We start from the raw sequence: 114,569 nt of genomic DNA on the forward strand, positions 1-114,569 counted from the left end.
GCGGGGAAGGCGGCCTCGGCGGCCTGCACGGCGGCATCGACCTGGGCCGGGCTGGCCTCGGCGATTTCTACCAGGGCAGTGCCCAGGGACGGGTTGAGCACGGCGAGGCCGGGGCCTTCGCCAGCGATGAGTTGGCCGTTGATCAGCAGTTTGGTTTGCATGGGGTAAGTCCTCGTTCGGTTCTAGCCCCTCGCCCCTTGGGAGAGGGGTTGGGGTGAGGGAAATTCGGTGTGGCCCGGACTGCCCTCTCCCCCGGCCCCTCCCCCTGAAGAGGAGAGGGGAGCAGGCCGAGAGAGAGGGGCACCGGTGTCTTTACTTCCCGCTTCCCGCCACGCCTTCGCCACCCTTGGTCAGGTAGTAGGCGCCGAGGATCGGCAGCATGGTCACCAGCATCACCAGCATGGCGACGACGTTGGTCACCGGCACATCGCGCGGGCGGCTGAGCTGGTTGAGCAGCCAGATCGGCAGCGTGCGCTCGTGGCCGGCGGTGAAGGTGGTGACGATGATCTCGTCGAAGGACAGCGCGAAGGCCAGCATGCCGCCCGCCAGCAGGGCCGAACCGAGGTTCGGCAGGATGATGTGACGGAAGGTCTGCCAGCCGTCGGCGCCCAGGTCCATCGAGGCTTCGATAAGGCTGTGGGAGGTGCGACGGAAGCGCGCGATCACGTTGTTGTGGACGATCACCACGCAAAAGGTGGCGTGACCGATGACGATGGTCAGCAGCCCCGGCTCGATGCCCAGGGTCTTGAACGCCGAGAGCAGGGCGATGCCGGTGATGATGCCGGGCAGGGCGATGGGCAGGATCAGCATCAGCGAGATGCCTTCCTTGCCGAAGAAGTCGCGGCGATACAGCGCGGCGGCGGCCAGTGTGCCGAGCACCAGGGCGATCAGGGTGGCAATTGTGGCCACCTGTGCCGACAGCTTGATCGCTTCCATCACATCGGCACGGCCGAAGGCGACGCTGAACCAGTGTAGGGTGAAGCCCTGCGGCGGGAAGCTGAAGGCGGCGTCTTCGGTGTTGAAGGCGTACAGGAAGATGACCAGGATCGGGACGTGCAGGAACGCCAGCCCGCCCCAGGCGGCGGCCTTGAGACCCCATGAAGCTTGTTCAGAGTGCATCGAAGGCCCCCAGACGTTTGACGATGGACAGGTAGACGGCGATCAGCACGATGGGCACCAGGGTGAAGGCGGCGGCCATGGGCATGTTGCCGATGGCCCCCTGTTGCGCGTAGACCATGCTGCCAACGAAGTAGCCGGGCGGGCCCACCAGCTGCGGGACGATGAAGTCGCCCAGGGTCAGGCTGAAGGTGAAGATCGAACCAGCGGCGATGCCCGGCACCGACAGCGGCAGGATCACCTGCATGAAGGTCTGTCGCGGGTGCGCGCCGAGGTCGGACGAGGCTTGCAACAGTGACGGCGGCAGGCGCTCCAGCGAGGCCTGGATCGGCAGGATCATGAACGGCAGCCAGATGTAGACAAACACCATGAAGCGCCCCAGGTGCGAGGTGGACAGCGTGCTGCCGCCCACGCCCGGCACGCCGAGGACGAACTCCAGCACCGGTTGCAGGTGCAAGGCCTGGACGAACCACATCACCACGCCGCCCTTGGCCAGCAGCAGGGTCCAGGCGTAGGCCTTGACGATATAGCTGGCCCACATGGGCATCATCACCGCGATGTAGAAGAACGCCTTGGTCTTGCCCGTGGTGTAGCGCGCCATGTAGTAGGCGATGGGGAAGGCCATGGCGGCGCTGGCGATGGATACCGCCACTGCCATGCCCAGCGTACGCAGGATGATGTCGAAGTTGGCGGCCTGGAACAGCGCGGCGAAGTTGGCCAGCGTCAGGTCCGGCGTCACCATCATGGTGAAGTCGTCGAAGGTGTAGAAGCCTTGCCACAGCAGCGTCAGCAGCGACCCCAGGTAGATGGCGCCGAACCACAGCAGCGGCGGCACCAGCAGCAGCGAGAGGTACAGCGTCGGCTTGCGGTAGAGCAGGTTGGACAGCCGCCGCCGCAGGCCGTTGGCGGCTTGCGGCCGCTCGGCGTTGAGGGTCAGTTCCATGTCACAGGCCCTCGGTGAGCTGGACCATGGCGTCGCGGGCCCAGCGGGCGGTGACGCGCTGGCCGGGCTGGTGCGGCGAAACCGTGTCCTGCCATTGGCTATTGGCGTGGCTGACGCAGAGGTTCTGGCCGTTGTCGAGACGGATCTCGTAGCGGGTGGCAGCACCCTGGTACTGGATATCGTGGAGCAGCCCGCTGATTTCCACTTCGCTGCTGGCTGCCTCGCCCATCGCGAAGCGAATGTGCTCGGGGCGGATGGAGAAGGGCTGCGCCAAGCCGGTGAGCTGGCGGGCGAGGTCGCCGCGCAGCACGTTGGAGGTGCCGACGAACTCGGCAACGAAGGGCGTGGCCGGCTTCATGTAGAGATTGCGCGGGGTGTCCACCTGCTCGATGCGGCCCTTGTTGAACACCGCCACGCGGTCGGACATCGACAGCGCCTCGCCCTGGTCGTGGGTGACGAAGATGAAGGTGATGCCCAGCTGGCGTTGCAGCTTCTTCAGCTCGCTCTGCATCTGCTCGCGCAGCTTGAGGTCCAGCGCGCCGAGTGGTTCGTCCAGCAGCAGGACGCGGGGGCGGTTGACCAGCGCACGGGCCAGGGCCACACGCTGGCGCTGGCCGCCAGACAGCTGTGCGGGCTTGCGCTCGCCGTAGCCGGCCAGGGCGACCATGCCCAGCGCTTCTTCGGCGCGGGCCAGGCGCTCGGCGCGGGCGACACCCTTCACCTTGAGGCCGTAGGCGACGTTGTCACGCACGTTCATATGCGGGAACAACGCGTAGTCCTGGAACACGGTATTGACGTCGCGTTGGTAGGGCGGCAGACCCGCGGCTTCCTCGCCGTGGATGCGGATGGAACCCGAGGAGGGCTGCTCAAAGCCGGCGATCAGCCGCAGGCAGGTGGTCTTGCCGGAGCCCGATGGGCCGAGCATGGAGAAAAACTCGCCGTCCTTGATATCGATGGATACCCGGTCGACGGCCTTGACCTCGCCGAACTGGCGGGAAACCTGGGTGAACTGGACAGCAAGTGTCATGGTGCGGTGCTCCGGTGAAGCAAGAAAACGGGGTGTGGCAGGGAGTAGCTCCCTCTCCCTCTGGGAGAGGGGTGACTTCTGGGGATAGATCAGCGCGGATTACCTGCCACCCATGATCGCGATGTAGTCCTGGGTCCAGCGGCTATAAGGCACGAACTTGCCGCCCTCGGCCTGCGGAGTCTTCCAGAAAGCGATCTTCTCGAACTGCTCATAGCCGTTGGTGGTGCAGCCCTCGGCGCCGAGCAGGGCGCTGGCCTTGCAGCCGGCCGGCACGGCAGGCAGGGCGCCGAACCAGGCGGAGACGTCGCCCTGGACCTTGGGCTCCAGCGACCAGTTCATCCACTTGTAGGCGCAGCTCGGGTGCTTGGCTTCCGCATGCAGCATGGTGGTGTCGGCCCAGCCGGTAACGCCTTCCTTCGGAATTACGGTGTCCACCGGCTGGCCTTCGGCCTTCAGGGTATTGGCCATGTAGCCCCAGGTGCTGGAGGCCGCTACGCCTTCGTTCTTGAAGTCGCTCATCTGCACAGTCGCATCGTGCCAGTAGCGGTGCACCAGGCTGTGTTGCTTGCGCAACAGGTCGAGGACGGCGGTGTATTGCTCTTCGGTCAGCTGGTACGGGTCCTGGATACCCAGTTCCGGCTTGGCGGACTTCAGGTAGAGGGCGGCGTCGGCGATGTAGATCGGGCCGTCGTAGGCCTGCACGCGGCCTTTGTTGGCTTTGCCATCGGCCAGTTGCTGAGCTTCGAACACAGCGCTCCAGCTATCCGGCGCCTGCTTGAACAGCTTGGTGTTGTACATCAGCAGGTTCGGGCCCCACTGATACGGTGTGCCGTATTGCTTGCCCTGGACGTTGAACCAGGGCGCGTCTTTCAAGCGCGGGTCGAGGTTCTTCAGGTTGGGGATCAGGTCCGGGTTGATCGGCTGTACACGCTTGCCATAGATCAGGCGCAGAGAGGCGTCGCCCGAGGCGGTGACCAGGTCGTAACCGCCCTTGGCCATCAGGCTGACCATTTCATCGGAGGTGGCGGCGGTCTTCACGTTGACCTTGCAGCCGGTGTCTTTCTCGAATTGGGTCACCCAGTCGTAGTTCTTGTCCGACTCGCCACGCTCGATGTAGCCGGGCCAGGCAATGATGTCGAGCTGGCCTTCACCTTTGCCGACTTCCTTCAGGGCCTCGGCGGCCTGCAGGCTGGTGCTGGCCAGGATGGCGGTGGCGATTGCGCTGAACAGTGCGGTTTTGCGCGCGGACATGGTGTTCCCTCTTGATTAGTTATTGGTCGGGGCAGTTGAAGCGGGTCGATCCGTTTTTCTTGTACTAAAGCGTCTCTCCGTGGCGCGCCATGATGTGGCGGACCACGCTGTAGTCCTGCAGCGAATCGCTGGACAAGTCCTTGCCGTAGCCGGAGCGTTTGAGCCCGCCGTGGGGCATCTCGCTGGCCAGCATGAAATGGGTGTTGATCCAGGTGCAGCCGTACTGGAGGCGCGCGGCTACCTGCATGGCCTTGTCCAGGTTCTGCGTCCAGACGGAAGAGGCCAGGCCGTATTCCGAGTCGTTGGCCCAATCCACGGCTTGGGTCAACTCGTCGAAGCGGGTGACGGTGACCACTGGGCCGAATACCTCGCGCTGGACGATTTCATCCTGCTGTTTGCAGCCGGCCAGCAGGGTTGGCTGGTAGTAGTAGCCGGCACCGGAATGCACGGCAGCACCGGTCACGCGCTCGATGTGCGGCTGGCCGAGGGCGCGTTCGACGAAGCTGGCCACGCGGTCGCGCTGGCGCGCGCTGATCAGTGGCGGGATCTCGTTGTCCTGGTCGCGCTTGCGGGCGAAGCGTAGGCTGGCCACGGCGTCGCCCAGCTCAGCCACCAGGCGGTCATGGATGCCAGCCTGGGCGTAGATGCGGCAGGCGGCGGTGCAGTCCTGGCCGGCGTTGTAGTAGCCATGGGTGCGAATGCCCTGGACCACGGCGCCGAGGTCGGCGTCGTTGCAGACGATCACCGGTGCCTTGCCGCCCAGTTCGAGGTGGGTACGCTTCAAGGTGCGAGCGGCGCTTTGGAGAATTTTCTGACCGGTGACGATATCGCCGGTCAGCGAAACCATGCGCACCTTCGGGTGACCCACCAGATGGCTGCCGACACTGTCACCGCCGCCGCAGAGGATGTTGATCACCCCGGGCGGGAGGATCTCCGCCAGGGCCGGCGCCAGCGCCAGGATCGACAGCGGGGTGTGTTCGGAGGGTTTGAAGATCAGCGTGTTACCAGCCGCCAGGGCCGGCGCAATCTTCCAGGCCGCCATCATCAGCGGGTAGTTCCAGGGCGCAATGGAGGCCACCACGCCAACTGGGTCGCGGCGTACCAGGCTGGTGTGGCCGGGGATGTACTCGCCGGCGAGTTGGCCCTGTTGGCAGCGCACGGCGCCGGCGAAGAAGCGGAACACGTCAGCAGTGGCGGGGACATCGTCCTGGCGTGCCAGATGCAGCGGCTTGCCGCAGTTCAGGGCTTCGAGGCGGGCCAGCGAGTCGGCGCGCTTCTCGATGGCATCGGCAATGGCGAGCAGTGCGGTGGATCGTTGCGCGGGCGTGGTCCTCGACCAGCTGGTGAAGGCCCGGTTGGCTGCACGAATGGCCGTCTCGACCTGGTCGATAGACGCTTCGGCGATGCTGGCCAGGGTTTCCCCGCTGGCAGGGTTGATGATCGGCTCGGCCGGGCCCTCGCCGATGACGAGTTGGCCGTCGATCAGCAGTTCAGCATGCAGGGTCGGTGTGCTCGAGGCGCTGCTCATCTTGCTGGCTCGTTTCTTCTCGGTTTTTTGTTCTTCAGTCATCCCGGTGCTCCTTGTGGGAGCCCGGCATGGCTCTTTGACTGCATCGAGAGACTAGAGGCCGGGCTGGAGGTCGACAAATTCTAAATACTGAAAGTAGCGTTCGATTAAATCGAAAGCTTGCGATTGTTCGGTTGCTCGCGGGCTACGGTCAGAAACGGGTCCACCAGGGCCGGACGTGCCGTGCCCCGGCGCCAGGCCAGGCCCACGTCCAGCGGCTCGCCCAGGTCCGCCAGGGGACGCGCCTCGATGATGTCGCCCTCCAGGGACCAGGGGCGGTAGGTCATGTCCGGCTGGATGGACAGGCCGAGGCCGGCGGCCACCAGACTTCGCACGGCTTCCACCGACGCGGTGCGCAGCGTCACTTGCGGCGTGAGGCCGGCGCGGGACCAGATGCGCTGGGTGTGTAGGCCCATTTCGTCAGCGTTGAGCTGGATCAGCGGCTCGCCGGCGACGTCGGCCAGGCCGATGCTGTCGCGCTCGAGCAGCGGGTGTTGGGCAGGGAGCCAGAGTCGGTGTGGCGAGTGGGTGAGCACTTCGGTCTGCAGGGCAAGGCGATCTTCGAGGTTGGAGAGAATCAGCACGCCCACGTCGATCTCGCCGCTCACCAGCAGGTGCTCGATGTACGGGCGCTCGTCCTCCACCACGCGGGTCCTCACGTTGGGGTAGGCGCGCTGGAAGCGGGTGATCAGGTCGGCCAGGTAATAGCCGGCCACCAGGCTGGTTACGCCGATGGTCAGGCTGCCGGCGACCTGGTCGGTGCTCTGCTGCAGGCTACGCTTGGCGTTTTCCACGGTGGCCAGGATCAGATGCGCCTGACGCAGGAACTGGTGGCCCTGATGGGTCAGCGACATACCCTTGGCATGGCGATTGAAAAGGCTGACGCCGATTTCCTCCTCTAGTTGCTGGATGGCCAGGGTCAGGGTCGACTGGGAAATGAACACCGCCTGGGCGGCGGCGGAGATAGAACCGGTTTCGGCGACGGCGATGAAATGGCGGATCTGGCGGAGGGTCATCATGGGCGGCGCTTCGCGTCTGATTGGCTGCCCTTCATTATGGTTTATCGAAAATTGAATGCCTTTTTCTTTTTTATCGATATGCCGGGCTCGCCCAAGGTTCTCGGCAATATCTCGAAGCACTATGCCTGCCATCGCGGGGAATCCATCCGGTTAGAGTCGGTCGATTATCAGGTTCCGATTCCTGCCCAGGAGGCTTCCATGAACACCCGCGGATTGCTCGACCAACTACTCAAGTCCGGACAGGACTTGCTCCAGCAGAAGACTTCCAGCAAGCAGGCTGGTGCAACGGGCGGCAGCAGTAACCTCGGCAGCCTGCTCGGTGGTGCCGGGGGCGGTGCCCTGGCAGCAGGTGCATTGGCCCTGCTGATGGGCAACAAGAGCGCGCGCAAAATGGGCGGGAAAGTCGTGACCTACGGTGGTCTCGCCGCCCTGGGTGTGCTGGCTTACAAGGCTTATGGCAACTGGCAGGCACAGCAGGCGTCGGTGCCACAGGCCGAGCCGCAGACCCTTGACCGTGTGCCGTCTGCTCAGGTTGAGCAGCACAGCCAGGCGATTCTTCGCGCCATCGTCGCCGCAGCCAAGGCCGATGGCCACATCGATGCCCGCGAACGACAGTTGATCGATGGAGAGATTGCCAAACTCACGAGTGACGTCGAGTTGCAGGGTTGGCTGGATCGCGAACTGGCCAAGCCGCTGGACCCGGCGGAAGTGGCGCGTGCTGCGCTAAGCGGCGAAATAGCGGCGGAAATGTATCTGGCCAGCCTCTTGATGGTCGACGAAGAGAGCTACATGGAACGCGCCTATCTCGATGAACTGGCGCGCCAGATGAAGCTTGACGCCGGCCTCAAGTCGGAACTGGAAAGCCAGGCCCGTAAAGCCCTGCAGCAGATTCCTGGTTGAAACAAGATCCGCAGCCCAGTGCGGACTGCTAGCAACAGTCCGCACAGACAACGCCTTTCGAAGCGTTCGTTCATTCCCGCCGAGCTTGCGGAGCTGTCCGTTTTTACCTCCATTTCGGTGACTTTCTGCCAAACTTGCCAGGCATCGGCTTTCGCCGGCTTTCTGGCGGCAAAAAAGTGCCGATCATGTCCCTTGCAGGCGTTAGGGCTAGTCTCTAGAGTCGCCGCCCATGCAGGAGGCCGCCCGGACGGCCGATCCGTATCTGAGTTCTGGCAACTGGGGAAGAATGTGAAGAACTGGACTGTTCGCTTGCGTATCCAGGCAAGTTTCGCGGTGATCATCGTCATCATGTCGTTGATGGCCACGATGTCCTACATCCAGCTCATGAATATCGAGCACGAGGGTGACCGGGTACTCGAGGACGCAGTGCCGGGCATGCACCTGATCAGCAAGATTCGCAGCAGCTGGACCGATAACCTGCTGCGCACCCAGGCCCAGTTGAACGAGGTGTCGGCAACTGGCGCAGTGACGATCTACAAGGCCGATCTGAAGGCGCTCGAGCAGAGCAATGCGCAACTCGACGGCCTGCTCAAGGACTACGAGGCCACTATCAACTTGTCCGTGGATCGTGCCGAGTACGCGCAGTTCCTGGCGATCCGCAAGAATTACCTCGACCAGCAGGCCCAGGTGCTGGCGTTGATCAAGGAGCAGAAGCACAGTGCTGCGGGGCAGGCCTTCAAGGAAGGGGTGGTCGCGCACTGGTCCCAGGGCCGGCAAGTGTTGAACGACATGATCGAACTGAACAAGGACACGGCCGAGCAATCGATTGCCGAGATCGTGTCGTCGGTTCGCACTGCCGAGCGGAGCATGTTGCTGGCGCTGCTCTTGGCCGTGGCCGCCGCGGCGATCTGCGGCCTGCTGCTGTTGCGCGCAATCACCCGTCCGGTGGGCGGTATCGTGAATACCTTGAGGTCCATGGCCGGGGGGGATCTGTCGGCCCGCTTGGCCTTGGGACGCCAAGATGAATTCCTCGCCATCGAAACCGGTTTCAACACCATGGCGGATGAGCTGAAGGGCTTGGTCTCGCAGGCGCAGCGCTCCTCCGTCCAGGTGACCACCTCGGTCACCGAGATCGCCGCAACTTCCAGGCAGCAGCAGGCGACCGCCACCGAAACGGCGGCCACCACCACTGAAATTGGTGCTACTTCGCGGGAAATCGCCGCCACTTCGCGGGATCTGGTACGCACCATGACCGAGGTGTCCGGCACCGCCGAACAGACTTCCGTGCTGGCCGGCTCCGGCCAGCTTGGTTTGGCACGGATGGAAGAGACCATGCATCAGGTGATGGGCGCAGCCGATCTGGTCAATGCCAAGCTGGCGATCCTCAACGAGAAGGCCGGCAACATCAATCAGGTGGTGACCACCATCGTCAAGGTGGCCGATCAGACCAACCTGCTATCGCTCAACGCTGCCATCGAGGCGGAGAAGGCTGGCGAATACGGCCGTGGCTTCGCTGTGGTGGCGACCGAGGTGCGCCGACTGGCCGACCAGACTGCCGTGGCGACCTACGACATCGAGCAGATGGTGCGCGAGATCCAGTCGGCCGTGTTGGCGGGGGTCATGGGGATGGACAAGTTCTCGGAAGAGGTGCGCCGCGGCATCGCCGAGGTAGGCCAGGTGGGCGAGCAGCTGTCGCAGATCATCCAGCAGGTCCAGGCGCTGGCGCCTCGCGTGCAGATGGTCAATGAGGGCATGCAGGCCCAGGCTACCGGCGCCGAGCAGATCAACCAGGCACTGGTGCAACTGGGCGAGGCCACCGGGCAGACGGTGGAGTCGCTGCGCCAGGCCAGCTCCGCCATCGATGAGCTGAACCTGGTGGCCAACGGCCTGCGGACCGGCGTCAGCCGCTTCAAAGTCTGAGCCGGCACCATGTGCCCAAGCCGTCTCCACACCCCGGCCCGCAATGTCCGTGGCCAGCTCTATCTGTTGTTTCGCCTGGGCGAGGACCGTTACGCGCTGGACGTACGTGATGTGGTCGAAGTCCTGCCGCTGCTCCAACTCAAGCAGGTGCCCGAGGCTCCGGCCTGGGTCGCCGGGGTATTTTCCCATCGTGGTGTGCTGGTGCCGGTGCTCGACCTCGGAGCCCTGGCGTTCGGAAAGCCCGCGAAGGTGCGCACCAGTACGCGGCTGGTGGTCGTGCATTACTCGACCGAGCCGTTGGACCCTGCGCGCTGGCTGGGGCTGATCCTGGAGCAGGCGACCGACACATTGCGTTGCCGCCCCGAGGACTTCCAGGAATATGGCCTGAATCAGGGCGAAGCCCGTTACCTGGGTCCGGTCTACCCGTCGTCGAATGGACTGGTACAGCGCATCCGGGTCGGTGACCTGCTGTCCGATGCGGTCCGCGAGCTGCTGTTCCCGGCGGCCGAGGAGGCGCTATGACAGAACGCTTCGAGGCCTTCTTGAAGGGCCGCATAGGCCTGGATGCCGAGTCTGTTGGCCGGGTGGTGATCGAGCGGGCCGTGCGTCAGCGCATGGCCGCGAGCGGTTACGTCGATATCGATCGCTACTGGCTGTCTCTGAATGCATCGGCCGGCGAGCAGCAGGCGCTGGTCGAGGCCGTGGTGGTGCCGGAAACCTGGTTCTTTCGCTATCCGGAGTCGTTCGCTGCCTTGGCCACGCTCGCCGTCGAGCGCTTGCCGACACTTTCACCGGGGCGTCCGCTGCGCATCCTCAGCCTGCCGTGTTCCACAGGGGAGGAGCCATACTCCATTGTCATGGCGTTGCTGGACGCTGGTCTTGCGCCTGGTTTGTTCCAGGTCGATGCGGTGGATGTCAGCGAGCGCGTGCTGGCAAGTGCGCGTGCAGCGCTCTATGGGCGCAATTCTTTCCGGGGCGAGGAACTGGGCTTTCGCGAGCGTCATTTCATTCCCTTCGGCGACGGTTTCAGCCTGGCCCAGGAGGTCATCGGCAAGGTGCGCTTCATGCGCGGCAACCTGCTGGAGCCCGGTCTGCTGGCCGGCGAAGCGCCTTATGACTTCGTCTTCTGTCGCAATCTGCTGATCTACTTCGACCGCCCCACGCAGGCGAGTGTGCTGGAGGTGCTCAAGCGCCTGATGCGGCCTGATGGCGCCATGTTCATCGGCCCGGCTGAGGCCGGCCTGCTCAGCCAGAGTGATATGGAGGCCCTGGGTATCGCCCATGCCTTCGTGTTCCAGCGCGCCAAGGCGCGGCCTGCCAGCAAGTCTGCCCGGCCAGGACCAGCCGTCGCTCGGCTCGAACCTCCAACGCCCCGTGTGGTGCCGATGGCTACGCCACGGCCGCGTGCCACGCTTCCGGCATCGGTGCCCAAGCCTGTGGTGATCGAGAACAGCAGCCTGGAGACTATTGCTGCACTGGCCAACGCGGGGCACAGCGAGGAGGCACGCGCAGCCTGTGAACGCCATCTGGCCGCCCATGGCCCCTCGGCCGAGGTGTTCTACTGGTTTGGCTTGCTCAGCGATGTGGCGGGCCGGGGCGACGAGGCGCTGGATTACTACCGCAAGACCCTTTACCTGCAACCGCAGCACGCCGAGGCTCTGGCACATCTGTCCACCTTGCTGGCGGCACGCGGGGATTTGGCCGGGGCGCGGCGACTGCAGGAGCGAGCGAGTCGTGGAGTGAACAACAATGGTCGATAGCCACCTGCCGCTGAGCGATGCCGAGGCACTGCCGCCGGTGGATGATTGCTGGAATCGTATCGGCGTCCATGGCGACAAGTCCTGTGAACGCCTGGCGAACCATGTGCATTGCCGAAATTGCGAAGTGCATGCCGCTGCGGCCACCATGCTGCTGGATCGCTATGCACTGCAACGGGAGCGGAAATCCGACGAGGTGGTGGAGGAGGGCGAGGTGCTCGGCGATTGCACCTCGACGCTGGTGTTCCGGCTGGGCGAGGCCTGGCTGGGGTTGGCCACCCGCAGCTTGACGGAAGTGGCAGCGATGAATCCGATCCATTCGCTGCCCCATCAGCGTTCCCGCTCATTGATTGGGGTTACCAACGTTCGCGGTGCACTGGCTGCCTGCATCTCCCTGGTCGAACTGCTGGCGTTGGAGCCGGGCGCTGCTGTTCAGGGGGATCGCCGTGTAGTACCCCGCATGCTGATTCTCGCCAGCCCGGGAGGCCCACTGGTGGCCCCCGTGGATGAAGTCGACGGCATCCACGGAATTCCTGTTGAGGCAGTGGTCGAGCCGGGGCGGGGCACGTCCCAGGCTGCGCGCCAGTTCGCGTCCGGGGTGGTGCAGTGGCGAGGTCGCAGCATCACGCTATTGGACGAAAACCTGTTGCTACAGGCCATGGCAAGGAGCCTGGCATGACTCCGGACCAGATGCGCGACGCCTCCCTGTTGGAGCTGTTCCGCCTGGAGGCCGAGGCCCAGGCCCAGGTGCTCAACGCCGGGTTGCTGGTGCTGGAACGTCACCCTGGCCAAGCCGACCAGCTGGAGGCCTGCATGCGTGCGGCCCATTCGCTGAAGGGCGCCGCGCGGATCGTTGGGTTGGATGCTGGGGTGAGGGTCGCCCACGTCATGGAGGATCTGCTCGAGGCCGCTCGCCATGGGCATCTGATCCTCCAGCCGGATCATATCGATGCCCTGCTGCAGGGCTCTGACCTGCTGTTGCGTATTGGCGCGGACGCGGACTGGGCGGACAGCTCCGGTCGCGAGGCGGTCGACACCTTGCTGCTGCGTTTGCAGGGGCAGGCAGTGGTTGCCGAGCCTGGCCCGGTCACACCTGCGGCCCCGGTATCGGCCACGGTTGCCATGGAACAAGAGACGGTGGCGCACGACGAAGAGCCGGTAGCGGTCGCCGCGGAAACGGCAGCGGATGCGCGCGCCCGGGTGCTGCGGGTCAGTGCCGAGCGCCTCGATCACCTGCTGGATATCTCCAGCAAGTCGCTGGTGGAGTTCCAGCGGATCAAACCCCTGACCGACTCCCTGCAACGCCTGCGGCGCTTGCAAGTGAGCGCCAGCCGAGCCCTGGATGTGGTGCGCGAGTCCGTGCTGGACACAGCGCTCGATCCCCAGGCCCACGCCATGCTCGGTGAGGCCCGGCAACTGCTTGGCGAATGCCAGCAGATGCTTGCCCGCCATATGACCGAGTTCGATGAGTTCGGCTGGCAAGGCGGCCAGCGCGCCCAGGTCATGTATGACGCGGCCTTGGCTTCACGTATGCGTCCATTCGGCGATGTGCTGGCTGGCCAGGCACGGATGATCCGCGACCTCGGCCGCTCCCTGGGTAAGCAGGTGCGCCTCGAGGTCGAAGGCGAGAACACTCAGGTCGATCGTGATGTGCTGGAACGTCTGGAAGCGCCGCTCACTCACTTGTTGCGCAATGCCGTGGACCACGGCATCGAGCTCGCCGAGCTGCGTGCCCGGCTAGGCAAGCCCGAAGAAGGCTGCATCCGCCTGCAAGCCCGCCATCACGCCGGCATGCTGTTGCTGGAACTCTCCGATGACGGCATGGGCGTGGACCTGGAGCGTCTGCGCGATGCTTTGGTCGCACGCCAGTTCGCCAGCGCCGAAACCGCTGCGCGCCTGACCGAAGAGGAGCTGCTCGCATTCCTCTTCCTGCCTGGCTTCAGCATGCGCGAGCAGGTCACCGAGGTCTCGGGACGCGGAGTCGGGCTGGACGCTGTGCAGCACATGGTCCGCCAGCTTCGTGGCGGGGTGCACATGGAGCAGCGCCAGGGACAGGGCGCCACCTTCCATCTCGAAGTGCCATTGACCCTTTCGGTGGTGCGCAGCCTGGTGGTGGAGGTCGGTGGTGAGGCCTATGCCTTCCCGCTTGCGCATATCGATCGCATGACCCGTTTGCAACCCGAGGACATTGTCCAGCTCGAAGGGCGGCAGCATTTCTGGCACGAGGGCCGCCACGTGGGGCTGGTTTCCGGCAGCCAGATTCTCCAGTGCGCCGAGGGCCAGCATGAGGACGAAGGCATCCCGGTGGTGCTGATCAGCGAACGTGACAGCTGCTACGGCATTGCGGTGGAGCGTTTCATCGGCGAGCGCACGCTGGTGGTGATGCCGCTCGATCCGCGCCTGGGCAAGGTCCAGGACCTCGCGGCGGGTGCCTTGCTGGATGACGGCACGCCGGTGCTGATCCTTGATGTGGAGGACCTGTTCCAGTCGATCGGCAAGCTGCTCGGCAGCGGTCGTCTGGAGCGGGTCGACCGCGCCAGCCGCCAGGGCGCCGGAGCCCGACGCAAGCGAGTGCTGGTGGTCGACGATTCGCTCACCGTCCGCGAGCTGGAGCGCAAGCTGTTGCAGGGTAACGGCTACGATGTGGCCGTGGCGGTGGATGGCATGGATGGCTGGAACGCGCTGCGCTCCGAGCATTTCGATCTGCTGATCACCGACATCGACATGCCGCGCATGGATGGCATCGAATTGGTGACGCTGGTGCGTCGCGACAATCGCCTGCAGTCCCTGCCGGCGATGGTGGTGTCCTACAAGGATCGTGAGGAAGACCGTCGGCGTGGCCTCGATGCCGGCGCCGACTATTATCTCGCCAAGGCCAGCTTCCATGATGAGGCGCTGCTGGACGCCGTGGTCATGCTGATCGGAGATGCGCAGGGATGAGGGTAGGGATAGTCAACGACATGCCGCTGGCGATAGAGGCCCTGCGCCGGGCGCTGGCACTGGAGCCTGCGCATCAGATCGCCTGGATCGCCGGCAACGGCATCGAAGGCGTTGCACGGTGCCGCCAGGACACCCCGGACGTGGTGCTGATGGACCTGCTGATGCCGGAGATGGATGGCGTCGAAGCGACGAGACGGATCATGGCCGAATGCCCTTGCGCCATCCTGATCGTCACTGTCGACGTCGAACAGAACGTGAATCGGGTATTTGAAGCCATGGGCCATGGTGCCTTGGACGCGGTGAATACCCCGGCGCTCGGCAGCGGTCAGGCCAAGGAGGCCGCCGTCCTGTTGCGCAAGATTCAGAACATCAGTTGGCTGGTGGGGCCGCGCGACAGTCGTGAGCCGGGGGCTGCGCAACCGCGCGAGCGCGGGCACAGCGCCCAGCGTCTGGTAGCAATTGGCGCATCTGCCGGTGGGCCGGCCTCCTTGGCGCAGCTGCTCAAGCAGCTACCGGCGGATTTCCAGGCTTCGATCGTGCTGGTTCAGCACGTAGACGAGGTTTTTGCCGCCGGCATGGCCGAGTGGCTCGCCAGCGAATCCCGTCTGCCGGTGCGCCTGGCCCGCGAGGGTGAGCCGCCCCAGCCGGGGACCATCCTCCTGGCGGGTACCAACAACCACCTTAGGCTACTGCGCAATGGCGTGCTGGCGTATACCGCCGAGCCTGCCAGCCATGTCTACCGGCCATCGATCGACGTGTTTTTCGATAGCCTGGTGGAACATTGGAAGGGCGAGGCCGTGGGCGTGTTGCTGACCGGAATGGGGCGCGACGGTGCCGAGGGCCTGAAACGCATGCGTGGGCGTGGCTTCCTGACCATTGCCCAGGACCAGGCGAGCAGTGCGGTTTACGGTATGCCCAAGGCAGCGGCAGCGATCGGCGCGGCGGTCGAAGTATTGCCGCTGGATCGCATCGCGCCGAGGCTTGTCCAAGTGTTTTCATGAAGAATCAGCCTCAGGCCCTTGGGCTGGAGAGGCTTTGAGTCGTTACCTGAGGCCCGCGGGCCCGGAGAGTTCTATGCATTATCCCCATCGCAGCCACGCGGATATGGCCGGCTCGACGGAAAGCGCCGTGATGGTGCTGCTGGTCGATGACCAGGCAATGATTGGCGAGGCGGTTCGTCGGGCGCTGGGCAGTGAGGAAGGTATCGATTTCCACTTCTGCTCCGACCCGAACCAGGCCGTGGCCGTGGCCCGGCAGATCAGGCCGACGGTTATCCTCCAGGACCTGGTGATGCCTGGAGTGGACGGGCTGAGCCTGCTGTCTGAGTATCGCCAGGTGCCGGCCCTGCGGGATGTGCCGATCATCGTGCTGTCCACCAAGGAAGAGCCCTCGGTGAAGAGCGCCGCGTTCGCTGCGGGAGCCAACGATTACCTGGTCAAACTGCCGGATGCCATCGAACTCGTGGCGCGCGTCCGCTATCACTCGCGCTCCTATGTGGCCCTGCAGCAGCGCGATGAAGCCTACCGTGCCCTGCGTGAAAGCCAGCAGCAGCTGCTGGAGACCAACCTGGTGCTGCAGCGCCTGATGAACTCCGATGGCCTCACAGGGCTGTCCAACCGCCGTCATTTCGACGAATACCTGGAAATGGAGTGGCGTCGGGCCCTGCGCGAGCAGAGCCAGGTATCGCTGCTGATGATCGATGTCGATCACTTCAAGGGCTTCAACGACAGCTTCGGTCATGTTGCCGGAGACGAGGCGCTGCGCCGGGTGGCTGACACCATCCGCGATTCCTGCAGTCGCTCTACCGATCTGCCGGCGCGTTACGGCGGTGAAGAATTCGCCATGGTCCTGCCCGGCACTGCCGCTGGAGGCGCACGCCTGCTGGCCGAAAAGGTGCGTCGCGCCATCGAGGCCCTGCATATTCCTCATGACCGACCGGAGCCGGGCTCGGTGTTGACGGTCAGTATCGGCCTGGCAACCCTGACCCCCAAGGCGGGCCAGGCTTCGCTGGTGCTAGTGGACATGGCCGACCAGGGGCTTTACCAGGCCAAGAAGGGTGGGCGGAACCAGGTCGCCGTGGTTGCGGCGACCGGCAGCGCCAGGTAATCCACGCGTGGTGTGATAACCCGGCGCCCGCGCGTCGCCGTATCGGCGTAAATCGCGGCGGGCATGCTGTCGGTATCGGGCGACTCGGGTATACTCGCCGGCTTTTCCGAAAGTTTTGCCAGCGAGAGCTTCCAGCCATGGAAATCAACCCGATCCTGAACAGCATCAAGGACCTCTCCGACCGTACCCAGACCATTCGGGGGTATCTTTGACTACGATCACAAGCATGATCGTCTCGTCGAAGTAAACCGCGAACTCGAAGACCCCAACGTCTGGAACAATCCGGAATACGCTCAGAACCTCGGCCGCGAACGTGCCCAGCTGGCGCAGATCGTCGAAACCCTGGACGACCTGGCCGGTGGCCTGACCGACTCCCGCGACCTGCTCGACATGGCGGTCGAGGAGAATGACGAAGGCGCCGTGAACGACGTCGCTTCCGAAGTCGAGCGTCTGCGCGAGATCCTCGAGAAGCTGGAGTTCCGCCGCATGTTCAGCGGCGAGATGGACCCGAACAACGCCTACCTGGACATCCAGGCTGGCTCTGGCGGCACCGAGGCCCAGGACTGGGCCAACATGCTCTTGCGCATGTACCTGCGCTGGGCTGACAAACACGGCTTCGATGCCACCATCATGGAACTGTCCGAAGGCGAAGTAGCCGGCATCAAGGGCTGCACCGTGCATATCAAGGGCGAGTACGCCTTTGGCTGGCTGCGCACGGAGATCGGTGTGCACCGCCTGGTTCGCAAGAGTCCGTTCGACTCCGGCAACCGCCGCCATACCTCGTTCACCGCGGTGTTCGTGTCGCCGGAAATCGACGACAACATCGAGATCGAGATCAACCCGGCGGACCTGCGTATCGACACCTACCGCTCCTCGGGCGCCGGTGGCCAGCACGTGAACACTACCGACTCGGCGGTGCGTATCACCCACGTGCCGACCAACACCGTGGTCAGTTGCCAGAACGAACGCTCCCAGCATGCCAACAAGGACACCGCCATGAAGATGCTGCGGGCCAAGTTGTACGAGCAGGAGATGCAGAAGCGCAACGCCGCGTCCCAGGCCCTGGAAGACTCCAAGTCCGATATCGGCTGGGGCCACCAGATCCGCTCCTATGTGCTCGATCAGTCGCGCATCAAGGATTTGCGTACCAGCGTCGAGCGCAGCGACTGCGACAAGGTGCTGGACGGCGATATCGACGAGTACCTCGAAGCGAGCCTCAAACAAGGGCTGTGACGCGCCGCACTCTTGTAGGAGCGAGCTTGCTCGCGAACAGCTTCGAGAGCTTCGCGCGCAAGCTCGCTCCTACGGTTACCCAAATTGAAATAGACGCCAGGCAGATAGAAAGACCATGAGCGACCAACAACTCGACCAGCACGAACTGCAACAGGAAGAAAACAAGCTGATTGCCTTGCGCAAAGAAAAGCTTGCAGCCGTCCGTGAGCAGGGCAATGCCTTCCCCAACGACTTCCGACGCGACAATTACTGCGCTGACCTGCAGAAACAGTACGTCGACAAGACCAAGGAAGAGCTGGAAGCTGCCGCCATTCCGGTCAAGGTTGCCGGTCGCATCATGCTCAACCGTGGCGCCTTCATGGTTATCCAGGACATGACCGGCCGCATCCAGGTCTACGTCAACCGCAAGACCTTGCCGGCTGAGACACTGGAAGCGGTCAAGCACTGGGACATGGGCGACATCATCGCCGCCGAGGGCACGCTGGCCCGTTCGGGCAAGGGTGACCTGTACGTCGAAATGACCAACGTGCGCCTGCTGACCAAGTCGCTGCGCCCGCTGCCGGACAAGCACCACGGTCTGACTGATACCGAGCAGCGCTATCGCCAGCGTTACGTCGACCTGATCGTCAACGAGGACGTGCGCGAGACGTTTCGCGTGCGCTCGCAGATCATCGCCCACATCCGCAGTTTCCTGATGAAGCGTGACTTCCTTGAAGTGGAAACGCCTATGCTGCAATCCATTCCTGGTGGCGCAGCGGCCAAGCCGTTCGAGACTCACCACAACGCACTGGACATGCAGATGTTCCTGCGTATCGCTCCGGAGCTGTACCTCAAGCGTCTGGTGGTCGGCGGCTTCGAGAAGGTTTTCGAGATCAACCGCAACTTCCGTAACGAAGGTGTTTCGACCCGGCACAACCCCGAGTTCACCATGCTCGAGTTCTACCAGGCCTACGCCGACTACGAAGACAACATGGATCTGACCGAAGAGCTGTTCCGCGAACTGGCTCAGCTGGTTCTGGGTAGCACCGACGTGCCATACGGCGACAAGGTGTTCCACTTCGGTGAGCCGTTCGCACGCCTGTCGGTGTTCGACTCGATCCTCAAGTACAACCCGGAGATCAGCGCGGCCGACCTGCAGGACATCGACAAGGCCCGCGAAATCGCCAAGAAGGCCGGTGCCAAGGTGCTCGGCTTCGAAGGTCTGGGCAAGCTGCAGGTGATGATTTTCGAAGAGTTGGTCGAGCACAAGCTGGAGCAGCCGCACTTCATCACTCAGTATCCGTTCGAGGTTTCGCCGCTGGCCCGTCGGAACGACCAGAACCCGAGCGTCACCGACCGTTTCGAGCTGTTCATCGGTGGCCGCGAGATCGCCAATGCCTACTCCGAGCTCAATGACGCCGAAGACCAGGCCGAGCGTTTCATGGCTCAGGTGGCCGACAAGGATGCCGGTGACGACGAGGCGATGCACTACGACGCCGACTTCGTCCGTGCCCTGGAATACGGCATGCCTCCGACGGCTGGCGAGGGTATTGGCATCGACCGTCTGGTGATGCTGCTGACCAACTCGCCGTCCATTCGGGACGTCATCCTGTTCCCGCACATGCGGCCGCAGGCCTGATGCAGAAAAAACCGCCTTCGGGCGGTTTTTTCTTACCTGTCGACAGATTGATTCGGCAAATAAATGGTCAACACTTTTAGCGAGTGACCGTAGAGGGTTATGTGTCTTGAACCAGTCGTCCCGTAGCGGCAGTGCAGCCAACGTGGCCAGCGCCGTAGCTGAGAGCGTCAAGTACCAGGGCCGCAAGGCGAGCCGCCAAGGTAGTGAGCAGCGGCGCCAGGCGATCCTCGATGCCGCCATGCGCATCATCGTCCGCGAGGGCGTGCGTGCTGTACGTCACCGTGCGGTCGCCGCCGAGGCGCAGGTGCCGCTTTCGGCTACCACCTATTACTTCAAAGACATCAATGATTTGATCACCGACACCTTCGCTCAGTTCGTCGAGCGAAGTTCGGCCGCCATGGCGGCGTTCTGGGCCAGTATCGAGGATGACCTGCAGCACATGGCAGTCGTCCTGAGCCGTGACGGCGATTCGCGCAGGCAGATGACCGACCAGATCGTCGAGCTGGCAATCGAATATGTTCGCAACCAGCTGATCGAGAACCACGATCAGCTGCTGGCTGAGCAGGCATTTCGCCAGGAGGCACTGATCAATTCCGGGCTGCGTCATCTTGCTGACGCACACCGCAAGATACTTTTGCAGGGCGCCGAGCATTTCTTTCAGATTCTGGGGTCGGCGGAGCCGGGTGAAGACGCCAAGGTGTTGACGGCTATCATTCTGCAGATGGAATATCAGGGCCTGCTCGATGGCGTCGAGAATCTCGACATCGGGGAGATGCGAGCTGTCCTCAAGCGACACCTGTATCTGGTGATGGGACTCTGAGCGCGAACACCCGACCCCGCTGTGGCGGGGTTTTTCGTTATCACAAGGAGAGCGAAATGAAAGCCTGGCGTGCCGTGGTCGCCCTGTCTTTCCTGCTGTTGGGCGGATGCCTGGTCACCTTCAAGGACCCGATTCCTGCCAATGAGCCGGCACCGATGCCTCTGTTGGGGGATTGGACCCGCAGGGACGAGTGGGGAGAGCTCCATTTTCTGGAGATCAGCCGTTCCGGCTCCAATCTCTACAAGGCGCGGACCTTCGAAGGTAGCAAGGACAATCTGGATGACATGGATGAGTTCGGCTTCACCGTCGCTCACCACGGTCGCCGCTGGTACTTGTCCGCCGGTCTGCCGAAGAACCTCGGCGCCAATTTCGCCATTGCCGGTTTCGAGCTGACTACCGACAACGAACTGGTGGTCTACAACCTGGACGTGGAGCGTATCCAGCAGGAGTTGTCGCAAGGCAGCCTGCAAGGCCAGGTGGTGGAGATGCCGGAAGGCGATGGTGTGCTGGTCACCAGCCCGCTGGACTCGGTCTTTGCCTGGCTGGATGACCCGGCCAACTCCGACGTGTTCGTCGAAGTGGCGCGCTACCAGCGAGCCAGCGAGGAGTAGTCCGCCGATGACCCGACGCAAGGTTCCCGGCGACTACCAGCAAACCATTCGCGCGCTGTCCGATCGGATCGTCCTGGCGCAGACGCCGATTCGCGTGCTGGATGCGGTTAAGTGGGACGACAGCGTCCGCCAGGGATTCCTCAAGCACAAGGGCAAGTCGATGCCCGAGGTGAACCGGGCTTATTACGACAGCCGCCCGCTTGCCTTCGATTCGGCGGAGAAGAAGCTCGAGTTCCAGAACATCGAGCGTGACATCACCCGGCAGCTTGGGCAGTTCAACCCCGTGGGACAGATCATGCGGCGCATGTGCAAGGAATACCGCATGGTCATCCGCATGCTCGAGGCGCGGGGCACGTCGGACTTCGGTCTGATTTCCCAGGAGCTCTACGGCGCTGCCTCCGATGCTTTCCATGCCGGCGATCCGACCTTGGCCGACCTGGGGCTGATGCTCTCCGACTACCTGAACAACATCGCCGATCGGGGCGACCTCAAGGATGAACCCAAGACCCTCACCGCCAAGGAAGCCGTGGCGCTGCTGCAGAGCCGGCTCAGTGCAGTGTTCGGTGAGGGTGACGATACCATTCGCGTGTTCGAGTCCGACGGCATCGTGGCTGACGCTGCCGCGGGCGCCGACTACATCAAGATCCGCGCCGATGCGATGTTCAACGAGCGCGACGTGCGCGCCCTGGAGGTCCATGAGGGGCTGGTGCATGTCGGCACGACGCTCAATGGACTCAACCAGCCGATCTGCACCTTCCTGGCCAAGGGGCCGCCCTCTTCTACCGTGACCCAGGAAGGCTTGGCGATCCTGATGGAGGTGATCGCCTTCGCCTCCTATCCGACGCGCCTGCGCAAGCTGACCAACCGTACCCGGGCCATCCACATGGCCGAGGAGGGGGCTGACTTCCTCGAGGTCTACCACTTCTACCGTGAGCAGGGGTACGGCATGGAAGAGAGTTACGGCAGTGCCAGTCGGGTCTTTCGGGGCTCGGTGCCTGATGGCCTGCCGTTCACCAAGGACCTGTCGTACCTCAAGGGCTTCATCCTCATCTACAACTACATCCAGCTGGCGGTGCGCAAAGGCAAGCTGGAGCAGATCCCGCTGCTGTTCTGCGGCAAGACGACGCTGGAAGATACCCGCACCCTCCGCCAGTTGGTGGACGAGGGGCTGGTGGTGCCGCCCAAATACCTGCCGGCGCAATTCCGTGATCTGAATGCCTTATCGGCGTGGATGTGCTTCTCCAACTTCCTCAACCACCTCAGCCTGGACCGAATCGAGGCGGATTACGCCAATATTCTCTGAAGCTGGAAGGGGGCCGTCAGTGCGTAGGATGGAGTCGCTGCTCTGGAATCCGTAACGGCGAATTTATTCGCCAACCGGGCCGAAGGGCCGGTCAACGAGTCTTCGAGAAGGAATCCTCGATGCGCCACTGCCTGCTGATCGTCTTTGCGCTCCTGGTGCAGGGTTGTAGCTCGCTGCTGTTCTATCCCGACCGCTACCTGCCCTTCACCCCGGAGCGGGCCAAGCTCGAATACCGCGACATCAGCCTGGTGGCTGCCGACGGCACGCGCTTGCACGCCTGGTGGTTACCAGCGAAGGCGGGTGTGCCGGTCAAGGGGACGGTCCTGCACCTGCATGGCAATGGCGGCAATGTCGCCAGCCACCTGGGCGGCAGCTGGTGGTTGCCGGCGGAGGGCTACCAGGTGCTGCTGCTGGATTATCGCGGCTACGGCCGTTCCGAAGGTTCGCCGAGCCTGCCGGCGGTTTATCAGGACGTCGATGCGGCATTCGCCTGGCTGGAGCAATCGCCGGATGTACAGGGCAAACCCATGGTCCTGCTCGGGCAGAGCCTCGGCGGGGCACTGGCGGTGCATTACCTGGCGGAGCATCCGACGCAGCGTGGAAACCTCAAGGCGCTGGTGCTCGATGGCGTACCGGCCAGCTATCGCGAGGTGGCCCGCTACACCCTGGACAACGCCTGGCTGACCTGGCCCCTGCAGGTGCCGCTGTCCTGGCTGGTGCCCGATGGGGATAGTGCAATCCGGGCCATCGGCAAGCTGCAAGGGTTGCCGATGCTGATCTACCACAGCCTCGATGATCCCGTAGTGCCCCTTTCCAATGGCGTGCGCTTGTATCAAGCTGCGCCCCCGCCGCGGGCGTTCCAGCCGGTCCGCGGTGGCCATGTGCAGACCTTCGCCGACCCGGTATGGCGCGAAGTGATGCTGCGTTACCTCGACGACCCGCGAGGTTTCGTTGGGTTGCGCCGGCTGGTCGAAGTCCCGAATACAGAGAGTCCCCAATGAGTGAACGCAATCCCATCCCGCTGATCCTTACCGGCATTGGTAGCATCGTCGGCACCGTCATGGTGCTCTGGTACTACGGCTACCTGCATTTCGCCAAGCCGGAAGACGCCCTGCTGCTGGCCGACTTCACCATGCTCAAGACCGTCCCAGGCGAGGACTACAAGGTGTCGCTGCAGCCGGCGAGCCAGGTGGCGCAGTGCATTGACGGCGTGCTGGTGCTGTTCGATACCGAGCAGAAGGGCCTGGCCGGTGTGCTGGTCAACAACAAGAAGCAGGCCGTGCGTTGCATCGGTCAGGAGACGCCGCAAGAGGTCAAGTAAGCGTCTAGCTTCCAGGGGTGGAGGTACCTGACATGGACATTCAGATCTGGCAGGGCGACATCACCACCCTTGAGGTTGATGCCATCGTCAACGCCGCCAACTCCTCATTGCTTGGTGGCGGTGGTGTTGACGGCGCTATTCACCGGGCCGCCGGTCCCGAACTGCTGGCCCATTGTCGTGGCCTGGGCGGTTGTCCGACGGGCGAGGCTCGCATCACCCCCGGCTTTCGCCTGCCGGCGCGCTTCGTGATCCACACGGTGGGGCCGGTTTGGCATGGCGGTGACCGTCGTGAACCCGAACTACTTGCCGGTTGCTACCGCAGCAGCCTGGCCCTGGCCGAGGCTGAAGGGCTGGCCAGCATCGCCTTTCCTGCCATCAGTTGTGGTGTATACGGTTATCCACTGGAAGCCGCGGCACGCATTGCCGCGGCCGAGCTGAGCCGATCACGACCGCCTGGGAGTTCGTTGCGTGAGGCTATCCTGGTGGCGTTCGGGGTGGATATGGTGCGGATTTATCGTGAGGTGCTTGGGGCGGCCTGACGCCCCTTCGCACGGACAGCCCCCCTCTCGCTGTCGGAGACGGTCGGGGTGAGGGAAGCATCCCGCCACTCCGAGTATCCCTCACCGCCACGCCGGGTGAATCTGGCCTTCTCTCAACGTAGCGAATGGGGAGAAAGCAACCGCAACCCGTTGAACACCACCAAAAGGCTCGCACCCATGTCGGCGAACACGGCCATCCACAGCGTGCCTTGCCCCATCAGTGTCAGCCCCAGAAACACCGCCTTGATGCCCAAGGCCAGAGTGATGTTCTGCATCAGCACCACGTGGGTCCGGCGGGACAGGCGGATAAACTGCGGCAGTTTGCGCAGGTCATCATCCATTAGAGCCACGCCGGCAGTCTCGATGGCGGCATCCGTGCCCGCCGCGCCCATGGCGAAGCCGATGTCTGCCTGAGCCAGTGCCGGCGCGTCGTTGATGCCGTCGCCAACCATACCGACCCGCAGCCCGCCTGCCTGGTGCTCGCCGATCACGGTCAGTTTGTCTTCCGGCAGCAGGTTGCCGCGCGCTTCGTCGATCCCCACCTGTGCAGCGATGGCGGCAACCGTGTGGGGGTTGTCTCCGCTCAGCATCAGTGTCTTGACACCCAGGCCATGCAATTGATCGATGGCGTCCCGGCTACTGGCCCGTACCGTGTCGGCAACGGCAAAGAGCGCCAGCACGCTTTTTTCGTTGCTGAGTGCTACGACTGTCTTGCCTTGGGTTTCCAGCGAATCGAGGCAGGCCTCCAGTTCGGACGAGCAGAGGCCAAGTGCTTCGACCAGACGATGGTTGCCCAGATGGTATGTGTGCCCTTCGATCATCCCCCTGACGCCCTGGCCGGGGAGGGCGGCCAGTTGGTCCACCGCGTAGAGTGCAATGCCCTTCGCTTCTGCCGCCCTGGCCACGGCCTGGGACACCGGGTGATCGGAACGGGCAGCCAGGCTGGCGGCCAGGGCGTGCGGATCGGCCGGGCCATTCTCGCTCAGCCGCACGTAATCAGTCTGCTGGGGCCGACCCTCCGTCAGAGTCCCGGTCTTGTCGAGCGCGACCCAATCCAGGGCTCGTCCGAGTTCGAGAAATACCCCGCCCTTGATCAGGATGCCGCTATGTGCGGCGGCGGCCAGACCGCTGACGATGGTCACCGGCGTGGAGATCACCAGGGCACAGGGGCAGGCGATAACCAGCATCACCAGCGCGCGGTACAGCCACTCCAGCCAGGCACCGCCGCCCAGCAAGGGCGGGAGCAGGGCGGTGAGCACGGCAATAAGGATCACCGCGGGGGTGTAGACACGGGAAAAGCGATCAACGAATCGCTGCGTTGGCGCCCGCGCGCCTTGCGCCGCCTCCACGGCATGGATGATGCGCGCCAGAGTGCTGTCGTCGGCCTTGCGGGTAGTGCGGTATTCCAGCGCCCCCTCGCCATTGATGCTGCCGGCGAACAGGGGATCGCCAAGGTCTTTCTCGACCGGGAGGCTCTCGCCGGTGATGGGCGCCTGGTTCACGCTGGAGCGTCCGGTCAGCACCTCACCATCCAGCGCGATGCGCTCACCGGGGCGGACACGAACTCGGGTGCCAGGCTCCACGTCGCCCGCAGCAACCTCTTGCCAGTCGCTGTCCTGCCATACCGTGGCCCGCTCCGGCGCCAATTGCAGCAGGCCGCGGATAGCATTGCGGGCACGCTCCAGGGAACGTGCCTCGATCAGTTCGGCTAGAGCGAACAGCACACTGACCATCGCCGCTTCCGGCCACTGTCCGATCAGCAGCGCGCCGGTCACGGCGATGCTCATCAGGGCGTTGATGTTGAGATTGCGGTTCTTCAAGGCAATCCAACCCTTGCGGTAGGTGGGCAGGCCCGCGCCTAAAATGGCCAGCAGCGCCAGGCCCGCAATCAGCCAGTCAGGCGCCAGGCCAAACCATTCGCAGGCTTCTGCCGCCAGCGCGGCGATACTGCCGAGGGCCAGCGGCCACCAGTGCTTCTTCGTCTCGGAGGCAGGCGTGGCTGGTGTGCCTTCGGCCAACGGCACAGCCTGCATGCCGAGGCTGGCGATCAGCCGTTGCAGCGGGACGGTATCCTCGAAGCGGTGCCGTACGCGCAGCAGGCGCTGCATCAGGTTGAACTCCAGGGCTTCGATGGCGGGGACTTTGCCCAGCGCGTCGCGGATCAAGCGCTCTTCCGTGGGGCAGTCCATGGCTTCGATGCGCAGGTTGCTCCAGCGGGGCTCAGCATTGCCGGAGAGGCCCTCCAAGCTGGCTGGGCCGGCCTGAGGGGCGTGATTGTGGTCGTGGCAGCAGTGGTGTGGTTGTGTCATGAGTCCGTTCCCGTTTGACGCTTCGGGATTCATTGCACACTCTGTAGCAACTACAGAGTCAAGCGGAGGCGCAGATGAAGATCGGTGAATTGGCAAATCGTACCGGCTGTCCGGTGGAGACCATTCGCTATTACGAGCGCGAAGGATTGTTGCCAGCCCCAAAGCGCAGCGCGGGTAATTATCGGCAGTACGATGCCAGTCACGAAGAACGCCTGTTGTTCATTCGCCACTGCCGGTCACTGGACATGACCCAGGATGAGATCCGCACGCTGCTGGCCCTGCGCGACAGGCCAGACGCTGACTGCGGGGCGGCGAACCAGTTGATCGAAGAGCATCTGCACCACGTTGAGGTGCGGATTGCCGAGTTGCATTCACTGCGCAGCCAGCTCAAGGACCTGCGCAACCAATGCAGCGGCGCGGGTGCAAGTGAAGCATGCGGCATCCTTCGAGAGCTGCAGCAGCCCGGAGTGCCGCAGGTGGCCAGCGAGGACTGCGCGCACGCGGGCCACCTTCACGTACCGGGCGTTCACCGACGCGGTTGAGGGGCCTGCTGCGACTTCAGTGGTTGGTGTTTTCGCGTTGGTCACTCAGTTGCTGGAGGTAGCGGCGGGAGAGCGCGAGGAAGCGTGGCGTCGGCCCGATGTCTTCATAAAGCGGGTCGCCCTGTTCGTCCGTGGCGACCACCTGGCTGCCTTTGACGTAGGGGAAGCTGGCTTCCAACTCCTCCAGGGCTGCGCCGAGCAATTCCCCGATCAGTTCCTCGACGCTGCGCTTGGGGTACATCTCGGCAATGGCGGCCAGCCGGGCCGCGGATTCCAGGTCCAGATGAATGTTGTACTGACTTCGGGTCAGACGACCCTTGGCGTTCTGCTCCCAATGGCGTACCAGTTCTCGAATTTTCATAAACACCTCATCCTCATCCCACGTGTGGTGGGCGGCTGCAAAGCGTCGGACAGTCTCTGCCGCCCGGGCGCGGACACTTGTGGAGCCCGCAATGTTCAGCCTAGCTCGCCAGCATCAACCGGGTTGCCGTTCGTCGCGCTCTTGTAAGCGCATGCCGCTCTCGGCAAGCTGGAGGCACACCCGGTTAAGGAGCGACGGTCATGGCGGAAATCGATGCGCGCTTACGCGAAGACGTTCATCTGCTGGGCGAACTGCTTGGCGACACGATCAGAGCCCAGTTGGGCGATGCCTTCTTCGACAAGATAGAACGCATCCGCAAGGGCGCGAAGGCGGCGCGCCAGGGCTCCGAGGATGGCCAGCGCCAACTCAACGACACCCTCGATGGGCTGACCGAGGCCGAGCTGCTGCCGGTAGCCCGCGCCTTCAACCAGTTCCTCAACCTTGCCAATATCGCCGAGCAATACCACCGCATCCGCCGCCGCGATCCGGAGGAGGCCTCCCCCTTCGAGGATCGCGTGCTCGGCGAGCTGCTGCAGCGGCTCCTTGCCAATGGTCATGGCCCTGAGCAACTGGCCCGGCAGCTGGGGCGGCTGGATATCGAGCTCGTGCTGACCGCGCACCCCACCGAAGTGGCGCGGCGTACCTTGATCCAGAAGTACGACGCCATGGCTGCCCAACTTGCCGCGCAGGACCACGACGACCTCAGCACCAGCGAGCGCGGGCGGGTTCGTCAGCGCCTTCTGCGGCTGATTGCCGGGGCTTGGCACACCGAGGAGATCCGCCGTAGCCGCCCCAGCCCGGTGGATGAGGCGAAGTGGGGCTTCGCGGTGATCGAGCATTCGCTGTGGGAGGCGCTGCCGAATGTCCTGCGCCACGTGGACGAAACCCTTTATGCGGCAACCGGTCTGCACTTGCCGTTGAGCGCCGCGCCGCTGCGCTTCGCCTCCTGGATGGGCGGCGATCGCGATGGCAACCCGAATGTCACGGCGGCTGTCAGTCGTCAGGTGCTGCTGCTGGCCCGCTGGATGGCTGCAGACCTTTATCTGCGCGATGTCGACTACCTCGCTGCAGAGCTCTCCATGCAGCAGGCCAGCGACGAGATGCGCGTGCGCGTGGGCGTCCATCCGGAGCCCTACCGGGCGCTGCTCAAGCATCTCCGCGAGCGCCTGCGTGCCACCCGCGCCTGGGCCGAGGCAGCGCTGGAGTGCGAGATTGCACCCGGCCCCGAGGTGCTGCAGGACAACCAGCAACTGCTGGAGCCGCTGGAGCTCTGCTATCACTCGCTGCATAGCTGTGGCATGGGCGTGATTGCCGATGGTGCGCTGCTGGACTGCATCCGGCGTGCATCGGCCTTTGGCCTGTTCCTGGTGCGCCTGGATATCCGCCAGGACGCGGGTCGGCATGCCGCTGCAATGAGCGAGATCACCGATTACCTGGGCCTGGGTGCCTATGCGGACTGGGATGAAGACACCCGGTTGGCCTTCCTGCAGCGTGAACTGGACTGCCGCCGACCGCTCCTCCCTGCGCACTACCGGCCCTCGGCGGACACCGCTGAAGTACTGGCGACCTGTCGCGTTGTGGCGGGTGCGCCGGCGGCCTCGCTCGGCTCCTACGTGATTTCCATGGCTGGCCAACCCTCGGACGTGCTGGCGGTACAACTGCTGCTCAAGGAAGCCGGGTTGCAACGGGCTATTCATGTGGTGCCACTCTTTGAAACCCTGGCTGACCTGGACAACGCCGGTCCTGCCATCGACCGGTTGCTCGGCCTGCCCGGTTACCGCGCCCGGCTGCACGGCCCGCAGGAAGTGATGGTCGGCTATTCCGATTCGGCCAAGGACGCAGGTACTACGGCTGCGGCCTGGGCGCAGTACCGGGCCCAGGAAGCGCTGGTGGACGTGTGCCGACGGCACCAGGTCGAACTCCTGCTGTTCCACGGCCGCGGTGGCACCGTGGGGCGCGGCGGCGGCCCTGCCCATGCGGCAATCCTGTCGCAACCGCCGGGGTCGGTAGCAGGGCGTTTCCGCACCACCGAGCAGGGCGAGATGATCCGCTTCAAGTTCGGCCTGCCCGGCATTGCCGAACAAAATCTGAACCTCTACCTGGCTGCAGTGCTGGAAGCCACCTTGCAGCCCCCGCCTGAACCCGAGCCCGCCTGGCGCGCGGCCATGGACCGCCTGGCCAATGACGGTTTGGCGGGGTACCGCGCGATAGTCCGAGAGCACCCTCAGTTCGTCGAGTACTTCCGCCAAGCCACGCCGGAACAGGAGCTGGGGCGGCTGCCGCTGGGCAGCCGCCCGGCCAAGCGCCGCGCAGGTGGCGTGGAGAGCCTGCGGGCGATCCCCTGGATATTTGCCTGGACCCAGATGCGCCTGATGTTGCCAGCCTGGCTCGGCTGGGAAGCTGCGCTCGCCAACGCACAGCAGCGTGGCGAGGGCGAGCTGCTGGCGCGCATGCGCGAGCGCTGGCCGTTCTTCGCTACCCGCATCGACATGCTGGAGATGGTCCTGGCCAAGGCAGATTTGGCAATTGCCGAGCTTTACGACGAAAGACTGGTCGAAACGGGGTTGCGTCCGCTGGGTGCGCATTTGCGCGACCTATTGTCGCAGGCTTGTGCATCGGTACTGGCTCTGACCGGTCAGTCCGAGCTGCTTGCACAGAGCCCCGAGACCCGGGAGGCGATCAGCGTGCGCAACACCTACCTGGACCCCCTGCACCTGCTCCAGGCGGAGCTCCTGGCCCGTTCCAGACGTTGCGAGACCCATGCCGAAGGGCCGCTCGAACAGGCCTTGCTGGTGAGTGTCGCGGGCATTGCAGCAGGGCTCCGAAACACCGGTTGAGGCCCGATTTGCTCCAACTTTCGGCGTCTTGTGCGCTATAGGGGTGCTGTGTATCTTGAACGTCCTTTTGGCCGTTCAGCGACGCCGAAGACCCTATTCTGAGATTGGCCCCATGAGGCGAATCCGACCGATTTGAAAATAAAATCTTGAGGAGCACATCGATGCGCGTGATTCTGCTGGGGGCCCCCGGTGCCGGCAAAGGTACCCAAGCCGGTTTCATCACCAAGAAATTCGGCATTCCACAAATTTCCACTGGCGACATGCTGCGCGCAGCGGTCAAGGCCGGTACCGAGCTGGGCCTGAAGGCCAAGAGCGTGATGGACGCCGGTGGCCTGGTCTCCGACGACCTGATCATCAACCTGGTCAAGGAGCGTATCGCTCAGGCTGATTGCGCCAAAGGTTTCCTGTTCGACGGCTTCCCGCGCACGATTCCGCAGGCTGAAGCCCTGAAGGAAGCGGGTGTTGCCATCGACCACGTGGTGGAAATCGCCGTCGACGATGAAGAAATCGTCAGCCGCATCGCCGGTCGTCGCGTACACCCGGCTTCCGGCCGCGTCTACCACACCGAGCACAACCCGCCGAAGGTTGCCGGCAAGGACGACGTCACTGGCGAAGACCTGATCCAGCGTGATGACGACAAGGAAGAGACTGTGCGTCATCGCCTGTCCGTCTACCACTCGCAGACCAAGCCGCTGGTGGACTTCTACCAGAAACTGGCTGCCGCTGAAGGCACTCCGAAATACAGCGCGATTGCCGGCGTGGGTTCGGTGGACGAGATCACCGGTAAAGTGCTGGCCGCCCTGAGCTGAGTCACTGCCCGGATCTGACCAACGGCCCGCTTGCGGGCCGTTGGCGTTTATAATGCCGGCCTTTTTCCTTGCCCTGGATACCTCGATGACCACATTGCTGGCCCTGGATACTGCCACCGAAGCCTGCTCCGTTGCCCTGCTGCATGACGGCAAGGTGCTCAGCCATTACGAGGTGATCCCGCGCCTGCACGCCCAACGCCTGTTGCCGATGGTCCAGACCCTGCTGGCTGAGGCCGGAGTGCCCTTGTCGTCGCTGGACGCCATCGCGTTTGGTCGCGGGCCGGGCGCCTTCACCGGAGTGCGGATTGCCATCGGCGTCGTCCAGGGCCTGGCGTTTGCGCTGGAGCGGCCAGTGCTGCCAATTTCCGATCTGGCCGTGCTGGCCCAGCGCGCGCATCGCGAGCAGGGCGCAACCCAGGTCGCATCTGCCATCGATGCACGCATGGATGAGGTCTATTGGGGCTGCTATCGGCTCCTGGACGGTGAAATGCGCCTGGCGGGTACAGAAGCGGTACTGCCTCCGGAGCGGGTGACCCTGCCACGCGATGCCAGTGGCGCCTGGTATGGCGCCGGTACCGGCTGGGGGACGCATGGCGCGCGGATTCCCGTGCAGCCTTATGGCCAATCTCCGGATCTTCTGCCCCATGCCGAAGACTTGCTGGCTCTGGCCCGCTTCGCCTGGGCGCGGTGTGAAGCGCTACCTGCCGACCAGGCCCAGCCGGTCTACCTGCGCGACAATGTCGCCACGCCCAAGGCACCGAAGTAGGATCCGTCCATCGGCCGACCGCTTCGATTGCCAAGCCCGGGTCGGGCGACTAGAGTCCACACGCGCCTGTTCGAATTGCTTGTACTGCTGAGCTGCTACTGATGCGTATCGATGGCTTCACCTCTTCCTACCCGCTGGAACGCAGCCCTCGCCAAGGCAGTGCAGTCACGCCTTTTCGCGAGGTCAAGCGTGAACAGGAAGCCCGCCACGAGCAGCCGCCAGCAGCGTCTTCCAGCCAGGTTTACGAACCGGCTGCGCAGTTGCGCCGGGTCCAGGCCGGCAATGCCGCAGGGGAAAGTCTGCCAGTGCGGGCACAAGACCTTGCCCAGCAGCGAGCGGTGAGCAGCCGGGCCGCCCAGGCCATTGCCAGCTATAGCTCCACCGCCCGTTTCTCCTCTGAAGCCGACGCAACCGAAGTCCTCGGACTCGATCTCTACGCCTGATGCTGCCTTATTTCCTCGGCTGCCCGTCCTGGAACGAGCCAGCCTGGCGCGGCACTTTCTATCCTGCTGATCTGCGGCCAGCTGAAACTCTCGGTCATTATTCGCAGGTGTTCAATGCAGTGGAAGGCAACACCACCTTCTATGCGCGGCCTTCCGCCGAGACTCTGCAGCGCTGGGCCCAGACCATGCCGGAGGGATTCCGCTTCTGCGCCAAGCTGCCTCGCGACATCAGCCACGAAGGTGACCTGCGGGAGCAGTTCGTGGCGACTGAAACCTTCCTCAAGTTGCTGGCTCCGCTCGGCAAGCGGGTGGCCCCGCTATGGCTGCAGTTGCCGGCGACCTTTGGCCCCGCAAGGTTGGTCGAATTGGCCGCCTGGCTGGATGAGTTCGGTGACCTGCCGATTGCCGTGGAGGTCAGAAACCAGGCGTTCTTCGACAAAGGTGACGCCGAACGAGCGCTCAACCGCTTGCTGCATGAACGTGCCGTCGAGCGCATTTGTCTGGATTCCCGGGCCTTGTTCAGTTGCCAGTCGCAGCATTCGGCCGTACTTCACGCACAATCGAAGAAACCGCGTATCCCGGTGCGTCCCGCAGCCTTCAGCAGCAGTCCGCAGGTGCGATTCATCGGTGGGCCGGATCTGGACTCCAACCAGCCGTTTCTCGAACCCTGGCTGGACAAGGTGGCAGCCTGGATCGAGCAGGGGCTTACGCCTTGCATGTTCCTGCATACGCCGGACAACCACCTGGCGGCCGCCCAGGCGTTGCGTTTCCATGAAGGGTTGAGCCAGCGCCTGCCCGGATTGCCGGCATTGACCCTGCCGCAACCTCAGGTCGAGCAGTTGGGCCTGCTCTGAACTAGGCTGTCCGGCTCAGCCTCCAGAGGAGTAAGCCCATGACCACCCAGGCGCAACGTGGTGATAGCTTTGCCGCCCTGCACCGCACTCCCGGCCTGTTTGTCCTGCCCAACCCTTGGGACGCGGGTTCGGCGAAGATGCTCGCTCATCTCGGATTCCCAGCACTGGCCACCACCAGCGCGGGCCTTGCCTTCTCCTTGGGACGTCGCGATGCAGAAGGGGCAGTCAGCCGCGAAGAAGCTTTGGAAAACGCACGCGCCATTGTCGACGCCACGCCGCTGCCGGTGGCGGCAGACCTGGAGAACGGCTACGGCGACCGCCCGGAGGATTGCGCCGAAACCATCCGGTTGGCTGCCAAGGCAGGGCTGGTCGGCGGCTCCATCGAAGACGCGACCGGGCGAGCGGCCGATCCCATCTACCCCATGGAGCTGGCGGTAGAACGCATCCGTGCCGCGGTCGAGGCGTCTCGCAGTTTGGGTTTTAGCTTCACCCTAGCGGCGCGGGCAGAGAACTTCCTGCACAGCCGCCGCGACCTGGATGACACCATTCGCCGCCTGGTCGCCTATGCCGAGGCCGGTGCCGATGTGCTGTATGCCCCAGGGCTGACCAGCCGCGAACAGATTGCCGCCGTAGTCCAGGCCGTGGCGCCTCGCCCGGTGAACGTGCTGGTCGGCTCACCAAGCCTGGGGCTGTCGCTGGATGAGTTGGCCGAACTGGGCGTCAAACGTGTCAGCCTGGGCTCCAACTTTGCCCGGGTAGCCTACGGCGCGTTCTATGCGGCAGCACGTTCGTTGGCGGAGGAGGGCAGTCTGGTGCTGACCAAGCAGGCCATGCCCTTCGACCGTATCAACGACTTGTTCAAGCCCTGACGCCATTGCAGGCCCGCAGGATGGGGCGCGCCGTGTAGGTTAAGCAAGGCTATATCCATCGTCCGCAGGTGGATAATTGGCTCGTTGCCTCTCAGGTTCGTCCCGGCTCTGGCAAAATGCCGCGCCTTTCCCCCGTTTTGATGAGCATGTCGTTGCATGAGTGAAGAGCAGGAAACCGCCAGGGTCCGGGCTGAGGCCCTGGAGCCGGATTTTGCCGAGCGTATCGAGTCCCTTGCCGCAAGGCTTGGGCTGAACCTGGAGGGCGAGGCGGACTTTGCCTTGCAACTGGGTGGCGACGGGTTGCAGCTCCTGCAGCTGGGGCCAGACTCCCCGGGCCCAGTACGGGTGGATTTCGTCGAGGGTGCAGCAGCCCATCGCCGCAAGTTCGGCGGTGGAAGCGGGCAGATGATCGCCAAGGCGGTAGGCGTGCAATCCGGCATTCGACCGCGTGTGCTGGACGCGACGGCCGGGCTGGGGCGCGATGCTTTCGTGCTGGCCAGTCTGGGCTGCGAGATGACCTTGATCGAACGCCAGCCGCTGATCGCGGCCTTGCTGGAAGATGGCCTGGCCCGTGCTGCCGGTGATCTGGATGTGGCCGCGATTGCCGCGCGTATGCGCCTGCTTAACGGCAACGCAATCGAATTGATGCGTGGCTGGCAGGGTGAGGCGCCGCAGGTCATCTACCTTGACCCGATGTTCCCGCATCGTGACAAGAGCGCCCTGGTGAAGAAGGAGATGCGCCTGTTTCGCCCGCTGGTGGGTGACGACCAGGACGCACCAGCGCTGCTGGAAGCGGCCCTGGCCCTGGCCAGCCACCGGGTCGTGGTGAAGCGGCCGCGCAAGGCGCCGATTATTGCCGGGACAAAGCCGAGTTATGCGCTGGAAGGCAAGTCCAGTCGCTATGACATCTACCCGAAGAAAAAGCTGGGGGCCTGAACCAATGCCGGCGACCTGCCGTGCCTGGCGACACGGTAGGTCGCAGAACCGCTCTGCTTCCAGCTCTCAGGGCCGATAAGCCCGCATGAACAGCTCCACCACCTCCCGCACGTGCTGTTCAGCTTCCGCTCCCTCCAGGGGAGGGTTGCAGCCGATCAACAGCCGGAAGTTATGCCCGCCCTTGATCAGGGAAAAGAAATGCTCGGCGGCGTGCAGTGGATTTTCGATGGCCAGCTTGCCCGCCTGCTGCGCCTGGCTCAGCAGCCCGGTCATTTCCTGCAGCACCTGCTGTGGTCCGGCTTCATAGAACATCCGCGAGAGTTTCGGGTCCTGTGTCGCCATCGCCACCATCACCCGATGCAGCTCGATTGACTCGCGACTGTTGATCAGCGCATGGAAGCTGCGACCGATGGTCAGCAGGACCTTCTCGATGCTGACGTCCGCTGGTAGCTCGAACAGCAGCTCAGGCAGCTGCTCCTCGCATTTGGCCTTCACCGCCGCGGAAAACAAGGTCTCCTTGTCGGTGAAGTGGCTGTACACCGTCAGCTTGGAAACTCCCGCCTCGGAGGCGATGGCGTCCATGCTGCTGCCGTCGTAGCCCTTGCGCAGAAACAGGTTCTTCGCGGCCTCGAGGATCGCTTTGCGCTTTGCCGGATCTTTGGGGCGGCCGGGGCCGCTGGTCGGAAACGAATTGTCAGACATTTCTTCGTAAATACTGGACTGGTGAGTTTGCTATTTTTACTATACCAAGCAGTATAAATATTCCAGCTGCTCTTCGCGAAAGGTCATTCATCATGTTTCGCCATGCGTTGCCCCTCGCTCTGCCTCTTTCCCTTTCCCTCCTGTTGATGGCTTGCGGCAATGGTGAACCCGTCCAACAGGCAGTACGCCCGGCGATGGTGGTGCAGCCCCTGCCGGCGGCGGATGCGGTCGATACCTTTCCGGGCGAGGTGCGCGCGCGGTATGAGCCGGAGCTGGCGTTCCGCATTGGCGGCAAAGTAGCGAAACGCCTGGTGGAAGTGGGCGAGCGGGTGAAGAAGGACCAGCCTCTGGCCGAGCTTGACCCGCAGGACGTGCGTTTGCAGCTCGAGGCGACTCGCGCCCAGGTGGCAGCTGCACAAGCCAACCTCAAGCTGGTGCGTGCCGAGCGTGATCGCTATCGCACCTTGCTGGACCGCAAGCTGATCAGTGAGTCGCAGTACGACAACGTCGAAAACCAGTACCGTGCCGGCGAGGCGCGGCTGAAGCAGATCAAGGCCGAGTTCAACGTCGCCAGTAATCAGGCGGGCTACACCGTGCTGCGCGCTTCGGAAAATGGGGTGATCGCCAGCCGCCGTGCCGAGGTCGGGCAAGTCGTTGCTGCCGGACAAACGGTCTTTACGCTGGCGGTGGAGGGCGAGCGTGAGGTGGTCATCAGCTTGCCCGAACTGGGTATCGATCGTCTCAAGGTTGGCCAGGACGTGGCCGTCGAACTTTGGTCACTGCCTGGGAAACGCTTCCCGGCCCGAATTCGCGAGCTGTCACCAGCAGCTGACCCGCAGTCGCGCACTTTCGCTGCGCGCGTAGCCTTTGCCCGCGACAAGGTGCCTGCCGAGTTGGGGCAGAGCGCCCGGGTGTTCATTCGCAGCAAGGGCGAGGTGCCGCTTTCCGTACCGCTTTCTGCGCTGACTGCGGAAGCCGGGCAGCCTTATGTCTGGGTCGTCGACCCGACGAACTCCACACTCAAACGCCGTCCTGTGCGAGTTGGTGCCTATGGCGAAGACCGCGTCCCGGTACTGGAAGGGCTGAGCCCTGACGATTGGGTCGTTGCCGCTGGGGTGCAGGTACTGCGTGAGGGCCAGCAGGTCAGGCCGGTGGATCGCGCCAACCGCGCGGTGAAGATGGTGGCGAAGGAGTAAGCCCCCATGAACTTCAACCTTTCCGCCTGGGCGTTGCAGAACCGCCAGATTGTCCTCTACATCATGCTGTTGCTCGGCATTGTCGGGGCCATTTCCTACACCAAGCTGGGGCAGAGTGAAGACCCGCCCTTCACCTTCAAGGCCATGGTGGTGCGTACAAACTGGCCGGGGGCGACTGCCGAGGAGGTGTCGCGCCAGGTCACCGAACGCATCGAGAAAAAACTGATGGAGACCGGCGAGTACGACAGGATCGTTTCCTTCTCTCGTCCGGGCGAGTCGCAGGTGACCTTCATTGCCCGTGACTCCATGCGTTCGTCGGAGATCCCCGAACTCTGGTATCAGGTCCGCAAGAAGGTCAGCGATATTCGCCACACGCTGCCGCAAGGTATCCAGGGGCCTTTCTTCAATGACGAATTCGGCACCACTTTCGGCAACATCTATGCGCTGACCGGCGAAGGCTTCGACTACGCCGTGCTCAAGGACTATGCCGACCGCATCCAGCTGCAACTGCAGCGGGTCAAGGACGTCAGCAAGGTGGATCTGCTTGGTCTGCAGGACGAGAAAATCTGGATCGAGCTGTCCAACGTCAAGCTGGCGACGCTGGGTCTGCCGCTGGCGGCGGTGCAACAGGCGCTGGATGAGCAGAATGCCGTAAGTTCCGCTGGGTTCTTCGAGACCGCAAGTGATCGCGTGCAATTGCGCGTTTCCGGTCGCTTCGAGTCAGTGGCGCAGATTCGTGACTTCCCCATCAGGGTGGGGGACCGGACCTTCCGTATCGGCGACCTGGCTGAGGTTCATCGCGGCTTCAATGATCCGCCTGCACCGCGCATGCGCTTCATGGGGGAGGATGCCATTGGCTTGGCCGTTTCGATGAAGGCAGGGGGCGACATCCTGATGCTTGGCGAGGCGCTGGAAGGGGAGTTTGCCCGCCTGCAGGAGACGCTGCCGGTCGGGATGCAGTTGCGCAAGGTCTCGGATCAGCCTGCAGCGGTGAAGACCGGGGTTGGCGAGTTCGTACGAGTGCTCACTGAGGCTCTGGTCATCGTCCTGCTGGTGAGCTTCTTCTCCCTCGGCCTGCGCACTGGCCTGGTGGTGGCGCTGTCGATTCCGCTGGTGTTGGCCATGACCTTCGCGGTGATGCACCACTTCGGCATCGGCCTGCACAAGATCTCCCTTGGCGCGCTGGTGCTGGCACTGGGTCTGCTGGTGGACGACGCGATCATTGCGGTGGAGATGATGGCGATCAAGATGGAGCAAGGGTATGACCGGCTCAAGGCGGCCAGCTATGCCTGGAGCAGCACGGCGTTCCCGATGCTCACGGGCACCCTGATCACGGCTGCCGGCTTCCTGCCCATCGCTACTGCCCAGTCCGGAACGGGCGAGTACACACGCTCGATCTTCCAGGTGGTGACCATCGCCCTGGTGGTGTCCTGGATCGCCGCCGTGGTGTTCGTGCCGTATCTGGGGGATCGCCTGTTGCCTGACCTGGCCAAGCGCCATGCCGCCAAGCATGGCGGCAGCGACAAGGGCCACGATCCCTATGCGACTCCGTTTTATCAGCGGGTCCGGCGGGTGGTGGAGTGGTGTGTGCGTCGGCGCAAGACGGTGGTCATTCTGACCCTGGCAGCTTTCGTCGCGTCCATCTTCCTCTTCCGCTTCGTGCCTCAGCAGTTCTTCCCGGCTTCCGGGCGCCTGGAACTGATGGTCGACCTAAAGCTCAGCGAGGGCGCCTCCCTCAGCAATACCGAAGCGGAGGTCAAGCGGCTGGAGCAGTTGCTCAACGAGCATCCCGGCATCGACAGCTATGTGGCCTACGTGGGGACCGGCTCGCCGCGCTTCTACCTGCCACTGGACCAGCAGCTTCCCGCTGCCAGCTTTGCCCAGTTCGTGGTGCTGGCAAAAGGCATCGAGGCCCGTGAGGAGGTCCGCAGTTGGCTGATCCAGGTACTCAACGATGAGTTCCCGACTCTGCGCAGTCGTATCTCTCGCCTCGAAAACGGCCCGCCGGTAGGCTATCCCGTGCAGTTCCGGGTTTCGGGCGAGCATATCGATGAAGTCCGCGCATTGGCTCGCAAAGTCGCCGACAAGGTGCGTGAGAACTCCCATGTGGTGAACGTGCACCTGGATTGGGAAGAACCCAGCAAGGTCGTGCGGCTCAACATCGACCAGGACCGTGCCCGCGCCATGGGAATCAGCACCGCCGACCTCTCGCGGTTCCTGCAGAGTTCCCTGACTGGTACGCCGGTGAGCTATTTTCGTGAAGATAACGAGCTGATCGAGATCCTCCTGCGCGGCACCGTCCGCGAGCGCCAGGACTTGGCTCTGCTGCCGAGCCTGGCGGTGCCCACGGACAATGGCCAGAGCGTGCCACTGTCGCAGATTGCGACCCTTGAGTACGGCTTCGAAGAAGGCATCATCTGGCACCGTAACCGCTTACCAACCGTGACTGTGCGTGCGGATATCTACGACAAGTCGCTGCCAGCCAGCCTGGTGAAGCAGATCCTTCCGACACTCGAGCCTATCCGTGCCGAATTGCCGTCTGGCTATCTGCTGGATGTGGGCGGGACCGTCGAAGATTCCAGCCGCGGGCAGAAATCGGTGAACGCCGGGATGCCGCTGTTCGTCGTGGTGGTCCTGACCCTGCTGATGCTGCAGCTGAAGAGCTTCTCGCGCTCGGTCATGGTGTTCCTTACCGCGCCACTGGGGCTGATCGGCGTCACCTTGTTCCTGCTGGTGTTCCGCCAGCCGTTCGGGTTTGTCGCCATGCTCGGCACCATCGCCCTGGCGGGGATGATCATGCGCAACTCGGTGATCCTGGTCGACCAGATCGAGCAGGACATTGCGGCGGGAATGGACCGTTGGAACGCGATCATCGAGGCCACGGTACGGCGCTTCCGCCCCATCGTGCTGACCGCCCTGGCGGCGGTGCTGGCGATGATCCCGCTGTCGCGCAGCGTGTTCTTCGGCCCCATGGCGGTGGCCATCATGGGCGGGTTGATCGTGGCAACCCTGCTGACCCTGTTGTTCCTGCCGGCGCTCTATGCGGCCTGGTTTCGGGTCAAGCCAGCGCCTGTGGCGGACGCCCAGCCGGCGATACTGCCCGAGGTCCAAGCCAGCCACTGAAGGCAAAGGCCCCTTGAAGGGGCCTTATTCATGGCAGCAAAGACCTCTGCGGGAGAGCATTTATTCGGCGTTAAAGGAGGACTTCGCTATGGCCGCGCGGGCCCAGCCCGGTGCTGCAGGGCAGCTGTGGCATGGGCAGTTCGAGCAAGCGTTGCGGTGGTTTCACCAGGGCCTGGATGAGGCGTTGGGGGATGTGCGGGTGGTGAGCTTGTAAGGGAAGAGGGCATGAGCCCATCACGCAATGAGATGGCTCGGCCATGTGTCGTAATGGTGTTCATTCAGACTATGTCGGCATCAGCTGTTGAGGTTTCAGCCATTGTGCTGAAGGCCCAGTAGGAGTGGGGGACGCCGAGTTCTTGCTCGCGAACATAACCTTGCTTTCGCAAGCAAGCTGGCTCCTAAAACGAACTACCGTCCCTCGTTCCTGCTGGGAGACACACTTGGGATAATCAGTTTTTGATGGCGCCAAACCCAAAAACGCCGCTTGTCCGTTGAGGGCCAAGCGGCGTTTTTTCTTAGGTGAACAGCATGACCGTAATGTGCCGGGCTTTCTTACGACAGGGGCTTCCTTACAGCGCCCCGAACACCTTTTTCGCCAGCCCGGTCGCCGCACCAGCCGGATTCTGGCGGATGCCCGCCTCTTGTTCGGCAATTATCTTGAACAGGCCATCCAGCGCTTGTTCCGTCACGTAGCTTTCGATGTTCGCGCTCTTGGCGTCGACCACGCCAAAGCTGGCCGCCTGGCCCGCAAAGCTGTTGTACTGCTGGGCCAGGCCAACCTGATCGGTAGCCTGTTTGACGATCGGCAGGAACTTGGCTCGAAGCTGGTCACGGCTGGTCTTGTTCAGGTACTGGGTCGCTGCGTCATCCGGGCCGCTGAGAATGCCCTTGGCATCCTGCACGGTCATCTTCTTCACCGCATCCACCAGCAACACCTGGGCTTGCGGAACGGCGGCTTCGGCAGCCTTGTTCATGGTGGCTTCGAGCTGTTCGACCTGGGCGCCCATGCCCATCATCTTCATGGTCTTGGCCGCCTTGCCGAGCTTGCCCGGTAGCTCGATGCGGACTTCAGGGTTGTCATTGAAACCGCCGGGTTGGCCAAGCTGCTGCACGGCAACCTTGGCGCCTTGGGTCAGGGCATCCTTGAGCCCTCCGGAGGCGTCCTGCTGGCTGAGGTCGGCAAGCGACAGGGCCAAGGCGCTGACCGAGAAGGCAAGGCCGGCGCAAAGGGCGGTGATTCGAAGCATGGCAGCATCCTTGTGACTGTGGGTTACGACTAGCGGACGGGGTCCAGCTTGATTCGCAGGGGTTGTGGGTCGCTGCCGTCCAGTTTAACGGAGTGGCGCTCCGTGCTGATGAACAACAGCTTGCCCTCAAGTTCGATCAGCGCGCTCACGGCGTAGCTGTGACCCGGTTCGACCAGCGCTGGGTCATAGTCGAGGCGAAAAGATAGCGGTACCTGGCCATTTACTTTCCCCTGTTGGCGAGCCAGATCGAGAGAGGGGGCGTCGGCGAGGGAAACGTCCTGCAGGCTTACGCTGAGAACGGCATCCACTGGCAAGGTCATGCGTTGCAGGTAGAAGACTTCGCCCTGCAGTTGGCGCATGTGCTCGCCGGAGGGACCGGCGCAGGCGGTGAGCAGGCTCGTGGCGAAAACCAGGGCTATCGCTCTCATCGGGTCACTCCATATGTGGGAACCGGAATAGAACTCACTATAGAGGCCGATTGCCCATTTGCGCTGGCCAAAGACAAGCTGCGACGGGATCGGTTGACAGCCGCGCCAGGGGACGACGCGGCCGCCCGCCGGCTTAGAGCGAGGTATCGTCCAGCACGGTGCTGGAGATGGCATTGAGGGTGTTGTTGAACTGAACGGTCTCATTGAACGTCTTGACGATGCTGCGGAAACGGTCCTTGGCGCTGATCAGTTGCTTGAGCTTCTCTGCCAGTTCTTCTTCCTTACGGTTTAGTGACGCCTCGCGATCGTCCAGGGCCTCGGCCTGCTTCCGCAGCTGCTCGGCCTTGGTCTCATAGCGTAGTTTCTCCTGGCGCAGGCTCTCCGCGAACTTGGCGGTACTGCGGTCCCGGGCCTCGACGTTTTCAGCCAGTGCCTTGAGCGCTGCACTTCGCTCGGACAGGGCGCGTGCGTTGTCTTCCGCTGCTCGTTCGATAGCGGACGCCTCGAGGTGCAGGCGAGTTTCCAGGGCGCGCAGTTGCTCGTCCTTTTCAGCGAGTAGGCGCTCCTTCTCACATAGGTGCGATTTCCGCTGGTCCAGGCTTTCCTGTTGCTTCACTGCCTCCAGTTTCTGCTGGGTCAAGCCCTTGGCCATGTCCGCCAGGGAATTCAGGGTGGCTTGCACGTCTCCCAGGACGCTATCTGTGTCGCTGACGGCGGTAGTCTCGAGGTCGGTCTCGGTCATGTGGACCGGCAACGGCTCCGCTGCAACCTTGACCGGAGCAGTGTCGTCGTGATCTGGCTCAGCCGAGGCGTCGGCCGCTGGCGGGCGTAGTTTGAGCAGATCGTGGGTCTCCAGGTCGCTGGCTGCAGGCGCTTCCGCTTCTGCCCCGACGATTGGCGCTTCCGTGGGTGATTCGGGATCTGGCAGGCTGGCCTGGGCTTGGGGCTCGGATGCCGCTGGTTCCTGTTCGGACTCATTGAGGGCGACCTGCTCGGTCAAGTCGGCCTCGAGATCTGTTTCGGGTGTGTTTTCCAATTGCTGTGCTGGCTCCGCGGCCTTGCTTGATTCCGATTCGCCGCTCGCTTGGGCGGAAATGGTGGGCAAACTGTAGGTCGCGTCCAGGGCGGAGCCGGTCAGGAGACCTGATTGGGGCGGGGGGGCCAGCTGTGTGTCGATTGGGGATGGCGTCATCCCAGGCACAGGATCGCCTATGTTGGTGCTTTCGCGGCTGGCAATCAGCTTGAGGATCGATCCTTTGCTGATCGACAGCGTACGGTGCTCGCTGACGTCGGCTGGTTGTTCGTCCGGACCGGCAATCGGGCCCTTCAGGTCTATGAAGTGGAAATTGATGAGTTCCGTTTCGCTCACGATTCGTCCCCCTGGGTGATTTGCTTCAGGACATGCTTGGCGTACTGCCACTCCAACTCGCTTTCCAGAGCGCCCAGCAGATAGCCCTTTTCGCTTGCGGTGGCGCGGGCCACATAGACTTTGGCGGTGCCGTGGCGACCTTCTTCGTTGAGGGAATAGACGAGAATGTTCCGATCGATCTCGGGGATAGCGAAGCTGCACAGGACGGCGGCGTTGACCACTTCCTGGGCATCGTTCTCGACTGTGATGGTTTTAAGCAGCATGGGAGTCTTCCGTACCGTGTGACTGGCCGCATTCATGAGGGGGCGGCGAGGTGCTCAATGGTACTGAGCAGCTTTCGGCTTGGGTTCTTGCTGAGTTGTGGGAAGGTTCCGGGAGGAGCGGCAGCCGAAATGGCTGCCGTAGTCAGATGGTGCTGGCCTGGTTCTCGACCTCAGGTTGACGGTCAAGGGCGACCTGGCGAATCGACAGGCGGATCTCTGCAGGCAGCACCCGTTTCGCCGCACCTTCGGCGAGTTCGCCGAGCAGCTCGTGGTAACCCAGCTTGCCGGCCTCGTCCTGACGCAGGACGCGCTGGTCGAGCATCGTCTGAATGAAGTGGCGGAACAGGCTCTTGTCGAAGAACTCCGGGGCGTTGAGCCCATGCAGGATCGACAGGCGCTGGGCCATCACGGTGCAGAGGTCTTCCAGCTCCTCGGCGCTGAGCTGGTTCTGTCCGGCATTGAGCAGCAGGGCAATAGCCATGTAGAAACGCTGCAGGGTCTGGACGATGGCGCGTGCCAGCAGCGTGAGCAGGACGAACTGCCGCGAGCTGGGGACGGGGCGCACGTAGACGTCGCCTTCGATCTTGAGCAGGCCCTGCTCGACGAAGGCTGTCAGCCACTGGTCAACGACATCATCCAGCTCGCTGGCATCCCAGCGGATGAACAGCTCGGCCTGCAGATAGGGGTAAAGCGCACGGGTGTAGCGCAGGATCTGTTCGCGGCTCATCCGTGCGCTGCTTTGGAAGAAGCTCGCCAGCAAGGCGGGCAGGGCAAAGACGTGCAGCACGTTGTTGCGGTAATAGGTCATGAGGACGGCGTTCTGCTCGTCCAGATAGAGAATCCGTCCAAGTGCGTCCTTCTGCTCGGCCAGCAGGTCCATGCTCCGCACGTATTCGATCAAGGCCTGGCCGTCGCCTTCGGGGAGCGTGGCATGCGGTGAGTAGGGGACCTGCCGCAGCAGAGCGAGATAGAGGTCGAGTACCCGTGCCAAAGCCTTCTCGTCCAACGCCAGTTTGCTGGTGGAGAGCAGGGCCAGGGCCACCAGGTTGACCGGGTTGATTGCCGCCGCATCGTTGAGGTGACGGGCGATGCGCACGGCCAGGCGGCTGGTGGTTTCATTAAGCCACGCAGGGCGGAATTGCGGGCCTAGGTCCTCGGCCCGCCAGTCGGGTTGCTGCTGGTCGAGGAACTCGGCCAGTTTGATCGGCTCGCCGAAGTTGACCGCCACCGAGCCGAAGCGCAACTTCAGAGCGCCGATGACCTTGAACAGGTCGAAGATCGACTCCTTTTTCTTGCTCGCTCCGCGCAACTCGCCCAGATAGGTCCGGCCTTCCAGCACCCGCTCATAGCCGATGTAGACCGGCACGAAAATGATCGGCAGGCGCGAGGAGCGCAGGAAGCTGCGCAGGGTGATGGCCAGCATGCCGGTTTTCGGGTGCAGCATGCGGCCGGTGCGTGAGCGACCGCCTTCGACGAAATACTCCACTGGGAAGCCGCGGTAGAAGAGTGTGTGCAGGTATTCGTTGAACACGGCGGTATAGAGCGGATTGCCCTTGAAGGTACGGCGCATGAAGAAGGCGCCGCCGCGGCGCAGCAGGCCGCCGATCACGGGCATGTTGAGGTTGATCCCGGCGGCTATGTGTGGCGGGGTCAGTCCATTGCGGAACAGCAGGTAGGAAAGGAGCAGGTAGTCGATGTGGCTGCGGTGGCAGGGCACGTAGATGACTTCATGGCCCTGGACGATGTCCTGGACCTGCACGATGTGGTTGACCTTGATGCCCTCGTAGAGCTTGTTCCAGAACCAGGAGAGCACCACTTCGAGGAAGCGGATGACGGTATAGGCGAAGTCCGAAGCGATCTCATTGCCGTACTTCAGCGCCTGCGCTTCGGCTTTGGCCAGGCTGATCCTCTCGCGCTCGGCCTCGTCGGCGATGGCCTGACGTACAAGGGGCGCGTGCACCAGACCTTTGACCAGATTCCGCCGGTGCGAGAGGTCGGGGCCGATCACTGCCGTCTTCTGGTTGCGGAAATGGACGCGCAGGATGCGATGGACCATGCGCAGTGTGCGTTCCGGCCCCTTGCCCTGATCAATCAGCTCGCGCAGGTGGATAGGCGTTGAGAACTGCACGCGTGTCTTGCGTCCGAGAATCAGGATGCTCACCAGCTTGCGCAGGCGGCCGGTGACTGCCCAGCTGTCGGCAAACAGGAGTTTCCATGGGCTGGTTTCACGATCAGGCGACTGTCCCCAGAAAACCGTGACGGGAATGATCTGCGCATCCTCGACTGCGTGGCGCTGGATGGCACCCAGCACTCGCACCAGCGTGGGAGAAGCGCCGCGCTTGTCCCGCCCACCTAGCCAGCCGGGCTCTGGCGACAGATAGAAGAACGCTGCGGGCTCCAGCAGGTCGCCCACTGCGACCGGAAGTACCGGGCGGGGCAGTCCGGCCTTGGTGCATTCCCGGTCCATCACTGCCAAGTCACTGGCGGAGGGCTGCTGCAGGACGTAGAGGACCGGCTTGCTCCGATCGAGTTTCAGGCCGAGGGCCGACTGGTTGATGGTTTCCGAGCGTACCCAGAGATAGAGCAGGCGGCGCAGGGCGCCGAAGGCGAGACGGCGGAAAGGTGAGCGGGTCATGACAGATCGAAGATTGAGTTAAACGAGCGATTGCTCGGGACGGCTAGTGTGCCGGATTCGCCGTCGGGTCGCAAAAAGCGGCAGTCCCTCCAGCAACTGCGGAATATTCCTGCAACTTTCTGACAAGCGACTGTCTTGCATTGCCTCGGCAGGACTCCTTATATTCCGCCAGCGTTTGCAAGGCCCCGGAGGCCAGCATGGCCAAGGGGCTTTTCCCTTCGGGATTAGAGGCCATGATCGAAATAACAAATCTGACCAAGCGCTTTGCGCAGCACACAGCCGTGGACAATTTGTCCTTCCGCGTCGAGCAGGGGGAAGTGCTGGGGTTCCTGGGCCCCAACGGCGCGGGCAAGTCCACCACCATGAAGATGCTGACCGGGTTCCTCGCGCCGACGTCCGGCACGGCGAGCATATTCGGTTTCGATATCCGCACGCAGACCTTGAAGGCCCAGCGTGAGATTGGCTACCTGCCGGAAGGTGCGCCCTGCTATGGCGACATGACCGTGCGCAGCTTCCTTGAGTTCATCGCCGAGGTTCGTGGTTTCCGGCGTGCCGAGAAAAAGGCACGGGTCAAGCGGGCCGTGGAACAGGTCGAGCTGGAAAAGGTTTTGGACCAGTCCATCGAGACGCTCTCCAAAGGCTTCAAGCGGCGTGTTGGCCTGGCTCAGGCGATTCTCCATGATCCGCGAGTGCTGATCCTCGACGAGCCCACCGACGGCCTCGACCCGAATCAGAAACATCAGGTGCGCCAACTGATTCAGAGCCTGGCCCACGACAAGATCGTGATCATTTCCACCCACATCCTCGAGGAGGTCACTGCGGTCTGTTCCCGTGCCCTGGTGATCGCCACCGGCCGGGTGGTGGCCGATGGCACACCGCTCGAACTGGAGAGCCGTTCGCGCTATCACCAGGCGGTGACCCTGGTGGCGGCCGAGCCCCTCGACATGCTCGCGCTGGCGGTGCTGCCAGGTGTTGCCGGGATCGAGGAAAACCGTATCGAGGGTGGCATCACCATCCTGGCCAAGCCGGGCGAAGTGATCTTCCCGCAAGTCAACCGGTTGATCCATGAACGCGGCTGGAAGGTGACCGAGCTGGATGTCGAGCGCGGCCGGCTCGATGAGGTGTTCCGCAGACTGACCCGGGGGGAGGCGGCATGATGCAGTTGCCGGTGATATTCAAACGCGAGTTGGCCAGTTACTTCGCTACCCCGCTGGCCTATGTCTTCATCGTGATCTTCCTGGTGCTGTCCGGGGTGTTCACCTTCTACCTGGGGGGCTTTTATGAAAGCGGCCAGGCGAGCCTGGCACCGTTCTTCAACTTCCATCCCTGGCTTTATCTGTTCCTGGTGCCGGCCATCGCCATGCGCCTGTGGGCCGAGGAGCGCAAATCGGGGGCCATCGAACTGCTGATGACTCTGCCCATCACCCGCTTCGAGGCAGTTACCGGCAAATTCCTCGCCGCTTGGGCCTTTGCGGGTCTGGCGCTGCTGCTGACTTTCCCGATGGTGATCACCGTCAACTATCTTGGCGAGCCGGACAATGGTGCGATCATCACCGGCTACATAGGCAGCTGGCTGCTGGCGGGTGCCTACCTGGCCATCGGCTCCTGCATGTCGGCGCTGGCGAAGAACCAGGTGATCGCGTTCATCCTCGCCGTCAGCATGTGCTTCCTGTTCATCGTCAGCGGTTTCCCGCTGGTACTGGACGCCTTTAGCGCCTGGGCGCCGCAATGGCTACTGGACGCTGTGGCGTCGCTGAGTTTCCTGACCCGCTTCGATGCCATCAGCAAGGGCGTGATCGACCTGCGTGACCTGCTCTATTTCGTCACCCTGATTGCCGCCTGGCTGGCTGCCACCGCTGTGGTGGTCGATCTGAAGAAGGCCGACTGAACATGAAAAGACTGATGTATTCCGGTGCCGGGCTGTTGCTCATCGCTCTGGCTTTCCTGGCGTTCAACATGCTCGCCGGGCTGACCCTGACCAACGCGCGGATCGACCTCACCGAGCAGAAGCTTTACACCATCTCCGATGGCACGAAGCGGATCCTCGGCGAGCTCGACGAGCCGATCAACCTGTACTTCTTCTACTCCGACAAGACCGCCAAGGATCTGGTGGTGCTGCGAAATTACGCCAAGCGTGTCGAGGAGATGCTCAAGGCCTACGAACAGGCGGCCGACGGCAAGATCAAGCTGCACATCGTCGATCCGGAGCCCTTCTCCGAGGAGGAGGACAAGGCGGCCGAGTTCGGCCTGCAGGCCATCCCACTCCAGCAAGGGGGCGACCAGGTCTACTTCGGCCTGGCTGGCACCAATAGCGTGGACGATACCCAGGTCATTCCCTTCTTCCCGCTGGACCAGGAGGAGTTCCTGGAATATGAGGTGAGCCGGCTGGTGCAGAGCCTGGCCAAGCCGGAGCGACCGGTGGTCGGCGTTCTTTCCGGACTGCAGCTTAATGGCGGCTTCGACATGATGAGCCGCCAGCCGACCCCGCCCTGGATGGTGATGGAGGAAATCCGCCAACTGTTCCAGATCGAGAGCCTGAAGGCGGATGTCGACCAGATCCCGGAGAAGGTTTCGGTGCTGCTGTTGGTGCACCCCAAGGGCTTGCCGGAGCAGACGCAGTACGCTATCGACCAGTTCGTGATGCGCGGCGGCAAGCTGATGGTGTTCGTCGATCCCTGGAGCGAAGCCGATCGTGGCATGGACATGTCCGGTGCGATGGCGGGCGACAAGTCGTCTGAGCTCAACAGCCTGTTCAAAGCCTGGGGTTTGCAGATGTTGCCGGGCAAGGTGCTAGGTGACGGCGCCAATGCCATGTCGGTCAGCATGGGGGAGGGCAAGCGACCGGCCCGACATGCTGCCTGGCTGAACCTGCCGCGTACCTCCCTCGACCAGGGCGACGTGAGCACGGCTGGTCTGGAGAACATTACCGTTGCCACCGCCGGCATCCTGCAACCACTGGAGGGGGCAAAGACCCAGTTCGTCCCGCTGATCCAGAGCTCCGAGTACAGCATGCCGCTCGAGGCCCAGCGTTTCGCCATGCTTGAGGATCCCGAGGCGCTGATCCGCGAACTGGAACCTACCGGTGAGCGCTACACCGTTGCCGCACGCATCAGCGGTCCGGCACAGACTGCATTCCCCAACGGGATCGAGGGCCGCAAGGATGGTCTGAAATCGGCGAGTAATATCAACGTGATTGCCGTTGCCGACACCGACTTGCTGAGCGATCGGATGTGGGTTCAGGTGCAGGACTTCTTCGGCCAGCGCGTACCGCAGCCCTGGGCTGACAACGCCGGCTTCACCATCAACTCGCTGGACAACCTGGCGGGTTCCGACGCGTTGATCAGCGTGCGCTCGCGGGGCCGCTTCAGCCGTCCGTTCGAGGTAGTGGAGGCCTTGCAGCGTGACGCCGAGGTGAAGTTCCGCGAACAGGAGCAGGTGCTGCAGCAACGCTTGACCGATACCGAGCAGAAGCTGGCGTCACTGCAGCAAAGCCAGGACCCGGCCAAGGCGCTGGAGCTGACCCCGGAGCAGCAGGCCACCCTGCAGCAGTTCGTTCAGGAGAAGCTGCGTATCCGCAAGGAACTGCGTGAGGTGCGTTTCCAGCTGAACTCCAGCATCGAAGAGTTGGGCCGTACCCTGAAGTTCATCAACATCGCCCTGGTGCCGCTGCTGCTGACCCTGGGCGTGCTGGTGCTATGGTTCTGGCGCCGTCGTCGCAAGGCTTGAGGAGGACGCATGGGACGCAAAGGTTTGATCATCCTGACCCTGTTGGTTCTTGGGCTGGGTGCGGCGTACTACTTTCAGCATGAGGCTACCCGTCCGCAGCCAGCCAGAGTCAGCCGCGAGCTGTTGCTGCCTGCCCTGCAAGGCAAGCTGGCCGATGTGACTGCGGTGGAGGTGGCGATTCCGGAGCTGCCCAGTATCCGTCTGCAGCGTGCGGGCGATGGCTGGGTGGTGCCTGCCAAGGCGGACTATCCGGTAGCCGGCCATTTGCTCAGCACATTGCTGCTTGGGTTATCAGAGGCGAATAAGGTGGAAGCCAAGACCGCCAGCCCGCAACTGCATGGCCGAGTTGGCCTGGCAGACAAGGGTAGTGCTGATGAACGGGGCGCGCGCATCAAACTCGAAAGAGGCACCGAGCCGCCGCTGGAGCTGCTGGTGGGCAACCCCTCTAAGCAGGGGAGTGGTCAACTGGTCCGTCTGTACGGTGATGATCAGGTCTGGCTCATCGATCAGAGCCTGAAACTGCCGACCTCCGAACTGGGCTGGCTGGACCGCCGGGTGACCAATGTTCCCTTTGCCACGATCCAGCAAGTGGATGTGCGTTACCCGAACGGTTCGCGGCTGACGGTTTTCCGTGATGCGGCAGACCAACCCAACCTGAAGCTCAAGCAGCTTCCGAAGGGGCGGAGCCTGGCGTACGAAGCGGCAGCAAACGGCATGGCGACCCTCTTCGCAGACTTGCTGTTTGCCGACACAGCCCCCTTGGCCCAGGTGCAGTTCAAGGGCAAGCCGCTGCTCGAGTTCAGCGTGCAGACTTTCGATGCGGGTGCACTGAGTGGTGTCGTTTACCTGCAGGGTGAGCAGCATTGGTTGGTACTCAAAGACAAGCATAAGTTGAGCGACGAATTGGTACCGGGGAAGACCGACTGGGCCTATCGCATCGAGCCGTTCCAGTATCAGGCACTCGCCAAAAAGCTCGAGGACGTGCTGGCCAAGAAGTAGCTACAAGTACTTGAAGTTGCAAAGGAAGCCGGCCCTGGAGGCCGGCTTTCTGCATTCTGGAACGCCCCGTTCTGAGCCACTGCAGCCCCGGAAAAGGGCGTCCAGCCCGCGTGGGATGGCTATTTCGCGATGTCATAAAAAAGTACTTTTCAGCGCGAACTCTTGTCGTATACTCCGGTCGCGGTCAAAAAAAGAACGCCATTCGGAATACCCGCTCCAAGCTTGCAAACGCCGGGGTTGGATATAACAAGAAGAACGTCTTTACCGCACTGTCGAGACCCCTGGTGAGGGGCTAACAATAAAATTGCGAGTTGGAGAGAGTAGTAATGGCTGATCGTGAGGTAGGAACCGTCAAGTGGTTCAATGACGCCAAGGGCTATGGTTTCATTCAGCGCGAAAGCGGTCCGGATGTGTTCGTTCACTACCGTGCTATCCGTGGCGAGGGTCATCGCTCTCTGCTGGAAGGCCAGAAGGTAGAGTTTTCCGTAATCCAGGGTCAAAAGGGCCTGCAGGCGGAAGACGTCTCCAAGGTCTAAGACTCGAACACAAAAGGCCCGTCACTGACGGGCCTTTTGCTTTCCATGCTAGCGCAGGCGTCAAGGCCGCTCATGTTGGAGCGAGCTTATTCGCGAATGCTTCGCCAGCTCATCTCGTGGCCTACCGCCGTTGTCTTAGTCAGTCCGCCAGAGTATTTCCTGTTCGCCTTCCGCATTCACTTTGATCCAGCGGTCGGCATCTTCCTCGCCTTGCACTTCCTGCCAGCCACCCGGTGCACAGCGAATCTCTACGCCCAATGCGGTGAAAGCGGCGCGCGCGCAGCCTAGGTCATCCTCCCAGGGCGAGGCATCGCTTTCGAAGTAGAGGCTGTGCCATTTACCCACGGCCTTGGGTAACCAGGTGACGGGAATGTCGCCGGCCAGGCATTTGAACGTCTGGCCTTTCTGCTGCCAGGGCGTGCACGCGCCCAAAGCGTCGTTCAGCCAGTTGGTCACGGCTTCCTGATCGGCATCCTTCAGGTAGATCTCGATATCGGGTTGGCGCATGGAGGAGTCCCTATGTTTTCTCGATCCAATCGTAGCGAATGGACACCGTAACCTCGAAGGGGGCGGCAATAACCGCTGCACGTCGCTCGGCGTTGGCGCGCCAGCCGTGCGGGGTCATGGCCAGCAGGTCGGCACGAGCCTCGGCTTCGGTCAGCTCGAGCCGGTATTCGAGGGTTTCGCTATGGGCCAGGCGCATCCCAGCGGGGATCTGCGCCAGGTGTTTCTGGTCATCGTAGTCGCGAACCTGATCGTATAGTTTTTCGCGCAGTTCCAGCAGGTGCGTCCCAGTCGGGCCCATGCGTAGCAGGCCACCGCCGGGTGAGAGCAGGCGCAGGGCTTCCTGCCAGTCCAGCGGACTGAACACGCTGGCCAGCAGTTGGCAGCTGGCGTCCGCCAAGGGGACACGCGCCATGCTCGCCACCAGCCAGTGCAATTGCGGTGCACGGCGGCAGGCGCGCTTCACGGCCTCGCGGGAGATATCCAGGGCGTAGCCATCGGTTGCTGGCAATGCCATGGCCAACCGGCTGGTGTAATAGCCTTCACCACAGCCGATATCCAGCCAGCGTTCGGGGTCACGCTCGGCCGCGAGAGCGGCCAGGCGGCTGGCCAGTGGTGCATAGTGGCCGGCATCGAGGAAGCGGCGGCGGGCCTCGACCATGGCTGCATTGTCACCAGGGTCGCGGCTGTTCTTGTACTGGACCGGCAGCAGGTTGTAGTAGCCCTGGCGAGCCCGGTCGAAGCGGTGGTTCGCTGGGCATGCGACGCCATTGTCGCTGACGCTGAGCGGGCCTTGGCAGAGGGGGCAGATCAGCATGATTGGGCCAGGAGCCGGACCAGCGTCTGCTGGTAGATATCGGTCAACACGTCGAGGTCGCTGGCCAGCACCCGCTCGTTGACCTGGTGGATGGTTGCGTTGACTGGCCCCAGCTCGACCACCTGGGTACCCAGGGTCGCGATAAAGCGGCCATCAGAGGTGCCGCCGGTGGTGGACGGTGTAGTGTCGCGGCCGGTGATGGCCTTGATGCTGGCGGAAACCGCATCCAGCAGTTCGCCCGGTTCGGTCAGGAAGGGCAGGCCGGAGAGCGCCCACTCCAGGTGGTAATCCAGGCCGTGCTTGTCGAGGATCGCCTCGACGCGGCGCTGCAGTCCCTCGACCGTGGATTCTGTGGAAAAGCGGAAGTTGAATACGGCGATCAGATCGCCCGGGATGACGTTAGTGGCGCCGGTGCCCGAGTTGAGGTTGGACACCTGGAAGCTGGTCGGCGGGAAGAAGGCGTTGCCATCGTCCCAGTGCTCAGCCGCCAGTTCCGCCAGCGCAGGGGCGGCGAGGTGGATGGGGTTCCTGGCCAGGTGCGGATAGGCCACGTGGCCCTGCACGCCGCGAACGGTGAGTTTGCAGCCGAGGGAGCCGCGTCGGCCGTTCTTCACCACATCGCCCACCAGCGAAGTGCTGGACGGTTCGCCGACAATGCACCAGTCCAGGCGCTCGCCTCGGGCAGCCAAGCGCTCGACCACGGCCTTGGTGCCGTGGTGGGCCGGGCCCTCTTCGTCGCTGGTGATGAGGAAGGCAATCGCGCCCTTGTGCTGCGGATGCTCGGCCACGAAGCGCTCCACGGCAACGATCATCGCGGCCAGGCTGCCTTTCATATCGGCGGCGCCACGGCCACAGAGCATTCCGTGTTCGTCGATCAGCGCCTCGAATGGCTGGTGCTGCCAAGCCTGGACCGGACCGGTAGGGACCACATCGGTGTGGCCGGCAAAGCACAGCACGGGGCCCTCCTCACCACGGATCGCCCAGAAATTCTCCACGTCCTCGATGCGCATGCGCTCGATTCGGAAGCCGAGGTCGGCCAGCCGGCGCATCATCAATTCCTGACAACCTTCATCGACCGGGGTGACCGATGGGCGGCGGATGAGCTCGCAGGCGAGTTCGAGGGTAGGGGAGAGGGACGACATGGAAGGACTCCGGAAACAACTCAGGGCGCTTGAAAGTGCGACATCTTAAAACATAAACGGCGGCCAAGGGCCGCCGTTTAGAGGTGTCGCTCCGGGTCAGGCCGTCGCCACTTCCTGCGGGGCCTCCTGGGCCTTGGGCAGGGAAGAGAGCAGAGCCATGATCAGGGCTGCCAGGTACGGCAGCGACTGCACCAGCAGCATGGCCACCCAGAACTTCACGTCCGCGCTAGGCAGACCCTGGACGATGGCGATACCGATGGCCGCGCCCCACAGCAGGAGCATGACGAAGACTTCTTCGCGGGCTTCCGCCAGGGCCATCATCAGGCCGTGGTTGCTGCGCATCTTCGGTGTGCGGAAGAACGGAATGCTGGTGGTGAAGAAGCCGTACAGCACCGCCTTGGCGATGGTGTGCGACAACGCCAGGCCTGCCACCGCGGCACAGAAGGCGTCCTTCAGGTTGACCCCCACCGCACGCTGGTAGAGGAAGACAATCTTGCCAACCTTGAAGAAAAACAGCGCCAGCGGTGGGATAGCGAAGATCAGCAGCGGCGGGTCGACCCGCTGCGGCACGATGATCATTGCCGCCGACCAGAGCAGTGCACCGATGGTGAAGAAGATGTTCAGGCCATCGGCGATCCATGGCAGCCAGCCTGCGATGAAGTGATAGCGCTGGCCGCGCTTGAGCTTCGAGTCCTGGCCCAGGAACAGGCTGCGGGCGTGTCCCTTCATGATCTGGATGGCGCCATAGGCCCAACGGAAGCGCTGCTTCTTGTAGTCAATGAAGGTGTCGGGCATCAGGCCGCGGCCGAAGCTCTGGTGAGCGTAGGCGGCGGCATAGCCCTTCTTGAACACGCGCAGACCAAGCTCGGCATCTTCGCAGATGGTCCAGTCGGCCCACTTCAGTTCGTCCATCACAGAGCGGCGGATCATGGTCATGGTGCCGTGCTGGATGATCGCGTTGCGGTCGTTACGAGTCACCATGCCAATGTGGAAGAAGCCCTTGTATTCCGCGTAGCAGAGCCTCTTGAAGGTGTTCTCGTTGCCGTCGCGATAGTCCTGCGGAGACTGCACCACGGCGATCGACGGATCGGCGAAGTGCGGCACCATGTACTTCAGCCAGTTGCGGTCGACGCAGTAATCGGAGTCGATTACGGCAATCACTTCGGCATCCGGCGCGGTATGGGGCAGGATGTAGTTCAGCGCACCACCCTTGAAACCCTCCAGCGGGGCGACGTGGAAGAACTTGAAGCGTGGGCCGAGCTGTTCACAGTAGTCGCGCACCGGCTCCCAGACGGCCGGGTCCTTGGTGTTGTTGTCGATGATCAGGACTTCGAAGTCCGGATAGTCAAGGTTGGCCAGGGCATCAAGGGTCTGTTTGACCATTTCCGGCGGCTCGTTGTAACAGGGCACATGCACCGAGACCTTGGGCCGGTAGGCGGAATCCGCAAGGACCGGCAGGAAGGGACGGCGGCGCTTGCTCACCCAGACAGCCTCTGCCAGTTCGTGGGCCTCGGTAAGGAGCACGATGAATACGCCCAAGGCACCGATGCCGAGGAGCATGCCCACGGTCAAACTGAACCAGGTGCTGTATTGCTGGCTGTAGTCGTAAGCGATCCAGACCAGGACCGAACCGCCGGCGAAGGCGACGAAAGTCAGGAACGTGCGGCCACGCTGACGCAGGGCGCTACCGTCGATCAGCATCAGGGCCAGGGCCAGCAGTGCCATGACCACGGAAGCGACAGCCAGGATGCGCCACTGCGGAATGGCGATTACCGGGCCTTCGAAGGCGAACTTGGGCTGACGATCGAGGTTGTAGACGCCCCAGTAGGCGCCGACCGAACCTTCGTCGCTGGCCTTCCAGGGCTGGTCGAATGCCTCGATCACGAAGTAGTTGTAACCCTTGGCGTTAAGGGTGTTGACCAGGGTACGCAGGTAGATGGCCTGGTCAGCCTGGGAGGCATCGGCGCCGCCGCGCATGCGGCCGTTGCTGGGCCAGCCAACTTCGGACAGCAGCAGGGGCTTCTTCGGAAATGCCTTCTTCAGGTCCTTGGCGCGTTCCAGGACGAACTCGGTCGAGTCCTCCATGGGAATGAATTCCCAGTAAGGCAGCACGTGGGCAGCCACCAGGTCGACGTGCTTGGCCAGTTCCGGGTACTTGAGCCAGATGTGCCACTGCTCGGAGGTGGTTACCGGCACCTTGACGGCGGCACGCACCCGGTCGAGGTAGACCATCAGTTCCTTGCGGCTGATCTCGCGACGGAACAGGGCTTCGTTACCCACCACGACGCGCACGACGCTGCGCGAGGCATTGGCGATTTCGATGGCCTTGGCAATCTCGCGCTCGTTGCGCTCCTCGTCAGGGCTGATCCAGATGCCCAGGGTCACGCGCAGGCCGAATTCTTCCGCCAGGCGCGGGATTTCAGCCAGGGTGCCATCCACCGAGTAGGTCCGGATGTTGTCGGTCTGCTTGCTCAGCAGTTCGAGGTCCTGGCGGATCTGCTCGTCGCTGGGGTAGCGGTTCTGTTGAGGGTTCTGATCCGCGCGGAATGGCGAGAAGGAATAGCCGGAAATCTGTTCCGGCCAGTCCGGCGCGGTGACCGGGCGGTTGTAGAGCGCCCAGATGCCGGTGAACAACGCGGCGACCGCCACGAAGACCACCAGATTGAGTCCAATTTTACGCGATGGCATAGATGTCAAAGGTTCCGAAACGTGGAACGGGGTTGGGCCAGCGGACGCTGGTCGGCGCGCATGCTACTCCGCCACCCCGAAGCTGTATAGATTCCGTCCAGTTGGTGAGGCTGGACGGTGATCCGTATCCAGGGTTTTGGTCCTATGAAGCGCCAGAAGTTCGGTCGATGACGTTACAAAACGGAGTCGGTTGACCTGGGTCAGATGCTAGAGCGCTCTCAGCAGGATGCGCTCGCTGATCGCCAGGTCAAGGTCGCGGTGCTCGCTCATGGCCGTCATGCCATGCCGTTCCAGTTGCGCCAATACCTGAGGAATGACGTCCGCGTCCAGGCCATGTTCCGACAGACGGGTGGCGACGCCCAAGGATTTGAAGAAGTCGCGTGTGGCCTGAATGGCGCCGTCGATGCGCTTGTTCTCGTCGCCTTCCTTGATACCCCACACGCGGGTGGCGTATTGCAGCAGCTTTTCGCGCTTGACCTCACGGCGTTCCGCCAACAGCGCCGGCAGCACCACGGCCAGCGTCTGGGCGTGGTCGATGTGGTAGAGGGCGGTCAGTTCGTGGCCAATCATGTGCGTCGACCAATCCTGTGGGACACCACAGCCGAGCAGTCCGTTCAGCGCCTGGGTCGCGCACCACATGAGATTGGCGCGTACCACGTAGTCTTCCGGGTTGACCAGCGCCTTGGGGCCTTCTTCTATCAAAGTCAGCAATAGGCCTTCGGCATAACGGTCCTGCAACGGAGCGTCGGCTGGATAAGTAAGGTATTGCTCGATGGTGTGGACGAAGGCGTCGACTACCCCGTTAGCGATTTGCCGGGGTGGCAAGCTGAAGGTGGTACGCGGGTCAAGGATGGCAAAGCGTGGGTAGAGCAGAGCGCTGGAAAAGGACAGTTTTTCCTGTCGGGCAACATGGGTGACCACGCCGTGCGGATTGCTCTCGGAGCCCGTGGCAGCCAGGGTCAGCACGCAACCCAGGGGCAGGGCGGCGGCGATGCGTTTGCCGCTTAGCAGGTCGATCGGGTCTCCATCGTAGCAACAGGCGGCGGCGATGAACTTGCTGCCGTCGATCACCGATCCACCGCCCACGGCGATAATGAAATCGCAGCCCTCGGCTTTGGCCAGTTGCGTAGCCTTGACCAGCGTATCGAATTGCGGGTTGGCTTCGATGCCACCAAAGCGTGTCAGGGGATGACCGACAAGGGCTTCTTCCACCTGTTTCCAGACACCGTTCTGAAAGATGCTGCCACCCCCGTGGGTGACCAGAACCCGGCTGCCAGCGGGAACGTCCCGCGCCAGCTTGGCGATCTGCCCCTCGCCGAAGTGGATCCGGGTTGGGTTGTAGAAGCTGAAGTTGCGCATGACCGGCTCCCTTGTTGTCATCGGCAGACTATAGCGCCGGCCGGCCGCGTCTGAACCTATGACGAGCCATTCAGCGGCAATGGGCTTGGGCCTGGGGATGGTGCTTCCTATAATGCGCGCCCGCCCGGGGTTAGGCGATGGGAGAAAGTGGCATGAGTACTGATGAGCGCTTCGGCGGCATAGCCCGGCTTTATGGCCTGGACGGATTGGCGTGCCTGCAGGCTGCCCATGTAGCGGTGGTAGGCATCGGCGGCGTCGGCTCCTGGGCGGCCGAGGCGCTTGCACGCTCAGGGGTAGGCGAAATATCTCTGTTCGACCTGGACGACGTCTGCATCACCAATACCAATCGCCAGGTGCATGCCCTTGAAGGGGCCGTCGGCAAGGCCAAGGTCGAGGTGATGGCGGAGCGTATCCGGGCGATCAATCCGGCTTGCGTTGTTCATGCCGTGGCTGACTTCGTCACCCGCGAAACCATGATCGAATACATCACGCCGGACCTGGATGCGGTGATCGACTGCATCGACAGCGTGGCCGCCAAGGCGGCCCTGATCGCCTGGTGCAAGCGGCGCAAGATCCAGATCGTCACGACCGGAGGTGCGGGTGGCCAGGTGGATCCGACACAGATTAAGGTGGCTGACCTCAACAAGACCTTCAACGATCCCCTGGCGGCCAAGGTGCGCTCCATGCTGCGCCGTGACTACAACTTTTCGCGAACTCCGGGCCGCACTTATAGCGTCCCTTGCGTGTTTTCCACCGAGCAATTGCGTTACCCGAAACCGGATGGTTCGGTCTGCCAGCAGAAGAGCTTTGTTGGCGAAGGCGTGAAGCTTGACTGCGCGGGTGGTTTCGGCGCGGTGATGATGGTTACAGCCACCTTCGGCATGGTTGCCGCTGCACGGACTATCGACAAGCTGGTGGCGGGGGGGCGGCGACCTTCCGAGCGCCAGGCCCAGCAGGATCGCACGGAATAGCTCCCGCTCCCTCGGGGGAGTGGTTTGGAGTGAGGAATGCCATTTTCTTTCACTACCTCAGGGGCAGGCTTGCGGTCAGCTTGGCGAACGAATTGGCTATGCCTGCGTTAGTTGTTACTAGCAATCAATGGCCAGGCTGAGAGCCTTGTAGGAGCGAGCTCGCTCGCGAAAAAGTCCGATTCGCGAGCAAGCTCGCTCCTACAGGAAATGCAGCCAGTTGCAACACTTAGCTGGGACATAGCCAGCGAATTCGCGCCTACAGGGCCAGTTCGCGCATCTTCATCAGGACGGCATTCAGTCCGTTGCTGCGAGAAGGGGAGAGCTGGCGGGCCAGGCCGAGTTGGTTGAACCAGTCCGCCAGGTCCAGCGCGGCCAGTTCTCCGATTGGCAGACCGTTGACGCGAGCCAGCAGAACAGCGAGCAATCCTCGAATCAGCCGGGCATCGCTGGTGGCGCGGAAGTGCCACTGTCCGTTGCTCAATGTACCGACCAGCCAGACCTGGCTTTCGCAGCCATGCACGCGGTTGAGGTCGTTGCGCTCGCATTCGGCCAAGGGCTCCAGCTTCTCGCCCCATAGCATCAGCAGGCGGGCACGCTGTTCCCAGCTGCCTGCGGCCGTGAAGGCTTCGAGCGCCTGCTGTGCCTGATCAGGCAGGTTCATCGCAGCAACTCCAGGGCCTTGTCCAACGCGCTGAAGAAGCGCTCGAGGTCTTCACCGTCGTTGTACAAGCCGAGCGAGACACGAATTGCACCTTGCAAGCCGAGGCTGTGCAGTAAGGGCATCGCGCAATGATGGCCCGCACGCACAGCGACTCCCTGCTCCGTGAGCAGGTGTGCCAAGTCGGCGTTGTGTACGCCATCCACACAGAAGCTGGCCAGCGCCAGTTGCGGCGCGCCGAGCAGGCGGATGCCGTCGCGCGCGGCCAGGCCTGCAAGCAGCTTGGCGTGCAGGGCGGTTTCATGACCGGCAACGGCGGCGTGGTCCAGATTGGACAGGTAGTCCAGTGCAGCACCAAGGCCGATCACCGAAGCAATGGCCGGCGTACCCGCCTCGAAGCCCAGCGGCGCGCCATGGAAGTCGGCGCTCTGGTAGGTGGTGCTGTGCACCATCTCGCCGCCGAATTGCCAGTGTTTGAGCTTGGCGAGGGCATCACTGCGACCGTAGAGCACGCCAACACCGTCGGGTCCGTAGAGCTTGTGGCTTGAGAAAGCATAGAAATCACAGCCCATTGCCTGCACATCATGGCGGCCATGGACCACGCCCTGGGCACCATCCACGACAGTAAACGCGCCCTGGGCCCTGGCCAGCGGCAGCAAGTCCGACAGCGCTTGCCAGCGGCCGAGCACATTCGACAACTGGCTGATTGCGAGCAGGCGAGTCCTGGGGCCGATCAGGTGAGCAGCCTGCTCCGGGTCGATTCCGCCGTCGCTGTCCAGCGGTAATACCACCAGACGAAGTTGCTTGCGCAGGGCCAGCTGTTGCCAGGGCAGCAGGTTGGCGTGGTGCTCCAGGGCGCTGATGACGATCTCGTCGCCAGGACGGAACAGCTCCTCAAGGCCATAGGCCAGCAGGTTGATGGCTTCGGTGGTGCCGCGGGTGAAGAGGATTTCCGCTGGGCTGGCGGCATTCAGCCAATGCGCGGCCTGGGTCCGGGTGCCTTCGAAGGCGCGGGTCGCACGTTCGCCAGGCAGGTGCTGAGCACGGTGCACGTTGGCGGCGCCGCTGGCGTAGTAGCCGAGCAGGGCATCCAGCACAGCCTGGGGCTTTTGTGAGGTGGCGGCGCTGTCGAGGTAGGTCTGTCCCTCGGCCGCGAGGGCCGAGAGGGCAGGGAAGTCAGTGCGCCAAGGAGAAATAAGCATGGTCATAAGCCTCAAGCTGCAAGCGTCAAGCGGTTCTACTTGCAGCTTATGGCTTACAACTTGAGGCTGCTCCTATTAATTGTGGGCGTGCAGGGCTTCGTTCAGCTCAATGGCTGTCTTGTTGGTCTTGCACTCCACGGCGCCATTCTGCGAGTTGCGGCGGAACAGCAGATCCGGTTGACCAGCCAAATCGCGCGCCTTGACCACCTTCACCAGCTGGTTCTGGTCGTCCAGCAGGGCGACCTTCGTACCCGCAGTGATGTAGAGGCCGGCTTCGACGATGTTGCGGTCGCCCAGAGGGATGCCGATGCCGGCATTGGCGCCGATCAGGCAACCTTCGCCCACGGAGATGACGATGTTGCCGCCACCAGACAGGGTGCCCATGGTGGAGCAGCCGCCGCCGAGGTCAGAACCCTTGCCGACGAAGACACCAGCGGACACTCGGCCTTCGATCATGCCGGGGCCTTCGGTGCCGCCGTTGAAGTTGATGAAGCCTTCGTGCATGACGGTGGTGCCTTCACCCACGTAGGCACCCAGGCGCACGCGGGCGGTGTCGGCGATGCGGACGCCGGCCGGCACCACGTAGTCGGTCATTTTCGGGAACTTGTCCACCGAGAAGACTTCCAGCAACTCGCCTTTCAGGCGGGCTTCCAGTTGGCGCTCCGCGAGCTCGGAGAGGTCGATGGCGCCCTGGCTGGTCCAGGCCACGTTCGGCAGCAGCGGGAAGATGCCGGTCAGGTTCAGGCCGTGCGGCTTGGCCAGGCGGTGGGACAGCAGGTGCAGCTTGAGGTAGGCCTCAGGCGTGGACGTCAGGGCTGCGTCTTCGGCCAGCAGGGTGGCGACCAGTGGCTTATGGCTCTCGGCCAGGCGGGTCAGCAGGGCGGCCTGATTAGCGTCGATATCCTTCAGGGCGCCGGCCAGTTCTGCTGCCTGGGCGTTGCTGATCGCGATGGCCTGGTTGCCGGCGCTGTAACCGAGGATTGGGGCAATGGCCGCTACCAGTTGTTCGGACGGCTTGAGCAGGGGCTGGGCGTAGAAGACTTCCAGCCAGTTGCCCTGGCGGTTCTGGGTGCCGACGCCGAAGGCGATGCTGAAGAGTGCGTTGGACATTGGGATTCCTCTTACTGAAGTGGGTTGATCAGGCAGGGCGACGGCTGAGCAGCAGGCCCAGTCCGGCGCTACCCAGCAGGGCAGCGCAGCCACGGTTGAACAGGAGGCGGGCTCGGGGCCCGGCCAGCAGCCGGCCGAGGTGCAGGCCAGCCAGGGCATAAAGCAGGATGGCCACCCACTCCAGGAGCAGGAAGGCCAGGCCAAGGGCCAGGAACTGCGAGGCCACAGGATGTTGTGGATTGACGAATTGGGGCAGGAATGCCGTGAAAATCAGGATCGCCTTGGGATTGCCGGCCGCCACCCAGAACTCCTGGCGTGACTGCTTCCACAGGGAAAGGTGCACGGTGTCGTGCTGCTCCGCGAAGCTGTTGCCTGGAGAACGCCAGAGCTGGAAGGCCAGCCAGAACAGGTAGCCGGCACCAAGCAGCTTGATGGCCAGGAACAGGCTGGCCGAGGCTTGCAGCACGAGGGCGAGGCCCGAAGCCGCGAGGGCGATCATGCTGGCGAAGGCCAGCAGGCGGCCCGCGCCGGCCAGGCAGGCGCTGCGCACACCCTGGCGCGCTGCGTTGTGCAGCGACAGCAGGTTGTTCGGCCCCGGCGCCATGTTCAGCGCAAAGCAGGCCGGGATGAACAGCGCCCAGGCGATATCCATGATTACTTGAAAACCGCGGCGTAGGCGTCGGGCTTGAAACCGACCAGGGTGCGCTTGCCCAGGTCGAGCACCGGACGCTTGATCATCGAGGGTTGGGCCAGCATCAGGGCGATGGCCTTGTCCTGGTCCAGATCGGCTTTCTGTGCGTCGTCCAGCTTGCGGAAGGTGGTGCCGGCACGGTTCAGGACGGTCTCCCAGCCATGCTCGGCGCACCATTTCTCCAGGTTCGCGCGGTCGATGGCGGAGGCCTTGTAGTCATGGAAGCTGTAGCTCACGCCCTGCTCTTCGAGCCAGGTGCGGGCCTTCTTCATGGTGTCACAGGCTTTGATGCCGTAGAGGGTGATGCTCATGTTCGCGGTCCTTTGGAAGATCACAGCCCTTTGGTGAAGGCACGGATGCGTTCGGCAGCCTCGACGCATTCGGCGAGAGGCGCCACCAGGGCCATGCGCACACGGCCGGCACCGGGGTTGAAGCCATCGACCGCGCGGGACAGGTAGGAGCCGGGTACCACGGTGACATGCTCACGGGCGAACAGCTCGCGGGTGAAGGTTTCATCGTCCACCGGCGTTTTTGGCCAGAGGTAGAAGCCACCATCCGGGCGCTGCACGTCCAGTACCGGTCCAAGGATATCCAGCATGGCATCGAATTTCTCGCGGTACAGCGCGCGGTTGGCGCGTACGTGGACTTCGTCGTTCCAGGCCGCGACGCTGGCCAACTGGGTCTGTACCGGCATGGCGCAGCCGTGGTACGTGCGATACAGCAGGAATGACTTGAGGATTGCCGCGTCGCCGGCGACGAAACCTGAGCGCAGGCCCGGTAGGTTGGAGCGCTTGGACAGGCTGTGGAACACGACGCAGCGGGCAAAGTCGGAACGGCCGAGTTCGGCGCAGGCGGTGAGCAGGCCGGCGGGCGGGTTCTGCTCGTCGAAGTAGAGCTCGCTGTAGCACTCGTCGGCGGCGATCACGAAGTCATGCTCGTCGGCCAGGGTGATCAGCTTCTTCAAGGTGTCGAGCGGGATCAGCGCGCCAGTGGGGTTGCCCGGGGAGCAGAGGAAGAGGATCTGGCAACGTTGCCAGACTTCAGCGGGTACTGCGTCGAAATCCGGATTGAAGCCGTTCTCCGCCAGGCACGGCAGGTAGTGCGGCTCGGCGCCGGCGAGCAGGGCTGCGCCTTCATAGATTTGATAGAAGGGGTTGGGACTGACGACCAGGCCCTGGTCGGCACGGTTCACCACCGCCTGGGTAAAGGCGAACAGGGCTTCACGGGTGCCGTTCACCGGCAGTATGTGGCGCGCCGCATCCAACCAGCCGGCCGGTACCTTGAAGCGCTGCTCGCACCACTGGGCGATGGCTTCGCGCAGGGCGGGAATCCCCAGGGTAGTGGGATAGACCGCCAGTTGATCGAGGTTGGCGGTGAGGGCTTCGGCGACGAAGGCCGGCGAGCGGTGCTTGGGCTCGCCGATGGAGAGCGCGATGGCTTTCTTGTCCGCGGACGGTTGCGCGCCGGCGAGCAGGGCGCGGAGCTTCTCGAAGGGGTAGGGCTGCAGCAGGTTCAGGGCTTCGTTCATATCTGTAGGGCGTCAACAGGCGGTCGTGGGTGGAACGGTGCAATGCGGCCAGCGGCCTTATTGCACCCTACGGGTTCAAATGCGTGTGCGGCCAGTCTCCGTGCCCTGGCTGTTGGCCTGGGACAGTTGCGAGACGATGGCCTCCTGCAGGCGCCGGCAGAGTTCTGGGTCCGACAGCGGCTGGTTGTTGGCGTCGGTGACGAAAAACACGTCCTCCACGCGCTCGCCCAGTGTGGCGATCTTTGCGTTCTGCAGCGATAGGTGAAACTCCAGGAAAATCCGTCCGATCCGAGCTAGGAGGCCTGGTCGATCCGGGGCGATCAGTTCGAGCACGGTGACCGGGCGCTGCGCGTCGTTGGAAATGGTGACCTGCGGCGCGAAGGCGAAGTGCTTGAGCTGGCGCGGTACCCGGCGCTGGATGATGGCCGGGTATTCGTCCGGGTTCTTCAAGGCATCGATCAGGCCCTCGCGGATCTCGCGGATACGTGCCGGGTTGTCTCCAATACGTCCGCCGTCGGCATCGAGCACGATGTAAGTGTCGAGGGTGAACTGGCTGGTGGAGGTGATGATCCGGGCATCGTGGATGTTCAGGTTCAGCTGCGACATCGCGGCCACGGTAACTGCGAAGAAATCGTGCTGGTCCGGTGCGTAGATGAAGATCTGGGTGGCACCCTCGAACTCGCGCTGGGCGGTTTCCTTGATCAGCACCAGCGGGTCGTTGCCGGCCGGGTGCTGGAGGATGGCCTCAGTGTGCCAGGCCACATCATTGGCGGTGTGGCGCAGGAAATAGTCGTCGCCCAGTTGTGACCAGAGCTGCTCGGCTTCGTCCTGGTCGGTGCCATTGCGGACCAGGATGTCGATGGCCGAGATCTGGGTCTGGCGAATCTGCTCTTCGCGGTCCAGCGGGTTTTCCAGGCCGCGACGCAGTGCGCGCTTGGTCTCGGTGTATAGCTGGCGCAGCAGGCTGGCCCGCCAGGAGTTCCACAGGCTCGGGTTGGTGGCATTGATATCGGCCACGGTGAGTACGTAGAGGTAATCGAGCCGTGTCTGGTCGCCAACCAGGCGGGCGAAATCGAAGATCACCTGCGGATCGGACAGGTCCTTGCGCTGCGCGGTGGTCGACATCACCAGGTGATGCTGGACCAGCCAAGCCACCAGTCTCGTGTCCCAGGCGGGCAGGTGGTGACGAACGCCGAATGCCTCGGCATCGACTGCGCCAAGTTCGGAGTGGTCTCCGCCCCGGCCTTTGCCGATGTCGTGGTAGAGCCCGGCGATGTAGATCAGCTCTGGCTTGGGCAGCTTGTCAATCAGCTTGCTGGCCAGGGGGAACTTCTCCGCCAGTTCGGGCCATTTGAGCTTGCGCAGGTGCTTGATCAGGTTGAGCGTGTGGGCGTCGACCGTATAGATGTGGAACAGGTCGTGCTGCATCTGCCCGATGATGTGGCCGAATTCGGGCAGGTAGCGACCCAAAATACCGTAGCGGTTCATCCGCCGCAGGTTGCGGTGGATGCCCTGCTCGGACTTGAACAGTTCGATGAACAGGCTGGTGTTGCGGATGTCCTTGCGGAAATCGTCATCGATCAGGTGGCGGCTATCGCGCAGCAGTCGAATGGTGTCGGCCCGCACGCCCTTGATCTCGGGATGCTGAGCCATCAGGACGAAGATTTCCAGCAACGCAAAGGGCGTCCGCTTGAAGACGTTCGGGTGGGTGACCTCGATGTAGCCATCGCGCAACTGGAACCGGCTGTTCAGCGGATGCGCCTGACCGGACTCACCTGCGCGCAGGATCACTTCCTCGAAGTGCTGGTTGATCAGGTCGCTGACCTCGGCGACCCCCATCACCACGCGATAATACTTCTGCATGAATCGTTCGATGCCGAGCTTGCCGTTGCCGTCCTCGAAGCCAAGGAGGCTGGCAATTTTGCGCTGGTGGTCGAACAACAAGCGATCTTCGGCGCGCCCGGCGAGCATGTGCAGCGCATAGCGAACCTTCCAGAGAAACTCCTGGCCGGAGGCGAGCATGCTGCACTCGCTTTCGACGAGGAAACCCTGCAGGACCAGACCATGCAGGTTCAGGCTGCCGAACTGGCGACGAGCCACCCAGAGAATGGTCTGGATATCGCGCAGGCCACCTGGGGAACCCTTCACGTTTGGCTCCAGGTTGTACTCGGTGTCGTTGTACTTGGCGTGGCGCCCGCGCTGTTCCTGGCGTTTGGCGAGGAAGAAATCCTTGCTCGGCCACATCTGCTCGGAGCTGGTGACTGCCAGCATACGCTGGCGCAGGCTTTCCGGACCGGCGATGGTGCGGCTTTCCATCAGGTTGGTGATCACTGTGAGGTCCGCACGGGCCTCTTCAGCACACTCCGCGACCGAGCGGACGCTTTGGCCGACTTCCAGGCCAATGTCCCACAGCAGGGTGAGGAAGCCCTCGATGGGCTCGCGAAAAACTTCGTGATCTGCGCTGTCCAGCAGGATCAGCAGGTCGATATCAGAGAACGGGTGCAGCTCGCCACGGCCATAACCACCTACTGCAAGCAGGGCGATGTCGGCGTCTTCGCTCCAGTGGAAGCGCTCCCAGGCCGCCCGGAGGATCTGGTCGACGAACCAGGCGCGGTCCTCGACCAGCCGGCGGATATCGCGTCCGTTGGCGAAGCGGTTGTCGAGTACTTCGCGGGAACGGCGGATGGCCTTTTTGAAGGCAGCGATAGGGCTGGACTTCAGGGCCAGTTCCGCCTGGAACTGGCCGCGGTCGAACAACTCGGGATCCACCTGCGGCATCGAGCAGCCTTCCTTATATAGGGGCCAGGGTCAGGGCGAGGTGCGCGGCAGGGTATCGTCGCTGCGCAGGGTCAGGATTTCGTAGCCATCGGCAGTCACCAGGACCGTGTGTTCCCACTGCGCGGAGAGCTTGCGGTCCTTGGTGATGGCGGTCCAGCCGTCGCCGAGGAGCCGGGTTTCCGGGCGACCCTGGTTGATCATCGGCTCGATGGTGAAGGTCATGCCTTCCTTCAGTTCCAGGCCGGTACCAGCGCGGCCGTAATGCAATACCTGGGGCTCTTCGTGGAACACTGCGCCGATGCCGTGGCCACAGTACTCGCGAACGACCGAGTAGCCCAGCTTCTCGGCGTGCTTCTGGATCACCTCGCCGATATCGCCGAGGCGGGCGCCCGGGCGGACCAACTGGATGCCCTTGTACATGCATTCCTGGGTCACGCGGCAGAGTTTTTCGGCCCACTCAGGGATCTTGCCGACCAGGAACATCTTGCTGGTGTCGCCATGGTAGCCATCCTTGATCACCGTGATATCGATGTTGAGGATGTCACCTTCCTTGAGCGGCTTGTCGTTAGGAATCCCGTGGCAAACCACATGGTTGATCGAGGTGCAGATCGATTTCGGGAAGCCTTTGTAGTTGAGCGGCGCGGGGATGGCCTGCTGCACGTTGACGATGTAGTCGTGGCAGATACGGTCCAGCTCCTCGGTGGTCACGCCGGGTTTGACATGCTCGCCGATCATCTCAAGCACTTCTGCGGCCAGGCGGCCTGCAACGCGCATCTTCTCGATTTCGGCGGGTGTCTTGATGGTGACGGTCATATAAGCTCTCGGACGCAAGCGGAAAAGGGCTGATATTACCAGCTTCAAGGCCCAAGCCATAAGCCGGCGGCGCAAGGCTCTGTGCTTCTTGTGGCGTGAAGCCTGTAGCTTGGGGCGGCTTTTTATGCTATAAAACGCGCCGCTTTACGGGCAGCTTTGCCCGAAAGCACGAACCCACACACGTATCGACACGATATCCTGGGTGCCTGAAAGGGTTGGATATTGGGATGCGTGGAGGCATAACCCGACTTATCGAGGAATAGAAATGTCCCAAGTCAACATGCGCGATATGCTGAAGGCCGGTGTGCACTTCGGCCACCAGACCCGTTACTGGAACCCGAAAATGGGCAAGTACATTTTCGGCGCGCGCAACAAGATCCATATCATCAACCTTGAAAAAACCTTGCCGATGTTCAACGACGCCCTGAGCTTCGTTGAGAAGCTGGCTGCAGGCAAGAACAAGGTTCTGTTCGTCGGCACCAAGCGTTCCGCTGGCAAGATCGTTCGCGAAGAAGCTGCCCGTTGCGGCTCCCCGTACGTCGATCACCGCTGGCTGGGCGGCATGCTGACCAACTACAAGACCATCCGTCAGTCGATCAAGCGCCTGCGCGAGCTGGAAACCCAGTCCCAGGACGGCACCTTTGCCAAGCTGACCAAGAAAGAAGCCCTGATGCGTACCCGCGACCTCGAGAAGCTCGAGCGCAGCCTGGGTGGTATCAAGGACATGGGTGGTCTGCCGGACGCTCTGTTCGTGATCGACGTTGACCACGAGCGCATCGCCATCAGCGAAGCCAACAAGCTGGGCATCCCGGTAATCGGTGTTGTCGATACCAACAGCAGCCCTGAAGGCGTTGATTACGTGATTCCGGGTAACGACGACGCCATTCGCGCCGTTCAGCTGTACCTGAGCAGCGTTGCTGATGCTGTCATGCGCGGCCGTCAGAATGCCGTTGGTGGCCCTGACGAGTTCGTCGAAGAAGCTGCTTCCGAGGCCGCTGAAGGCTGAGTTAGAGCCATCTAGCGTTACCCGGTGCGCAAGAAGGGGGCTAAGCCCCCTTTTTGCCACCTCCGGATTGTGATTGCCCGGACCTCCGGGCCGAATGGTTGAAAACCGATTCATAGAGGATTGCGAACATGGCAGAGATTACTGCAGCCCTGGTTAAAGAACTGCGCGAGCGTACTGGCCTGGGCATGATGGATTGCAAGAAGGCGCTGACTGCCGCTGATGGCGATATCGAAAAAGCCATCGACGATATGCGCGCCGCTGGCGCCATCAAGGCCGCCAAGAAGGCCGGCAACATCGCCGCCGAAGGTGCCATCGCCGTTAAAGTGGCCGATGACAACAAGGCCGCCGTGATCATCGAAGTCAACTCCCAGACTGACTTCCTGGCCTTGCAGGACGATTTTAAGTCCTTCGTTGCCGCTTCCCTGGAACAGGCTTTCAGCGAGAAGCTGACTGACGCAGCCCCGCTGGTCGAGTCCCGCGAAGAAGCGCGTCTGGCCCTGGTTTCCAAGACTGGCGAAAACGTCAACATCCGTCGCCTGACCCGCGTCGAGGGTGATGTAGTTGGTGCTTACCTGCACGGCCACCGCATCGGTGTCGTGGTGAACCTGAAGGGTGGTACTCCGGAACTGGCCAAGGACATCGCCATGCACGTGGCTGCCAGCAATCCGCAGTTCCTGGATCCGTCCCAGGTTTCTGAAGAAGCCGTTGCCAAGGAAAAGGAAATCTTCCTGGCCCTGAACGCTGACAAGATCGCCGGCAAGCCGGAAAACATCGTCGAGAACATGGTCAAAGGCCGCATTAGCAAGTTCCTCGCCGAGGCCAGCCTGGTCGATCAACCGTTCGTCAAGGATCCGGAAGTCAAGGTCGGTGAACTGGCCAAGAAAGCCGGCGCCGAGATCGTTTCCTTCGTTCGTTACGAAGTAGGCGAAGGCATCGAGAAAGTCGAAGTCGACTTCGCTGCCGAAGTAGCTGCCCAAGTCGCCGCTACCAAGCAATAAGACGGCTTCGGCTGTCGCCCCGCAAGAGGCTGCCCGCTCACGCGCGCGGCCTCTTCGTCAAAGTGGGGAGCCGATTCGGGTGGTTCCCATGGCAGGCCCGAGTGACGGGCACCAACTGCCTTGCGCGTAGTCGAACTACGCGACTTATACAGGGTCGCATGACTCTGGAATTCAAATTGCGCCGCAGGAGAGATACGCAATGGCTCAGCAGGTGAGTGGTCGCCAACCTCGCTACAAACGCATTCTGCTCAAACTCAGCGGCGAAGCGCTGATGGGGTCTGAGGAGTTCGGTATCGATCCGAAGGTCCTTGATCGCATGGCGCTGGAGATCGGCCAGTTGGTCGGCATCGGCGTACAGGTAGGCCTGGTCATCGGCGGTGGCAACCTGTTCCGTGGTGCTGCCCTCAGTGCGGCCGGCATGGATCGAGTGACCGGCGACCACATGGGCATGCTGGCGACCGTGATGAACGCGCTGGCTATGCGCGATGCACTTGAACGGTCGAATATTCCCGCACTGGTGATGTCCGCTATTTCCATGGTCGGCGTGACGGATCATTACGATCGCCGCAAGGCCATGCGCCACCTGAGCTCGGGAGAAGTGGTGATTTTCTCTGCCGGTACTGGCAATCCCTTCTTCACCACTGATTCCGCGGCTTGCCTGCGCGCGATCGAGGTGGATGCTGATGTCGTGCTGAAGGCCACTAAGGTCGATGGCGTGTACACTGCCGACCCGTTCAAGGATCCCAATGCCGAGAAGTTCGAGCGCCTGACCTACGACGAGGTGTTGGATCGCAAGCTGGGTGTCATGGATCTGACGGCCATTTGTCTGTGTCGTGACCAGAAGATGCCGCTGCGGGTCTTCAATATGAATAAACCGGGTGCCCTGCTGAATATCGTGGTGGGCGGCGCCGAAGGAACTCTGATCGAGGAGGGCGAAAAATGATCAATGAGATCAAGCAAGACGCGCAGGAACGCATGAAGAAATCCCTGGAATCGCTGAATCATGCCTTCGCCAAGATCCGCACCGGTCGTGCGCACCCCAGCATCCTGGATAGCGTGATGGTGTCCTACTACGGTGCTGATACGCCGCTGCGTCAGGTCGCCAACGTCATCGCCGAGGACTCCCGTACCCTCGCTCTGACCGTTTTCGACAAGAGCATGATCCAGGCTGTCGAGAAGGCCATCATGACTTCTGACCTGGGTCTGAATCCGGCTACTGCCGGTACCACCATTCGCGTGCCGATGCCGGCTCTGACTGAAGAAACCCGCAAGGGCTACACCAAGCAGGCTCGCGCCGAGGCCGAGAACGCCCGCGTCGCCGTGCGCAACATCCGTCGTGATGCGCTGGCCCAGCTGAAAGATCTGGTGAAGGAAAAGGAAATCAGCGAAGACGAAGAGCGTCGCGCAGCTGAAGATGTCCAAAAGCTGACCGACAAGTTCGTTGCAGAGGTCGACAAGGCTCTGGAAGCCAAAGAAAACGATCTGATGGCGGTTTGACCTTCGGAAACTCCATGGATAAATCCCAGCAAGGCGTCAATCCAGCGGTGCCACGTCATGTGGCTATCATCATGGACGGTAATAACCGTTGGGCGAGGAAGCGCCTGCTGCCAGGCGTTGCCGGCCACAAGGCGGGAGTTGACGCTGTCAGGGCAGTGATCGAGGTGTGTGCCGACGCAGGCGTCGAAGTGCTCACCTTGTTCGCTTTCTCCAGTGAGAACTGGCAGCGTCCCGCGGACGAGGTCAGCGCTCTCATGGAGCTATTCCTGGCAGCGCTGCGTCGTGAGGTTCGTCGCCTCAATGACAACGACATTCGTCTGCGCATAATCGGTGATCGCTCGCGCTTCCATCCGGAGCTGCAGGCGGCCATGCGCGAGGCTGAGCTACTGACGGCTGGCCACCAGCGCTTCATTCTCCAGGTGGCGGCGAACTACGGTGGGCAGTGGGATATCACCCAGGCTGCGCAGCGGCTCGCTCGCGAAGTGCAAGCGGGTCATCTGCAGGTGGAAGACATCACCCCGCAGTTGCTCCAGGGGTGCCTCGCTACGGGGGACCAGCCCCTGCCTGACCTGTGCATTCGTACGGGGGGGGATCACCGTATCAGTAACTTCCTGTTGTGGCAGCTCGCCTATGCCGAGTTGTATTTCTCCGACCTGTTCTGGCCTGACTTCAAGCATGAAGCCATGCGTAAAGCGCTGGCTGATTTCGCCAAGCGTCAGCGCCGCTTCGGCAAGACAAGCGAGCAGCTGGAAGCTGAGGCGCGATCGAAATGCTGAAACAACGCATCATCACCGCACTGGTGCTGCTACCCATCGCCCTGGCGGGCTTCTTCTGGCTGAGCGGTGGCGCGTTTGCGCTGTTCATCGGTGCGGTGGTGACGCTCGGTGGCTGGGAGTGGGCTCGCCTGGCGGGATTGCCTTCCCAGGCTCAGCGCATAGCTTATGCTGCGGTCGTCGCTGTGCTTCTGCTTGGGCTCTACCATCTGCGCGCTTTGGCGGCCTGGGTGTTGCTTGTTGGGGTGGTCTGGTGGTTGCTCGCGACATTGCTGGTGCTGAACTACCCGGCCAGCAGTCGTTACTGGGACGGCCGGTTCGGGAAGCTCCTGATCGGTTTCCTGATTCTGTTGCCGGCCTGGCAAGGCTTGATGCTATTCAAGCAATGGCCGCTCGCGAATTGGCTGATCCTTTCGGTGATGGTGCTGGTTTGGGCAGCGGATATCGGCGCCTATTTCTCCGGCAAGGCATTCGGCAAGCGCAAGTTGGCCCCGCAGGTTAGTCCCGGCAAAAGCTGGGAAGGGCTGGTTGGCGGCTTGCTGGCAAGCCTGCTGATCACCGTTGGCGTGGGTATCTACCGTGGCTGGAGTGCCAGTGAGCTGCTTTGGGCTCTGGGTGGTGCCGCGCTAGTGGTTCTGATATCGGTCGTGGGAGACTTGACTGAAAGCATGTTCAAGCGGCAGTCCGGGATCAAGGACAGTAGCAACCTGCTTCCGGGGCATGGTGGCGTGCTTGATCGCATCGATAGCCTGACTGCGGCTATCCCATTCTTTGCTGCGCTGCTGTGGGCGGCCGGGTGGGGTGCGCTTTGACACAGCCGCAACGTATTACCGTCCTGGGGGCAACCGGCTCGATCGGTCTCAGCACCCTTGATGTGATTGCCCGGCATCCAGAACGTTACCAGGCATTTGCCCTCAGCGGTTTCAGTCGCCTGACCGAACTGGAAGCGCTCTGCTTGCGTCATCGCCCATGTTTCGCTGCAGTGCCGGACGCTGACTCCGCGCGCCATTTGCAGGGAAGTTTGTTGGCTGCGGGGCTCGAAACCCGTGTTCTGGTCGGCGAGCAAGGTCTTTGTGAAATCGCTGCACATCCGGATGTGGATGCCGTGATGGCTGCAATCGTCGGTGCGGCGGGGCTTCAGCCTACCTTGGCCGCGGTTGAAGCGGGTAAGCGCGTGCTGCTGGCCAACAAGGAAGCGTTGGTGATGTCCGGTGCCCTGTTCATGCAGTCTGTTCGCCGCAGCAATGCCGTGCTGCTACCGATCGATAGCGAACATAACGCAATTTTTCAGTGCTTGCCGACCGACTATTCCCGCGGTTTGGCCGATGTTGGCGTGCGTCGCATCCTCCTTACGGCCTCTGGGGGGCCGTTCCGTGAGTTGCCGCTGGAGCGGTTGCCGGATGTGTCCCCCGAGCAGGCTTGTGCGCATCCCAACTGGTCCATGGGGCGGAAGATATCCGTCGATTCGGCGAGCATGATGAACAAGGGGTTGGAGCTGATCGAGGCTTGCTGGCTGTTCGACGCACGGCCGGCACAGATCGAAGTGGTGATCCATCCGCAGAGCGTGATTCATTCACTGGTCGATTATGTCGATGGTTCGGTGTTGGCGCAGCTGGGTAATCCCGACATGCGCACGCCCATCAGTCATGCGTTGGCCTGGCCGGAGCGTATCGATTCCGGCGTTTCTGCGCTGGACCTGTTCAGTGTGGCGCGTCTGGATTTCCAGGCGCCTGACGAGCAGCGCTTTCCTTGTCTGCGACTTGCGCGCCAGGCCGCCGAGGCTGGCGCCAGCGCGCCAGCCATGCTCAATGCGGCCAACGAGGTTGCCGTCGCGGCGTTTCTTGACCGACGCATCCGCTTCACCGAGATCGCGAGTATCATCGATGAAGTGCTGAACCGCGAAGCCGTGATCGCGGTCGAAACGCTGGATGCTGTCTTGCAGGCCGATGTTCGTGCCAGAGCTGTGGCCGGGCAATGGTTAGTCCGTCACGGGCGTTAGTCCCGGAGGAAACCGATGAGTGCGCTCTATATGATCCTTGGCACCCTGGTGGCGCTGGGGGTGCTGGTCACCTTCCATGAGTTCGGCCATTTCTGGGTCGCCCGTCGTTGTGGTGTCAAAGTCCTGCGATTCTCTGTCGGTTTCGGTAGCCCACTGTTCCGTTGGCATGATCGCCATGGCACCGAGTTTGTCGTGGCCGCCATTCCGCTCGGTGGCTACGTGAAAATGCTGGACGAGCGTGAGGCCGAGGTGCCCGCTGACCAGTTGGATCAGTCCTTCAATCGCAAGCCGGTTGGGCAGCGTATTGCCATCGTGGCGGCCGGTCCGGTGGCCAACTTTCTGCTTGCGCTCCTGTTCTTCTGGGTGCTCGCGTTGCTGGGCAGTCAGCAGGTCAAGCCAGTGATCGGCTCGGTAGCGCCTGGCAGTATTGCTGCTTCGGCAGGATTGGAGTCCGGCCAGGAAATCATCTCGATCGACGGCAAAGACGTTACCGGTTGGTCGGCGGTCAACCTGCAGCTCGTTCGCCGTCTGGGTGAGAGTGGTTCCCTGCAGGTCAGTATTCGTGACGCGGGGGATAGTGCTACCCAGATCCGCGAGCTGCAGCTCAATGATTGGCTGAAGGGCGTCGATGAGCCTGATCCGATCGGTGCGCTTGGCATCACGCCCTGGCGTCCTGCTATTGCGCCGGTTCTCGCTGAGCTGGATCCAAAAGGTCCGGCCCAGGCTGCCGGTCTGAAGCTGGGCGATCGTCTCCTGACCTTGGATGGACAGGCACTCGATGACTGGCAACAGTTGGTAGAACGTGTGCGCAAACGTCCGGCCGAGCGAGTCGCCTTCAGCGTTGAGCGCGAGGGTCAGGTGCTGGAGGTGCAGGTCACCTTGGCCGCACGTGGCGAGGCGGAAGCACGTAGCGGCTACCTGGGTGCGGGGGTGAAGGGCGTGGAGTGGCCGCCCGAAATGTTGCGCGAAGTCAGCTATGGGCCACTTGAAGCTGTTGCCGAGGCAGCCTCGCGTACATGGTCCATGAGCCTCCTAACACTGGATTCTCTAAAGAAAATGTTGCTCGGCGAGCTCTCGGTAAAAAACTTGAGCGGGCCGATAACCATTGCTAAAGTGGCGGGCGCTTCGGCCCAGTCGGGCGTAGGGGACTTCCTCAATTTCCTCGCCTACCTGAGCATAAGCCTGGGGGTTCTCAATTTGTTGCCAATCCCTGTCCTGGACGGGGGGCACCTGCTCTTTTACCTGATTGAAATGGCGCGTGGACGTCCATTGTCGGAGCGGGTGCAGGCGTGGGGGGTACAGATTGGCATCAGCTTGGTCGTGGGGGTCATGTTGCTTGCCCTGGTCAACGATCTGAGTCGTCTGTAACGAATCTTAGAATGCTGAGTCTGCCGCCTTGTGCGGCAGATTCTTTATTACCGGTTGGAATAAAAAAGGACTTCATGAAACGCTTGTTGCTACCTGCGGTGCTCGCCGCACTCATGATCGCCGAGGTTCACGCCGAGTCCTTCACCATCTCCGACATCCGCGTCAACGGCCTGCAGCGTGTCTCCGCCGGCAGCGTCTTTGGTGCCCTGCCGCTCAACGTTGGCGAACAGGCGGATGATCGCCGCCTGGTGGAAGCCACCCGTTCGCTGTTCAAGACCGGGTTCTTCCAGGATATCCAGCTCGGCCGTGACGGCAACGTCCTGGTCATCAGCGTCGTCGAGCGTCCTTCCATCTCCAGCATCGAGATCGAAGGCAACAAGGCAATTACCACCGAGGACCTGCTCAAGGGCCTGAAGCAATCCGGCCTGGCTGAGGGGGAGATCTTCCAGCGCGCCACTCTGGAAGGCGTTCGGAACGAGTTGCAGCGCCAGTATGTGGCGCAGGGTCGCTACTCTGCAGGAATCGAGGCGGAGGTGATCCCGCAGCCGCGCAACCGCGTTGCACTGAAGATCAACATCAATGAAGGTTCCGTCGCGGCTATCCAACACATCAACGTGGTGGGCAATACCGTATTCCCCGACGAGGACCTGATCGACCTGTTCGAACTCAAGACCACCAACTGGCTGTCGTTCTTCAAGAACGACGACAAGTACGCTCGCGAAAAGCTGTCAGGTGACCTCGAGCGTCTGCGTTCCTACTACCTGGATCGCGGCTACATCAATATGGACATTTCCTCGACCCAGGTGTCCATCACCCCAGACAAGAAGCACGTTTACATCACCGTCAACGTCGACGAGGGTGAGAAATACACGATCCGTGAGGTCAAGCTTTCCGGCGACCTGAAGGTGCCGGAGGAAGAAGTGAAGTCCCTGCTGCTGGTACAGGAAGGGCAAGTGTTCTCGCGCAAGGTGATGACGACTACGTCGGAGCTGATCACCCGCCGCCTGGGTAACGAAGGCTATACCTTCGCAAACGTCAACGGCGTGCCTGAGCCCCATGACGAGGACAACACCGTTTCCGTCACCTTCATGGTGGACCCGGGCAAGCGTGCCTATGTCAATCGCATCAACTTCCGAGGCAACACCAAGTCCGAGGACGAGGTGCTGCGTCGTGAAATGCGTCAGATGGAAGGCGGCTGGGCTTCGACCTACCTGATCGACCAGTCGAAGACCCGTCTGGAACGTCTGGGCTTCTTCAAGGAAGTAAACGTTGAAACCCCGCAGGTGCCCGGCACCGACGATCAGGTTGACGTCAATTACACGGTGGAAGAGCAGCCGTCCGGTTCCATCACCGCCAGCGTCGGTTTCGCCCAGAGCGCCGGCCTGATCCTGGGTGGATCGATCAGCCAGAACAACTTCCTCGGTACCGGCAACAAGGTCAGCATTGGTCTGACCCGTAGCGAGTACCAGACCCGATACAACTTCGGCTTCGTCGATCCCTACTGGACTGCAGACGGCGTCAGTCTGGGCTACAACGCTTTCTATCGCAGCACCGACTACGACGACCTCGACGTCGACGTGTCCAGTTATGCGGTGGACAGCCTGGGGGCCGGTGTCAGCATTGGTTATCCGATCAGCGAGACTGCTCGCTTGACCTATGGCCTTACCGTGCAGCAGGACGACATCAATACCGGCATCTACACCGTCGATGAAATCTTCGATTTCATCGAACAGGAAGGTGACAGCTACACCAACTTCAAGGCGTCTGTCGGCTGGTCCGATTCGACGCTGAACCGTGGCGTGCTTGCCAACCGTGGTTACTCCCAGAGCCTGGTTCTTGAAAGCACGATCCCAGGTAGTGACCTGTCGTTCTTCAAGCTCGACTACCGTGGCCAGTTGTTCACTCCGCTGACCCAGAACACTGCGCTGCGCTGGCACACCGAGTTGGGCTACGGCGACAGCTATGGCTCGACCTCCGAACTGCCGTTCTATGAGCATTACTTCGCGGGTGGTTTCAACTCCGTACGCGGTTTCGAGGACAGCAGCCTTGGCCCGCGTAGTACACCGAGCACCGGCACGAAGCCTGGTACAGCTTTCGACCCTGACCAGGACCCGCTGCCGTTTGGTGGTAACGTGTTGGTCCAGGGCGGGGTGGAGTTGCTGTTCCCGCTGCCGTTCGTCAAAGATCAGCGTCAATTGCGTTCCGTGGTCTTCTGGGATGTGGGTAACGTGTTCGATACCAGTTGTTCGTCGACCGCGACCAACTGTAACAGCATCAATGCGAGTGACCTTGCCAGTTCCGTGGGTGTAGGCCTGACCTGGATTACCGCGCTGGGACCGTTGAGCTTCAGCTTGGGTATGCCGGTCAAGAAGCCGGACAATGCCGATACCCAAGTGTTCCAGTTCTCCTTGGGCCAGACTTTCTAATCGTTTGACTATTGCTTGAAGACAACAGTTTTTGTTGCGGGAGTGCATCGTGCGTAAGTTGACTCAATTCGTTCTGGTTGCCGCTGCGTTGATGGCGACCCCGGTATTTGCCGAGATGAAGATCGCGGTACTGAACTACCAGATGGCGCTGCTCGAATCCGATTCCGCGAAGAAGTACGCGGTTGATGCCGAGAAGAAGTTTGGTCCGCAACTGAACAAGCTGAAAACGCTCGAAAGCGACGCCAAACGCATCCAGGACCGCCTGGTGAGCGGTGGTGACAAGATGCCGCAGGCGGAGCGTGAGCGCTTGGAGCTCGAGTTCAAGCAGAAGGCCCGTGACTTCCAGTTCCAGTCCAAGGAGCTGAACGAAGCCAAGGCCGTTGCCGACCGTGACATGCTCAAGCAGCTCAAGCCGAAACTGGACAAGGCGGTCGAGGAAGTCCTGAAGAAGGGCAGCTACGATCTGGTGCTTGAGCGTGGTGCTGTGGTTGACGTCAAACCGCAATACGACATCACTCGCCAAGTCATCGAGCGCATGAACCAGCTGCGTTGATGATGAGTACCCCGGCGTTCACGCTCGGCCAGTTGGCCGGGCTACTTGGTGCCACGCTGCGTGGTGCCGAAGAAACGGTCATCACTGGACTGGCAACCCTCCAGGAGGCGAGTGCCGGTGAGCTGACCTTCCTTGCCAACCCCCAGTACCGCAAGTACCTCGCCAGTACCAGGGCGTCAGCTGTGTTGCTGACCGAGGCTGATGCCGAGAGCTATGCGGGTAGTGCGTTGGTGGTTGCGAACCCTTACCTGGCCTACGCGCAGCTTTCCCATCTGTTCGATCGCAAGCCAAAGGCCCAGCCGGGGGTTCATGCCACTGCATTGATCGCGAAGGACGCCCACGTCGATCCGTCTGCCTGCATCGGTGCCTATGTGGTGATCGAATCAGGCGCGCAGATTGGTGCGGGCGTGGCGCTGGGCGCCCATTGCTTCGTTGGTGCTCGCAGCGTGATCGGCGAGGGCGGCTGGTTGGCGCCACGGGTGACGCTCTACCACGATGTGAAGATCGGCAAGCGTGTGGTGATTCAATCCGGCGCGGTCATTGGAGGCGAAGGCTTCGGCTTTGCCAGCGAGAAGGGCGTCTGGCAGAAAATCGCCCAGATTGGTGGCGTGAGCATTGGCGATGATGTGGAGATTGGTGCCAACACCACCATCGATCGCGGCGCACTGGCTGACACCCTGATCGGTAACGGGGTGAAGTTGGACAACCAGATCATGATCGCTCACAACGTGCAGGTCGGTGACAACACCGCGATGGCAGGTTGTGTCGGCATTTCCGGCAGCACCAAGATCGGCCGCAATTGTATGATTGCCGGCGGCGTCGGCATGGTCGGGCACATCGAAGTCTGTGATGGCGTATTCGTCACCGGCATGACAATGGTGACCCGTTCTATCACCGAACCGGGTGCCTACTCTTCCGGTACCGCGATGCAACCCGCTGCGGAATGGAAGAAGAGCGCTGCCCGTATTCGCCAGTTGGACGACATGGCGCGTCGTCTGCAACAACTGGAAAAACGCCTGGAGGCAGTGACCCCGGGCGGGGATGCTCCATCAGATGCGTGATCCACGCAGCGCCGTGCATCCCAAATCCATTCAGAAGGCTCCAGGAACATGATGGACATCAACGAGATTCGCGAATACCTGCCGCACCGCTACCCCTTCCTCTTGGTGGACCGGGTGGTGGACCTTGATGTTGAAGGCAAGCGCATTCGCGCCTACAAGAATGTCAGCATCAATGAGCCGTTCTTCAATGGGCATTTCCCGCAGCATCCGATCATGCCGGGTGTGTTGATCATCGAAGCAATGGCTCAGGCCGCCGGCATCCTTGGATTCAAGATGCTGGACGTCAAGCCGGCTGACGGGACGCTTTACTACTTCGTGGGCTCCGACAAGCTGCGCTTCCGCCAGCCGGTGCTGCCGGGTGACCAGTTGATCCTCGAAGCGCAGTTCATCAGCGTCAAGCGCGGCATCTGGAAGTTCGACTGCCGTGCCAGCGTGGACAGCAAGGAAGTCTGCTCGGCAGAGATCATCTGTGCGGAACGCAAACTATGAGTTTGATTGACCCTCGCGCCATTATCGATCCGTCGGCCAAGCTGGCGGATGACGTTCAGGTCGGCCCCTGGTCGATCATTGGACCCGATGTGGAAATCGGCGAGGGTACCGTGGTCGGTCCTCATGTCGTCATCAAGGGGCCGACCCGCATCGGCAGGTACAACCGGATTTTCCAGTTTTCTTCTGTTGGCGAGGACACGCCTGACCTGAAGTACAAGGGTGAGCGCACCCGGCTGGTGATCGGTGATCACAATGTGATCCGTGAGGGCGTGACCATTCACCGCGGCACCGTGCAGGACCGCGCTGAAACCACGATCGGCGATCACAACCTGCTGATGGCCTATGTTCACATCGGCCATGACAGTGTCATCGCCAATCACTGCATCCTGGTCAACAATACGGCGCTCGCCGGCCATGTGCATGTCGATGACTGGGCGATCCTGTCCGGCTACACGCTGGTGCATCAGTTCTGCCGCATCGGCGCCCACAGCTTTTCCGGCATGGGCACCGCTATCGGCAAGGATGTGCCGGCCTATGTCACTGTATTCGGCAATCCGGCCGAAGCACGCAGCATGAACTTCGAGGGCATGCGCCGTAGAGGTTTTAGTACCGAGGCGATCCAGGCCTTGCGCCGTGCATACAAGGTGGTTTACCGCCAGGGGCTCACGGTTGAGCAGGCACTGGCCGAGCTTGCCGAGACGTCCGCGCAGTATCCGGAAGTGGCTGTATTCCGGGACTCGATCCAGGCCTCCACTCGCGGCATCACCCGCTAAGCCATGGCATCCAGATTGCGCGTCGCGCTAGTTGCCGGCGAGGCGTCCGGCGACATACTTGGCTCCACCCTGATGCAGGCCCTCAAGGTTCAGCATCCCGATGTCGAGTTCATCGGGGTTGGGGGGGGGCGAATGCAGGCTGAAGGCCTGGAGCCCTATTTCCCGATGGAGCGCTTGTCCGTGATGGGCTTGGTGGAGGTGCTCGGTCGCCTTCCTGAGCTGCTTGCGCGCCGTAAGCGGCTGATCACTACCCTTATCGAAGCGCGGCCGGATGTGTTCATCGGCATCGATGCGCCCGACTTCAATCTGGGTGTCGAGCTGAAGCTGCGCCACGCCGGTATCAAGACGGTCCACTACGTCAGCCCGTCGGTCTGGGCGTGGCGGCAGAAGCGTGTCCTGAAGATTCGCAAGGGCTGTGATCTGATGCTCACCCTGTTTCCCTTCGAGGCGCGCTTCTACGAAGAGCAAGGCGTGCCAGTCCGGTTCGTCGGGCACCCGCTGGCCGATGCCATCCCGCTTGAGACCGATCGACTGGCAGCTCGCCGTGCGCTAGGCCTGCCCGGCGAGTCGCCGGTGGTAGCGCTGATGCCTGGAAGCCGTGGAGGGGAAGTGGCCAAGCTTGGCGAGCTGTTCCTGGACGCGGCCGAGCGCTTGCGCTCGATGCGTCCTGGGGTCCAGTTCGTATTGCCATGCGCATCGCCAGAACGACGCGCCCAAGTAGAGGCCATGCTGGCCGGTCGCGATCTTGCGTTGACGTTGCTCGATGGCCGTTCCCATGAAGCGCTGGCCGCTTGCGATGCGGTACTGATTGCTTCCGGGACTGCGACGCTCGAGGCGCTGCTATACAAACGCCCCATGGTAGTTGCCTACCGGGTAGCGCCACTCACCTATCGCATTCTCAAGCGGTTGGTGAAGAGCCCGTTCGTATCGCTTCCGAACCTCCTGGCCCAGCGCCTGCTGGTCCCTGAACTACTACAGGATGCTGCTACGCCGGAAGCACTGTCCGGGGCGATGGGAGCGTTGCTTGAAGGCGGTGGGGTCCAGACTGAGGGCTTCGATGCAATCCATCGGACGCTTCGCCAGGACGCATCGCGCCAGGCTGCTGACGCCATTCTGAAGTTGGTAGGAGCTCGCTGATGCAACTCGGACTGGATTTCAGCCTGGTGGAAGAGTTGGTCGCAGGTGTCGACGAAGTCGGGCGTGGCCCTCTTTGTGGTCCAGTGGTCACTGCCGCGGTGATTCTCGACCCTGCTCGGCCTATTGCCGGGCTCAATGACTCGAAGAAACTCTCCGAAACACGCCGCGAAGCGTTGTTCGATGAAATTCGAGAGAAGGCATTGGCCTGGTGTATCGCCCGCGCCGAGGTGGAGGAGATTGATCGTCTCAACATCCTGCATGCGACGATGCTGGCGATGCAACGGGCCGTGGAAGGGCTCTCGGTCACTCCCAGGATGGCACTGATCGATGGAAACCGTTGCCCCAAACTCGCGGTTCCAAGCGCGCCGGTGGTCAAGGGTGACAGCCAGGTGCCGGCTATTGCTGCCGCCTCCATTCTGGCCAAAGTGAGTCGTGATCGGGAGATGCAGGAGCTCGATTCGCTTTATCCGGGCTATGGGATCGCTGGTCACAAGGGTTATCCCACGGCAGTTCATCTCGAGGCGCTGAGGCGCCTGGGCCCGACGCCGATCCATCGGCGCTCCTTCGGGCCGGTCAGGGACCTGCTGGACGCCCCTCGCTAGCTTCAGCGTCGATTTCTCAACAGCGCCTGGCGAATTTCAACTTGAATTGCCTGCTCGTTTAGCGGAAAGTGCCGCCCTTTTTTTGCAGCCCACGTGGCCGCAGGAATTCGTCCGCCGCCTCACGAGCTATCTCTCTGCGGCGGTCCCGCCGGCCTGTCCCAGATGGGCCTACACCAACAAACCGCCACAAGCGGTAGAGGGAGCTCCCCATGCAAGAGATTGCGAATCTGGCAGTCGATTTTCTCAATGGCCTAATCTGGGGCAAGGTGCTGATCTGGCTGCTCGTAGTCAGTGGCCTGTACTTCACGCTGCGCCTGGGCTTGATCCAGTTTCTCCATTTTGGCCATACCTTCACCGTACTGAAAGGCAGCCGCCAGTCCGACGAGGCGGGTATCTCCTCGTTCCAGGCGCTGTGTACTTCTTTGGCTGCACGTGTCGGCACCGGTAACGTCGCAGGTGTTGCTGTAGCCATCACGCTGGGTGGCCCAGGTGCAGTCTTCTGGATGTGGATGATCGCGATGATCGGAATGGCAACAGGCTTCGTCGAGGCGACCCTGGCCCAGCTGTTCAAGATCCGTGACGACAACGGCCAGTTCCGTGGCGGTCCGGCCTACTACATGGAGAAGGGGCTGGGTGCACGCTGGATGGGCATTCTCTTCTCGATCTTCCTGATCCTCGCCTTCGGCTTTGTATTCAACTCCGTGCAGGCCAATACCATCAGTGGTGCAATGCAGGGCGCTTTCGATGTGCCGATCTGGATCAGTGGCGTGGCTCTGGTGATCGTCACTGCCCTGATCATCTTCGGCGGCCTGCGCTCTATTGCACGATTCTCCGAGTTGGCGGTGCCTTTCATGGCGGTGGCTTACTTACTGCTCGCCGTCGTGCTGATCCTGATCAACATCACCGAGATTCCGCGCATCCTGGCGCTGATCGTCAAGAGTGCATTCGGGCTGCATGAGGCCGCAGCCGGCGGTGTTGCGGCAGCGGTAATGAACGGCTTCAAGCGTGGCCTGTTCTCCAACGAAGCCGGTATGGGCTCGGCGCCTAATGCGGCCGCGTCGGCTACTCCTTACCCACCTCACCCGGCCTCCCAGGGCTATGTGCAGATGGCGGGCGTATTCATCGACACACTGATGATCTGCACGGCCTCCGCGGCGATCATCTTGCTGGCAGGCCCGCAGCCGGGTGAAGGCATCACCCTGGTGCAGAACGCGATGACCAGCCAGGTCGGTGACTGGGGCAAGTACTTCCTGGCCGTGATCATCCTGTTCTTCGCCTTCACGTCGATCGTCGCCAACTATTTCTACGCTGAGAACTGCCTGGTGTTCCTTGAGCACAATCACCCTGCTGGGCTGCTGGTTTTCCGGCTCGCGGTGTTGGGAATGGTCATGTTCGGTGCGATGGCTTCGCTGCCCTTCGTCTGGAGCCTCGCCGATGTCTCCATGGGTTTGATGGCGATCACCAACCTGATTGCGATCCTGCTGCTGTCCAAGTTGGCCTTCAAGCTGGCCAAGGACTACAACGCCCAGCGCAAGGCCGGCAAGCTGCCGACCTTCGATGCCAGCCAATACCCGGAGATCCAGGCCAAACTCGAGCCGGGTGTCTGGGACAAGAAACACTGATCCTGGACGTCACCGGCGCCAACCGGGGCAATCCGACTGCCTGTCGATGACGCCAAACCTGTAGCTTTGCACGAGGGCCCGGTACAATCCGGGCCCTGTCGTTTTCGCGTTTTGCATAGGACTTCCATGACTGTTTCCTTCGTCCATCTGCGTCTGCATACCGAATACTCCCTGGTCGATGGCCTGGTGCGGGTAAAGCCGCTGGTCAAGGCCGTGGCCGGTGCAGGCATGCCGGCGGTAGCGGTCACTGACCAGAGCAACATGTGCTCGCTGGTGAAGTTCTACAAGACCTCCATGGGAGGGGGCATCAAGCCCATCTGTGGGGCCGACATCTGGCTGGCCAGTCGAGAGGAAGACGGCCCGCTGAGTCGTATGACCCTGTTGGCGATGAATGCCAAGGGCTACCGCAACCTGACTGAGCTGGTCTCCCGTGGCTGGACTGAAGGCCAGAGCAATGACTTGGTGATCATCCAGCGCGACTGGGTGAAGGAGGCGGCGGAGGGGCTGATTGCCATGTCTGGCGCCAAGGAAGGGGAGATCGGCATGGCCCTGCTGAATGGCGACTCGGCCACTGCCGAGGCGCTGCTCGCCGAGTGGCAGGCTGTTTTTCCCGACCGCTTCTATCTGGAGTTGCAGCGTACAGCGCGGGTGAATGATGAAGAGCACGTGCATGCGGCCGTTGCGCTTGCCGATCGCTGCGGTGCCGCGCTGGTGGCGACCAACGACGTGCGCTTCATCAAACAGGGTGATTTCGAGGCACATGAGACCCGCGTCTGCATTGGCGAGGGGCGTGCGCTCGACGACCCGCGTCGTCCGCGCACCTATTCTGACCAGCAGTACCTCAAGTCTCCTGAAGAAATGTGGGAGCTGTTCAGCGACATTCCGGAAGCGCTGGAAAACACTGTAGAAATCGCCAAGCGCTGCAACATCGAGGTGCAACTGGGCAAATACTTCCTGCCTGACTTTCCGACTCCGAACGGGATGGGCATCGACGATTACCTGCGGCACGTATCCTTCGAGGGCCTGGAAGAGCGCCTCGCGGTGCTATGGCCGAAAGAAACAACGCCCAACTACGAAGAGAAACGGCAGATCTATATCGACCGCCTCAACTTCGAGCTGGACATCATCATCCAAATGGGTTTCCCCGGTTACTTCCTCATCGTGATGGACTTCATCAAATGGGCGAAGAACAACGGCGTGCCGGTGGGTCCGGGCCGGGGGTCGGGCGCCGGGTCGCTAGTGGCCTACGTGTTGAAGATTACCGACCTCGACCCCCTGGCCTATGACCTGCTCTTCGAGCGCTTCCTCAATCCTGAGCGGATATCCATGCCCGACTTCGACGTCGACTTCTGCATGGACGGTCGCGATCGGGTGATCGATTACGTGGCCGACGCCTATGGCCGCAATGCGGTGAGCCAGATCATCACCTTCGGCTCAATGGCTGCCAAGGCGGTGGTGCGCGACGTGGCACGTGTTCAGGGCAAGTCCTACGGCCTGGCAGACAAGCTGTCCAAGATGATCCCCTTCGAAGTGGGAATGACCTTGGAAAAGGCCTTTGAGCAGGAGGAGATGCTCCGCGACTTCCTCAAGGTCGATGAAGAGGCCCAGGAAATCTGGGACATGGCGCTTAAGCTGGAAGGCATCACCCGTGGCACCGGCAAGCATGCCGGTGGTGTGGTGATCGCGCCCACCAAGCTCACCGACTTCTCGCCCATCGCTTGTGACGAGGAGGGCGGCGGCCTGGTGACCCAGTTCGACAAGGATGACGTCGAGGCGGCCGGTCTGGTGAAGTTCGACTTCCTGGGCTTGCGAACGCTGACCATCATCAAGTGGGCCATGGAGACGATCAACCGGGAGCAGGCTCGAAAGGGGCTTGAGCCGCTGAACATCGACTTCATCCCGCTGGACGACAAGAAGACCTACGACCTTCTGCAGAAGGCAGAAACCACCGCAGTATTCCAGCTCGAATCCCGTGGCATGAAGGAGCTGATCAAGAAGCTGAAGCCCGACTGCCTGGAAGACCTTATCGCGCTGGTGGCGCTGTTCCGCCCCGGCCCGCTGCAATCGGGCATGGTGGACGACTTCATCAACCGTAAGCACGGCCGCGCCGAGCTGGCGTACCCGCACCCGGATTACCAGTACGAAGGCCTCAAGCCGGTACTGGCGCCCACCTACGGCATCATCCTTTACCAGGAACAGGTGATGCAGATTGCCCAGGTCATGGCCGGATATACCCTCGGCGGGGCCGACATGCTGCGCCGAGCCATGGGTAAGAAGAAGCCGGAGGAGATGGCCAAGCAACGCGGCGGCTTCATCGAAGGTTGCGCCAGTAACGGTATTGATGCCGAACTAGCGGGTAACATCTTCGATCTGGTGGAAAAGTTTGCCGGTTACGGGTTCAACAAATCCCACTCGGCGGCCTACGGCCTGGTGTCCTATCAGACGGCCTGGCTCAAGACGCACTTCCCATCGCCCTTCATGGCGGCGGTGCTCTCGGCGGATATGCACAACACCGAGAAGGTGGTGACCCTGATCGAGGAGTGCCGCAGCATGAAGCTGCGCATCCTCGCACCGGACGTGAACAACTCCGACTTCATGTTCACCGTCGACGGTGATGGGCGAATCGTCTACGGCCTGGGTGCCATCAAGGGCGTGGGCGAAGGGCCGGTGGAGGCCATCGTCGAATGCCGTAACGAAGGCGGGCCATTCAAGGACCTGTTCGACTTCTGTAATCGCGTTGACCTCAAACGCATCAACAAACGCACCCTCGAGGCGTTGATTCGGGGAGGGGCGTTGGATCGTCTCGGTCCGTACTTCAGCGATGAAGCCAAGGCCTATCAGGCCAATGTCGACCGCAATCGAGCGGTCCTGCTGGCTGCCATGGAAGAAGCGATCCAGGCTGCGGAACAGACCGCGCGCAGCCATGACAGCGGCCATATGGACCTGTTCGGCGGCTTGTTCGCCGAACCGGAGGCAGATGTCTACGCCAATCATCGCAATGCCAAGGAGCTCTCCCTCAAAGAGCGCCTGAAAGGCGAGAAGGACACCCTCGGCCTCTATCTCACCGGTCATCCGATCGATGAGTATGAAGGCGAGGTTCGTCGCTTCGCCCGCCAGCGTATTGTCGAGCTCAAACCGGCGCGCGACACCCAGACCATCGCCGGTCTGATCGTCAACTTGCGGGTCATGAAGAACAAGAAAGGCGACAAGATGGGCTTTATCACCCTCGATGATCGCTCTGGCCGTATCGAGGCTTCGCTTTTTGCCGAAGCGTTCAATGCCGCCCACGGCCTGCTGCAGACCGATGCCCTGGTGGTGGTGGAGGGTGAGGTCAGTCATGACGACTTTTCGGGGGGGCTGCGTCTGCGCGCCAAACGGGTCATGAGCCTGGAGGAGGCCCGTACCGGGTTGGCGGAAAGCCTGCGCATGAAGCTGGATGTCTCGATGCTGCAGGGTGACCGCCTGCGTTGGTTGGCCGAATTGTGTGGCCGTCACCGTGGGTCTTGTCCCTTGACCCTGGAGTACAGCGGCAGCGATGCTCGTGCCTTGTTGCAGTTCGGTGATGCCTGGCGCATCGATCCGGCTGACACATTGATTCAGGCATTGCGTGACCAGTTTGGGCGCGACAACGTCTTTCTGCACTACCGCTGAAGCGAACGCGGAATTCCCCTCGCTTCAGCCGATTTCGATTTGATCTCGACCCACACGCGCCCAATCCCTTAAGGTAGGGCGCCAAATGGAACCAGCCGCCTGGCCCCAAGCGCACGACGGAAGCCTATGAACCCGAACTTTCTAGATTTCGAACAGCCCATCGCCGATCTGCAAGCCAAGATCGAGGAGCTGCGTCTGGTCGGTAACGACAACGCGCTGAACATCACCGATGAGATCTCTCGCCTGCAGGAAAAGAGCAGTGCGCTCACCGAGAGCATCTTCGGCAATTTGTCCAGCTGGCAGATCGCCCAACTGGCCCGCCATCCGCGTCGTCCGTACACCCTCGACTACATCGAACACATCTTCACCGAGTTTGACGAGTTGCATGGCGATCGTCATTTCTCCGATGATGCGGCTATCGTCGGTGGCGTTGCTCGCCTGGACGACCAGCCAGTGATGGTCATCGGCCACCAGAAGGGTCGTGACGTGCGCGAGAAGGTTCGCCGCAACTTCGGCATGCCGCGCCCTGAGGGCTACCGCAAGGCGTGCCGCCTGATGGAGATGGCCGAACGCTTCAAGATGCCGATCCTGACCTTCATTGATACTCCCGGCGCCTACCCAGGCATTGATGCCGAAGAGCGTGGCCAGAGCGAAGCCATCGCATGGAACCTGCGTGTCATGGCGCGCCTGAAGACGCCTATCATCGCCACCGTGATCGGTGAGGGTGGTTCCGGCGGGGCGCTGGCCATCGGCGTCTGCGACCGTCTGAACATGCTGCAGTACTCGACCTACTCGGTAATTTCCCCGGAAGGCTGTGCGTCCATTCTGTGGAAAACCGCCGAGAAGGCGCCTGACGCCGCTGAGGCCATGGGCATTACCGCCGAGCGACTGAAGGGGCTGGGAATTGTCGATAAGGTGATCGCCGAGCCACTGGGTGGTGCCCATCGTGACCCGGCTGCTGCCGCCGGCTCGATCCGCAAGGAACTCGCTGATCAGCTGAAATCCCTGCAGAAGCTGGGTACCGACGACCTGTTGGCGCGTCGCTATGAGCGCCTGATGAGCTACGGGGTCGCCTGACCCCGCACTGCGCCAGGCAACGGACTGCTTGCCTCGGCATTATGCTGAGGATTCTCTCCGCTGCCTGAGCTGCTGATGATGTCCCTCGAAGCCCGCGTTCTTTCAGTACTTGGACCTTGGCGTCAGGCACCGGCCTGGCGTCTGGCCTACTCCGGCGGGCTCGACTCCACCGTTCTCCTGCATCTGTTGGTGCGCATCGCCCAGCGCGAAACCTTGCCGCCGCTCTCCGCATTCCACGTCCATCACGGCCTGCAGGCTGTCGCTGACGCTTGGCCGACACATTGCCAGCAGGCCTGTGAGCGGCTTGGCATCCCGCTTGAAGTGCTGCGAGTCACCGTGGGGACTGGAGCCAGTGTGGAACGAGCTGCGCGTGACGCGCGCTACGCGGCCCTGGCTGAGAAAGTGGAAGAGGGCGATGTACTCCTGATGGCTCAGCATCGCGATGATCAGGCCGAAACCTTGCTCTTCCGATTAATGCGTGGGGCTGGTGTGCGAGGCTTGGCGAGCATGGCGGCAAACCGTCCGCTCGGTCGGGGGAACCTGGTTCGCCCATTGCTCGGGGTCGCGCGCGAAGAACTGGCGGCCTATGCCCGTGCCGAGGGGTTGAGTTGGGTGGAGGATCCGAGCAACGTGGATACCCATTTTGCGCGCAACTTCCTGCGTCAGACCATTCTGCCGTCCTTGCAAGCGCATTGGCCGGCCGCCTCGCAGAACATTGCGCGTTGTGCGGAGCATCTCGCCGAGGCGGAGAGCCTGTTGGAGGACCTCGCTCGACTGGACCTGGCGGCCGCAACAGCAGGTGCTCCTTTGCCTTGGCTGAACTTGCCCTCGCTGGATCTATCTGCCCTGCAAGCGTTGAGTCCGGCCCGTCAGCGTAACGCCCTTCGTCACTGGTTGGCGCCATTGACTCGTCTTCCGGACAGTAACCATTGGTCTGGTTGGGAAGATCTTCGCGACGCAGCTCGGGATGCACAGCCGGTGTGGTGCCTGGCCGATGGCCAATTGCATCGTGCCGACGGGCGGTTGTGGTGGCTGGCCGGTCCTTGGCTCGTCCCTCCGGTAGGTCTTTCCTGGAAGGATCCGAGCTGCCCGCTGACGCTGCCTGGCAATGGTCGACTCGAATTTCTGGGGACGGCGCCAGCTGGTGTCCAGGCGGTTGCCTATCGCCGCGGCGGGGAGGTGTTTGAGATGACGGGACGCGGTCGTCGGGACCTCAAGCGGCTGCTGAACGAGGCGCGTCTGCCGGGTTTTGTTCGCGGCCGATTGCCGCTGCTGCTCTGCGATGACCGGTTGCTGGCAGTTGCCAACCTGCCGGGGCTCGATGGTCCGCACGATGGAGCATGGCGCCTGCATTGGACTCCGCCGACGAACGAGCAAGGTTTGAGCTGGTAGGGTCTTTCCGGTAGACTACGCTCCCGTCTTAACATCGCTTCCGCTGATTCCCTCAGGATCGGCGGTTGTTGCTTTTGAAACGGCGCCCAGGGGCGCTGTTCATGGTTGAAGGCTTGGCCCTTCTACGCTTTCCCCGGCGGCTTTCCGCCTAAACGCAGACTTCTAGGGTTTTTCATGACGCGCTACATCTTCGTCACGGGCGGTGTTGTTTCTTCATTGGGGAAAGGCATCGCCTCGGCATCCTTGGCCGCCATTCTGGAAGCGCGGGGGCTGAAGGTCACCATGCTCAAGCTGGATCCGTACATCAACGTCGATCCTGGCACCATGAGCCCCTTCCAGCACGGTGAAGTATTCGTAACCGAGGACGGCGCCGAGACCGACCTCGACCTGGGCCACTACGAGCGCTTCGTGCGCACGACCATGACCCAGAACAACAACTTCACCACCGGCCGTGTCTATGCCGATGTCCTGCGCAAGGAGCGCCGTGGTGATTACCTGGGCGCGACCATTCAGGTCATCCCGCACATCACCGATGAAATCAAGCGTCGCATCATCAAGGGTGCCGGTGATGCCGACGTGGCCCTGGTGGAAATCGGCGGTACCGTGGGCGACATCGAGTCCCAGCCGTTCCTCGAGGCAATTCGCCAGTTGCGTGTAGAAGTCGGCGCCAAGCGCGCAATGCTGATGCACCTGACCCTGGTCCCGTACATTGCCACTGCGGGCGAAACCAAGACCAAGCCGACCCAGCATTCGGTCAAGGAACTGCGCTCCATCGGCCTGCAGCCTGATGTGCTGATCTGCCGTTCCGACCATGAGGTCGACCTGTCCTCCCGCCGCAAGATCGCGCTGTTCACCAACGTCGAAGAGCGCGCGGTGATCGCCCTGCAGGACGTCGACACCATTTACCGTATTCCTTCCGTATTGCACGCCCAGGGTCTGGACGACTTCGTCGTCGAGCGTTTCGGCTTGCAGTGCAATGGTGCCGACCTGTCCGAGTGGGATCGTGTCGTGGATGCCAAGCTGCACCCGGAAAATGAAGTCACCATTGCCATGGTCGGCAAGTACATGGAGCTTCTGGATGCCTACAAGTCGCTGATCGAAGCGATGAGCCATGCCGGCATCCAGAACCGTACCAAGGTCAACCTGCGTTACATCGATTCCGAAGATATCGAGAACCAGGGCACCGGCCTGCTCGAAGGCGTCGATGCCATCCTGGTCCCGGGTGGGTTCGGCCTGCGCGGCGTGGAAGGCAAGATCGCCACAGTGAAATACGCTCGCGAGAACAAGATTCCGTACCTTGGCATCTGCCTCGGCATGCAGGTCGCAGTGATCGAATACGCCCGCAATGTGCTGGGCTGGACTGACGCCAACTCCACCGAGTTCGACAAGTCCTCCGGCCACCCGGTCGTCGGTCTGATCACCGAGTGGCAGGACGCGACCGGCGCAACCGAAATCCGCACCGAGGCCTCCGATCTCGGCGGCACCATGCGCCTTGGTGCCCAGGACTGCCAGCTTGAACCAGGCTCCCTGGTCCGTGGCTGCTACGGCAAGGATGTGATCGTCGAGCGCCATCGCCATCGTTACGAGGTCAACAACAACCTGCTGCCGCAGCTGCAGGAGGCCGGCCTGAAGGTCTCCGGTCGCTCCGGGGACGGCGCGCTGGTGGAAGTGGTCGAGGCTCCGGATCATCCGTGGTTCGTGGCCTGCCAGTTCCACCCCGAGTTCACCTCCACGCCGCGTGACGGTCACCCGCTGTTCAGTGGTTTCGTCAACGCTGCGCTCGTGCAGAAAGCGAAGAAGGCCTGATCCATGGCGCAGAAGATCATTCGCGTTGGCGACATCGAGATCGCCAACGACAAACCCTTCGTGTTGTTCGGTGGCATGAATGTGCTGGAGTCTCGCGACCTGGCACTGAAAGTCTGCGAGGAATACGTGCGGGTGACCGACAAGCTCGGTATTCCCTACGTATTCAAGGCCAGCTTCGACAAGGCCAACCGCTCCTCGATCAACTCCTTCCGCGGCCCTGGCCTGGAAGAGGGGATGAAGATCTTCGAAGAGGTCAAGAAAGCTTTCGGCGTACCGGTGATCACCGACGTTCATGAGCCGTACCAGGCCGCCCCGGTGGCCGAGGTGTGCGACATCATCCAGCTGCCGGCCTTCCTATCCCGGCAGACTGACCTGGTGGTCGCCATGGCCAAGACCGGCGCGGTGATCAACATCAAGAAGGCCCAGTTCCTTGCGCCGCAGGAGATGAAACACATCCTTGCCAAGTGCGAGGAGGCGGGCAATGACCAGCTCATTCTCTGTGAGCGCGGTTCAAGCTTCGGTTACAACAACCTAGTGGTCGATATGCTCGGCTTCGGCATCATGAAGCAGTTCAACTACCCGGTGTTCTTCGACGTCACCCACGCCCTGCAGATGCCGGGCGGGCGCGCCGACTCCGCTGGCGGCCGCCGTGCCCAGGTCACCGACTTGGCCAAGGCCGGGATGAGCCAGGGGTTGGCCGGTCTCTTCCTCGAGGCCCACCCGGATCCGGACAACGCCAAGTGCGATGGCCCCTGCGCCCTCCGCCTGGACAAGCTGGAGCCCTTCCTCGGCCAGCTCAAGCAACTGGATGAGCTGATCAAGAGTTTTCCGCCAATCGAGACTGCCTGAACGGGCCGTTCTCCGGTAAAGTGCCGCGTGGGCGCAATCTGACCGGTTGGTCAGGTATGTGATCGCCGGGTCTGCCGACCCAGAAGCCCGGCGGCGGTAGCCTCATCCACTGCAGCAGCGTTTTCGTCAACTTTTGGAGTGCTAACAACAATGGCAAAGATCGTCGACATCAAGGGCCGCGAGGTTCTGGACTCCCGTGGCAACCCCACCGTGGAAGCCGATGTGATCCTCGAGAATGGCATCATCGGCAGCGCTTGTGCGCCGTCTGGTGCGTCCACCGGTTCCCGCGAGGCGCTGGAACTGCGTGATGGCGACAAGAGCCGTTACATGGGCAAGGGCGTTCTGAAGGCCGTGGCCAACATCAACGGCCCGATCCGCGATCTGCTGCTGGGCAAGGACGCTGCTGACCAGCAGGGTCTGGACCGCGCCATGATCGAACTGGACGGTACCGAGAACAAGGCCAAGCTGGGCGCCAACGCCATCCTCGCCGTGTCCCTGGCTGCTGCCAAGGCCGCTGCCCAGGCCAAGGGCGTACCGCTCTATGCGCACATCGCCGACCTCAACGGCACCCCTGGCCAGTACTCCATGCCGGTACCGATGATGAACATCATCAACGGTGGCGAGCACGCTGATAACAACGTCGACATCCAGGAGTTCATGGTTCAGCCGGTCGGCGCCAAGAACTTCGCTGACGCCCTGCGCATGGGCGCGGAGATCTTCCATCACCTGAAGGCTGTCCTGAAGGCGCGTGGCCTGAACACCGCTGTCGGCGACGAAGGTGGTTTCGCTCCGAACCTGGCTTCCAACGAAGACGCCCTGGCCGCCATTGCCGAAGCCGTTGGCAACGCTGGCTACAAGCTGGGCAGTGACGTGACCCTGGCCCTGGACTGCGCTTCCAGCGAGTTCTACAAGGATGGCAAGTACGACCTGTCCGGCGAAGGCAAAGCCTTCGATGCTGCTGGTTTCGCTGATTACCTGGCGGGCCTGACTCAGCGCTACCCGATCATCTCCATCGAAGACGGTATGGATGAGTCCGACTGGGCCGGCTGGAAAGGCCTCACCGAGAAGATTGGCGCCAAGGTTCAGCTGGTCGGCGACGACCTGTTCGTGACCAACACCAAGATCCTCAAGGAAGGCATCGAGAAGGGCATCGGTAACTCGATCCTGATCAAGTTCAACCAGATCGGCTCGCTGACCGAGACCCTGGAGGCCATTCAGATGGCCAAGGCCGCCGGCTACACCGCGGTGATTTCCCACCGCAGCGGTGAAACCGAAGACTCGACCATCGCTGACCTCGCCGTAGGCACTGCCGCTGGCCAGATCAAAACCGGCTCCCTGTGCCGTTCCGACCGCGTGTCCAAGTACAACCAGCTACTGCGCATCGAAGAGCAGCTGGGCGACAAGGCTCCCTACCGTGGTCGTGCCGAGTTTCGTGGCTAATCCATGAATTGGTAAGTCCGTGTTGTAATCAGGCGCTGAATGCTCTTTTACTTCATGTAAACTGCGCACCTTCACCTGATTTCAACTTGCCGGTCGTCGGCTGCTGCGCGGCAGCGACGCGATTCGGCAAGGGATGGTAAAAGGGCAGCGCAAGCTGCCCTTTTCGCATGGATACTCCCTGGCAAATGAAACGCCCAAACACATACTGGTTGTTCGTTGTGCTGATCCTGCTGCTGTCTGGCTTGCAGTATCGCCTCTGGGTGGGCGATGGCAGCCTGGCTCAAGTCAGCGACCTTCAGCGCCAGATCGCCGATCAGAAAGGCGAGAACGAGCGCCTGTTGGAGCGCAATCGCATCCTCGAAGCGGAAGTGCTAGAACTCAAGAAGGGTATGGAAACCGTCGAAGAACGTGCGCGCCACGAGTTGGGCATGGTCAAGGACGGTGAAACCCTCTACCAGATTGCCGAATGAGCCAGACTGACTTTCCTTTCTTCTGGGTGATTGTGCCTGCCGCTGGCGTCGGTGCCCGAATGCGTGCCGATCGTCCCAAGCAGTACCTCGAACTGGCTGGGCGAACCATCCTCGAGCACAGCCTGGAGTGCTTCCTAGACCACCCGCAACTCAAGCAGCTGGTGATCAGTCTCTCAGTCGATGACCCTTACTGGCCAAGCCTGCCTTGTGCCGATGACCCACGGATCACCCGCGCCAATGGTGGTAAGGAGCGCGCTGATTCGGTGCTCAGTGCATTGTTGAAACTGGCGGAACTGGGCGCGCGCCCTCACGACTGGGTTCTGGTGCATGACGCGGCGCGTCCCAACCTTTCCCGCTTCGACCTTGACCTGCTCTTGGGTGAACTGGCCGATGATGCTGTCGGTGGTCTGCTGGCTGTGCCAGCGCGGGATACCCTCAAGCGCATCGGATCTGACGGCCGGGTTGCGGAAACTGTCGACCGCAGCCTGATCTGGCAGGCCTATACGCCACAGATGTTTCGTTTCGGTGCCTTGCATCGTGCCCTGGCTGATGCGTTGGTGGCGGGTGCTGCGATTACCGATGAAGCTTCCGCAATGGAGTGGGCGGGGCTTTCCCCACGCCTGATCGAAGGGCGCGCGGATAACCTCAAGGTCACCCGGCCCGAGGACCTCGACTGGTTGCGTCAGCGCTGGTCGACACGCGGCTAGGCTTCCTCGTATTCAGGCCGCACGGCCAAGCCCTCCTTGAGCAGATCCACCAGTTGCCGGACTTTCGGTGATAGGTGTCGCTGCTGTGGATAAAGCGCCCAGACTGCGGTGTTTGGCGGGCGGTGCTGTTCCAGCAGCGATATCAGTGCGCCGCTGCGCAGATGTTCGAGCACGTAATAGTCGGGCAGCTGACACAGGCCAAAGCCTCTCAGCGCCGCATCCAGCACGGCTTGGCCGCTGTTGCAGCGCCAATTCCCCTGCACCCGTAATGAATGTTCGCGGCCCTGCTGGAGGAAGTCCCAGTGATCAGAACTGCCTATCAGGCAGTTGTGGCGCGCCAGTTCTGACAGACTGTGGGGGCGCCCGTAGCGTTCGAGGTACGACGGTGCTGCGCAGAGGTACATGACTCGTGGTGCCAGGCGCGCGGCTACCAGGCGGGAGTCCTGCAGCCGACCAAGTCGAATGGCCAGGTCCAGGCCCTCATGCACCAGGTCGAGTGTTCGGTTACTGAGCTCAATCTCCACCCGCAACTGTGGGTGCCTGGCCATGAATTCGTTGACCAACGGCACGATGAAGCGCTCGCCATAGGCGACGGCGCAGGTCAATCGGAGCAGGCCCTTGGGCTCGCTGGTCAGGTCGCTGACTGCACGCAGTGCTTCCTCGCGGGCGTCCATCAGGCGCTGGCAATGCTGCAGGAACGTCTGTCCGGCCTCAGTGAGCGCCACTTTGCGGGTGCTGCGGTAGAACAGCCGCGTCTGGAGGCGCTCCTCCAGCCGCGCAATCTGGCGGCTGACGTGTGACGAGGAGACGCCTAGGCGCTCTGCCGCGGCCGTGAACTGACCTGACTCTGCCACGGCGACGAACTCATCCAGGCCTTCCCAGCGGCTCATTGATTATCCCTCGGCAGCAATAAAGTTTTGCGAATCGCCTGATTATTTACCAAAAGCCGGTCAACTACACTCTCCGCCACTTCAATTGGCTGGAGAGTCACAATGATCAAGTCCCGTGCAGCGGTCGCCTTTGCGGCCAATCAACCCTTGGAAATTGTCGAAGTCGACGTGGCTCCGCCCAAGGCTGGCGAGGTGCTGGTTCGAATCGTGGCGAGCGGTGTCTGCCATACCGATGCCTATACCTTGTCCGGCGCGGACTCCGAAGGCGTATTCCCATGCATTCTGGGGCATGAGGGTGGCGGTATCGTCGAGGCTGTGGGCGAGGGCGTTACCTCGGTGGCGGTGGGCGATCACGTGATCCCGCTGTATACCCCCGAATGTGGCGAGTGCAAATTCTGCAAATCCGGCAAGACCAACCTTTGCCAGAAGATTCGCGCGACCCAGGGCAAGGGCCTGATGCCTGACGGCACTACCCGCTTCTCCTACAAAGGTCAGCCGATCTATCACTACATGGGGACCTCGACCTTCTCCGAATACACTGTGCTGCCGGAAATCTCCCTGGCGAAGATTCCCAAGGAGGCTCCGCTGGAGAAGGTCTGCCTGCTGGGTTGCGGCGTCACCACCGGTATCGGAGCCGTACTCAACACCGCCAAGGTGGAGGAGGGCGCGACCGTGGCGATCTTCGGTCTCGGCGGCATCGGTCTGGCGGCGATCATCGGCGCCACCATGGCCAAGGCCAGCCGTATCATCGCGATCGACATCAACCCTGCCAAGTTCGAGATCGCCAAGCAACTGGGCGCGACCGACTTCGTAAATCCGAAGGATTACGATAAGCCGATCCAGGATGTGATCGTCGAAATGACTGACGGTGGAGTGGACTATTCCTTTGAGTGCGTGGGCAACGTCCAGCTGATGCGTGCCGCGCTGGAGTGCGCCCACAAGGGATGGGGGGAGTCGGTAATCATCGGCGTTGCCGGTGCCGGCCAGGAGATCAGCACCCGCCCGTTCCAGTTGGTGACCGGTCGCGTCTGGCGGGGTTCTGCCTTCGGTGGCGTGAAGGGCCGCAGCGAGCTGCCTAGCTATGTCGATAAGGCACAAAAGGGCGAGATCCCTCTGGATACCTTCATCACTCACACCATGGGGCTGGAGGACATCAACAAGGCCTTCGACCTGATGCATGAAGGCAAGAGCATCCGCACGGTGATCCACTACTGAAGCCGCTGGGTGGATGCCGATTCATGCATCCACCGCTCTCGGACCCCGGTGGAAAACCCAATGTGGTTTTCCACCCGACGAATCAAGGGAATCACCATGACCCTGGAAAATCTTTCCTGCCAGAAGAGCTTCGGCGGCTGGCATAAGCGCTATCGCCACCGTTCAACCAGTCTGAACTGCGACATGGTGTTCGCCGTCTACCTGCCACCGCAGGCGGAGCAGGGCGCGAAACTGCCGGTCCTCTACTGGCTCTCGGGGCTGACCTGCACCGACGAGAACTTCATGCAGAAAGCTGGTGCACTGCGCCTGGCCGCCGAGTTGGGGCTGATCATCGTTGCGCCGGATACCAGCCCGCGTGGCGCGGAGGTACCTGGCGATCCAGACGGTGCCTGGGATTTCGGCCTGGGTGCCGGCTTCTACGTAAATGCCACCCAGGAGCCCTGGGCACGGCACTACCGGATGCATGACTACGTGGTGCACGAACTGCCGGCATTGATCGAGGCCAACTTCCCCGTTTCGGACAAGCGCGGTATCAGCGGGCACTCCATGGGTGGCCATGGTGCGCTGGTCTGTGCGCTGCGCAATCCCGGCCGCTACCAGTCGCTCTCGGCCTTCGCTCCAATCAGCAATCCCATGGCTTGTCCCTGGGGTGAGAAGGCCTTTTCCCGCTATCTGGGAGATGATCGCTCGCGTTGGCGGGAGTGGGACGCCTGTGCCTTGCTGGCCGAGGCCTCGGAGCGGCTGCCGATCCTGATGGACCAGGGCGATCGCGACGACTTCCTCGTCAACCAACTCAAGCCGGAGGCGCTGGAGGTGGCGGCGAAGATGGCGGGCCATCCGCTCACCCTGCGCCTGCAGCCGGGTTATGACCACAGCTACTACTTCATCGCCAGCTTCATCGATGATCACCTGAGACATCATGCGCAGGCGTTGGCCTGAAGCAGGGCGCCGGGAGGCAACGACTGACTGAGCCGTTGCTTGTCGGATCCGTTGCCAGCTCCCGGCCCTCTGCTTTCGGTTAGAATCCCGCGCTGACTTTTCAGGGCGTTTTTCTGATGATGCGAATTGGTCATGGCTACGACGTGCATCGCTTTGGCGAGGGTGATTTCATCACCCTCGGCGGTGTGCGCATCCCCCACAAATTCGGGCTCGTCGCCCATTCCGACGGTGATGTGCTGCTTCATGCACTCAGCGATGCGCTGCTTGGCGCGGCGGCATTGGGTGATATCGGCAAGCATTTCCCGGACACCGACCCTCGGTTCAAGGGCGCGGACAGCCGCGTCCTGTTGCGACACGTCCTGGCGCAGGTAAAGGCCAAGGGCTGGAAGGTGGGTAACGTGGACACCACGATAATCGCCCAGGCACCGAAAATGGCGCCACATATCGACGCCATGCGCCGGAACATTGCAGCCGACCTCGAAGTCGACCCGGATCAGGTCAATGTCAAGGCGACTACCACGGAAAAACTCGGCTTCACCGGGCGGGAGGAGGGCATTGCCGTGCACGCGGTCGCCCTGTTGGTCGCCCTATGAACGAACTTGAACTGCTTGGGCCGCGAGCCTATGGAGAGCCGACTGGGCGTGCCCAGCTCAAGGCGACCGCTGAAGACTTCCAGGTTGATGAGGTGCTGGATATCCCCTTGGCTGGTGAGGGCGAGCATCTTTGGCTCTGGGTGGAAAAACGTGAACTGAATACCGAGGAGGCGGCGCGGCGCATCGCTCGTGCCGCAGGCGTTCCGTTGCGCGTTGTCAGTTATGCGGGGCTGAAGGATAGACAGGCACTGACGCGTCAGTGGTTCAGTCTGCACTTGCCGGGCAAGGCCGATCCCGATCTGGCATCGGCCGAAAACCCCAGTCTGCGCATCCTGAAAAGCGCCCGGCACAAGCGCAAGCTCCAACGCGGGGCCCATTCGGCCAACGGCTTCATCCTTCGGCTGACACGCCTGGATGCGGATCGTGATGCGCTCGAGGGGCGTCTTCAGGCCATTGCTGCGGGCGGCATACCTAATTACTTCGGCCTACAGCGTTTCGGTCATGGTGGTGGCAATGTCATTGACGCTCGTGCCTTTGCCGAACGACGTGAGCTCCCGGTGCAGCGCAACCTGCGCTCCAGGCTGCTCTCGGCAGGACGCAGTTTCCTGTTCAATCGGGTCCTGGCGGAGCGCGTGGCTGACGGCACCTGGCAGCAAGCCTGCGTTGGTGACCTTCTGGCATTCACTGATAGCCGGAGCTTTTTTGCTGCGGGCGAGGCCGAATGCAGCGACCCTCGGCTGGCGCAGTTGGACCTTCACCCTACGGGGCCCCTGTGGGGGACTGGCGAATCTTCGGCGGCTGGTAGCTGCCAGATCCTGGAACAGCGCATTGCAGCGACTGAACCTGACCTGTGCCGCTGGTTGGCGGAAGCGGGACTGGCGCACGAACGGCGCATCCTGCGCCTCCCCATCGGCGGCCTGACGTGGCATTATCCTGAGCCTGACGTTCTGCAACTGGAATTCGTCCTGCCGGCTGGATGCTTCGCCACCGCAGTGGTGCGCGAGCTCGTCGATCTGCTGCCGGCAGGGCAGACGGAAAACCCATGCGCATTCTGATTTCCAACGACGACGGGGTTAACGCCCCGGGCCTCGCCGCTCTGTATGGCGCGCTCAAGGATTACGCTGACTGCGTGGTCATTGCGCCGGATCAGGACAAGAGCGGTGCCAGCAGTTCCCTGACATTGGACCGCCCGCTGCATCCACAGCGTCTGGATAACGGTTTCATTAGCCTCAATGGCACGCCTACCGATTGCGTGCATCTTGGGCTTAATGGGCTGCTGGAGGAGCTTCCGGACATGGTGGTGTCGGGCATCAACCTGGGCGCCAACCTGGGCGACGATGTGTTGTATTCCGGAACGGTGGCTGCGGCCCTTGAAGGACGTTTCCTCGACCTGCCGGCATTTGCGTTCTCACTGCTGTCTCGCCAGCCCGACAACTTGCCCACAGCCGCCTACTTCGCTCACCGGCTGGTGGCTGCGCGGGACCAACTTGACCTGCCGCCGCGTACAGTGCTCAACGTGAACATTCCCAACCTGCCGCTGGACCATATCCGCGGTATCCAGATTACTCGCCTGGGGCACCGTGCCCGCGCTGCTGCTCCAGTCAAGGTGGTCAATCCGCGTGGAAAGGAGGGGTACTGGATTTCTGTGGCCGGTGATGCCGAGGATGGTGGCCCGGGCACCGATTTCCACGCGGTGATGCAGGGGTTCGTCTCCATCACCCCGTTGCAGCTGGACCGCACCTTCCATGATGCTCTTGGCAGTTTGGATAGCTGGCTGGAGGGGCTGTTGTGATGTCCCGCGAACAGGATGAGTTGATGCGTCGTGGAATTGGCATGACCTCTCAGCGCACTCGTGAGCGGCTGATCCAGCGTCTTTACGAGGAGGGGCTGTCCAATCCGCACGTGCTCGAGGCCATCCGCCGCACGCCACGTCACCTGTTCGTCGACGAAGCCCTATCGCATCGGGCTTACGAGGACACAGCACTTCCCATTGGGCACAACCAGACCATCTCGCAGCCCTATATGGTTGCGCGTATGACGGAGCTTCTGCTGGCTGCAGGGCCGCTCGACAAAGTAATGGAAATCGGTACCGGCTCTGGATATCAAACGGCGATCCTTGCCCAATTGGTTGAGCGTGTGTTTTCCGTGGAGCGCATCCAGGGACTCCAGGATCGGGCCAAGGAACGGTTGTCCGAACTTAACCTGCGCAACGTAGTGTTTCGTTGGGGGGACGGCTGGGAAGGCTGGTCCGCACTTGCTCCCTACAACGGCATCATCGTCACCGCGGCTGCGGCCGAAGTGCCGCAAGCGTTGCTTGATCAACTTGCGCCGGAAGGGCGACTGGTGATTCCAGTCGGCGGCGGTGAAGTACAGCAGTTGATGCTGATCATTCGCGAAGAAAATGGATTCAGCCACCATGTGCTGGATGCCGTTCGATTCGTGCCGTTACTCAGCGGCCCACTGGCTTGACTCTTCTCGCTCGCGGGCCGGAAGGCGAGCGCAATCAACCGACCCATCAAAACCAGCTTGCCCTACATAGTTTGTGCTGCGGGTGGCTGGCCCTTATGGATAATTCCGGCACAATACGCACGATTTCGGGATGTTGAAATAAAGGGGACTAGAGTGAGCCTTATGGCCATTCGACATAGGATTTGTGTGGGAAGGGTGCTTGTTCTGCTGCCTGTGCTGGCCATGGGCGCGCTTCTGGCTGCTTGTTCCAGCACAACACGTGATGGAGTCCAGGTGGTGGACCGTAATCATCCGCGCGCAGCGGCGGGCTCGCAGCGACAGCCCGTGACGAGCGGCCAGTACCGTGTCCAGCGAGGAGACACGATGTATTCCATCGCATTTCGTTTCGGCTGGGATTGGAAGGCCTTGGCTGCGCGAAATGGGATACCTGCACCCTACGTTATTCGTCCTGGCCAGATCATTCGATTCGATGGGCAGTCAGGGCAGGCGCGTCCGACAGCGATTGCCAGGACCTCCAGCGTTGCTCCGTCAGTGGTCTCTACAAGTGCCGCCAGTCGCCCGCAAACATCCGTCCGGCAGGCCGCCACCCCGGTTGCCACGGCGCCGAGCTCGGCTTCGGCAAGCCCCCCGATGCAGCCTGTGGGCCGCTCTGCGGCGGGCTGGGCGTGGCCAGCGAGCGGTGCGCTGATCGGTCGTTTTTCATCAAACGGGAGTTTGAATAAAGGGATTGATATCGCTGGGGAATTAGGCCAGCCTGTCCTGGCTGCGTCAGATGGTTCTGTGGTGTACGCCGGAAGTGGACTACGGGGCTACGGCGAGTTGGTAATCATCAAGCACAGCGATACCTATGTAAGTGCCTATGGACATAACCGTAGGTTGTTGGTCCGGGAGGGTCAGCAGGTCAAGGTCGGGCAGACAATTGCCGAGATGGGCTCAACGGGGACTGACCGGGTGAAGCTGCATTTTGAGATTCGCCGCCAAGGTAAGCCTGTAGACCCGCTGCAGTACCTGCCACGTCGTTGATCCAGATTCAGCCCGTTCCACCACGTTGGTAAGGACGGGCTCGGGCGGCGCCAGGGATGAAAGGCATCGTCAGGGCTTGTTGTCGAACTCAGCAAGGGACAAAAACAATGGCACTCAATAAAGAAGCGCCGGAGTTTGACGTCGATGACGAACTGCTCCTCCTGGAGCCGGGCGTCATATTGGACGAAGCATTGACCGAGGAGAATGACGCGCCTCTGCCTGCCGCTAAATCCAGACACTCAACCTCACCCAAGCAGCACAAGTATATCGACTACACCCGCGCGCTTGACGCGACCCAGCTTTACCTCAACGAAATCGGTTTTTCCCCCCTGCTTACTCCGGAAGAAGAAGTGCATTTCGCGCGCTTGGCTCAGCGCGGAGATCCGGCTGGGCGCAAGCGCATGATCGAAAGCAACCTGCGCCTGGTAGTCAAAATCGCCAGACGCTATGTCAATCGCGGATTATCGTTGCTTGACTTGATCGAAGAGGGGAACCTTGGCCTGATCCGGGCTGTGGAGAAGTTCGATCCGGAGCGGGGATTCCGTTTCTCCACTTACGCCACTTGGTGGATCCGCCAGACCATCGAACGCGCAATCATGAATCAGACGCGGACCATTCGGTTACCGATTCATGTGGTCAAGGAACTGAACGTCTACCTGCGGGCTGCGCGCGAACTCACCCATAAGCTCGACCACGAGCCTTCTCCGGAGGAGATTGCCAACCTGCTGGAGAAGCCGGTTGATGAGGTCAAGCGGATGCTCGGCCTCAATGAGCGGGTGACTTCGGTGGATGTATCGCTTGGTCCAGACTCCGACAAGACGTTGCTGGATACCCTGACCGACGATCGTCCGACCGACCCTTGCGAACTGCTACAGGACGATGATCTTTCCCAGAGCATTGATCAGTGGCTATCGGAATTGACCGATAAGCAACGTGAAGTGGTGATTCGGCGCTTCGGCTTGCGTGGCCACGAAAGTTGCACGCTTGAAGAAGTGGGGCAGGAGATCGGTCTGACTCGCGAGCGGGTGCGCCAGATTCAGGTCGAGGCGCTCAAGCGTTTGCGGGAGATTCTGGAGAAGAATGGGTTGTCCAGTGACTCATTGTTTCAATAGTGTCACACAGCTCAGCAGAGCCCGGCTTTAGCCGGGCTTTTTTATGCGTGGCGATGTAAGTGATTGCTTACACGTGGTGTAGGTGATCACCAGAACTGGCGGAAAGTTAACAACGAAAAAATGTGTGAAAACTTATGTAAGGTATTCAAAATAAATAATAAATTATTTCTGAAGAACTCTTTGAGCGTTGCGTTTCTGTTTTTCGGCGGGCTTGCCCGTTAGTTCCGGGTTGCTAATATCACCCCTGCGTACAGGACGTATGCAGGTCGACACCGGACGTTGACTAGGACATCGTAGGACACGATTCATCAGGATGATGAACAAGGAATACAGGGAATAGGGACAAAAGAGTGGGCGGGTAATCCCCGCCCCTTTTTTTGCCCGAAGAAAGCAAAAGGCCCGCAACTGCGGGCCTTTTGTATATGGGCAGCTTGGCGCGGTTAGCGCTCAAGGTGCTCCAGTTTGCCTTTGACGCCGTCCCACTCTTCAGCGTCGGGCAGCGATTCCTTCTTCTCGGTGATGTTCGGCCAGACTTCAGCCAGGTCACGGTTCAGGTCGATGAATTCCTGCATGTCCTCAGGTACTTCATCTTCTGAGAAGATGGCCTGGGCCGGGCATTCAGGCTCGCAGAGAGCGCAATCGATGCACTCGTCCGGATGAATGACCAGGAAATTCGGGCCTTCGTAGAAGCAGTCCACCGGACAGACTTCCACACAATCGGTGTATTTGCATTTGATGCAGTTGTCGGTGACGACGAAGGTCATTTCTATTCTTCTCCTCAAGCGGCGGCTCGGAAGCCTTCTATATCAGGCCTCTCGGCTCGGGAATGCACGATTGCGGGGCCGGCTGAACCCCGACGCACTCCAGAGCGCGCGGGATTCTAGCAGCTTGCGTGGGTTGGCGTTAGATGCGTGACTTCAATGTATATATCAGCTCCAGTGCGCGGCGGGGTGTCAGATCATCGGGATTGATCTTCGACAATTCGTCCAGAACCGGGTGTGGCAGGCTGGCGAACAGGTCGCTCTGCATAGGCGCGCGGGGTTGTCCGGAAAGCGGGCGAGGCACTTCGTGGGGCAGGCTAGTGGTTTCCAGGCGTGACAGATGTTCCTTGGCTCGCTGGATGACCCCGCCAGGTACGCCTGCCAGTTGTGCCACCGCCAGGCCGTAGCTTTGGCTCGCTGGGCCGGGCAGCACATGGTGCAGGAATACGATTCGCTCGTTGTGCTCGGTTGCGTTGAGATGCACGTTGGCGACCACAGGCTCGCTCTCAGGCAAGACTGTCAGCTCGAAATAGTGAGTTGCGAACAGCGTGAATGCACGCAAGCGTGCCAAATGCTCAGCGGCTGCCCAGGCCAGCGACAGACCGTCAAACGTGCTGGTGCCACGCCCCACTTCGTCCATGAGCACCAGGCTGCTAGCACTGGCATTGTGGAGAATGTTGGCGGTTTCACTCATTTCCACCATGAAAGTAGAGCGTCCGCCAGCCAGATCATCGCTGGAGCCGATACGGGTGAAAATCCGATCGACCAGTGACAGCTCGCAACTGGCTGCGGGTACGAAGCAGCCGATATGGGCGAGAAGCACAATCAACGCGGTCTGGCGCATGTAGGTCGATTTACCACCCATATTGGGGCCGGTGATGATCAACATGCGTGTGGCGTCGTCCAGTCCGAGGTCGTTGGCCACGAATGGGGTATCCAGTACCTGCTCGACTACGGGGTGGCGACCCTGGCTGATTCGCATGCAGGGCTCATCGACGAAGCGCGGACGATTCAGGTCGAGATTCAGGGCGCGCTCGGCAAAGTTGCTCAGCACGTCCAGCTCCGCCAGCGCTGCAGCAGTGTCTTGCAACGGCGCCAGTTGTTCGATCAACAGCTCCAGCAGTTCGTCATAGAGCATCTTCTCGCGAGCCAGGGCACGGCTTTTGGCAGACAGCGCCTTGTCCTCGAAAGCTTTCAGTTCCGGGGTGATGAAGCGCTCGGCGCCTTTCAGTGTCTGGCGTCGGATGTAATCCGCCGGTGCCTGCTCGGCCTGCACGCGCGGCAATTCGATGTAGTAACCGTGGATTCGGTTGTATCCGACCTTGAGGTTGGGTAGCCCTGTGCGTGCTTTCTCCCGGGCCTCGAGGTCCATGAGGTACTGCCCAGCGTTCTCGCTGAGCGCCTGAAGCTCGTCGAGCTCGGCGTCATAGCCCGTCTTGATCACGCCGCCGTCGCGAATCACTGCCGGCGGATTATCAATGATTGCCCGGGCGAGCAGTTCAGCGAGCTCGGGATAGGTGCGGATGCTGCCAGCCAGACCCTGTAAGTGGGGCACGTCAAGCTCGGTCATGGCGCCTTGAAGTTGTGGCAAGGCGGCAAGTGCATCGCGCAGGCGCGCCAGGTCACGGGGGCGCGCATTACGCAGGCCGATACGCGCCAGGATGCGCTCGACGTCGCCGATCTCCTTCAACTGCGGCTGCAGGCTCTCGAAGCGATAACGCTCCAGCAAACAGTCGATCGCATCCTGGCGAGCCTCCAGAACCGAGCGGTCGCGCAGAGGGCGGTTCAGCCAGCGGCTCAATAGGCGACTGCCCATGGCGGTCTGGCAGCGGTCGATAACCGACTGCAGCGTGTTGTCGCGCCCACCGGACAGGTTGAGATCCAGTTCGAGGTTGCGCCGACTGGCGGCGTCGAGGATGACCGTGTCATCGATTCGCTCGTGGCGCAGGCTGCGCAGGTGGGGCAGGGCGGTGCGCTGGGTTTCCTTGGCATAGCCGAGCAGACAGCCGGCGGCACCGATCGCCAGGGTCAAGGTCTCGCAGCCGAAACCTTTCAGGTCCTGAACGCCAAACTGCTGGCAGAGGCTCTTGAATGCGGAGTCTCGGTCGAAGTCCCAGGGCGCACGACGGCGAACACCCTTGCGCTTCTCGGCAGGTAGCCCCTGGGGCCAGTCATCGGGTATCAACAACTCCGCGGGATTGAGGCGCTCCAGTTCAGCCAGCAGGTTTTCCCAGCTTTTGATCTCTTGCACGCTGAAACGACCGCTGGTGATGTCCAGCGCCGCGAGGCCAAACAAGCGCTCGTCACCCAGTACGGCTGCCAGCAGGTTGTCGCGGCGCTCGTCGAGCAGCGCCTCGTCGCTTACCGTACCTGGGGTTATGATCCGGACCACCTGGCGTTCCACGGGGCCCTTGCTGGTCGCCGGGTCGCCGATCTGTTCGCAGATCACCACCGACTCACCCAGCTTGACCAACTTGGCCAGGTAGCCTTCCACCGAGTGGAAGGGGATGCCGGCCATGGGAATCACCTTGCCGGCCGACTGGCCACGGGCGGTCAGAGTGATATCGAGAAGCTTGGCCGCCTTCTTGGCGTCCTCGTAGAAGATCTCGTAGAAGTCTCCCATGCGGTAGAACATCAGCTGGTCCGGATGCTGGTTCTTCAGCCTCCAGTACTGCTGCATCATGGGGGTGTGTTCACTGAGATCGTTCTGACTCATCGACTGGCCTTGCGTGCAAAAGGCGCTAGTGTACGGTATCCCATTGGCATGCTTTAACCCCGGAGTGCATATGTACGTATCAGATGAAGATCTGACGACCCTTGCTGCCCGCCTGGGCGAGTTGCTCAAGGCCCAAGGCGCTCTCGTCAGCACCGCCGAGTCCTGCACTGGTGGGGGCATTGCAGAAGCCATTACGCGGATTCCTGGCAGTTCTGCTTGGTTCGAGGCGGGTTACATCACCTATTCAAACCAGCAGAAAACGCTGCAGTTGGCCGTGCCATCCGAGCTGTTCCCACAGGTTGGGGCGGTCAGTCGGGAGGTGGTCGAAGCGATGGTCCGGGGAGCCCACTCGCACAGTGGGGCGCGTTTTGCAGTATCTGTCAGCGGCGTTGCCGGTCCCGATGGCGGATCAGTGGACAAGCCGGTGGGTACAGTCTGGATCGCGTGGGGCGATGGTGCCCGAATACTGGCCGAGCGCTTCCATTTCCCTGGCGATCGACTCTCCGTGCGCCGGCAAGCGGTTGCGTCAGCTCTCCAGGGGCTGATCCGACTAGCTGCAGGATAAAAAGCCTGTGAGGGGTAGGCGCGTGACTTGCCCTATGGAATAATACTGGCTACTTATACAGTTGTTGGTGGCCGCCAGGCCCTCTTGATTTTAGTGAGGACTTCAATGGACGAGAACAAGAAGCGTGCTTTGGCTGCTGCCCTGGGCCAGATCGAGAAACAGTTCGGCAAAGGTGCCGTGATGCGCATGGGCGATCATGATCGCCAGGCCATTCCTGCAATTTCCACCGGTTCCCTCGGGCTGGACATCGCTCTCGGGATTGGCGGCTTGCCAAAGGGGCGTATCGTCGAAATTTACGGTCCGGAGTCTTCCGGTAAAACCACCCTGACCCTCTCGGTCATTGCTGAAGCCCAGAAGCAAGGCGCCACCTGTGCCTTCGTCGATGCCGAACACGCACTGGATCCGGATTACGCCGGCAAGCTTGGTGTGAATGTCGATGACTTGCTGGTTTCCCAGCCTGATACCGGCGAGCAGGCACTGGAAATCACCGACATGCTGGTGCGCTCCAATGCTGTCGACGTGATCATTGTCGACTCTGTGGCTGCACTGGTACCCAAGGCCGAAATCGAAGGCGAGATGGGTGACTCCCACGTTGGTCTGCAGGCCCGCCTGATGTCCCAGGCGCTGCGTAAGATCACTGGTAACATCAAGAACGCCAACTGCCTGGTGATCTTCATCAACCAGATCCGGATGAAGATCGGCGTGATGTTTGGCAACCCCGAAACCACGACTGGTGGTAACGCCCTGAAGTTCTACGCATCCGTGCGTCTGGATATCCGTCGCATCGGCGCTGTGAAGGAAGGCGAGGAAGTGGTGGGCAGCGAAACTCGCGTCAAGGTCGTCAAGAACAAGGTCGCCCCGCCGTTCCGTCAGGCTGAGTTCCAGATCATGTACGGCAAGGGTATCTACCGCACCGGCGAGATCATTGACCTGGGCGTACAGCAGGGGCTGATCGAGAAGTCCGGCGCCTGGTACAGCTACCAGGGCAACAAGATCGGCCAGGGTAAGGCCAATGCAGCCAAGTATCTGGAAGACAATCCCGAGACTGGCAGCGCCATCGAGAAGATCATTCGCGAGAGGTTGCTGGTGGATTCCGCAGCGAGCAAGTCGGCAGCGACTGCGGAAGATCTGGCTGATGTAGATATCTGATATCTCAATGCCCGTCATACTCGACAGCCCCGCTGCTGTGCGGCGTGCTGCTATGGACCTGCTTGCGCAACGCGAACATGGGCGGGTCGAGCTGACGCGTAAGCTGCGTCAGCGTGGCGCCCCGATCGAGTTGATTGACAGTGCCCTCGACCGTTTGGCGGAAGAGGGCCTGCTCTCCGAATCCCGTTATCTTGAAAGCTTCATCGCCAGCCGTGCCCGAGGTGGCTATGGGCCGCAGCGCATTCGTGAAGAATTGGCGCTGCGTGGGCTGCCGCGCGGCGATATTGATCAGGCGCTGCGTGAGGCTGAGGTCGATTGGGGAGAGCAGTTGCGTGAAGTCTGGTGTCGCAAGTTCGGTGGTCGGCTGCCTCAGGACGCTCGCGAGCGCGCTCAGCAAGGTCGTTATCTTGCCTACCGGGGTTTCTCCATGGAGATGATCAGCCGAGTGCTTCGTGGCGGTTCCTTGGACGATTGAAACGGGCAGCCTTAAGCCATGCGCTCTTGGCGCATGGCTATCAATCGTGATCGAGGAATGTGCGTGGTTTGTCGGCTCAGGCCTTGGCGGCCCAGTTCTGCGGCAGGTTGATGAAGTCGATCAACTCACGCAGACGGCCATGGTCGCGGCCGTTGAATGGGAAGGCCAAGCGGATCAGGTCGCAGAATTCCGGCTCGTCCTTTTCCGACTCACAGTAGGGTTGTAGGGTGAATGCCCCTTGCTGGCACAGGTCACCGAAACTCTCCTGAACATGCACCATGGCTTCATCGTTGAGGCCGTGATTCATGCGGATTACGAAGATGTTCTTCAGCCAGCGGCTTGAATGGTAGTTGCTGTAGAACCTGGAAATCTCGGCGGCTGCCTCGTCAGCGCTCTTTACCAGACGCATCAGTTTCATATCGCTGGGCAGGATGTAGCGATTTTCCTCCAACTGCCTATGCAGGAAACTCATGGCGTCTTCCCAATAGCTGCCATCGGGTTCGTCCAGCAGCAAGATCGGAACGATTGGACTCTTACCAGTCTGGATCAGCGTGAGCACTTCCAGTGCTTCGTCCAGCGTGCCGAAGCCTCCGGGACACAGCACCAAGGCATCTGCTTCCTTGACGAAGAACAGCTTGCGTACAAAGAAGAAGTGGAACGAAAGCAGGTGCTCTGAGCCGTCGACGATGTCATTCGCGCGTTGCTCGAAGGGCAGGGTGATGTTCAGCCCGAGGCTGTTTTCCAGTCCGGCTCCTTCGTGGGCTGCTGACATGATGCCGCCACCGGCACCAGTGATGACCATCAGGTCGCGCTTGGCCAGTTCACTGCCGAGATGGCGAGCGAGAGCATAGAGCGGGTGTTGTTTTGGGGTGCGCGCGGAGCCGAAAACCGTGACTTTGCGTCTGCGCTTGAACTGCTCGAGGGCGCTGAAGGCATGCTCCAGCTCGCGCAGGGTCTGCAGCATGATCTTGGCATCCCAGCGATTGCGGTCCGCCTGGGCCATCCGGACCACAGTGATCAGCATTTCTCGATAGAGAGAGAGGTTGGGGCTGCCGCTTGGGACAGTGAGGTTGATCAGTTCGTCGACCTTTTGCCGGAGGTCGATGCCGCTGGTTTGGAAGTGCCGGGATAAATAATCGTCCGGGTCATACGACATAGCCATCTCCTTGCTCATCAACTTCTCAGAGCGTTCACTGCTGGCCGGGTTCCCGAATCCGGGCGACCTGGTCGAGTCGCTCAATTACAGCTTGCGGCAGTGACTGCATCTTTTCCAGTTCGTCGTGCCCGAATCGGGCCCTGGTGCAGATCGAGCGTGCCTCTGGAGAATGAGTCGAGCGTTTGCCGCTGCTGGAGAGTGAAGTGATCGCAGCGTTGATTGGATTGAGACGGCTGGCAAGGTCCAAGGCAGGATGCCTGGAGGCACGTGATCGATCACCAGCGAAGGGGCGATAACCAACGGCCTCCTGCAAATGGCCGATCGGCTTAGTCAGCCGAGCCGGACTTAAGGCCGCAGTCGCTTGCTTTGAAGCGCTCTGTGGCAATCGGCCGATTGGTCTTGTACTCGTTGAACTCGTAGCGCAGGCCAGCACCACGTGCCAGAAGCTGGCGATAGCCAGTGTTGCGGCAGACACTGGCGCCGAGTTGGGCGCGCACCGAGTCAGGGTTGGCACGCATCTGCGCCGCATGGCTCGGGCGGACGCTGAGGTGATTCACCAGTTCCTTGCCGTCCACGCTGTAGCCTTGGTCGAGGATGTCCTCGTTGATGGCGCGAGGGGTGCCGACGCTGCTCTCCTTGGCCACTTTCTCCAGCATTTTGGTCAGCTCGAAATCCTTGAGCGAAGAGGCTTGGGCGCAGAATGACAAAGTGGCGCACAGGGCGACGGCGATGGGGCGCAGCATGGGAATCTCCTGAACAAATGAAGCGTTTTGACCAGCGGCGTAATTGTGCGTTCGCCTGCCCTGAATGTCGCGCGAAAAAATACCTGTCCTGGCAGGTGGCACAAGGGGTACTCCGTCTCTCTGGTAAACTCGGCAACCCCGCTGCTTGTGGCGCGACGTTGCGCCCTTTACCTGTTGCACTGGATCGACCCGATGAGTCATGCCGTTTTCCGTCTGCGCGCCGAATGCCTGGCACGCAGCACCCGTCCTTTTGTCGCGCGAGGATCGCGCGCGCCGCGCTGCCCAGAATGCCGCGTCGCCTTTGATTACTGCTTCTGTGAACTGCGACCGGTTGTGCCGGCCAAGGCGGGAGTATGCCTGCTGATGTATCACTCGGAGCCAATGAAGCCGAGCAATACCGGCTGGCTGATCGCGGACCTGGTACCGGACACCTGGGCCTTCGGCTGGTTACGCACCGAGGTCGATCCGAAGCTCGACGCGTTGCTCGATGATCCGCAATGGCAGCCTTACGTCGTATTTCCGGGGGAATACGCAGAGGAAGCGCGTGTGGTCGACCAGGTGAGCCTGGCGGACGCTAAACGGCCACTGTTCATTCTGCTCGATGCGACCTGGACTGAAGCACGCAAGATGTTCCGCAAGAGCCCTTATCTGGATCGCTTCCCGGTGCTGAGTCTGACACCCGAGCAGATATCCCGGTACCAACTGCGGCGCTCCAAGCGAGAAGAGCACCTCTGCACGGCGGAAGTAGCGGCCCTGTGCCTGGACCTTAGCGGAGACAGCCGGGCAGCCGGGGCGCTGAACGCGTATCTGGATGTGTTCACCGAGCGCTATATCGGCGCCAAGCGAGCGCTGCCCCTTGATGAGGCGAGTCCGGCGCATCAGGCCCTCAAAGCGTTCCTATAACGGATAGTTCAGGCTTCTGCCTTCGCTGGGGCGGCCTTGGCCGCCTGCTTGTGTGGCCACAATTGAGCCACCAGCATGCCGACGAACATCAGCGCACAGCCCATGTAGCCGCGAGCGTGCAGCGACTCGCCGAGCATCAGCGCCCCGGCTATCGCTGCGAAAACTGCTTCCAGCGAAAGGATGATCGCCGCGTGGGAGGCAATGGCATGGCGCTGGGCGACTACCTGCAGCGTGTAGCCGATTGCCACTGCGATCACTCCGCCATAAAGAATTGCCGGCCCGGCTTGGGCGATCGCTGCCAGTTGGATTTCCTCGAAGACCACAGCCAGACCAAGGCTGACCACGGCGCAGACCGCGAATTGCAAGATAGCCAGGCGAATCGGGTCGTACCGGCTGGCAAAGAACCCCACCAGCAGTACATGCACGCCCCAAACGCAAGCGCCCGCCAGTTGCAGCCAGTCGCCGGAGGCAACCTGGAAATTGTCACCCACGCTGAGCAGGAACATTCCCGCCACCGCCAGTGACGCTCCCAGCCAGGTCCCGAAACCCGTGCGGTGGCCGAGCAACAGTCCCAGCAGCGGCACTATGATTACGTAAAGACCGGTGATGAAGCCCGAATTGGTCACGCTGGTGAAGAGCAGCCCAACCTGCTGCAGGTTGATGCCCAGGGACAGCGCCAGGCCCATCAGCACGCCGCCCAGCAGCATGCCCCGGTTGAGCGGTTGCTGAGCAGCTGGCTTGGGCAGCACCAGGAGCAGTGGAAGCAGGACAAGTGCGCCGAGGGTGAAGCGCAATCCGGTGTAGAGGAAGGGGCCGATTGCGTCCATACCCAAGCGCTGGGCGACGAAGGCAGCTCCCCAGATGGCGGCGGTGATCAGCATCAGGATGTCGGCGCGCAGAGCTTGGCTTCGCATGGTGGTTCTCAGTGGTAAAAGTCGGGAACTTTGCCGTAAAGCGATTGACTTGACCACCCTGCGCTGGCTGGGCATGCTGGGCGCCGCTTTACGGCCTGCCCGTATCAAGCTCTGGGCCGGGCCGGCGTTACCGCGCTGTGCCGTGGCGCTTCCATAACCCTTGGAAGCGTGATTGGGCCCACTACAACAAGGACATGCCCATGGCCTCATATGAAATCCTGATTGCCGATGACCACCCGCTATTCCGCAGTGCCCTGCAACAGGCGCTGACGCTGGGCCTGGGGCCCGATGCCAGGTTGGTAGAAGCAGCGAGCATCGCGGAACTCGAGTCCCGCCTGGCAGAACGCGCCGATTGGGATCTCGTGCTGCTTGACCTGAACATGCCCGGCGCCTATGGCTTTTCCGGGCTGGTGCTGCTGCGCGGGCAGTATCCGCAGATCCCCGTGGTGATGATTTCGGCGCAGGAAGAGGCTGCCGTAGTCGCGCGCTCTCGTGAATTTGGCGCCAGTGGTTTCATCCCCAAATCCAGTTCGCTGGAGGTCATCCAGACGGCGGTGCGGGCGGTGCTCGACGGTGACACCTGGTGGCCGCCCCAGGCTGAAGAAGCACAAGCGCTGACAGCCGAGGCCAAGGCTGCGAGTGAAGGCCTGGCCAGCCTGACCCCTCAGCAGTTCCGGGTGCTGACCATGGTCTGCGAGGGTTTGCTGAACAAGCAGATTGCCTTCGAACTCCATGTGTCCGAAGCCACGGTCAAGGCGCATGTAACAGCGATCTTCCGCAAGCTCGGCGTGCGGACACGTACCCAGGCTGCACTGCTGCTGCAACAGTTGGAATCGATTCCCTCCGCTTGAGCGCGGGCTTTTCACGGATTTTTTAAGTGCCTTGGATTAGGCTTCGCGCTCCTTCAACAAGCCCCTTTTACTATGTCGCCATTCAAAGGCCAGACCGGCCTCAAACGTATCCTCAACGCAGCGGGCTATTCCCTCGATGGCCTGCGCGCGGCCTTCCAGGGCGAAGCCGCATTCCGTCAGCTGGTGCTGCTCAACATTGTGCTGATCCCGCTGTCCTTCTTTCTCGACGTGAGTCGCGGGGAACGCGCCCTGATGGTCGCGGTCTGCCTGTTGGCGCTGATCGTGGAGTTGCTCAACTCCGCGGTGGAAGCGGCCATCGACCGTATTTCACTGGAGCGGCACCCCCTGTCGAAGAATGCCAAGGACATGGGCAGCGCCGCGCAACTGACCGCGCTTACCCTGATTGCCACCGTCTGGGCCGTCATCCTGCTGGGGTGATGGCTACCGTCAGGTAGACGTTCAAGCAATGGTCGGCAGCACGATCTCGTCGCTGCGTGTCACGCCTTCCGTCAGTGCCCGGCACTGGTCGAGGAATTCGCGCATGGCCGCCGTCTGGTATTTCTGGCGATGCCAGATGAAATAGAACTGTCGGCGCAGGTCGATGCCGGGCGTTTCCACAGGGACCAGGCTACCCCGGCGGAAGGCATCGCGCAGGGCCAGTCGGGAAATGCAGCTGATGCCCAGGCCTGACTCCACGGCGCGTTTGATCGCTTCGGTGTGTTCGAGCTCCAGACGGATGTTGAGCGGGGTAGGGTGGTGGCGCATGGCCTGATCGAAGGTCAGGCGTGTGCCTGATCCTCTTTCCCGCAGGATCCAGGCTTCGCGGCTGAGCTCTTCCAGGCTGGCCTGGCCTTTTTGCGCCAAAGGGTGCTGAGGTGCGCAGAACACCACCAGTTCATCCTCGACCCAAGGCAGGACCTCGATATCCGGATGCTGGCAGTCGCCTTCGATTAGACCCAGATCAAGTTCGTACAGCGCGATCTGCTGGACGATATGCGCGGTGTTCTGGACGTGCAAGCTGACCTGGCACTCGGGATGACGCTGCATGAAGCTGCCGATGAGCAAGGTGGCCAGGTAATTGCCGACCGTCAGCGTGGCGCCCACGTCCAGCGAGCCGAACCCGCTCTTGCCATTGAGCAGATCCTCGATTTCCCGGGCCTGGTCCATTAGCGCGACGGCCTGCGGCAGCAGCTGCCG

104 protein-coding genes and 1 pseudogene (1 of these 105 running past the window's edge) are annotated in these 114,569 nt (G+C 61.9%); 70 read left to right on the forward strand and 35 right to left on the reverse strand.

All coding sequences use genetic code 11. The annotated features are described in order from the left end of the window. From J7302_RS20775 to J7302_RS20805, 7 genes and pseudogenes are all read right to left on the reverse strand, one after another. Positions 1–161, reverse strand: a pseudogene (locus tag J7302_RS20775) (gamma-aminobutyraldehyde dehydrogenase); the annotation flags it as partial. A gap of 151 nt (positions 162–312) precedes the next feature. Further along, positions 313–1,119 carry an ABC transporter permease gene (locus J7302_RS20780; RefSeq protein WP_215378996.1) on the reverse strand — a complete coding sequence of 269 codons (807 nt, stop codon included), beginning with the start codon at positions 1,117–1,119 and terminating at the stop codon, positions 313–315. Then, complete coding sequence (locus J7302_RS20785; RefSeq protein ID WP_215379000.1) at positions 1,109–2,059, reverse strand: ABC transporter permease; 951 nt, start codon at positions 2,057–2,059, stop codon at positions 1,109–1,111. Before J7302_RS20785 ends, J7302_RS20780 begins: the two co-directional genes overlap by 11 nt. 1 nt (position 2,060) lies before the next feature. Then, a complete protein-coding gene (locus tag J7302_RS20790; RefSeq protein ID WP_215379003.1) occupies positions 2,061–3,086 on the reverse strand; it encodes an ABC transporter ATP-binding protein in 1,026 nt (341 codons plus the stop codon). A gap of 99 nt (positions 3,087–3,185) precedes the next feature. Continuing rightward, positions 3,186–4,337 (reverse strand): putative ABC transporter substrate-binding protein YdcS, encoded by a 1,152-nt coding sequence (ydcS, locus tag J7302_RS20795; protein WP_215379006.1) that lies wholly within the window; start codon positions 4,335–4,337, stop codon positions 3,186–3,188. 64 nt (positions 4,338–4,401) lie between these two features. Continuing rightward, positions 4,402–5,907, reverse strand: coding sequence for a gamma-aminobutyraldehyde dehydrogenase (locus J7302_RS20800; protein WP_215379009.1), 1,506 nt, complete (start codon positions 5,905–5,907; stop codon positions 4,402–4,404). Between the two features lie 104 nt (positions 5,908–6,011). Further along, positions 6,012–6,923: a LysR family transcriptional regulator gene (locus J7302_RS20805; RefSeq protein ID WP_215379012.1), complete on the reverse strand. Its 912-nt coding sequence runs from the start codon at positions 6,921–6,923 to the stop codon at positions 6,012–6,014. A gap of 198 nt (positions 6,924–7,121) precedes the next feature. On the opposite strand from J7302_RS20805, the gene J7302_RS20810 reads away from it, so the two are divergent. From J7302_RS20810 to J7302_RS20885, 16 genes are all read left to right on the forward strand, one after another. Next, entirely contained in the window at positions 7,122–7,823 is a 702-nt protein-coding gene (locus J7302_RS20810; protein ID WP_215379017.1) for a tellurite resistance TerB family protein, read from the forward strand. A gap of 288 nt (positions 7,824–8,111) precedes the next feature. Beyond that, positions 8,112–9,743, forward strand: coding sequence for a methyl-accepting chemotaxis protein (locus J7302_RS20815; RefSeq protein ID WP_215379020.1), 1,632 nt, complete (start codon positions 8,112–8,114; stop codon positions 9,741–9,743). Positions 9,744–9,752: 9 nt separating this feature from the next. Further along, positions 9,753–10,265: a chemotaxis protein CheW gene (locus J7302_RS20820; RefSeq protein WP_215379023.1), complete on the forward strand. Its 513-nt coding sequence runs from the start codon at positions 9,753–9,755 to the stop codon at positions 10,263–10,265. Further along, positions 10,262–11,503 (forward strand): CheR family methyltransferase, encoded by a 1,242-nt coding sequence (locus tag J7302_RS20825; protein WP_215379025.1) that lies wholly within the window; start codon positions 10,262–10,264, stop codon positions 11,501–11,503. The genes J7302_RS20820 and J7302_RS20825 overlap by 4 nt, the downstream gene beginning before the upstream one ends. Then, positions 11,493–12,179, forward strand: a complete 687-nt coding sequence (locus J7302_RS20830) for a chemotaxis protein CheW (protein ID WP_215379027.1) — start codon at positions 11,493–11,495, stop codon at positions 12,177–12,179. The genes J7302_RS20825 and J7302_RS20830 overlap by 11 nt, the downstream gene beginning before the upstream one ends. Next, positions 12,176–14,440 (forward strand): hybrid sensor histidine kinase/response regulator, encoded by a 2,265-nt coding sequence (locus J7302_RS20835; protein ID WP_215379029.1) that lies wholly within the window; start codon positions 12,176–12,178, stop codon positions 14,438–14,440. Before J7302_RS20830 ends, J7302_RS20835 begins: the two co-directional genes overlap by 4 nt. Then, positions 14,437–15,441: a chemotaxis response regulator protein-glutamate methylesterase gene (cheB, locus tag J7302_RS20840; RefSeq protein ID WP_215379032.1), complete on the forward strand. Its 1,005-nt coding sequence runs from the start codon at positions 14,437–14,439 to the stop codon at positions 15,439–15,441. Before J7302_RS20835 ends, cheB begins: the two co-directional genes overlap by 4 nt. A 73-nt stretch (positions 15,442–15,514) precedes the next feature. Beyond that, positions 15,515–16,546, forward strand: coding sequence for a response regulator (locus J7302_RS20845; protein ID WP_215379035.1), 1,032 nt, complete (start codon positions 15,515–15,517; stop codon positions 16,544–16,546). Positions 16,547–16,683: 137 nt separating this feature from the next. Continuing rightward, a protein-coding gene (prfB, locus tag J7302_RS20850) for a peptide chain release factor 2 (RefSeq protein WP_215379039.1) occupies positions 16,684–17,779 on the forward strand; the annotation gives its coding sequence in 2 pieces (ribosomal slippage) (positions 16,684–16,755 and positions 16,757–17,779; 1,095 coding nt in all). A 115-nt stretch (positions 17,780–17,894) separates the two neighbouring features. Continuing rightward, complete coding sequence (gene lysS, locus J7302_RS20855; protein ID WP_215379042.1) at positions 17,895–19,397, forward strand: lysine--tRNA ligase; 1,503 nt, start codon at positions 17,895–17,897, stop codon at positions 19,395–19,397. A gap of 106 nt (positions 19,398–19,503) precedes the next feature. Continuing rightward, entirely contained in the window at positions 19,504–20,217 is a 714-nt protein-coding gene (locus J7302_RS20860) for a TetR/AcrR family transcriptional regulator (protein ID WP_215379045.1), read from the forward strand. 56 nt (positions 20,218–20,273) lie between these two features. Beyond that, positions 20,274–20,828 (forward strand): hypothetical protein, encoded by a 555-nt coding sequence (locus tag J7302_RS20865; RefSeq protein WP_215379048.1) that lies wholly within the window; start codon positions 20,274–20,276, stop codon positions 20,826–20,828. A 7-nt stretch (positions 20,829–20,835) separates the two neighbouring features. Next, on the forward strand, positions 20,836–22,131 hold the full coding sequence (locus J7302_RS20870) for a flavohemoglobin expression-modulating QEGLA motif protein (RefSeq protein WP_215379050.1): 1,296 nt from the start codon (positions 20,836–20,838) through the stop codon (positions 22,129–22,131). Between the two features lie 119 nt (positions 22,132–22,250). Then, positions 22,251–23,132, forward strand: coding sequence for an alpha/beta hydrolase (locus J7302_RS20875; protein ID WP_215379052.1), 882 nt, complete (start codon positions 22,251–22,253; stop codon positions 23,130–23,132). Next, complete coding sequence (locus J7302_RS20880; RefSeq protein ID WP_215379054.1) at positions 23,129–23,452, forward strand: hypothetical protein; 324 nt, start codon at positions 23,129–23,131, stop codon at positions 23,450–23,452. The genes J7302_RS20875 and J7302_RS20880 overlap by 4 nt, the downstream gene beginning before the upstream one ends. Positions 23,453–23,484: 32 nt before the next feature. Continuing rightward, on the forward strand, positions 23,485–23,991 hold the full coding sequence (locus J7302_RS20885) for an O-acetyl-ADP-ribose deacetylase (RefSeq protein WP_215379057.1): 507 nt from the start codon (positions 23,485–23,487) through the stop codon (positions 23,989–23,991). A 113-nt stretch (positions 23,992–24,104) separates the two neighbouring features. On the opposite strand, the gene J7302_RS20890 is transcribed toward J7302_RS20885, so the two are convergent. After that, complete coding sequence (locus tag J7302_RS20890) at positions 24,105–26,300, reverse strand: heavy metal translocating P-type ATPase (protein WP_215379059.1); 2,196 nt, start codon at positions 26,298–26,300, stop codon at positions 24,105–24,107. 74 nt (positions 26,301–26,374) lie between these two features. On the opposite strand from J7302_RS20890, the gene cadR reads away from it, so the two are divergent. Beyond that, positions 26,375–26,842 carry a Cd(II)/Pb(II)-responsive transcriptional regulator gene (cadR, locus tag J7302_RS20895; RefSeq protein WP_215379062.1) on the forward strand — a complete coding sequence of 156 codons (468 nt, stop codon included), beginning with the start codon at positions 26,375–26,377 and terminating at the stop codon, positions 26,840–26,842. A 16-nt stretch (positions 26,843–26,858) separates the two neighbouring features. Here cadR and J7302_RS20900 read toward each other — a convergent pair whose 3' ends face one another. After that, positions 26,859–27,203, reverse strand: coding sequence for a pilin assembly protein (locus tag J7302_RS20900; RefSeq protein ID WP_215379068.1), 345 nt, complete (start codon positions 27,201–27,203; stop codon positions 26,859–26,861). A 200-nt stretch (positions 27,204–27,403) separates the two neighbouring features. Between J7302_RS20900 and ppc the strand changes: the two genes are divergently transcribed. The 7 genes from ppc to J7302_RS20935 all read left to right on the forward strand — a co-directional run bounded on the left by ppc (position 27,404) and on the right by J7302_RS20935 (position 34,717). Further along, the gene (ppc, locus tag J7302_RS20905) at positions 27,404–30,040 is read left to right on the forward strand and encodes a phosphoenolpyruvate carboxylase (RefSeq protein ID WP_215379073.1); all 2,637 of its coding nucleotides are present in this window, start codon (positions 27,404–27,406) and stop codon (positions 30,038–30,040) included. 161 nt (positions 30,041–30,201) lie between these two features. Then, on the forward strand, positions 30,202–30,849 hold the full coding sequence (gene adk / locus J7302_RS20910) for an adenylate kinase (protein WP_215379079.1): 648 nt from the start codon (positions 30,202–30,204) through the stop codon (positions 30,847–30,849). 85 nt (positions 30,850–30,934) lie between these two features. Then, positions 30,935–31,615, forward strand: coding sequence for a tRNA (adenosine(37)-N6)-threonylcarbamoyltransferase complex dimerization subunit type 1 TsaB (gene tsaB / locus J7302_RS20915; protein ID WP_215379084.1), 681 nt, complete (start codon positions 30,935–30,937; stop codon positions 31,613–31,615). Between the two features lie 101 nt (positions 31,616–31,716). Further along, positions 31,717–32,058 carry a hypothetical protein gene (locus J7302_RS20920; protein ID WP_215379087.1) on the forward strand — a complete coding sequence of 114 codons (342 nt, stop codon included), beginning with the start codon at positions 31,717–31,719 and terminating at the stop codon, positions 32,056–32,058. After that, positions 32,058–32,912: a DUF72 domain-containing protein gene (locus tag J7302_RS20925; RefSeq protein WP_215379089.1), complete on the forward strand. Its 855-nt coding sequence runs from the start codon at positions 32,058–32,060 to the stop codon at positions 32,910–32,912. Before J7302_RS20920 ends, J7302_RS20925 begins: the two co-directional genes overlap by 1 nt. A 38-nt stretch (positions 32,913–32,950) precedes the next feature. Then, complete coding sequence (locus tag J7302_RS20930) at positions 32,951–33,781, forward strand: isocitrate lyase/PEP mutase family protein (RefSeq protein ID WP_215379091.1); 831 nt, start codon at positions 32,951–32,953, stop codon at positions 33,779–33,781. A 156-nt stretch (positions 33,782–33,937) separates the two neighbouring features. Continuing rightward, positions 33,938–34,717: a class I SAM-dependent methyltransferase gene (locus tag J7302_RS20935; RefSeq protein WP_215379093.1), complete on the forward strand. Its 780-nt coding sequence runs from the start codon at positions 33,938–33,940 to the stop codon at positions 34,715–34,717. Positions 34,718–34,783: 66 nt separating this feature from the next. Here J7302_RS20935 and J7302_RS20940 read toward each other — a convergent pair whose 3' ends face one another. Further along, complete coding sequence (locus tag J7302_RS20940; RefSeq protein ID WP_215379095.1) at positions 34,784–35,419, reverse strand: TetR/AcrR family transcriptional regulator; 636 nt, start codon at positions 35,417–35,419, stop codon at positions 34,784–34,786. Between the two features lie 92 nt (positions 35,420–35,511). Here J7302_RS20940 and J7302_RS20945 point away from each other — a divergent pair, with 92 nt between their 5' ends. Both J7302_RS20945 and J7302_RS20950 read left to right on the forward strand, forming a co-directional pair. Next, positions 35,512–36,615 (forward strand): efflux RND transporter periplasmic adaptor subunit, encoded by a 1,104-nt coding sequence (locus J7302_RS20945; protein WP_215379098.1) that lies wholly within the window; start codon positions 35,512–35,514, stop codon positions 36,613–36,615. A 6-nt stretch (positions 36,616–36,621) separates the two neighbouring features. After that, the gene (locus J7302_RS20950; RefSeq protein WP_215379101.1) at positions 36,622–39,738 is read left to right on the forward strand and encodes an efflux RND transporter permease subunit; all 3,117 of its coding nucleotides are present in this window, start codon (positions 36,622–36,624) and stop codon (positions 39,736–39,738) included. A gap of 569 nt (positions 39,739–40,307) precedes the next feature. On the opposite strand, the gene J7302_RS20955 is transcribed toward J7302_RS20950, so the two are convergent. The 5 genes from J7302_RS20955 to plsB all read right to left on the reverse strand — a co-directional run bounded on the left by J7302_RS20955 (position 40,308) and on the right by plsB (position 45,680). Next, entirely contained in the window at positions 40,308–40,985 is a 678-nt protein-coding gene (locus J7302_RS20955) for a DUF4197 domain-containing protein (protein ID WP_215379104.1), read from the reverse strand. Positions 40,986–41,014: 29 nt separating this feature from the next. After that, positions 41,015–41,413 (reverse strand): YbaY family lipoprotein, encoded by a 399-nt coding sequence (locus tag J7302_RS20960; RefSeq protein ID WP_215379107.1) that lies wholly within the window; start codon positions 41,411–41,413, stop codon positions 41,015–41,017. A gap of 133 nt (positions 41,414–41,546) precedes the next feature. Continuing rightward, entirely contained in the window at positions 41,547–42,782 is a 1,236-nt protein-coding gene (locus J7302_RS20965) for a hypothetical protein (protein WP_215379110.1), read from the reverse strand. Then, positions 42,779–43,045 (reverse strand): hypothetical protein, encoded by a 267-nt coding sequence (locus J7302_RS20970; RefSeq protein ID WP_215379113.1) that lies wholly within the window; start codon positions 43,043–43,045, stop codon positions 42,779–42,781. Before J7302_RS20970 ends, J7302_RS20965 begins: the two co-directional genes overlap by 4 nt. Positions 43,046–43,187: 142 nt before the next feature. Then, complete coding sequence (plsB, locus tag J7302_RS20975) at positions 43,188–45,680, reverse strand: glycerol-3-phosphate 1-O-acyltransferase PlsB (RefSeq protein WP_215379117.1); 2,493 nt, start codon at positions 45,678–45,680, stop codon at positions 43,188–43,190. 233 nt (positions 45,681–45,913) lie between these two features. On the opposite strand from plsB, the gene J7302_RS20980 reads away from it, so the two are divergent. The 5 genes from J7302_RS20980 (at position 45,914) to J7302_RS21000 (ending at position 50,941) form a co-directional block, all read left to right on the forward strand. Beyond that, positions 45,914–46,837: an ABC transporter ATP-binding protein gene (locus J7302_RS20980; RefSeq protein WP_215379120.1), complete on the forward strand. Its 924-nt coding sequence runs from the start codon at positions 45,914–45,916 to the stop codon at positions 46,835–46,837. Continuing rightward, entirely contained in the window at positions 46,834–47,568 is a 735-nt protein-coding gene (locus J7302_RS20985; protein WP_215379123.1) for an ABC transporter permease subunit, read from the forward strand. The genes J7302_RS20980 and J7302_RS20985 overlap by 4 nt, the downstream gene beginning before the upstream one ends. A 2-nt stretch (positions 47,569–47,570) precedes the next feature. Further along, positions 47,571–49,406 carry a GldG family protein gene (locus tag J7302_RS20990; RefSeq protein ID WP_215379126.1) on the forward strand — a complete coding sequence of 612 codons (1,836 nt, stop codon included), beginning with the start codon at positions 47,571–47,573 and terminating at the stop codon, positions 49,404–49,406. Positions 49,407–49,415: 9 nt separating this feature from the next. Further along, complete coding sequence (locus J7302_RS20995; protein WP_215379130.1) at positions 49,416–50,405, forward strand: DUF4340 domain-containing protein; 990 nt, start codon at positions 49,416–49,418, stop codon at positions 50,403–50,405. 326 nt (positions 50,406–50,731) lie between these two features. Next, positions 50,732–50,941, forward strand: coding sequence for a cold-shock protein (locus J7302_RS21000; RefSeq protein WP_215379133.1), 210 nt, complete (start codon positions 50,732–50,734; stop codon positions 50,939–50,941). A 135-nt stretch (positions 50,942–51,076) separates the two neighbouring features. Here J7302_RS21000 and J7302_RS21005 read toward each other — a convergent pair whose 3' ends face one another. The 5 genes from J7302_RS21005 to J7302_RS21025 all read right to left on the reverse strand — a co-directional run bounded on the left by J7302_RS21005 (position 51,077) and on the right by J7302_RS21025 (position 57,451). Next, on the reverse strand, positions 51,077–51,448 hold the full coding sequence (locus J7302_RS21005) for a hypothetical protein (protein WP_215379136.1): 372 nt from the start codon (positions 51,446–51,448) through the stop codon (positions 51,077–51,079). A gap of 10 nt (positions 51,449–51,458) precedes the next feature. Beyond that, on the reverse strand, positions 51,459–52,262 hold the full coding sequence (locus J7302_RS21010) for a putative RNA methyltransferase (RefSeq protein ID WP_215379139.1): 804 nt from the start codon (positions 52,260–52,262) through the stop codon (positions 51,459–51,461). Then, positions 52,256–53,404 (reverse strand): succinyl-diaminopimelate desuccinylase, encoded by a 1,149-nt coding sequence (gene dapE / locus J7302_RS21015; RefSeq protein WP_215379142.1) that lies wholly within the window; start codon positions 53,402–53,404, stop codon positions 52,256–52,258. The genes J7302_RS21010 and dapE overlap by 7 nt, the downstream gene beginning before the upstream one ends. Positions 53,405–53,500: 96 nt before the next feature. Next, positions 53,501–56,092: a glycosyltransferase gene (locus J7302_RS21020; protein ID WP_215379144.1), complete on the reverse strand. Its 2,592-nt coding sequence runs from the start codon at positions 56,090–56,092 to the stop codon at positions 53,501–53,503. Positions 56,093–56,299: 207 nt separating this feature from the next. Further along, positions 56,300–57,451, reverse strand: coding sequence for an iron-containing alcohol dehydrogenase (locus J7302_RS21025; protein WP_215379146.1), 1,152 nt, complete (start codon positions 57,449–57,451; stop codon positions 56,300–56,302). 152 nt (positions 57,452–57,603) lie between these two features. Here J7302_RS21025 and tcdA point away from each other — a divergent pair, with 152 nt between their 5' ends. Next, complete coding sequence (gene tcdA / locus J7302_RS21030; RefSeq protein WP_215379149.1) at positions 57,604–58,422, forward strand: tRNA cyclic N6-threonylcarbamoyladenosine(37) synthase TcdA; 819 nt, start codon at positions 57,604–57,606, stop codon at positions 58,420–58,422. 256 nt (positions 58,423–58,678) lie between these two features. Here tcdA and J7302_RS21035 read toward each other — a convergent pair whose 3' ends face one another. The 8 genes from J7302_RS21035 to map all read right to left on the reverse strand — a co-directional run bounded on the left by J7302_RS21035 (position 58,679) and on the right by map (position 67,202). Further along, a complete protein-coding gene (locus J7302_RS21035; protein WP_215379153.1) occupies positions 58,679–59,083 on the reverse strand; it encodes a SufE family protein in 405 nt (134 codons plus the stop codon). Continuing rightward, positions 59,080–60,282: an aminotransferase class V-fold PLP-dependent enzyme gene (locus J7302_RS21040; protein WP_215379156.1), complete on the reverse strand. Its 1,203-nt coding sequence runs from the start codon at positions 60,280–60,282 to the stop codon at positions 59,080–59,082. The genes J7302_RS21035 and J7302_RS21040 overlap by 4 nt, the downstream gene beginning before the upstream one ends. Before the next feature lie 75 nt (positions 60,283–60,357). Further along, complete coding sequence (gene dapD / locus J7302_RS21045) at positions 60,358–61,392, reverse strand: 2,3,4,5-tetrahydropyridine-2,6-dicarboxylate N-succinyltransferase (protein ID WP_215379159.1); 1,035 nt, start codon at positions 61,390–61,392, stop codon at positions 60,358–60,360. 28 nt (positions 61,393–61,420) lie between these two features. Continuing rightward, the gene (locus J7302_RS21050; RefSeq protein WP_215379163.1) at positions 61,421–62,044 is read right to left on the reverse strand and encodes a LysE family translocator; all 624 of its coding nucleotides are present in this window, start codon (positions 62,042–62,044) and stop codon (positions 61,421–61,423) included. A gap of 2 nt (positions 62,045–62,046) precedes the next feature. After that, positions 62,047–62,394 (reverse strand): ArsC family reductase, encoded by a 348-nt coding sequence (locus tag J7302_RS21055; RefSeq protein ID WP_215379166.1) that lies wholly within the window; start codon positions 62,392–62,394, stop codon positions 62,047–62,049. A gap of 20 nt (positions 62,395–62,414) precedes the next feature. After that, positions 62,415–63,611 carry a succinyldiaminopimelate transaminase gene (dapC, locus tag J7302_RS21060; RefSeq protein WP_215379169.1) on the reverse strand — a complete coding sequence of 399 codons (1,197 nt, stop codon included), beginning with the start codon at positions 63,609–63,611 and terminating at the stop codon, positions 62,415–62,417. Between the two features lie 75 nt (positions 63,612–63,686). Then, on the reverse strand, positions 63,687–66,389 hold the full coding sequence (locus J7302_RS21065) for a [protein-PII] uridylyltransferase (RefSeq protein ID WP_215379172.1): 2,703 nt from the start codon (positions 66,387–66,389) through the stop codon (positions 63,687–63,689). Between the two features lie 30 nt (positions 66,390–66,419). Next, positions 66,420–67,202, reverse strand: a complete 783-nt coding sequence (gene map, locus J7302_RS21070; protein WP_215379175.1) for a type I methionyl aminopeptidase — start codon at positions 67,200–67,202, stop codon at positions 66,420–66,422. A gap of 265 nt (positions 67,203–67,467) precedes the next feature. On the opposite strand from map, the gene rpsB reads away from it, so the two are divergent. The 24 genes from rpsB (at position 67,468) to ispD (ending at position 94,898) form a co-directional block, all read left to right on the forward strand. Further along, positions 67,468–68,208 carry a 30S ribosomal protein S2 gene (gene rpsB / locus J7302_RS21075; protein WP_215379177.1) on the forward strand — a complete coding sequence of 247 codons (741 nt, stop codon included), beginning with the start codon at positions 67,468–67,470 and terminating at the stop codon, positions 68,206–68,208. Positions 68,209–68,336: 128 nt separating this feature from the next. Then, positions 68,337–69,206, forward strand: coding sequence for a translation elongation factor Ts (tsf, locus tag J7302_RS21080; protein ID WP_215379179.1), 870 nt, complete (start codon positions 68,337–68,339; stop codon positions 69,204–69,206). Positions 69,207–69,405: 199 nt separating this feature from the next. Beyond that, positions 69,406–70,149 carry a UMP kinase gene (gene pyrH / locus J7302_RS21085; RefSeq protein WP_215379181.1) on the forward strand — a complete coding sequence of 248 codons (744 nt, stop codon included), beginning with the start codon at positions 69,406–69,408 and terminating at the stop codon, positions 70,147–70,149. Continuing rightward, a complete protein-coding gene (frr, locus tag J7302_RS21090; RefSeq protein ID WP_215379184.1) occupies positions 70,146–70,703 on the forward strand; it encodes a ribosome recycling factor in 558 nt (185 codons plus the stop codon). The genes pyrH and frr overlap by 4 nt, the downstream gene beginning before the upstream one ends. Before the next feature lie 14 nt (positions 70,704–70,717). Then, complete coding sequence (gene uppS / locus J7302_RS21095) at positions 70,718–71,479, forward strand: polyprenyl diphosphate synthase (protein ID WP_215379186.1); 762 nt, start codon at positions 70,718–70,720, stop codon at positions 71,477–71,479. Next, the gene (locus tag J7302_RS21100) at positions 71,473–72,288 is read left to right on the forward strand and encodes a phosphatidate cytidylyltransferase (RefSeq protein WP_215379188.1); all 816 of its coding nucleotides are present in this window, start codon (positions 71,473–71,475) and stop codon (positions 72,286–72,288) included. The genes uppS and J7302_RS21100 overlap by 7 nt, the downstream gene beginning before the upstream one ends. Then, on the forward strand, positions 72,285–73,475 hold the full coding sequence (gene ispC, locus J7302_RS21105) for a 1-deoxy-D-xylulose-5-phosphate reductoisomerase (protein WP_215379191.1): 1,191 nt from the start codon (positions 72,285–72,287) through the stop codon (positions 73,473–73,475). The genes J7302_RS21100 and ispC overlap by 4 nt, the downstream gene beginning before the upstream one ends. A 15-nt stretch (positions 73,476–73,490) precedes the next feature. Beyond that, on the forward strand, positions 73,491–74,843 hold the full coding sequence (gene rseP, locus J7302_RS21110; protein ID WP_215379194.1) for a sigma E protease regulator RseP: 1,353 nt from the start codon (positions 73,491–73,493) through the stop codon (positions 74,841–74,843). Positions 74,844–74,917: 74 nt separating this feature from the next. Beyond that, positions 74,918–77,269 carry an outer membrane protein assembly factor BamA gene (gene bamA / locus J7302_RS21115; RefSeq protein ID WP_215379197.1) on the forward strand — a complete coding sequence of 784 codons (2,352 nt, stop codon included), beginning with the start codon at positions 74,918–74,920 and terminating at the stop codon, positions 77,267–77,269. Between the two features lie 49 nt (positions 77,270–77,318). Further along, positions 77,319–77,822: an OmpH family outer membrane protein gene (locus tag J7302_RS21120; RefSeq protein WP_215379200.1), complete on the forward strand. Its 504-nt coding sequence runs from the start codon at positions 77,319–77,321 to the stop codon at positions 77,820–77,822. Beyond that, the gene (gene lpxD, locus J7302_RS21125) at positions 77,822–78,883 is read left to right on the forward strand and encodes a UDP-3-O-(3-hydroxymyristoyl)glucosamine N-acyltransferase (protein ID WP_215379203.1); all 1,062 of its coding nucleotides are present in this window, start codon (positions 77,822–77,824) and stop codon (positions 78,881–78,883) included. Before J7302_RS21120 ends, lpxD begins: the two co-directional genes overlap by 1 nt. 48 nt (positions 78,884–78,931) lie before the next feature. Next, positions 78,932–79,372, forward strand: coding sequence for a 3-hydroxyacyl-ACP dehydratase FabZ (fabZ, locus tag J7302_RS21130; protein ID WP_215379205.1), 441 nt, complete (start codon positions 78,932–78,934; stop codon positions 79,370–79,372). Further along, a complete protein-coding gene (gene lpxA / locus J7302_RS21135; RefSeq protein ID WP_215379207.1) occupies positions 79,369–80,145 on the forward strand; it encodes an acyl-ACP--UDP-N-acetylglucosamine O-acyltransferase in 777 nt (258 codons plus the stop codon). Before fabZ ends, lpxA begins: the two co-directional genes overlap by 4 nt. A 3-nt stretch (positions 80,146–80,148) precedes the next feature. Continuing rightward, positions 80,149–81,282, forward strand: a complete 1,134-nt coding sequence (gene lpxB / locus J7302_RS21140) for a lipid-A-disaccharide synthase (RefSeq protein ID WP_215379209.1) — start codon at positions 80,149–80,151, stop codon at positions 81,280–81,282. Then, positions 81,282–81,884, forward strand: a complete 603-nt coding sequence (rnhB, locus tag J7302_RS21145) for a ribonuclease HII (protein ID WP_215379213.1) — start codon at positions 81,282–81,284, stop codon at positions 81,882–81,884. Before lpxB ends, rnhB begins: the two co-directional genes overlap by 1 nt. Before the next feature lie 209 nt (positions 81,885–82,093). After that, complete coding sequence (locus J7302_RS21150; protein WP_215379217.1) at positions 82,094–83,506, forward strand: alanine/glycine:cation symporter family protein; 1,413 nt, start codon at positions 82,094–82,096, stop codon at positions 83,504–83,506. A gap of 126 nt (positions 83,507–83,632) precedes the next feature. Beyond that, entirely contained in the window at positions 83,633–87,157 is a 3,525-nt protein-coding gene (gene dnaE / locus J7302_RS21155) for a DNA polymerase III subunit alpha (protein ID WP_215379220.1), read from the forward strand. A gap of 126 nt (positions 87,158–87,283) precedes the next feature. After that, the gene (gene accA, locus J7302_RS21160) at positions 87,284–88,234 is read left to right on the forward strand and encodes an acetyl-CoA carboxylase carboxyl transferase subunit alpha (protein WP_215379224.1); all 951 of its coding nucleotides are present in this window, start codon (positions 87,284–87,286) and stop codon (positions 88,232–88,234) included. 78 nt (positions 88,235–88,312) lie between these two features. Further along, the gene (gene tilS, locus J7302_RS21165) at positions 88,313–89,626 is read left to right on the forward strand and encodes a tRNA lysidine(34) synthetase TilS (protein WP_215379363.1); all 1,314 of its coding nucleotides are present in this window, start codon (positions 88,313–88,315) and stop codon (positions 89,624–89,626) included. Positions 89,627–89,800: 174 nt separating this feature from the next. Further along, on the forward strand, positions 89,801–91,432 hold the full coding sequence (locus J7302_RS21170) for a CTP synthase (protein WP_215379227.1): 1,632 nt from the start codon (positions 89,801–89,803) through the stop codon (positions 91,430–91,432). 3 nt (positions 91,433–91,435) lie between these two features. Continuing rightward, a complete protein-coding gene (gene kdsA, locus J7302_RS21175; protein ID WP_215379231.1) occupies positions 91,436–92,281 on the forward strand; it encodes a 3-deoxy-8-phosphooctulonate synthase in 846 nt (281 codons plus the stop codon). A gap of 150 nt (positions 92,282–92,431) precedes the next feature. Continuing rightward, positions 92,432–93,721 carry a phosphopyruvate hydratase gene (gene eno, locus J7302_RS21180; protein ID WP_215379234.1) on the forward strand — a complete coding sequence of 430 codons (1,290 nt, stop codon included), beginning with the start codon at positions 92,432–92,434 and terminating at the stop codon, positions 93,719–93,721. Positions 93,722–93,906: 185 nt separating this feature from the next. Next, a complete protein-coding gene (ftsB, locus tag J7302_RS21185) occupies positions 93,907–94,191 on the forward strand; it encodes a cell division protein FtsB (protein ID WP_215379237.1) in 285 nt (94 codons plus the stop codon). Continuing rightward, positions 94,188–94,898, forward strand: coding sequence for a 2-C-methyl-D-erythritol 4-phosphate cytidylyltransferase (gene ispD / locus J7302_RS21190; protein ID WP_215379240.1), 711 nt, complete (start codon positions 94,188–94,190; stop codon positions 94,896–94,898). The genes ftsB and ispD overlap by 4 nt, the downstream gene beginning before the upstream one ends. Here the strand turns inward: ispD and J7302_RS21195 are convergent. Next, the gene (locus tag J7302_RS21195) at positions 94,895–95,788 is read right to left on the reverse strand and encodes a LysR substrate-binding domain-containing protein (RefSeq protein WP_215379243.1); all 894 of its coding nucleotides are present in this window, start codon (positions 95,786–95,788) and stop codon (positions 94,895–94,897) included. The two genes, ispD and J7302_RS21195, sit on opposite strands and share 4 nt — an antisense overlap. 102 nt (positions 95,789–95,890) lie before the next feature. Here J7302_RS21195 and J7302_RS21200 point away from each other — a divergent pair, with 102 nt between their 5' ends. From J7302_RS21200 to rpoS, 8 genes are all read left to right on the forward strand, one after another. Continuing rightward, a complete protein-coding gene (locus tag J7302_RS21200) occupies positions 95,891–97,003 on the forward strand; it encodes an S-(hydroxymethyl)glutathione dehydrogenase/class III alcohol dehydrogenase (RefSeq protein ID WP_215379247.1) in 1,113 nt (370 codons plus the stop codon). A gap of 96 nt (positions 97,004–97,099) precedes the next feature. Continuing rightward, a complete protein-coding gene (gene fghA / locus J7302_RS21205) occupies positions 97,100–97,942 on the forward strand; it encodes an S-formylglutathione hydrolase (protein ID WP_251702187.1) in 843 nt (280 codons plus the stop codon). Positions 97,943–98,061: 119 nt separating this feature from the next. Continuing rightward, the gene (gene ispF, locus J7302_RS21210; protein ID WP_215379368.1) at positions 98,062–98,535 is read left to right on the forward strand and encodes a 2-C-methyl-D-erythritol 2,4-cyclodiphosphate synthase; all 474 of its coding nucleotides are present in this window, start codon (positions 98,062–98,064) and stop codon (positions 98,533–98,535) included. Beyond that, positions 98,532–99,590: a tRNA pseudouridine(13) synthase TruD gene (gene truD / locus J7302_RS21215; RefSeq protein ID WP_215379251.1), complete on the forward strand. Its 1,059-nt coding sequence runs from the start codon at positions 98,532–98,534 to the stop codon at positions 99,588–99,590. Before ispF ends, truD begins: the two co-directional genes overlap by 4 nt. Next, positions 99,578–100,327 (forward strand): 5'/3'-nucleotidase SurE, encoded by a 750-nt coding sequence (gene surE / locus J7302_RS21220; RefSeq protein ID WP_215379254.1) that lies wholly within the window; start codon positions 99,578–99,580, stop codon positions 100,325–100,327. The genes truD and surE overlap by 13 nt, the downstream gene beginning before the upstream one ends. Continuing rightward, positions 100,327–101,004, forward strand: a complete 678-nt coding sequence (locus J7302_RS21225) for a protein-L-isoaspartate(D-aspartate) O-methyltransferase (RefSeq protein WP_394359102.1) — start codon at positions 100,327–100,329, stop codon at positions 101,002–101,004. The genes surE and J7302_RS21225 overlap by 1 nt, the downstream gene beginning before the upstream one ends. A gap of 162 nt (positions 101,005–101,166) precedes the next feature. Continuing rightward, positions 101,167–102,027, forward strand: coding sequence for a peptidoglycan DD-metalloendopeptidase family protein (locus tag J7302_RS21230; protein WP_215379257.1), 861 nt, complete (start codon positions 101,167–101,169; stop codon positions 102,025–102,027). A gap of 107 nt (positions 102,028–102,134) precedes the next feature. After that, positions 102,135–103,139 carry an RNA polymerase sigma factor RpoS gene (rpoS, locus tag J7302_RS21235; protein ID WP_215379262.1) on the forward strand — a complete coding sequence of 335 codons (1,005 nt, stop codon included), beginning with the start codon at positions 102,135–102,137 and terminating at the stop codon, positions 103,137–103,139. Between the two features lie 440 nt (positions 103,140–103,579). Here rpoS and fdxA read toward each other — a convergent pair whose 3' ends face one another. After that, complete coding sequence (fdxA, locus tag J7302_RS21240) at positions 103,580–103,903, reverse strand: ferredoxin FdxA (protein WP_215379266.1); 324 nt, start codon at positions 103,901–103,903, stop codon at positions 103,580–103,582. Positions 103,904–104,042: 139 nt separating this feature from the next. Then, a complete protein-coding gene (gene mutS / locus J7302_RS21245) occupies positions 104,043–106,616 on the reverse strand; it encodes a DNA mismatch repair protein MutS (RefSeq protein ID WP_215379269.1) in 2,574 nt (857 codons plus the stop codon). Between the two features lie 70 nt (positions 106,617–106,686). On the opposite strand from mutS, the gene J7302_RS21250 reads away from it, so the two are divergent. The 3 genes from J7302_RS21250 (at position 106,687) to recX (ending at position 108,805) form a co-directional block, all read left to right on the forward strand. Then, complete coding sequence (locus J7302_RS21250; RefSeq protein ID WP_215379272.1) at positions 106,687–107,181, forward strand: CinA family protein; 495 nt, start codon at positions 106,687–106,689, stop codon at positions 107,179–107,181. A 105-nt stretch (positions 107,182–107,286) separates the two neighbouring features. Continuing rightward, positions 107,287–108,330, forward strand: a complete 1,044-nt coding sequence (gene recA / locus J7302_RS21255) for a recombinase RecA (RefSeq protein WP_215379275.1) — start codon at positions 107,287–107,289, stop codon at positions 108,328–108,330. Positions 108,331–108,337: 7 nt separating this feature from the next. Next, positions 108,338–108,805, forward strand: a complete 468-nt coding sequence (recX, locus tag J7302_RS21260) for a recombination regulator RecX (RefSeq protein WP_215379279.1) — start codon at positions 108,338–108,340, stop codon at positions 108,803–108,805. 76 nt (positions 108,806–108,881) lie between these two features. On the opposite strand, the gene J7302_RS21265 is transcribed toward recX, so the two are convergent. Both J7302_RS21265 and J7302_RS21270 read right to left on the reverse strand, forming a co-directional pair. Continuing rightward, positions 108,882–109,961, reverse strand: coding sequence for an LOG family protein (locus tag J7302_RS21265; protein ID WP_215379283.1), 1,080 nt, complete (start codon positions 109,959–109,961; stop codon positions 108,882–108,884). A 326-nt stretch (positions 109,962–110,287) separates the two neighbouring features. After that, positions 110,288–110,704 (reverse strand): quorum-sensing-regulated virulence factor family protein, encoded by a 417-nt coding sequence (locus tag J7302_RS21270; RefSeq protein WP_215379288.1) that lies wholly within the window; start codon positions 110,702–110,704, stop codon positions 110,288–110,290. Between the two features lie 192 nt (positions 110,705–110,896). Here J7302_RS21270 and J7302_RS21275 point away from each other — a divergent pair, with 192 nt between their 5' ends. Then, positions 110,897–111,607 (forward strand): tRNA-uridine aminocarboxypropyltransferase, encoded by a 711-nt coding sequence (locus J7302_RS21275; protein ID WP_215379291.1) that lies wholly within the window; start codon positions 110,897–110,899, stop codon positions 111,605–111,607. 8 nt (positions 111,608–111,615) lie between these two features. Here J7302_RS21275 and J7302_RS21280 read toward each other — a convergent pair whose 3' ends face one another. After that, positions 111,616–112,596, reverse strand: coding sequence for a DMT family transporter (locus J7302_RS21280; protein ID WP_394359103.1), 981 nt, complete (start codon positions 112,594–112,596; stop codon positions 111,616–111,618). A 125-nt stretch (positions 112,597–112,721) separates the two neighbouring features. Between J7302_RS21280 and erdR the strand changes: the two genes are divergently transcribed. Together erdR and J7302_RS21290 are read left to right on the forward strand one after the other, a co-directional pair. Continuing rightward, the gene (gene erdR, locus J7302_RS21285) at positions 112,722–113,372 is read left to right on the forward strand and encodes a response regulator transcription factor ErdR (protein ID WP_215379297.1); all 651 of its coding nucleotides are present in this window, start codon (positions 112,722–112,724) and stop codon (positions 113,370–113,372) included. 72 nt (positions 113,373–113,444) lie between these two features. After that, entirely contained in the window at positions 113,445–113,810 is a 366-nt protein-coding gene (locus J7302_RS21290) for a diacylglycerol kinase (RefSeq protein ID WP_215379301.1), read from the forward strand. 21 nt (positions 113,811–113,831) lie between these two features. On the opposite strand, the gene J7302_RS21295 is transcribed toward J7302_RS21290, so the two are convergent. Then, positions 113,832–114,569 carry the 3' portion of a LysR family transcriptional regulator gene (locus J7302_RS21295; RefSeq protein ID WP_215379304.1) on the reverse strand. The gene runs 189 nt beyond the window's last position, so only the last 738 of its 927 coding nucleotides appear in the window; its start codon lies beyond the right edge, outside the window; its stop codon occupies positions 113,832–113,834.

Origin of the sequence: Metapseudomonas boanensis (genome assembly GCF_018704125.1) — a bacterium.
In the GTDB taxonomy this organism is placed as follows: Bacteria; Pseudomonadota; Gammaproteobacteria; order Pseudomonadales; family Pseudomonadaceae; genus Metapseudomonas; species Metapseudomonas boanensis.

Coding starts and splice junctions, on each gene's coding strand:
- pyrH (WP_215379181.1), top strand. CDS start 69,406: ATGGCTCAGCAGGTGAGTGGTCGCCAACCTCGCTACAAACGCATTCTG.
- truD (WP_215379251.1), top strand. CDS start 98,532: ATGAACGAACTTGAACTGCTTGGGCCGCGAGCCTATGGAGAGCCGACT.
- tsaB (WP_215379084.1), top strand. CDS start 30,935: ATGACCACATTGCTGGCCCTGGATACTGCCACCGAAGCCTGCTCCGTT.
- surE (WP_215379254.1), top strand. CDS start 99,578: ATGCGCATTCTGATTTCCAACGACGACGGGGTTAACGCCCCGGGCCTC.
- dapD (WP_215379159.1), bottom strand. CDS start 61,392: ATGTCCAACGCACTCTTCAGCATCGCCTTCGGCGTCGGCACCCAGAAC.
- ydcS (WP_215379006.1), bottom strand. CDS start 4,337: ATGTCCGCGCGCAAAACCGCACTGTTCAGCGCAATCGCCACCGCCATC.
- J7302_RS20835 (WP_215379029.1), top strand. CDS start 12,176: ATGACTCCGGACCAGATGCGCGACGCCTCCCTGTTGGAGCTGTTCCGC.
- J7302_RS20900 (WP_215379068.1), bottom strand. CDS start 27,203: ATGAAAATTCGAGAACTGGTACGCCATTGGGAGCAGAACGCCAAGGGT.
- fabZ (WP_215379205.1), top strand. CDS start 78,932: ATGATGGACATCAACGAGATTCGCGAATACCTGCCGCACCGCTACCCC.
- ispF (WP_215379368.1), top strand. CDS start 98,062: ATGCGAATTGGTCATGGCTACGACGTGCATCGCTTTGGCGAGGGTGAT.
- J7302_RS21050 (WP_215379163.1), bottom strand. CDS start 62,044: ATGGATATCGCCTGGGCGCTGTTCATCCCGGCCTGCTTTGCGCTGAAC.
- J7302_RS20805 (WP_215379012.1), bottom strand. CDS start 6,923: ATGATGACCCTCCGCCAGATCCGCCATTTCATCGCCGTCGCCGAAACC.
- fdxA (WP_215379266.1), bottom strand. CDS start 103,903: ATGACCTTCGTCGTCACCGACAACTGCATCAAATGCAAATACACCGAT.
- J7302_RS20830 (WP_215379027.1), top strand. CDS start 11,493: ATGGTCGATAGCCACCTGCCGCTGAGCGATGCCGAGGCACTGCCGCCG.
- J7302_RS20885 (WP_215379057.1), top strand. CDS start 23,485: ATGGACATTCAGATCTGGCAGGGCGACATCACCACCCTTGAGGTTGAT.
- uppS (WP_215379186.1), top strand. CDS start 70,718: ATGGATAAATCCCAGCAAGGCGTCAATCCAGCGGTGCCACGTCATGTG.
- rpsB (WP_215379177.1), top strand. CDS start 67,468: ATGTCCCAAGTCAACATGCGCGATATGCTGAAGGCCGGTGTGCACTTC.
- J7302_RS20790 (WP_215379003.1), bottom strand. CDS start 3,086: ATGACACTTGCTGTCCAGTTCACCCAGGTTTCCCGCCAGTTCGGCGAG.
- eno (WP_215379234.1), top strand. CDS start 92,432: ATGGCAAAGATCGTCGACATCAAGGGCCGCGAGGTTCTGGACTCCCGT.
- frr (WP_215379184.1), top strand. CDS start 70,146: ATGATCAATGAGATCAAGCAAGACGCGCAGGAACGCATGAAGAAATCC.
- J7302_RS20935 (WP_215379093.1), top strand. CDS start 33,938: ATGAGTGAAGAGCAGGAAACCGCCAGGGTCCGGGCTGAGGCCCTGGAG.
- J7302_RS20940 (WP_215379095.1), bottom strand. CDS start 35,419: ATGTCTGACAATTCGTTTCCGACCAGCGGCCCCGGCCGCCCCAAAGAT.
- J7302_RS21290 (WP_215379301.1), top strand. CDS start 113,445: ATGTCGCCATTCAAAGGCCAGACCGGCCTCAAACGTATCCTCAACGCA.
- lysS (WP_215379042.1), top strand. CDS start 17,895: ATGAGCGACCAACAACTCGACCAGCACGAACTGCAACAGGAAGAAAAC.
- adk (WP_215379079.1), top strand. CDS start 30,202: ATGCGCGTGATTCTGCTGGGGGCCCCCGGTGCCGGCAAAGGTACCCAA.
- rseP (WP_215379194.1), top strand. CDS start 73,491: ATGAGTGCGCTCTATATGATCCTTGGCACCCTGGTGGCGCTGGGGGTG.
- J7302_RS20845 (WP_215379035.1), top strand. CDS start 15,515: ATGCATTATCCCCATCGCAGCCACGCGGATATGGCCGGCTCGACGGAA.
- cheB (WP_215379032.1), top strand. CDS start 14,437: ATGAGGGTAGGGATAGTCAACGACATGCCGCTGGCGATAGAGGCCCTG.
- J7302_RS21230 (WP_215379257.1), top strand. CDS start 101,167: ATGGCCATTCGACATAGGATTTGTGTGGGAAGGGTGCTTGTTCTGCTG.
- J7302_RS20810 (WP_215379017.1), top strand. CDS start 7,122: ATGAACACCCGCGGATTGCTCGACCAACTACTCAAGTCCGGACAGGAC.
- erdR (WP_215379297.1), top strand. CDS start 112,722: ATGGCCTCATATGAAATCCTGATTGCCGATGACCACCCGCTATTCCGC.
- J7302_RS20970 (WP_215379113.1), bottom strand. CDS start 43,045: ATGCTGCTTAAAACCATCACAGTCGAGAACGATGCCCAGGAAGTGGTC.
- J7302_RS20820 (WP_215379023.1), top strand. CDS start 9,753: ATGTGCCCAAGCCGTCTCCACACCCCGGCCCGCAATGTCCGTGGCCAG.
- J7302_RS21025 (WP_215379146.1), bottom strand. CDS start 57,451: ATGCGCAACTTCAGCTTCTACAACCCAACCCGGATCCACTTCGGCGAG.
- J7302_RS21250 (WP_215379272.1), top strand. CDS start 106,687: ATGTACGTATCAGATGAAGATCTGACGACCCTTGCTGCCCGCCTGGGC.
- J7302_RS20995 (WP_215379130.1), top strand. CDS start 49,416: ATGGGACGCAAAGGTTTGATCATCCTGACCCTGTTGGTTCTTGGGCTG.
- J7302_RS21040 (WP_215379156.1), bottom strand. CDS start 60,282: ATGCTTATTTCTCCTTGGCGCACTGACTTCCCTGCCCTCTCGGCCCTC.
- J7302_RS20825 (WP_215379025.1), top strand. CDS start 10,262: ATGACAGAACGCTTCGAGGCCTTCTTGAAGGGCCGCATAGGCCTGGAT.
- J7302_RS20920 (WP_215379087.1), top strand. CDS start 31,717: ATGCGTATCGATGGCTTCACCTCTTCCTACCCGCTGGAACGCAGCCCT.
- cadR (WP_215379062.1), top strand. CDS start 26,375: ATGAAGATCGGTGAATTGGCAAATCGTACCGGCTGTCCGGTGGAGACC.
- J7302_RS20950 (WP_215379101.1), top strand. CDS start 36,622: ATGAACTTCAACCTTTCCGCCTGGGCGTTGCAGAACCGCCAGATTGTC.
- J7302_RS20780 (WP_215378996.1), bottom strand. CDS start 1,119: ATGCACTCTGAACAAGCTTCATGGGGTCTCAAGGCCGCCGCCTGGGGC.
- J7302_RS20945 (WP_215379098.1), top strand. CDS start 35,512: ATGTTTCGCCATGCGTTGCCCCTCGCTCTGCCTCTTTCCCTTTCCCTC.
- J7302_RS20875 (WP_215379052.1), top strand. CDS start 22,251: ATGCGCCACTGCCTGCTGATCGTCTTTGCGCTCCTGGTGCAGGGTTGT.
- J7302_RS20785 (WP_215379000.1), bottom strand. CDS start 2,059: ATGGAACTGACCCTCAACGCCGAGCGGCCGCAAGCCGCCAACGGCCTG.
- ppc (WP_215379073.1), top strand. CDS start 27,404: ATGGCGGAAATCGATGCGCGCTTACGCGAAGACGTTCATCTGCTGGGC.
- J7302_RS20930 (WP_215379091.1), top strand. CDS start 32,951: ATGACCACCCAGGCGCAACGTGGTGATAGCTTTGCCGCCCTGCACCGC.
- bamA (WP_215379197.1), top strand. CDS start 74,918: ATGAAACGCTTGTTGCTACCTGCGGTGCTCGCCGCACTCATGATCGCC.
- ispD (WP_215379240.1), top strand. CDS start 94,188: ATGAGCCAGACTGACTTTCCTTTCTTCTGGGTGATTGTGCCTGCCGCT.
- dnaE (WP_215379220.1), top strand. CDS start 83,633: ATGACTGTTTCCTTCGTCCATCTGCGTCTGCATACCGAATACTCCCTG.
- J7302_RS20960 (WP_215379107.1), bottom strand. CDS start 41,413: ATGAGAGCGATAGCCCTGGTTTTCGCCACGAGCCTGCTCACCGCCTGC.
- J7302_RS20890 (WP_215379059.1), bottom strand. CDS start 26,300: ATGACACAACCACACCACTGCTGCCACGACCACAATCACGCCCCTCAG.
- J7302_RS21265 (WP_215379283.1), bottom strand. CDS start 109,961: ATGTCGTATGACCCGGACGATTATTTATCCCGGCACTTCCAAACCAGC.
- J7302_RS21200 (WP_215379247.1), top strand. CDS start 95,891: ATGATCAAGTCCCGTGCAGCGGTCGCCTTTGCGGCCAATCAACCCTTG.
- J7302_RS21275 (WP_215379291.1), top strand. CDS start 110,897: ATGAGTCATGCCGTTTTCCGTCTGCGCGCCGAATGCCTGGCACGCAGC.
- J7302_RS20980 (WP_215379120.1), top strand. CDS start 45,914: ATGATCGAAATAACAAATCTGACCAAGCGCTTTGCGCAGCACACAGCC.
- J7302_RS21035 (WP_215379153.1), bottom strand. CDS start 59,083: ATGAACCTGCCTGATCAGGCACAGCAGGCGCTCGAAGCCTTCACGGCC.
- J7302_RS21150 (WP_215379217.1), top strand. CDS start 82,094: ATGCAAGAGATTGCGAATCTGGCAGTCGATTTTCTCAATGGCCTAATC.
- J7302_RS21055 (WP_215379166.1), bottom strand. CDS start 62,394: ATGAGCATCACCCTCTACGGCATCAAAGCCTGTGACACCATGAAGAAG.
- J7302_RS21225 (WP_394359102.1), top strand. CDS start 100,327: ATGTCCCGCGAACAGGATGAGTTGATGCGTCGTGGAATTGGCATGACC.
- J7302_RS21020 (WP_215379144.1), bottom strand. CDS start 56,092: ATGCCATCGCGTAAAATTGGACTCAATCTGGTGGTCTTCGTGGCGGTC.
- J7302_RS20800 (WP_215379009.1), bottom strand. CDS start 5,907: ATGACTGAAGAACAAAAAACCGAGAAGAAACGAGCCAGCAAGATGAGC.
- J7302_RS21195 (WP_215379243.1), bottom strand. CDS start 95,788: ATGAGCCGCTGGGAAGGCCTGGATGAGTTCGTCGCCGTGGCAGAGTCA.
- J7302_RS21065 (WP_215379172.1), bottom strand. CDS start 66,389: ATGCCGCAGGTGGATCCCGAGTTGTTCGACCGCGGCCAGTTCCAGGCG.
- lpxD (WP_215379203.1), top strand. CDS start 77,822: ATGATGAGTACCCCGGCGTTCACGCTCGGCCAGTTGGCCGGGCTACTT.
- lpxA (WP_215379207.1), top strand. CDS start 79,369: ATGAGTTTGATTGACCCTCGCGCCATTATCGATCCGTCGGCCAAGCTG.
- rpoS (WP_215379262.1), top strand. CDS start 102,135: ATGGCACTCAATAAAGAAGCGCCGGAGTTTGACGTCGATGACGAACTG.
- J7302_RS20955 (WP_215379104.1), bottom strand. CDS start 40,985: ATGCTTCGAATCACCGCCCTTTGCGCCGGCCTTGCCTTCTCGGTCAGC.
- J7302_RS21170 (WP_215379227.1), top strand. CDS start 89,801: ATGACGCGCTACATCTTCGTCACGGGCGGTGTTGTTTCTTCATTGGGG.
- rnhB (WP_215379213.1), top strand. CDS start 81,282: ATGCAACTCGGACTGGATTTCAGCCTGGTGGAAGAGTTGGTCGCAGGT.
- J7302_RS21000 (WP_215379133.1), top strand. CDS start 50,732: ATGGCTGATCGTGAGGTAGGAACCGTCAAGTGGTTCAATGACGCCAAG.
- J7302_RS20880 (WP_215379054.1), top strand. CDS start 23,129: ATGAGTGAACGCAATCCCATCCCGCTGATCCTTACCGGCATTGGTAGC.
- J7302_RS21010 (WP_215379139.1), bottom strand. CDS start 52,262: ATGCTGATCTGCCCCCTCTGCCAAGGCCCGCTCAGCGTCAGCGACAAT.
- J7302_RS20985 (WP_215379123.1), top strand. CDS start 46,834: ATGATGCAGTTGCCGGTGATATTCAAACGCGAGTTGGCCAGTTACTTC.
- accA (WP_215379224.1), top strand. CDS start 87,284: ATGAACCCGAACTTTCTAGATTTCGAACAGCCCATCGCCGATCTGCAA.
- ftsB (WP_215379237.1), top strand. CDS start 93,907: ATGAAACGCCCAAACACATACTGGTTGTTCGTTGTGCTGATCCTGCTG.
- J7302_RS20990 (WP_215379126.1), top strand. CDS start 47,571: ATGAAAAGACTGATGTATTCCGGTGCCGGGCTGTTGCTCATCGCTCTG.
- J7302_RS20925 (WP_215379089.1), top strand. CDS start 32,058: ATGCTGCCTTATTTCCTCGGCTGCCCGTCCTGGAACGAGCCAGCCTGG.
- J7302_RS20870 (WP_215379050.1), top strand. CDS start 20,836: ATGACCCGACGCAAGGTTCCCGGCGACTACCAGCAAACCATTCGCGCG.
- J7302_RS21005 (WP_215379136.1), bottom strand. CDS start 51,448: ATGCGCCAACCCGATATCGAGATCTACCTGAAGGATGCCGATCAGGAA.
- lpxB (WP_215379209.1), top strand. CDS start 80,149: ATGGCATCCAGATTGCGCGTCGCGCTAGTTGCCGGCGAGGCGTCCGGC.
- mutS (WP_215379269.1), bottom strand. CDS start 106,616: ATGAGTCAGAACGATCTCAGTGAACACACCCCCATGATGCAGCAGTAC.
- recX (WP_215379279.1), top strand. CDS start 108,338: ATGCCCGTCATACTCGACAGCCCCGCTGCTGTGCGGCGTGCTGCTATG.
- recA (WP_215379275.1), top strand. CDS start 107,287: ATGGACGAGAACAAGAAGCGTGCTTTGGCTGCTGCCCTGGGCCAGATC.
- kdsA (WP_215379231.1), top strand. CDS start 91,436: ATGGCGCAGAAGATCATTCGCGTTGGCGACATCGAGATCGCCAACGAC.
- plsB (WP_215379117.1), bottom strand. CDS start 45,680: ATGACCCGCTCACCTTTCCGCCGTCTCGCCTTCGGCGCCCTGCGCCGC.
- tsf (WP_215379179.1), top strand. CDS start 68,337: ATGGCAGAGATTACTGCAGCCCTGGTTAAAGAACTGCGCGAGCGTACT.
- J7302_RS21270 (WP_215379288.1), bottom strand. CDS start 110,704: ATGCTGCGCCCCATCGCCGTCGCCCTGTGCGCCACTTTGTCATTCTGC.
- map (WP_215379175.1), bottom strand. CDS start 67,202: ATGACCGTCACCATCAAGACACCCGCCGAAATCGAGAAGATGCGCGTT.
- fghA (WP_251702187.1), top strand. CDS start 97,100: ATGACCCTGGAAAATCTTTCCTGCCAGAAGAGCTTCGGCGGCTGGCAT.
- J7302_RS20865 (WP_215379048.1), top strand. CDS start 20,274: ATGAAAGCCTGGCGTGCCGTGGTCGCCCTGTCTTTCCTGCTGTTGGGC.
- dapC (WP_215379169.1), bottom strand. CDS start 63,611: ATGAACGAAGCCCTGAACCTGCTGCAGCCCTACCCCTTCGAGAAGCTC.
- tilS (WP_215379363.1), top strand. CDS start 88,313: ATGTCCCTCGAAGCCCGCGTTCTTTCAGTACTTGGACCTTGGCGTCAG.
- dapE (WP_215379142.1), bottom strand. CDS start 53,404: ATGTCGTCCCTCTCCCCTACCCTCGAACTCGCCTGCGAGCTCATCCGC.
- J7302_RS21100 (WP_215379188.1), top strand. CDS start 71,473: ATGCTGAAACAACGCATCATCACCGCACTGGTGCTGCTACCCATCGCC.
- tcdA (WP_215379149.1), top strand. CDS start 57,604: ATGAGTACTGATGAGCGCTTCGGCGGCATAGCCCGGCTTTATGGCCTG.
- J7302_RS21280 (WP_394359103.1), bottom strand. CDS start 112,596: ATGCCCAGCCAGCGCAGGGTGGTCAAGTCAATCGCTTTACGGCAAAGT.